General features: G+C 30.6%; 100 protein-coding genes and 1 pseudogene (1 of these 101 running past the window's edge). 57 read left to right on the top strand and 44 right to left on the bottom strand.

Annotation, left to right across the window (positions count from 1 at the left end):
* The 5 genes from Q0842_RS08140 to Q0842_RS08120 form a co-directional block, all read right to left on the bottom strand.
* On the bottom strand, window positions 1-731 hold the 5' portion of the coding sequence (locus tag Q0842_RS08140; protein WP_298496614.1) for a DUF6090 family protein. 409 nt of this gene lie to the left of the window's left edge; the window shows 731 of its 1,140 coding nt (coding positions 1-731); the start codon lies at window positions 729-731; its stop codon lies off the left edge, out of view.
* Between the two features lie 166 nt (window positions 732-897).
* On the bottom strand, window positions 898-2,979 hold the full coding sequence (locus Q0842_RS08135) for a mucoidy inhibitor MuiA family protein (RefSeq protein ID WP_298496612.1): 2,082 nt from the start codon (window positions 2,977-2,979) through the stop codon (window positions 898-900).
* Between the two features lie 152 nt (window positions 2,980-3,131).
* Window positions 3,132-3,563, bottom strand: coding sequence for a hypothetical protein (locus tag Q0842_RS08130; RefSeq protein ID WP_298496609.1), 432 nt, complete (start codon window positions 3,561-3,563; stop codon window positions 3,132-3,134).
* A gap of 85 nt (window positions 3,564-3,648) precedes the next feature.
* On the bottom strand, window positions 3,649-4,071 hold the full coding sequence (locus Q0842_RS08125; protein WP_298496607.1) for a thiol-disulfide oxidoreductase DCC family protein: 423 nt from the start codon (window positions 4,069-4,071) through the stop codon (window positions 3,649-3,651).
* A gap of 17 nt (window positions 4,072-4,088) precedes the next feature.
* Complete coding sequence (locus Q0842_RS08120) at window positions 4,089-5,966, bottom strand: tetratricopeptide repeat protein (RefSeq protein ID WP_298496604.1); 1,878 nt, start codon at window positions 5,964-5,966, stop codon at window positions 4,089-4,091.
* Window positions 5,967-6,278: 312 nt separating this feature from the next.
* Between Q0842_RS08120 and Q0842_RS08115 the strand changes: the two genes are divergently transcribed.
* Window positions 6,279-7,847 (top strand): thiol-activated cytolysin family protein, encoded by a 1,569-nt coding sequence (locus tag Q0842_RS08115; protein ID WP_298496601.1) that lies wholly within the window; start codon window positions 6,279-6,281, stop codon window positions 7,845-7,847.
* Between the two features lie 73 nt (window positions 7,848-7,920).
* Here Q0842_RS08115 and Q0842_RS08110 read toward each other — a convergent pair whose 3' ends face one another.
* The 6 genes from Q0842_RS08110 to recG all read right to left on the bottom strand — a co-directional run bounded on the left by Q0842_RS08110 (window position 7,921) and on the right by recG (window position 16,732).
* On the bottom strand, window positions 7,921-8,823 hold the full coding sequence (locus Q0842_RS08110; protein ID WP_298496598.1) for a polysaccharide lyase family 7 protein: 903 nt from the start codon (window positions 8,821-8,823) through the stop codon (window positions 7,921-7,923).
* A gap of 37 nt (window positions 8,824-8,860) precedes the next feature.
* Window positions 8,861-11,026: a DNA mismatch repair protein MutS gene (locus tag Q0842_RS08105; protein WP_298496595.1), complete on the bottom strand. Its 2,166-nt coding sequence runs from the start codon at window positions 11,024-11,026 to the stop codon at window positions 8,861-8,863.
* 242 nt (window positions 11,027-11,268) lie between these two features.
* Window positions 11,269-11,865 (bottom strand): hypothetical protein, encoded by a 597-nt coding sequence (locus Q0842_RS08100; RefSeq protein ID WP_298496592.1) that lies wholly within the window; start codon window positions 11,863-11,865, stop codon window positions 11,269-11,271.
* A 46-nt stretch (window positions 11,866-11,911) separates the two neighbouring features.
* Complete coding sequence (locus Q0842_RS08095; protein WP_298496589.1) at window positions 11,912-12,493, bottom strand: tRNA-(ms[2]io[6]A)-hydroxylase; 582 nt, start codon at window positions 12,491-12,493, stop codon at window positions 11,912-11,914.
* 223 nt (window positions 12,494-12,716) lie between these two features.
* A complete protein-coding gene (locus Q0842_RS08090) occupies window positions 12,717-14,474 on the bottom strand; it encodes a DUF5060 domain-containing protein (protein ID WP_298496587.1) in 1,758 nt (585 codons plus the stop codon).
* 155 nt (window positions 14,475-14,629) lie between these two features.
* On the bottom strand, window positions 14,630-16,732 hold the full coding sequence (gene recG / locus Q0842_RS08085; RefSeq protein WP_298496585.1) for an ATP-dependent DNA helicase RecG: 2,103 nt from the start codon (window positions 16,730-16,732) through the stop codon (window positions 14,630-14,632).
* Between the two features lie 193 nt (window positions 16,733-16,925).
* On the opposite strand from recG, the gene Q0842_RS08080 reads away from it, so the two are divergent.
* From Q0842_RS08080 to Q0842_RS08070, 3 genes are all read left to right on the top strand, one after another.
* Window positions 16,926-18,614, top strand: a complete 1,689-nt coding sequence (locus tag Q0842_RS08080; protein ID WP_298496583.1) for a histidinol-phosphatase HisJ family protein — start codon at window positions 16,926-16,928, stop codon at window positions 18,612-18,614.
* A 44-nt stretch (window positions 18,615-18,658) separates the two neighbouring features.
* Window positions 18,659-20,605: a M1 family metallopeptidase gene (locus Q0842_RS08075; protein ID WP_298496580.1), complete on the top strand. Its 1,947-nt coding sequence runs from the start codon at window positions 18,659-18,661 to the stop codon at window positions 20,603-20,605.
* 270 nt (window positions 20,606-20,875) lie between these two features.
* Window positions 20,876-21,802 (top strand): patatin-like phospholipase family protein, encoded by a 927-nt coding sequence (locus Q0842_RS08070; protein WP_298496577.1) that lies wholly within the window; start codon window positions 20,876-20,878, stop codon window positions 21,800-21,802.
* Here Q0842_RS08070 and Q0842_RS08065 read toward each other — a convergent pair.
* The gene (locus Q0842_RS08065) at window positions 21,788-22,309 is read right to left on the bottom strand and encodes a hypothetical protein (protein WP_298496575.1); all 522 of its coding nucleotides are present in this window, start codon (window positions 22,307-22,309) and stop codon (window positions 21,788-21,790) included. The two genes, Q0842_RS08070 and Q0842_RS08065, sit on opposite strands and share 15 nt — an antisense overlap.
* Before the next feature lie 176 nt (window positions 22,310-22,485).
* On the bottom strand, window positions 22,486-24,042 hold the full coding sequence (locus Q0842_RS08060; RefSeq protein WP_298496573.1) for an FMN-binding glutamate synthase family protein: 1,557 nt from the start codon (window positions 24,040-24,042) through the stop codon (window positions 22,486-22,488).
* A 136-nt stretch (window positions 24,043-24,178) separates the two neighbouring features.
* On the opposite strand from Q0842_RS08060, the gene Q0842_RS08055 reads away from it, so the two are divergent.
* A complete protein-coding gene (locus Q0842_RS08055; RefSeq protein WP_298496570.1) occupies window positions 24,179-26,512 on the top strand; it encodes an ATP-dependent helicase in 2,334 nt (777 codons plus the stop codon).
* 3 nt (window positions 26,513-26,515) lie between these two features.
* Here the strand turns inward: Q0842_RS08055 and Q0842_RS08050 are convergent, their stop codons facing one another.
* Both Q0842_RS08050 and Q0842_RS08045 read right to left on the bottom strand, forming a co-directional pair.
* On the bottom strand, window positions 26,516-27,484 hold the full coding sequence (locus Q0842_RS08050) for a glycogen-binding domain-containing protein (protein ID WP_298496567.1): 969 nt from the start codon (window positions 27,482-27,484) through the stop codon (window positions 26,516-26,518).
* A complete protein-coding gene (locus Q0842_RS08045; RefSeq protein ID WP_298496564.1) occupies window positions 27,481-28,446 on the bottom strand; it encodes a pepsin/retropepsin-like aspartic protease family protein in 966 nt (321 codons plus the stop codon). Before Q0842_RS08045 ends, Q0842_RS08050 begins: the two co-directional genes overlap by 4 nt.
* Window positions 28,447-28,778: 332 nt before the next feature.
* Here Q0842_RS08045 and Q0842_RS08040 point away from each other — a divergent pair, with 332 nt between their 5' ends.
* On the top strand, window positions 28,779-29,477 hold the full coding sequence (locus Q0842_RS08040; protein WP_298496561.1) for a hypothetical protein: 699 nt from the start codon (window positions 28,779-28,781) through the stop codon (window positions 29,475-29,477).
* On the opposite strand, the gene Q0842_RS08035 is transcribed toward Q0842_RS08040, so the two are convergent.
* The gene (locus tag Q0842_RS08035; RefSeq protein WP_298496558.1) at window positions 29,474-30,340 is read right to left on the bottom strand and encodes an alpha/beta hydrolase; all 867 of its coding nucleotides are present in this window, start codon (window positions 30,338-30,340) and stop codon (window positions 29,474-29,476) included. The two genes, Q0842_RS08040 and Q0842_RS08035, sit on opposite strands and share 4 nt — an antisense overlap.
* A 47-nt stretch (window positions 30,341-30,387) precedes the next feature.
* Here Q0842_RS08035 and Q0842_RS08030 point away from each other — a divergent pair, with 47 nt between their 5' ends.
* Window positions 30,388-31,008 carry an L-threonylcarbamoyladenylate synthase gene (locus tag Q0842_RS08030; protein ID WP_298496555.1) on the top strand — a complete coding sequence of 207 codons (621 nt, stop codon included), beginning with the start codon at window positions 30,388-30,390 and terminating at the stop codon, window positions 31,006-31,008.
* A 40-nt stretch (window positions 31,009-31,048) separates the two neighbouring features.
* Window positions 31,049-32,443: a DUF819 family protein gene (locus Q0842_RS08025; RefSeq protein WP_298496552.1), complete on the top strand. Its 1,395-nt coding sequence runs from the start codon at window positions 31,049-31,051 to the stop codon at window positions 32,441-32,443.
* A 303-nt stretch (window positions 32,444-32,746) separates the two neighbouring features.
* Here the strand turns inward: Q0842_RS08025 and Q0842_RS08020 are convergent, their stop codons facing one another.
* The 6 genes from Q0842_RS08020 to Q0842_RS07995 form a co-directional block, all read right to left on the bottom strand.
* The gene (locus Q0842_RS08020; RefSeq protein ID WP_298496548.1) at window positions 32,747-33,718 is read right to left on the bottom strand and encodes a hypothetical protein; all 972 of its coding nucleotides are present in this window, start codon (window positions 33,716-33,718) and stop codon (window positions 32,747-32,749) included.
* Window positions 33,719-33,724: 6 nt separating this feature from the next.
* Window positions 33,725-34,984 (bottom strand): ATP-binding protein, encoded by a 1,260-nt coding sequence (locus Q0842_RS08015; RefSeq protein ID WP_298496545.1) that lies wholly within the window; start codon window positions 34,982-34,984, stop codon window positions 33,725-33,727.
* 410 nt (window positions 34,985-35,394) lie between these two features.
* Complete coding sequence (locus Q0842_RS08010; RefSeq protein ID WP_298496541.1) at window positions 35,395-37,176, bottom strand: serine hydrolase; 1,782 nt, start codon at window positions 37,174-37,176, stop codon at window positions 35,395-35,397.
* A gap of 412 nt (window positions 37,177-37,588) precedes the next feature.
* Window positions 37,589-38,452: an OmpA family protein gene (locus Q0842_RS08005; RefSeq protein WP_298496537.1), complete on the bottom strand. Its 864-nt coding sequence runs from the start codon at window positions 38,450-38,452 to the stop codon at window positions 37,589-37,591.
* A gap of 95 nt (window positions 38,453-38,547) precedes the next feature.
* Window positions 38,548-39,537 (bottom strand): glycosyltransferase family 2 protein, encoded by a 990-nt coding sequence (locus Q0842_RS08000; RefSeq protein ID WP_298496534.1) that lies wholly within the window; start codon window positions 39,535-39,537, stop codon window positions 38,548-38,550.
* Window positions 39,534-39,980, bottom strand: coding sequence for a type I restriction enzyme HsdR N-terminal domain-containing protein (locus Q0842_RS07995; RefSeq protein WP_298496531.1), 447 nt, complete (start codon window positions 39,978-39,980; stop codon window positions 39,534-39,536). The genes Q0842_RS08000 and Q0842_RS07995 overlap by 4 nt, the downstream gene beginning before the upstream one ends.
* 61 nt (window positions 39,981-40,041) lie before the next feature.
* Here Q0842_RS07995 and holA point away from each other — a divergent pair, with 61 nt between their 5' ends.
* Window positions 40,042-41,046, top strand: coding sequence for a DNA polymerase III subunit delta (gene holA, locus Q0842_RS07990; RefSeq protein ID WP_298496527.1), 1,005 nt, complete (start codon window positions 40,042-40,044; stop codon window positions 41,044-41,046).
* Between the two features lie 3 nt (window positions 41,047-41,049).
* On the opposite strand, the gene Q0842_RS07985 is transcribed toward holA, so the two are convergent.
* A complete protein-coding gene (locus tag Q0842_RS07985) occupies window positions 41,050-42,543 on the bottom strand; it encodes a YfcC family protein (protein ID WP_298496524.1) in 1,494 nt (497 codons plus the stop codon).
* A 66-nt stretch (window positions 42,544-42,609) separates the two neighbouring features.
* Between Q0842_RS07985 and ung the strand changes: the two genes are divergently transcribed.
* From ung to Q0842_RS07925, 12 genes are all read left to right on the top strand, one after another.
* Window positions 42,610-43,275 carry a uracil-DNA glycosylase gene (gene ung / locus Q0842_RS07980; protein WP_298496521.1) on the top strand — a complete coding sequence of 222 codons (666 nt, stop codon included), beginning with the start codon at window positions 42,610-42,612 and terminating at the stop codon, window positions 43,273-43,275.
* Between the two features lie 945 nt (window positions 43,276-44,220).
* On the top strand, window positions 44,221-45,060 hold the full coding sequence (locus Q0842_RS07975; RefSeq protein WP_298496518.1) for a 1,4-dihydroxy-2-naphthoyl-CoA synthase: 840 nt from the start codon (window positions 44,221-44,223) through the stop codon (window positions 45,058-45,060).
* Window positions 45,048-45,968: a 1,4-dihydroxy-2-naphthoate octaprenyltransferase gene (menA, locus tag Q0842_RS07970; RefSeq protein ID WP_298496515.1), complete on the top strand. Its 921-nt coding sequence runs from the start codon at window positions 45,048-45,050 to the stop codon at window positions 45,966-45,968. The genes Q0842_RS07975 and menA overlap by 13 nt, the downstream gene beginning before the upstream one ends.
* A gap of 35 nt (window positions 45,969-46,003) precedes the next feature.
* Entirely contained in the window at window positions 46,004-46,681 is a 678-nt protein-coding gene (locus tag Q0842_RS07965) for a metal-dependent hydrolase (protein ID WP_298496512.1), read from the top strand.
* Between the two features lie 3 nt (window positions 46,682-46,684).
* Entirely contained in the window at window positions 46,685-47,725 is a 1,041-nt protein-coding gene (locus tag Q0842_RS07960) for an o-succinylbenzoate synthase (protein ID WP_298496681.1), read from the top strand.
* The gene (locus Q0842_RS07955; protein WP_298496510.1) at window positions 47,722-48,684 is read left to right on the top strand and encodes a CPBP family intramembrane glutamic endopeptidase; all 963 of its coding nucleotides are present in this window, start codon (window positions 47,722-47,724) and stop codon (window positions 48,682-48,684) included. Before Q0842_RS07960 ends, Q0842_RS07955 begins: the two co-directional genes overlap by 4 nt.
* Window positions 48,685-48,688: 4 nt before the next feature.
* Window positions 48,689-49,753 (top strand): AMP-binding protein, encoded by a 1,065-nt coding sequence (locus Q0842_RS07950; RefSeq protein WP_298496507.1) that lies wholly within the window; start codon window positions 48,689-48,691, stop codon window positions 49,751-49,753.
* Between the two features lie 29 nt (window positions 49,754-49,782).
* A complete protein-coding gene (sppA, locus tag Q0842_RS07945) occupies window positions 49,783-51,543 on the top strand; it encodes a signal peptide peptidase SppA (RefSeq protein ID WP_298496504.1) in 1,761 nt (586 codons plus the stop codon).
* A gap of 344 nt (window positions 51,544-51,887) precedes the next feature.
* Window positions 51,888-52,769, top strand: a complete 882-nt coding sequence (locus Q0842_RS07940; protein WP_298496501.1) for a hypothetical protein — start codon at window positions 51,888-51,890, stop codon at window positions 52,767-52,769.
* Window positions 52,770-52,805: 36 nt separating this feature from the next.
* Complete coding sequence (locus tag Q0842_RS07935) at window positions 52,806-53,501, top strand: hypothetical protein (RefSeq protein WP_298496499.1); 696 nt, start codon at window positions 52,806-52,808, stop codon at window positions 53,499-53,501.
* A 26-nt stretch (window positions 53,502-53,527) separates the two neighbouring features.
* Entirely contained in the window at window positions 53,528-54,280 is a 753-nt protein-coding gene (locus tag Q0842_RS07930; protein WP_298496496.1) for a hypothetical protein, read from the top strand.
* 5 nt (window positions 54,281-54,285) lie between these two features.
* Window positions 54,286-55,422, top strand: a complete 1,137-nt coding sequence (locus tag Q0842_RS07925; RefSeq protein ID WP_298496493.1) for a gliding motility-associated C-terminal domain-containing protein — start codon at window positions 54,286-54,288, stop codon at window positions 55,420-55,422.
* On the opposite strand, the gene Q0842_RS07920 is transcribed toward Q0842_RS07925, so the two are convergent.
* Window positions 55,423-57,066: a carboxyl transferase domain-containing protein gene (locus Q0842_RS07920; RefSeq protein ID WP_298496490.1), complete on the bottom strand. Its 1,644-nt coding sequence runs from the start codon at window positions 57,064-57,066 to the stop codon at window positions 55,423-55,425.
* Between the two features lie 144 nt (window positions 57,067-57,210).
* On the opposite strand from Q0842_RS07920, the gene Q0842_RS07915 reads away from it, so the two are divergent.
* The 6 genes and pseudogenes from Q0842_RS07915 (at window position 57,211) to ettA (ending at window position 61,388) form a co-directional block, all read left to right on the top strand.
* Window positions 57,211-57,567 carry a DoxX family protein gene (locus Q0842_RS07915; RefSeq protein WP_298496487.1) on the top strand — a complete coding sequence of 119 codons (357 nt, stop codon included), beginning with the start codon at window positions 57,211-57,213 and terminating at the stop codon, window positions 57,565-57,567.
* Between the two features lie 23 nt (window positions 57,568-57,590).
* Window positions 57,591-58,121: an NAD(P)H-dependent oxidoreductase gene (locus Q0842_RS07910; RefSeq protein ID WP_298496485.1), complete on the top strand. Its 531-nt coding sequence runs from the start codon at window positions 57,591-57,593 to the stop codon at window positions 58,119-58,121.
* A 9-nt stretch (window positions 58,122-58,130) separates the two neighbouring features.
* Window positions 58,131-58,568 (top strand): MarR family transcriptional regulator, encoded by a 438-nt coding sequence (locus Q0842_RS07905; protein ID WP_298496482.1) that lies wholly within the window; start codon window positions 58,131-58,133, stop codon window positions 58,566-58,568.
* Window positions 58,569-58,659: 91 nt separating this feature from the next.
* On the top strand, window positions 58,660-59,379 hold the full coding sequence (locus tag Q0842_RS07900) for a pirin family protein (protein WP_298496480.1): 720 nt from the start codon (window positions 58,660-58,662) through the stop codon (window positions 59,377-59,379).
* A 98-nt stretch (window positions 59,380-59,477) separates the two neighbouring features.
* A complete protein-coding gene (locus tag Q0842_RS07895; RefSeq protein WP_298496477.1) occupies window positions 59,478-59,660 on the top strand; it encodes a CAL67264 family membrane protein in 183 nt (60 codons plus the stop codon).
* A 36-nt stretch (window positions 59,661-59,696) separates the two neighbouring features.
* A pseudogene (gene ettA / locus Q0842_RS07890) lies at window positions 59,697-61,388 on the top strand (energy-dependent translational throttle protein EttA).
* A 92-nt stretch (window positions 61,389-61,480) separates the two neighbouring features.
* Here the strand turns inward: ettA and Q0842_RS07885 are convergent.
* Window positions 61,481-61,687 (bottom strand): hypothetical protein, encoded by a 207-nt coding sequence (locus Q0842_RS07885; protein WP_298496475.1) that lies wholly within the window; start codon window positions 61,685-61,687, stop codon window positions 61,481-61,483.
* Between the two features lie 261 nt (window positions 61,688-61,948).
* On the opposite strand from Q0842_RS07885, the gene Q0842_RS07880 reads away from it, so the two are divergent.
* From Q0842_RS07880 to Q0842_RS07845, 8 genes are all read left to right on the top strand, one after another.
* A complete protein-coding gene (locus Q0842_RS07880) occupies window positions 61,949-63,298 on the top strand; it encodes a microtubule-binding protein (RefSeq protein ID WP_298496473.1) in 1,350 nt (449 codons plus the stop codon).
* Window positions 63,299-63,441: 143 nt separating this feature from the next.
* A complete protein-coding gene (locus Q0842_RS07875; RefSeq protein WP_298496470.1) occupies window positions 63,442-64,503 on the top strand; it encodes a hypothetical protein in 1,062 nt (353 codons plus the stop codon).
* Window positions 64,504-64,508: 5 nt separating this feature from the next.
* On the top strand, window positions 64,509-64,952 hold the full coding sequence (locus Q0842_RS07870; RefSeq protein WP_298496468.1) for a hypothetical protein: 444 nt from the start codon (window positions 64,509-64,511) through the stop codon (window positions 64,950-64,952).
* A 32-nt stretch (window positions 64,953-64,984) separates the two neighbouring features.
* Window positions 64,985-66,949, top strand: coding sequence for an AAA family ATPase (locus tag Q0842_RS07865; RefSeq protein ID WP_298496465.1), 1,965 nt, complete (start codon window positions 64,985-64,987; stop codon window positions 66,947-66,949).
* Window positions 66,939-67,523 (top strand): NUDIX domain-containing protein, encoded by a 585-nt coding sequence (locus Q0842_RS07860; RefSeq protein WP_298496461.1) that lies wholly within the window; start codon window positions 66,939-66,941, stop codon window positions 67,521-67,523. The genes Q0842_RS07865 and Q0842_RS07860 overlap by 11 nt, the downstream gene beginning before the upstream one ends.
* Window position 67,524: 1 nt before the next feature.
* Window positions 67,525-68,760 (top strand): DUF6638 family protein, encoded by a 1,236-nt coding sequence (locus Q0842_RS07855; protein ID WP_298496459.1) that lies wholly within the window; start codon window positions 67,525-67,527, stop codon window positions 68,758-68,760.
* Between the two features lie 46 nt (window positions 68,761-68,806).
* Window positions 68,807-69,322 (top strand): hypothetical protein, encoded by a 516-nt coding sequence (locus tag Q0842_RS07850; protein WP_298496456.1) that lies wholly within the window; start codon window positions 68,807-68,809, stop codon window positions 69,320-69,322.
* A gap of 75 nt (window positions 69,323-69,397) precedes the next feature.
* Window positions 69,398-71,092 carry a hypothetical protein gene (locus Q0842_RS07845; RefSeq protein WP_298496453.1) on the top strand — a complete coding sequence of 565 codons (1,695 nt, stop codon included), beginning with the start codon at window positions 69,398-69,400 and terminating at the stop codon, window positions 71,090-71,092.
* Here Q0842_RS07845 and Q0842_RS07840 read toward each other — a convergent pair.
* Both Q0842_RS07840 and Q0842_RS07835 read right to left on the bottom strand, forming a co-directional pair.
* Window positions 71,089-71,550, bottom strand: a complete 462-nt coding sequence (locus Q0842_RS07840; protein WP_298496449.1) for a GNAT family N-acetyltransferase — start codon at window positions 71,548-71,550, stop codon at window positions 71,089-71,091. The two genes, Q0842_RS07845 and Q0842_RS07840, sit on opposite strands and share 4 nt — an antisense overlap.
* Complete coding sequence (locus tag Q0842_RS07835; RefSeq protein WP_298496446.1) at window positions 71,543-72,559, bottom strand: arginase family protein; 1,017 nt, start codon at window positions 72,557-72,559, stop codon at window positions 71,543-71,545. Before Q0842_RS07835 ends, Q0842_RS07840 begins: the two co-directional genes overlap by 8 nt.
* Window positions 72,560-72,672: 113 nt before the next feature.
* Here Q0842_RS07835 and Q0842_RS07830 point away from each other — a divergent pair, with 113 nt between their 5' ends.
* Complete coding sequence (locus tag Q0842_RS07830; RefSeq protein WP_298496442.1) at window positions 72,673-73,557, top strand: chromosome partitioning protein ParA; 885 nt, start codon at window positions 72,673-72,675, stop codon at window positions 73,555-73,557.
* Between the two features lie 485 nt (window positions 73,558-74,042).
* Entirely contained in the window at window positions 74,043-74,621 is a 579-nt protein-coding gene (locus Q0842_RS07825) for a Crp/Fnr family transcriptional regulator (RefSeq protein WP_298496439.1), read from the top strand.
* Between the two features lie 154 nt (window positions 74,622-74,775).
* On the opposite strand, the gene fumC is transcribed toward Q0842_RS07825, so the two are convergent.
* On the bottom strand, window positions 74,776-76,173 hold the full coding sequence (fumC, locus tag Q0842_RS07820; RefSeq protein WP_298496436.1) for a class II fumarate hydratase: 1,398 nt from the start codon (window positions 76,171-76,173) through the stop codon (window positions 74,776-74,778).
* A 179-nt stretch (window positions 76,174-76,352) separates the two neighbouring features.
* Here fumC and Q0842_RS07815 point away from each other — a divergent pair, with 179 nt between their 5' ends.
* A complete protein-coding gene (locus Q0842_RS07815) occupies window positions 76,353-76,994 on the top strand; it encodes a peroxiredoxin (RefSeq protein WP_298496434.1) in 642 nt (213 codons plus the stop codon).
* A gap of 95 nt (window positions 76,995-77,089) precedes the next feature.
* A complete protein-coding gene (locus Q0842_RS07810) occupies window positions 77,090-77,263 on the top strand; it encodes a hypothetical protein (RefSeq protein ID WP_298496431.1) in 174 nt (57 codons plus the stop codon).
* A 68-nt stretch (window positions 77,264-77,331) separates the two neighbouring features.
* Here Q0842_RS07810 and Q0842_RS07805 read toward each other — a convergent pair whose 3' ends face one another.
* The 4 genes from Q0842_RS07805 to prfB all read right to left on the bottom strand — a co-directional run bounded on the left by Q0842_RS07805 (window position 77,332) and on the right by prfB (window position 82,002).
* Entirely contained in the window at window positions 77,332-79,836 is a 2,505-nt protein-coding gene (locus Q0842_RS07805; RefSeq protein ID WP_298496428.1) for a TonB-dependent receptor, read from the bottom strand.
* 100 nt (window positions 79,837-79,936) lie between these two features.
* A complete protein-coding gene (gene arsC, locus Q0842_RS07800; RefSeq protein ID WP_298496425.1) occupies window positions 79,937-80,278 on the bottom strand; it encodes an arsenate reductase (glutaredoxin) in 342 nt (113 codons plus the stop codon).
* Window positions 80,278-80,895, bottom strand: coding sequence for an HAD family phosphatase (locus Q0842_RS07795; RefSeq protein ID WP_298496423.1), 618 nt, complete (start codon window positions 80,893-80,895; stop codon window positions 80,278-80,280). Before Q0842_RS07795 ends, arsC begins: the two co-directional genes overlap by 1 nt.
* Window positions 80,892-82,002 (bottom strand): peptide chain release factor 2 gene (prfB, locus tag Q0842_RS07790; RefSeq protein ID WP_298496421.1). Its coding sequence is split into 2 segments (ribosomal slippage): window positions 80,892-81,938 and window positions 81,940-82,002, totalling 1,110 coding nucleotides; the frame shifts between segments, so codons are not numbered across the junction. The genes Q0842_RS07795 and prfB overlap by 4 nt, the downstream gene beginning before the upstream one ends.
* A 93-nt stretch (window positions 82,003-82,095) precedes the next feature.
* Here prfB and Q0842_RS07785 point away from each other — a divergent pair.
* Complete coding sequence (locus Q0842_RS07785) at window positions 82,096-83,127, top strand: GntG family PLP-dependent aldolase (RefSeq protein WP_298496419.1); 1,032 nt, start codon at window positions 82,096-82,098, stop codon at window positions 83,125-83,127.
* A gap of 10 nt (window positions 83,128-83,137) precedes the next feature.
* Here the strand turns inward: Q0842_RS07785 and Q0842_RS07780 are convergent, their stop codons facing one another.
* From Q0842_RS07780 to Q0842_RS07770, 3 genes are all read right to left on the bottom strand, one after another.
* Window positions 83,138-84,451, bottom strand: a complete 1,314-nt coding sequence (locus Q0842_RS07780) for a CoF synthetase (protein WP_298496418.1) — start codon at window positions 84,449-84,451, stop codon at window positions 83,138-83,140.
* Window positions 84,452-84,607: 156 nt separating this feature from the next.
* Complete coding sequence (locus Q0842_RS07775) at window positions 84,608-85,828, bottom strand: thioester domain-containing protein (RefSeq protein WP_298496414.1); 1,221 nt, start codon at window positions 85,826-85,828, stop codon at window positions 84,608-84,610.
* A gap of 273 nt (window positions 85,829-86,101) precedes the next feature.
* Entirely contained in the window at window positions 86,102-86,425 is a 324-nt protein-coding gene (locus Q0842_RS07770) for a YbaB/EbfC family nucleoid-associated protein (RefSeq protein WP_298496411.1), read from the bottom strand.
* Between the two features lie 85 nt (window positions 86,426-86,510).
* Here Q0842_RS07770 and Q0842_RS07765 point away from each other — a divergent pair, with 85 nt between their 5' ends.
* From Q0842_RS07765 to Q0842_RS07755, 3 genes are all read left to right on the top strand, one after another.
* Window positions 86,511-88,571 carry a S9 family peptidase gene (locus Q0842_RS07765; RefSeq protein WP_298496409.1) on the top strand — a complete coding sequence of 687 codons (2,061 nt, stop codon included), beginning with the start codon at window positions 86,511-86,513 and terminating at the stop codon, window positions 88,569-88,571.
* Between the two features lie 79 nt (window positions 88,572-88,650).
* The gene (locus Q0842_RS07760) at window positions 88,651-89,691 is read left to right on the top strand and encodes a PLP-dependent cysteine synthase family protein (RefSeq protein ID WP_298496406.1); all 1,041 of its coding nucleotides are present in this window, start codon (window positions 88,651-88,653) and stop codon (window positions 89,689-89,691) included.
* A 245-nt stretch (window positions 89,692-89,936) separates the two neighbouring features.
* Entirely contained in the window at window positions 89,937-91,196 is a 1,260-nt protein-coding gene (locus Q0842_RS07755) for an aminotransferase class I/II-fold pyridoxal phosphate-dependent enzyme (RefSeq protein ID WP_298496404.1), read from the top strand.
* Window positions 91,197-91,249: 53 nt separating this feature from the next.
* Here Q0842_RS07755 and Q0842_RS07750 read toward each other — a convergent pair whose 3' ends face one another.
* Both Q0842_RS07750 and Q0842_RS07745 read right to left on the bottom strand, forming a co-directional pair.
* Window positions 91,250-92,371 carry a GNAT family N-acetyltransferase gene (locus Q0842_RS07750; RefSeq protein WP_298496401.1) on the bottom strand — a complete coding sequence of 374 codons (1,122 nt, stop codon included), beginning with the start codon at window positions 92,369-92,371 and terminating at the stop codon, window positions 91,250-91,252.
* Window positions 92,372-92,398: 27 nt separating this feature from the next.
* Window positions 92,399-93,412, bottom strand: a complete 1,014-nt coding sequence (locus Q0842_RS07745; RefSeq protein ID WP_298496398.1) for a transporter — start codon at window positions 93,410-93,412, stop codon at window positions 92,399-92,401.
* A gap of 146 nt (window positions 93,413-93,558) precedes the next feature.
* Here Q0842_RS07745 and Q0842_RS07740 point away from each other — a divergent pair, with 146 nt between their 5' ends.
* The 4 genes from Q0842_RS07740 to Q0842_RS07725 all read left to right on the top strand — a co-directional run bounded on the left by Q0842_RS07740 (window position 93,559) and on the right by Q0842_RS07725 (window position 99,124).
* The gene (locus Q0842_RS07740; protein ID WP_298496396.1) at window positions 93,559-93,822 is read left to right on the top strand and encodes a DUF4834 family protein; all 264 of its coding nucleotides are present in this window, start codon (window positions 93,559-93,561) and stop codon (window positions 93,820-93,822) included.
* A 130-nt stretch (window positions 93,823-93,952) separates the two neighbouring features.
* Window positions 93,953-96,394 (top strand): YfhO family protein, encoded by a 2,442-nt coding sequence (locus Q0842_RS07735; protein ID WP_298496393.1) that lies wholly within the window; start codon window positions 93,953-93,955, stop codon window positions 96,392-96,394.
* Window positions 96,387-97,667: a glycosyltransferase family 4 protein gene (locus tag Q0842_RS07730; RefSeq protein ID WP_298496391.1), complete on the top strand. Its 1,281-nt coding sequence runs from the start codon at window positions 96,387-96,389 to the stop codon at window positions 97,665-97,667. Before Q0842_RS07735 ends, Q0842_RS07730 begins: the two co-directional genes overlap by 8 nt.
* A complete protein-coding gene (locus Q0842_RS07725) occupies window positions 97,667-99,124 on the top strand; it encodes an oligosaccharide flippase family protein (protein ID WP_298496388.1) in 1,458 nt (485 codons plus the stop codon). Before Q0842_RS07730 ends, Q0842_RS07725 begins: the two co-directional genes overlap by 1 nt.
* A gap of 130 nt (window positions 99,125-99,254) precedes the next feature.
* On the opposite strand, the gene Q0842_RS07720 is transcribed toward Q0842_RS07725, so the two are convergent.
* A complete protein-coding gene (locus Q0842_RS07720; RefSeq protein WP_298496385.1) occupies window positions 99,255-100,445 on the bottom strand; it encodes a hypothetical protein in 1,191 nt (396 codons plus the stop codon).
* A gap of 200 nt (window positions 100,446-100,645) precedes the next feature.
* Window positions 100,646-101,254, bottom strand: coding sequence for a hypothetical protein (locus Q0842_RS07715; RefSeq protein ID WP_298496382.1), 609 nt, complete (start codon window positions 101,252-101,254; stop codon window positions 100,646-100,648).
* Between the two features lie 221 nt (window positions 101,255-101,475).
* Between Q0842_RS07715 and Q0842_RS07710 the strand changes: the two genes are divergently transcribed.
* Complete coding sequence (locus Q0842_RS07710) at window positions 101,476-102,576, top strand: DUF3667 domain-containing protein (RefSeq protein WP_298496379.1); 1,101 nt, start codon at window positions 101,476-101,478, stop codon at window positions 102,574-102,576.
* 132 nt (window positions 102,577-102,708) lie between these two features.
* On the opposite strand, the gene uvrA is transcribed toward Q0842_RS07710, so the two are convergent.
* Window positions 102,709-105,492, bottom strand: coding sequence for an excinuclease ABC subunit UvrA (uvrA, locus tag Q0842_RS07705; RefSeq protein ID WP_298496376.1), 2,784 nt, complete (start codon window positions 105,490-105,492; stop codon window positions 102,709-102,711).
* Between the two features lie 235 nt (window positions 105,493-105,727).
* Here uvrA and Q0842_RS07700 point away from each other — a divergent pair, with 235 nt between their 5' ends.
* Together Q0842_RS07700 and Q0842_RS07695 are read left to right on the top strand one after the other, a co-directional pair.
* Entirely contained in the window at window positions 105,728-106,312 is a 585-nt protein-coding gene (locus tag Q0842_RS07700) for a sigma-70 family RNA polymerase sigma factor (RefSeq protein ID WP_298496373.1), read from the top strand.
* 57 nt (window positions 106,313-106,369) lie between these two features.
* A complete protein-coding gene (locus tag Q0842_RS07695) occupies window positions 106,370-106,516 on the top strand; it encodes a hypothetical protein (protein WP_298496371.1) in 147 nt (48 codons plus the stop codon).
* Between the two features lie 28 nt (window positions 106,517-106,544).
* Here the strand turns inward: Q0842_RS07695 and nth are convergent, their stop codons facing one another.
* A complete protein-coding gene (gene nth / locus Q0842_RS07690) occupies window positions 106,545-107,204 on the bottom strand; it encodes an endonuclease III (RefSeq protein WP_298496368.1) in 660 nt (219 codons plus the stop codon).
* 123 nt (window positions 107,205-107,327) lie between these two features.
* Between nth and bcp the strand changes: the two genes are divergently transcribed.
* Window positions 107,328-107,780 (top strand): thioredoxin-dependent thiol peroxidase, encoded by a 453-nt coding sequence (gene bcp / locus Q0842_RS07685; protein ID WP_298496365.1) that lies wholly within the window; start codon window positions 107,328-107,330, stop codon window positions 107,778-107,780.
* Between the two features lie 38 nt (window positions 107,781-107,818).
* Here bcp and Q0842_RS07680 read toward each other — a convergent pair whose 3' ends face one another.
* On the bottom strand, window positions 107,819-109,294 hold the full coding sequence (locus Q0842_RS07680) for a TonB-dependent receptor (protein WP_298496363.1): 1,476 nt from the start codon (window positions 109,292-109,294) through the stop codon (window positions 107,819-107,821).
* Between the two features lie 92 nt (window positions 109,295-109,386).
* Between Q0842_RS07680 and Q0842_RS07675 the strand changes: the two genes are divergently transcribed.
* A complete protein-coding gene (locus Q0842_RS07675) occupies window positions 109,387-110,148 on the top strand; it encodes an MBL fold metallo-hydrolase (protein WP_298496360.1) in 762 nt (253 codons plus the stop codon).
* Window positions 110,149-110,160: 12 nt separating this feature from the next.
* On the top strand, window positions 110,161-110,661 hold the full coding sequence (locus Q0842_RS07670; RefSeq protein ID WP_298496357.1) for a hydrolase: 501 nt from the start codon (window positions 110,161-110,163) through the stop codon (window positions 110,659-110,661).
* Window positions 110,662-110,663: 2 nt separating this feature from the next.
* Here the strand turns inward: Q0842_RS07670 and Q0842_RS07665 are convergent, their stop codons facing one another.
* Complete coding sequence (locus tag Q0842_RS07665) at window positions 110,664-111,047, bottom strand: hypothetical protein (RefSeq protein WP_298496355.1); 384 nt, start codon at window positions 111,045-111,047, stop codon at window positions 110,664-110,666.
* Window positions 111,048-111,086: 39 nt separating this feature from the next.
* Window positions 111,087-111,458, bottom strand: coding sequence for a helix-turn-helix transcriptional regulator (locus Q0842_RS07660; protein WP_298496352.1), 372 nt, complete (start codon window positions 111,456-111,458; stop codon window positions 111,087-111,089).
* A gap of 292 nt (window positions 111,459-111,750) precedes the next feature.
* Between Q0842_RS07660 and Q0842_RS07655 the strand changes: the two genes are divergently transcribed.
* From Q0842_RS07655 to Q0842_RS07640, 4 genes are all read left to right on the top strand, one after another.
* Window positions 111,751-112,896, top strand: coding sequence for a M14 family zinc carboxypeptidase (locus tag Q0842_RS07655; RefSeq protein ID WP_298496350.1), 1,146 nt, complete (start codon window positions 111,751-111,753; stop codon window positions 112,894-112,896).
* 70 nt (window positions 112,897-112,966) lie between these two features.
* Window positions 112,967-113,446 carry a winged helix-turn-helix transcriptional regulator gene (locus Q0842_RS07650; RefSeq protein ID WP_092850739.1) on the top strand — a complete coding sequence of 160 codons (480 nt, stop codon included), beginning with the start codon at window positions 112,967-112,969 and terminating at the stop codon, window positions 113,444-113,446.
* A gap of 153 nt (window positions 113,447-113,599) precedes the next feature.
* Window positions 113,600-114,691: a hypothetical protein gene (locus Q0842_RS07645; protein WP_298496337.1), complete on the top strand. Its 1,092-nt coding sequence runs from the start codon at window positions 113,600-113,602 to the stop codon at window positions 114,689-114,691.
* A gap of 6 nt (window positions 114,692-114,697) precedes the next feature.
* On the top strand, window positions 114,698-115,343 hold a 646-nt coding region (locus Q0842_RS07640; RefSeq protein WP_298496334.1), incomplete at its 3' end, for an AMP-binding protein.

The following is a 115,343-nucleotide window of genomic DNA, read 5'->3' as shown; positions in this document are numbered from 1 at the left end:
AATAGAAAGAGACTATTTGCATCTTCTTGTATAGATTTTAAATTACTAAAAGTATCCAGTTCTCCTTTGTTTTTTGCAAAATAAGATGACACTATAATCAAAGCAATTTCCGAATAATTATCTTCTATCTTTAAATCTTTATAAAGTTGCTCTGGCACCTTATTTGAACCATTAAGTGGAAAAAGATTTGGATTGTACCCTAAGGCTGTAGCTCTACCTATTTCTTTTAAAAAATAATCATAATTATCATTACTTGCTTTGTAAGACCTGTCTTGGTCATTTTTTAGTTCAATGAGTTTATTCCTTATTACTGTAGGTATCAACTTTATATCACCTGTAGCTTGCAAAGTTTCTATAGTATTGGTGTTAAATTTAGTATAGGCAGTAGTTGTGTAATTAAGTTTTTCAGAGCTTAATATTATTGCTTTAGGACTTTTTTGAGTTGGTAATTTTTTTACAAATTCATTGTATGTTGTTAAGTAATTTCCTTCTATGGCATTTAAATCATAGTGAATTCTATTGTAATCTTTAGCTAATTCCGTTATTATTTGATGGTAATAATTTTCTAAAATATTATCGCTCTTTCGTTTTTCATTCCAATTATTTATTTGAAGCGCAATAACAATACCTATTACCACAAGTACAATTTCACCAATGGCATATTTAAAATATTTTCCTGTTTTTCCTTCTGAGAGTAAATTTCGCCTAATTTTTCTAAAGAATTTTATCATTGTCTATTGGTTAGTGATAATGAAGTATAATTTAGGCGGATATGAGATCGCTTTAATACTGAAACAAGTTCAGCACATGTGTTTTATATCCGACGTTAAACGAATTTAGTTTATATTTCTCACAAAGTCAACTTTCATTTCTTATTTCTATTCTAAAAATTAAAGTCTACAAATTAATATTTCTATACCGTGGGTATTTAAGAGTGTATGAGAACTTATAAGTGTTTGCTTTATTAGGCAATATGTTCGTTTTCCATTTTAAAATGCCTTTTTTAGCATCGTAATCAGATGTTCCTGTTTCAATGGCATCTACCTTAATATCTTTATTTTCGCTTATAGGAATTCTATCTACAATTACTATATCTATGGCAGTTGGTTTGTTGTTTTTTAGTTCAATTTCAAAGCCTTTTTCCAATACTTTATTATTGCCAATAAAGGTGTTTTTCTTAAAGTTGTTAATAGGTTTTCTTTTAATTGCTACATTGGGGTCTACACCTAAGGATACGGTTAAACTATCGGTTATTGCATACGGATTAATAGTTGTAATACCCGAGTAGCTATCTTCAAAGTATATATTTACTTCGCCTGGTAATAAATTATACTGTTGCCAATTGCCAATTTTTGCTGTTAAAAATACGTTTTCGTTAATAACAGGTGCTGCAAAATATGAAAAGCTAGCAGGTACGCTGTATTTATCAATATCTATAACCGTAATATTGCCATCGCTCTCTACGGTAGTAAGTTTTTGTATTTCAAAATTAGTATTGGTAATACCCTCTGTTATAACATCTCCTTTTGATGTAAGACTGCCTTTTTTTGTGGTTATAATAATAACACCATTCGAGGCTCTGCTGCCATAAATGGCTGTAGCCGAGGCATCTTTAAGAACATCTATATTGGCTATTCTATCTTCGTCTAGTTTTTTAAATGCGTTTTCTGTAGAAGTAATTCCATCTATAACATATAGTGGCGTGCCTTTAAATTTAATAGAACCAGCACCTCTTATTTTTATATTTGATGTACTTGAAACAGATGATACACTTCCCGAATAGCTAGAACCATCACTCGTGCCATAACCAATCACAACCACTTCATCTAGTTGCGATACATCTTCTTGTAGGCTAATATTAATAACGCTCGAATGAATTGGGATAATTTCTGAAACATAACCTAAATACGATACTTCAAGTTGTTCGGCACCTTGAGCTTCTATAGAAAAATGCCCATCGAAGTCTGATGAAGTACCTATACTTGTGCCTTTTAAAACAACACTAGCACCAGGCAACGGCAAACCGCTAGCATCTGTTATGATACCGCTTATCTGCTTAACAAATGGGTTGGGTTTATAATCGTAACGTTTGGTGGCATTTTCAGATTTATAATTGCTATGTCTGCTTACAAAATTTAAGTATTTAGGATGCATCTCTGGCTTTAAATTATTGGTATTTGGGTCGTTTGTAGAGAGTGTAAGCTTTACATTATCCCAACGAATACCTGTATTTTGATAAACATGTGCTTTGTAATGCAAATCTAGCGGTTTGTTAATGTCTTTGGCTTTTAAATCGTAAATAGGAAACCAACCTGCGTTGTTTACATTGTATTTAATAACCAAGTTTAGTTGTTTGCTCGAGCTGGAATAGAATTTAGCTTTTATTTCGCCCGATTGAATTTTTTCATCAACGTTTAATTCTTGAAGTTGTTTTTTTATGTCGTTGATTTGTTCGGTATACCCACGTTTGTTTTTTAACGATTTATGAATCAGTTTGTGAATCTCTGTAATGCGGGTTCTGTAATAGGCTGCAAACTGTTTTAATTTATCTAGACTTACTACTTGATTATCATTACCAAGTTTTCTGTTTTCTTTAATGATATTGAGTTCTTCTTCGTAACCAGACATCATATCTTCTTCAATACGAATGGCGTCATTAAGATTTTCAATTTTGTTTTTTAAATTTTCAATGGTTTCAGATTTATCAAGCTTAGAAAGATGATTTATAGCATAATTTATTGATAAAATAGAGGCATCATTTAATCCTGAAATTTGAATGCTATTTTCTTGAATATGTGGTGATAGTTTGGTAAACGAAAACTCGGTAGTTCCTGCTGGTAGTGTAATAGTTGCAGATCGTGTAATTTGTGCACCATCAACAAAAACGGTAACCGCTTTAACTGAAGATTTTGTTGGATTGGTATTGGTTGCATAGGCTATAGAAGCGAAGCATAGAAAAAAAATACAAAGCTGTTTCATGATTAGTTATTTTAAGTTTCGAATAAAACTATAACCAATTCAAGAAAAATAAAACAGACAATGAGCAAGCTTTACCTATTAATGAGTTAACTCGCCATTTGGTTGAGTGCCTTTTTAAAATCTATTTTTAAAATAAAGAAGTAGCCTATAGGTTAGAGATAAATGGTAACTAAATGATTTTCTATTGTATAAGATAATCCATCTATAACTACATTTATAAGGGATCCAAAATCGCAACATTCATCGGGATTTGGTTCTGTGGTATCGTATGAGATGGTGGCAACTATTTCAGAATTTATCTGAATTTCTAAACTATCTAATCTATTTTGTTTTTCAACATAAAGAAAACCATTGGATTCAATAATACTAAATGGCATTTCATTTTTAGATGCGTTTTTAATTACAACCATTTCTTTTGAAATATTATCTTGTAATATGATGTTTAGGTTTGTATCAGTATCAATTAAATTAATGCTAATAGCAGGCTCTGCACATAAAACGGCAGAGCAATCTGGCATACCATCATCTGATTTACATGAAATTATGAAGATGATGCTTATAAAGTAGGCTATTTTTTTTATCATGTTTTATGTTTCTTTTTAGATGAGGTAACTTACTAAAGGTTGCGTTGTTTATATATATAATTTATAAAACAAGAAACAAAACTAATTAATCTAAAAACTTGCTTTTTAACTCTGGCGTAGGAATCATACAGGTTTCTTTTTTGCCATACCATTTATAGCGATTGCTTGCTATAAAATCGTAAACCCAATTGCGAATAAAGCTTGGTACAATTAGGAATATAGCTAATGCTTTTGTTGGAAAAGGTAACTGCGAAGCTATTTTTAAAGCGGCTGTACTTTTGTAATGAATAATTTCTTTTTCTGGATGGTATAATATTATAGAATCTATTTTAGAAGTATTGATTTTAAATTTTTCTATAACGTGTCTACCAACGTCACTTTGTAAAGGTGCAAACATAAATAGCTGCTTCTTATCTCGTTTTATAACATACAATACCGAGCTATTGCAAAGATTGCAAACACCATCAAAAAGAATTATTTGTTTATGTTTTGGTACGCCAACTTTCATAGTGTAAAGATACTACTTTACAAATCACTTAAAAAGGTATTTAAATCGGTTTCCTTATCTAATTTAAGCTTCTTTTTAAGCCTGTATTTCGATTTTAACACGCTATCTGGCAATACGTTAAGCATCGATGCAATTTCTTTAGTTGAAAGGTTCATGCGCAAAAAAGAGGCAAGTCTAATTTCTTTTTCGCTAATATCTTCGGCAATCGATTTTATTTTATTGTCAAAATTGTTATGTACTTCTGAGAAGTAACTTTTAAAGACTTCCCAGTCTTTATCTTCGGCACTTTCTTTTTTAAGGAGCATCACTAAGCGTCTAAATTCTACTTTAAATAATTCTGGAGACTGCTTAATTTTTTCAAGATTTTCTTTTAATTCTTGTATAAACGTGCTTTTTTGAACTAAATGTAGGGTTTGAGAAGCCAGTTCTTTCTTTTTAAACTCAATTTCTTGTTGGTAAATAGCTTCTTGTTTTTCGCGTGCTATTTTGTTTTTCTTGATGCGTTGCTTAAAACCAAAATACAATAAACCAGAAACAGCTAAAAAGGTAAACATCCCACCAGCATAAAGCCCTTTACGTAAATTGCTAATTTCAACTTCTTGATTTAGGGTCTTAATTTGTTGGTCTTGTAAAGTGATTTCAGCTTCTTTTTTTTCTAAGTCAAATATGGCCCGAAGCTCTTCAATAGTATTAACCTTTTCTTTATTTATTATTGAATCAGTTAATGTATTATATTCCTTAAAAATATCGAGTGCTAAACTTGCTTTTCCTTGTTTTTCATATGCTTTGCTTAAGTTTCTAAATACAACACGTTTGATAGAAATATCATTATTTTTTTTAGAGTAATTTAACGCATTATTTGCGTGTTTAATAGCTTTTGAGGGGGCGTTTAATAATAAATAGACTTCTGCTAATTTGTTTTCTGATAAAGCAATCCGTCTTAAATTATTAATAGATTTAGAAATACTTATCGATTTATTTAAGTTTTCCATTGCCAAATCATATTTTTTTAAATTTATATAAGATTCGGCAATATTTGTATAAGAGGCAGCCTTAGTTGAAACAACTTTTGCCAACTCACTTTTTTTTATACTTTTATTTAAATAAACTAAAGCCTTATCCTCAAGATTAAGTAAGTTATGCATAACACCTAAATCATTAAGTATTACTGCTTGATAATATATATCATTATATACTTCGTATATTTTTAATGCTTTTTCATTGTAGTTTATAGCCTTTTCTATATTCCCTAGACTTTTTTCTAAAGTTGCTAAATGATTATAACAATCTGCAATACGAATAGAGTCTTTTAACTTTTCGAAAAGTTTCAAGCTTTTTAAAGTATTCTCTAAAGCTATTGAGTAATAGCCTTTGTTTTGATTGATGGTGCCTTTAAAGTCATATGCTAAAGCTAGCCCTGTAGAGTCATTATATTTTATGGCATTTTGTAAATCCATATTATTAATACTATCCGCTTCGTTTAGTTTTCCTTGCGAGAATTCAAGAATAGCCAAACCTCTATATGCTTTTGATAAATGTATAGGGTCTTCCAACTTCTTTGCTAATTTTAAACTTGAATTATAATAAAATTTTGCAGAATCTAGTTTGTCCAGATTATTGTAAACCACTCCCAATTGATAAAACCCTAAGCTTTTTCCTCTTTCATTATTTATTTTTTTAGAAATATTAAGCAATTCAAAAGCATATTTCTTTGCTTTATCAGACGATCTATACATGTAATAATTAACAATATTATTTACTGTTTTAATTTTTAAGGTATCTAATGATTGTTTTTGGTAAGCACTTAGAAGACTGTCAATCAATTTATTGTTTTGTGTAAAAATTTGATTTGAAAATAAAACGAATATTAAAATGGGAAACAATGTTTTTTTCATGAGATAGGTGGTTTTGCTCTCACTAAGATACTTATTTATTGTTTTTAAAATTAGATGTAGTCTATGAGTGATAATAGTCTTGTCCATACAAAGTCCATGTGTTAAGAGTAAATTGAATTAATTTGTATTACTGTAAGTTATTGGTAATTAGTTGTTTGTAATGAATTTTAAAAAACAGGTATTGGGGTGTGTCTATAGGGTAATAGTTGTATTTTATTAATTCTTGTCCATGCTTTGTCTATGTTATAAATTAGTTTTCAGGAGAATTAGCATCTAGTTTTGAAGTGTTGAATCACTAAAAATTTAGAAATTATGAAAACACAGCTATTAACATTTAAAAGTATTTTTTGCAGTTTATTTTTTGCAGCTATTTTATTGTCCTGCAATTCTTGTAGTAAAGAGAGTGACGATGACACATCTAATAATCAAAACAATGAAGATGTTGAAAGTATTAATGATTATATAACATCCTTAAGTTATAATGCAGACGAATTATTAGGAGTTCAAGATACAGGCGGTGTGCCATCAAAGCATACAGAAGGAACTAGTGAATCTGATGATACTAATATTTATGGAACTAATACAAATACTGTTTGTACAACAACTGATTATAATTTAAAAACAAACTTTGAATCTATAGCCATTTTAAAACCCAATGATGGTATTATTTGGCCTGGAGCTTTGGTAATTGGAGATGAATCAATGAGAGGTGGTGTGCCAAGTCCCTTTACATTAAGTAGGGCCCCAATGACCATAAGAGTAGATCTGCCAGGAATTTCAGATGCAGGAACAGTAGAAATAGAAAACCCCAATTGGAGTAGTGTGGACGCAGGAATTGATAAGGCATTAGAGTGGTGGAATGCAAATGCGTATGAAGAAGGTTATGTAAACCCAGCTAGTCAGTATTCTGAAGCAAAAACTTCGTATAGCTCAATGCAAGCAAGTATAGAGTTAGGTCTTAATGCGTCTTGGTCATCAAATGAAGTGGCTTCGCAATTTAATTATGAGACTACAACTAAAAAAAGAGTGGCCATGATGTCGTTTAAACAGATATTTTATACCGTAACCATGGATTATCCAACAAACCCAGCAGACGTATTTGCAGAATCTGTTACATTATCGCAAGTGGAAAGTGCTTTTAATTCTAGTACACCACCAGCTTATGTACATTCAGTAAGCTATGGTAGAATTATTATGTTTAGAATGGAATCTAATTACGAGATGTCTAAGGCAGATTTTGAAGGGTCTTTTGAATATGCTGCAGGTAGAAAATCTGCATCTGGAGATGTTAAAACAAAATATCAAAATATTTTAGAAAATTCTAATATCACAACCGTAGTAATTGGAGGAAATGCCGAAGTAGGAGCAGAGGCTGTTTCTGCTAAAGACTTTGGAGACCTTGAAGTGATAATAAAAGGAGAAAATGCAGTTTATTCTAGAAATAACCCTGGTGTACCTATTTCGTACTCTATTAGGTTTTTAAAAGACAATACATTAGCAAAATTAGGGTATAGCACAGATTATAAAGTTGTAGAATGTGTTACTACAGGTAAAGTACACAATGAAATTATTTTTAAAAATAGACTTTCTGATAATTTTAGAATAGGTGTTGAGTATAAAACGAATATACCTGGAGAAAACAATGTTACTTATGATGATATTGATTGGAAAAAAAACACTAATGATGGTGCTACAACTTCAATTTATCCACCAAATGGTGCTTATGATATTTACTATCATGTAGAACGTGATAAATTTGGATCTAGTAGTGGATATGAAGCGAAATTAAAAGATAATATTGGGGACCATGTACATGACTATGAGGATTGTTGGGAGTCTTACAGAAAATGGGGATCTGCCGAAGTAAGAGTTTGCGAATAAAAATAGAGTTGGCAATTTAATACAGTCAGCACCTAAAGTTGTGATTCAGCAACTTGGTGTTGGCTGTTATTTATTATTCTAAATGCTCAGTTTTTACTTCGTATAAAGTTACTTGAGCTGTTTTAACATAGTCGTCATGCCAACCATAATAATTACCAGTTTTAAAGTAGTTTTCGTGACCATAGCCATTACCTACGTAATCGTAAATTAAAGTGTAATCTGTATTAATGCCTTTAGCTTCACAAACTAAAGCATAGTAAAATTTACCGTTTTCAATTTTTATTTTAAACGTGAAAATTTCATTATCTACTTTTCCTACATTTATTTTGTCATCAAAAGCGCTTGTCCAAGGTTCGCCAGCATCTGGTTTTGTATAATAATCAACTTGAATTTCTCCGCTATTCCAACGTATTTTTACTGTAGCAGGAGCTCCTTCTAAACCAGTAGTTTCTTTACCGTGTATTTGCGCTACAATTGTTCTACCGTTTCCTTCAACAAAATCAACTTTTAAGGTAGTTTCTAAAATATGTGTACCAGTTTCCATTGGCCAATTATCAGAAGTTGATTGGTTGCCTTTCCAGAATTCTCGTAGTTCGGTTCTACAATATTTATCTCCTAAAGCAGATAATCCAGATGTGGTAAAGCCAGTAAACTTAGTAAACATAGTATAGCTGCCATCTTCATTCTTGTAAAAATATTCAGATTGAGCAGTAGTTAATGTGTTGTTTTCAATGGCTTCATAATAAATTGAAGTTGCTTTACCATCTCCATTGTTAATAGGAACAGATAGGTACCAGTTTTTCCAAACAATTTTTGGAGTTTCAATTATTGGAGTTTCTTCTTCAGTAGGTTCGTCAATAATTTCAATTTCTTCTTCATCTTCTTCTATAGTTTCGATATCCGATTCTTGACTAGAACTACAAGCATAAGTGAACATTACTGAAATTAATACTAAATAGATTAGGTGTTTTTTCATTTTATAGCTTTTTTATTCTAAGATAGACAAATGTGCCTTATTTTTTAGCTTCTACTAATTCTAATAAATCTAATGCGACATTGGTTGTGAAGATACCGTAATTTACAATAGCTTTATTTTTTTCAATGGTATCAATACTTCCAATAGCTCTTCCATCATGCATACGTACGCGATCTCCAACTCTTAAAATCGGTTTAGGTTTTGGTGCTTCAATGGCTTTTTGTTTTGCTATTTTTTTCTTTTTTCTAATTACATTTACTTTCTTTTCAGCTTCTTGCTTTACTTGGTTTTCCTTATGCTTTATAGCTTTTTTTTGTTTAGCTGTAACTTTTTTGCGTTTGGAGTTTTCAATCTGAACTACTTTAAATAGTTCGGACATTAATTCTTTTTTCTGCTTGTTATCAAAGTACTTTTCGGCAATATCATTAACCTTTTGCCCTAAGTATATTAAACGTTGATTGCTATCATATAATTCTTGATAGCTTTCAAGTTTCTTTTGAATTTTGGCATTTATTTCTTCAAGCTTATCGGCTTCTTCAAGTTTTTTCTTTTCGTTTTGTTTTAACGATTGCCCTGTTTTTTCAAGTCTAGAGCGTTCTTTTTGAAGTTTAGCAATGGTAGCATCAAAACGTACTTTACTGCGCTCTATCTTCTTTTTGGCACGGTTTATTAAGCTATAAGGAATACCGTTTTTTTGTGCAACCTCAAACGTAAAGCTACTTCCGGCTTGACCAATAACCAATTTAAAAAGTGGTTCTAAACTACGTTCGTCAAATAGCATGTTTGCATTTAACATATGTGGTAACTCATTAGCTAAAATTTTTAGATTTGAATAATGAGTTGTAATAATTCCGTAAGCTTCACGATGGTAAAACTCTTCAAGAAACGTTTCAGCTAAAGCACCACCAAGTTCAGGATCACTTCCTGTTCCAAATTCATCAATTAAAAAAAGCGTGTTTTTGTTACACTTCTTTAAGAAATAATTCATTTGCTTTAAACGATAGCTATAGGTACTTAAGTGGTTCTCAATAGATTGATTGTCGCCAATATCACTTAAAATCCTATCAAACAAACACACTTTACTCCGTTCGTGTACAGGAATTAACATGCCACTTTGTAGCATAACTTGTAATAATCCTACGGTTTTTAATGTGATACTTTTACCACCAGCATTTGGTCCAGAAATAACTATAATGCGGCTATCTTGTTTTAATTCTATAGTTTGTGGAAATGTTTTTTCTTTTTTTTCTAAATTATTTAAATAGAGTAGTGGGTGGTAAGCATCGCGTAAAAACATGCTTTTATCTTCTGAGAATTCAGGAAGAATACCATTCATTGCTTTTGCATATTTTGCTTTCGCAGAAATAACATCTATATCAATTAATAATTTTTGGTAATCTTTTAATAACGGTAAAAATGGACGCAAAAAATCTGTTACTTCTTTTAAAATTCTTATAACTTCTTCTTGCTCTTCGTATTCTAAATTATTTAGTTCTCTACTATATTGTAAAGTGGTTTCGGGCTCAATATAAACGATACTTCCTGTTTTACTACCGCCCATTATAGAACCTTTAACTTTACGTCTGTACATTGCTTTTACGGCTAGTACACGTTTGTTGTCTACTACAGATTCTCTAATATCATCTAAATACTCTAAGTTATGGTAGGTGTTTAATGCGCTACTAAAACTTGCATTAATCTTGCCTTTAATTTTGTTTATAGATTGGCGTAAATCAAAAAGTAAATTTGAAGCATTATCTTTTATGTCTCCAAATCTATCAACAATACCATCAACCTTTTCAATAAGTATTTTAGTGACTTCTATGTGTGAAGCAAACTGGTTTAAATTTGGGTAATATTCTTCAAATTTCTTTAAAAAAGTAACAATTTCATTTACAGTAATTGACATGGCTACTATTTTTTTTAAGCCATGCACTTCTAAATAGGTGTTTTCAATATTTAAAAGTTGTATTTCTTTGGCAATAGTGTCGAAACCATGATTTGGTATACGATTGTCGTTATAAAATGAAGAAACGTACTCATTGGTTAGGCCAAGTGATGTGTGTAATTCTTCCTTTGTTTTATAAGGTGAAATCTGTAATGCTTTTTCATGCCCAAGTGGTGTAATACAAAGTTCGCTAACTTGTTTTAAAACCGTTTGAAATTCTAAATCTTGTAATGTTTTTTCGTGGATGTGAATCATTCCTTGCTATGCGTTCAAAATAATAAAGCTATGCAAAGTTAAACATTTAAAGGTTGATTTTTACTATTGAGGTAGTAAGTGTTAAATTGTTAATTAACAGTAGTATATGGTTATTTAACAAAACAATAACACATGTGTAAGGCATTTCTATTTAACTTGATGACTCCCTCAACAGGTCATCAATCAAACTATAATCAGTTGTTAAAGGCTCAATCAAAATATTGATTGAGTTTTTACTTTTATTATTCTACTGTAAACCTGTAAATACTATTTTCGTCGGAATTTCTAATTTTAGATGTAATTAGTAACTGGTAATTATCTATGGTATTGCCATAGATTTCAATCTGATTTATATAATCTGTATTTGGTGATGCTAAGTAGTAAGATCCTTTTTCTAGTAGCTTAATCCCAAATTTACTTTTAAAGTCAATATCATTATCATTGTAATTGTTTTTAACTTCAATAAGGGAATCATAAGTATTTTCAACTGAGCCATTAATAACTATTAAGTTGTCGTTTGTTACTGTAATTTTTACAGGTGTACCAAAGTTTGTTTCTTTATAAAGAGTCATATTATAAAATAAAGATGGGGCTTCTTCAGTTATTAGGTAATCGGTTAAGTTTATATCAATGCCATCAATTGTTTTTTGAATATTATTAATTACTGTATTTATGTAAATAGTGTCGTTTAGCTGAAAGGTGTTTTGGTCGTTCTCAATGTTAATTAAATGGTCGTTTTGAATTTGAATGGATTCGTAATTATAATCTTCTTCAGGAGGACAACAAAGTCCAGCACACAACGATACAGTAATTAAAACAAACGTAGATATGATTTTCATAAGTAAACTTTGTTTCTAGATACAATAGTATTTAAATAGTTGCGTCTTAACCATGAATAGTTTCAGATTTTCCGTAATTCTGAATGACTTCAGCTTCAAAATCAATAAGTTCTTGCCAGCGTTTATCTACATCTATGCCTTCGCCATATTGTCTAGCAAACCCAATGAATGTTGTGTAATGCCCAGCTTCACTAATCATTAACTCATGATAGAATTTAGATAGTTCAGGATCTTTTATTTTTTTAGAAAGAAGCTTAAAACGTTCACAGCTTCTGGCTTCAATCATGGCTGAAAATAATAATCTATCTACCATGCTTTGCTGTCTGCTACCGCCTTTGTTCATAAACTTATAGAGTTCGTTAACATAACTGTCTTTACGCTCTCTACCTAGTTTGTAACCACGCTCTTTTATAATATTGTGCACCATTTGAAAGTGTTCTAATTCTTCTTTGGCTAATTCTAGTAAATCTGTAACTAATTTTTCATGCTCAGAATTATGTGTAATTATAGTTATGGCATTGGTGGCAGCTTTTTGCTCGCACCAGGCATGGTCGGTTAGTATTTCTTCTATATTCGATTCTACAATATTTACCCAACGTGGATCTGTTGCTAATTTTAAACCAAGCATATGTTTTGTTTTTTGTAAAAGTAGTTAAATGCTAAACAATCTTGAAAAGATCTTATTAGATTATATAAACTTCTGGACAAGGTTTGATTTAGGCGGGTAAGACGCGTTAGGGATAGGAGTGTATAGCCCACAGCCTGACGAAGGAAGTGCGAGGACTTGGAACGGATAGCCCGACCCCTTATGGGTAACGCCCAAATTATTGAAATGAGTTTAAATAATTATATTATTGTTTTTGTAATAATACCACCCAGCTTGAGTTTGCGGTATTTGGTGCGTTGCCAATAGCAATTTTTTTGCCAGCCGATATTTTTGATATAGAGCCGTTTTGCAATTTACCACCGCTTCTTGGGTTAAACCACTTTATTTGATACGTGCCTGTGCCAGAAACGTCTATGTTTGTTGTACCTCCGTTGGGAAGGAATGCTATGTAATAGTCTTTATTATCGGTTAATAAATAGCCATTGCTTATGTTTGAATCGTTATTGGTTAAATTCCAAAACGGAATATTATTGTTTTCAAAAAAATCTTTAGCGTATTTCATTCTTTGGTAGAAAGCTGTGTGTAGGGTATAGTTGTCTACAGTTATATCTCCATTATGTGAGTAGTAATGAATACCTGCTGCTCCTGCTGTAATACAGGCCCAAAGCGAATTGTTAGTCCATGTTTCGAGGTCTGGTAATTTATTACTGTAAGGCTCAGAATATCGAACTATCCATTCTTTTTTATTGGTTGTTGCTAGGTTTTTTACTGTTTTTATTTCATCATGACCATGAGAAAATGTTTGGTAATTGGCTTGTAAGGAAATTGTTGTTAATGCAGATGTTTCTGGTATAGCAGTTAGAGCGGGGTAAAGGGTGAAATCTTTTGATGGCCCGTTGTGTATGCTTATTAAATCGTTATAAGGACTTAAAATATCAATATATTTTGCTGCTTCTTGAACTTGTGATGCTGTAAATTGATCGCCGCCACTATTCCAGTTTGCTTCTTCGCCAATATTATATATGATATTTAAGTAACCAAATCTAGCTACCATTTCTCTGTAGTATAATTTTCTGCTGTTTGAGAAGCTCGTTCTGGATACTTGTTCCTGATCTTCAAACCAATTGCTATTCTCGGTTTCGCTTAATACCAATTCGGCAACTATGCCTTTTTTGTACATGTGATCAAAAACAATTTGCCATTGGTCTAATTTAGAAACATCATAAGTGGTATAATCGACTTTGTTTGGGAAGGGATATGCATTTTTGCCATCGCCTGTTATATTCATAGTTAAAAAATAATGTACATTCATACCTTGATTTGCAAGGTAATTTACAGCACCGATAATTGCTTTTCCTTTATTATTTTGCCAGCTAGGGTCTCCATTTAGGTAGTTTGCAGCCACTTCTAAATAATCATGACGAGCATTGGTAGCATCAAAATCTTCATATTCTAAAAAAGTTTCAGGACTGTCTGCTCCAACTTCAAAATAATAAGAACCATTATCAAATTGAGCAAAATCTTTATTAGCGTATTGTAATTTTCCTTTTGCTCTAAAATCATTACCTGTTTTATCGGTTTTAGTAATCATAATCGTTCCAGAACTGCCATCTATAGAGGTTGCACGACCTTGATTTGGATTTGTGCTAACCGCTATGTTTTTTCCTTTTCTAAAAGAGACTTTGTAAGTCCATTTTCCAGCTTGATTCGGTGTAAAATGAACACGCCATTTATTACCGTAGGTTGCTGATGTTTCTGCTGCATTACCGTCTGCTGCAAAATATCCGGGTACGATATAATCCTGGTTGTCTGGACTTGTAAAGGTTACATTTAACCTATATTTTAAATAGGTTTTTGGTGCTTCACTTAGTTTTGGACCATTAAAAGTTAAAGTTGTTTTATGATATTGCTTTAATTCACCAGTTACTTTTTGCGAATACATGCTGTAATGCATACATGTTGCCAGTATCCAAAGCAAACTTTTTAAGTATATGATTTTCATTTAATAAATGCCTTTTCTATAGTTATAGAATAACTATTATTTTACAATACTAAAGTAAATAAAAAGAGTTAGTAATTCTAGAATATAAAAATTGAAGTATTTTTTATATTAATTTTGTGTTGCTTTGATATTAAGTATGCCAATGGTTAATAGGTTTAACTTATATAATTCCAAATGTTTTTAAACTTGCTAAGCTGTTTGTACGTTTTTAAAAATACTTGATTTTCTGGAAGCGCAAGTGAAGGATCTATTTTTAAAACAGATTTTGCATGATGTCTAGCTAATTGCAAAATATCGTTATCCTTAATAATATCTGCTATTTTTAAGTTTAAAACACCACTTTGCTGGGTTCCCATAATATCTCCGGGGCCTCGCAATCGCAAATCTACTTCGGCTATTTCAAAACCATCATTGGTTCTTACCATAGTTTCTAAGCGGGTTTTACTATTAGTACTTAATTTATGACTCGTCATTAAAATACAATAACTCTGTTCTGCACCACGGCCAACGCGGCCGCGTAATTGGTGTAATTGCGATAAGCCAAAACGTTCTGCGCTTTCAATAATCATTACAGAAGCATTAGGGACATTTACTCCAACTTCTATAACAGTTGTAGCCACCATAATTTGAGTTTCACCTTTAATAAAGCGTTGCATCTCATAATCTTTGTCTGCGGGTTTCATTTTTCCGTGCACTATAGAGGTTTGATATTTTGGCATCGGAAAATCTCTAGAGATACTTTCATAACCATCCATCAAATCTTTATAATCCATTTTTTCATTTTCTTGAATTAAAGGGTAAACGATATAAATTTGTCGTCCTTTATCAATTTCATCACGAATAAATTTGAAAACATTTAATCGGTTTTTGTCATATCTATGAACCGTTTTTATAGCCTTTCTACCAGGTGGTAATTCATCAATAACAGAGATGTCTAAATCACCATAAACAGACATGGCTAATGTTCTAGGAATTGGTGTTGCAGTCATAACTAAAACATTAGGGGGAAGCGTGTTTTTCTTCCATAATTTAGAACGTTGTTTTACACCAAATCGATGCTGTTCATCTATTATGGCGAGCCCCAAATTTTTGAATTTTACTTTGTCTTCTAGAAGGGCGTGTGTGCCAATTAAGATGTGTAATTCGCCATTTTCTAAAGATTCATGAATTTTTTTTCTTTCTGAAGTTTTAGTTGAACCAGTTAGTAATTTTATATTGATATTCAGTTTATTACACCATTCAAGTAAACCATTATAGTGTTGAACTGACAAAATTTCAGTAGGGGCCATTAAGCAGGCTTGAAAACCATTGTCAAGCGCGATGAGTATTGACATGAACGCTACAATTGTCTTTCCAGAACCAACATCGCCTTGCAAAAGTCTATTCATTTGTGCATTACTACCTAAATCGGCTCTAATTTCTTTTAAAACGCGTTTTTGTGCATTGGTTAATTGGAATGGTAAATGGTCTTTAAAAAAGGTGTTGAAAAATGTGCCAACTTGATCAAAAGGGAAACCTTTAATTTTCGATTTATGAATTAAATTTTTAATGATTAATTGTAGTTGAATATAAAATAGCTCTTCAAATTTTAATCGAAATTGAGCTCTTGAAAGTAGCTCTTGATTCTTGGGAAAATGCACATTAAAAAGTGCCGATTGTTTATTGATTAATTTTAATTCTGAACGTAAATTATCTGATAACGTTTCGTTGAATTTCCCGTTAGTTTCAATAAATAATTGTTGCATGATTTTGTTAATCACACGATTTGTAATGCCCTTATTGTTTAATTTTTCTGTTGAAGGGTAAACAGGTTGCATGGCAGAACGTAAATTTTTATCATGCTCTTCCTGTAATTCCAATTCTGGATGAGCCATATTAAATTTACCACTAAACCAATTTGTTTTCCCAAACGCAACATAGGTTTTATTTAGTTTTAAGCTCTCTTTAATCCATTTTTGACCCCTAAACCAAACTAATTCCATGGTGCCAGTTTCATCTTGAAACGTACCTACTAGCCTTTTTCCACGTTTTTGAGCTACCTCTTTAAACCCAGTTATCTTACCAATAACTTGTACATCGGCGTTGTTACGTTGTAATTGATTTATTTTGTAATACTGTGTTCTGTCAATATATCTGTTTGGAAATAAGTTGATTAAGTCTTGATAGGTGTGTATACCCAACTCCTTACGTAGCAAATCGGCACGATTTGGACCAACGCCTTTTAAATAATCTATTGGAGTTTGTAGGTTTACAGACATAGAAGCGAAATTAAGAATTTCAATTAAAAAAAAGACTTATTAAATTCTTAATATCAAGTTGATTTTAGCAGATTTTTATAGGTATATGAGTTTACTTTTTAAAAATTGTTTAAAAAATTAAAATATAGTCAATAATTATATTTCAATGGTTAAATTTGATATTCTTAAAAGTTAATTAAAGGTATAGGGATTGATGAGAAAACTCAACGAATTTATTTGGGAAACACATGGTATCCATGCAGGAACGGAGCAAGATCATGTTAAACATGGTATTGATAAATTAGAAGATATAGTTGATAAAGCTATAGAGGCAGGCAACCCGAGTATTACATTCATAATTCATTCGCCACGACTCACAAATTTTCGTTATACAGCAGAAAGAGATACAAATGTAAAGTTTATTCGAGGCAATAAATCCTATTTAAATTACCCAAAACGTATTGCAGACCTTCGTGAGAAATATGACGGACAAATAAATATAAAATACGGTGTAGAGTTAGAGTGGATGGGACCAGATATTGGTTTACAATGGAGTAGATCAAAGATTTTTCAAGCAGAAGATGCAGATTATGTAATAGGTTCTGTGCACTTTGCGCCCGAAGGGTTACCCTATGATGGTTCTAAAGAGGAAGCTTTAGAATTGTTAAAGTTAAGAGGGAGTTTAGAGGCTTATTGGGGCGGATATTTTGATGAAATGACTCAAATGATTGAATGTTTTGGTGATATGATTCAAATTATTGGTCATATAGATTTGCCTAAACTCAATATAGAAATGCCTGATGCTTTAGTGAATTTTGAAACTAGTGCACATCCGTTAGCTAATAAATTTAGAACGCTTTTAGAGCTTATTGCCGATAGAAATTTATCTTTAGATGTTAACATGGCTGGTAAGTTTAAGGGTGTTGGTGTATACCCAGTTCAAAGTATATTAAGACGTGCTAACGAGCTTCAAATACCTGTATGTGTGGGTACAGATACTCATCATGTGCGTTATTATGGTTTAAATTATAAAGAAAGTTTAGAGTATATTCAAGAAGCGGGTTACGAAAGTTATGTGAGTTTTTCTAAGTTAATTCCAGAGAATCGTACTATATATGATGACCACGAATTAAAAGTGAAATACACCGTTTTAAATAAAGGTATAGAGTTATTAAACCAACGATTAGATGATAATCAAAGGCGAATTATTCCAGATTTCTCATTTGGTGGTTCTTTTTCTGAATTTGTGGATTTATATAGAAGTGCTACCGGAATGGGTGATTATAACGCTATTAGAATCCGTAAATGGGGTAAATCAATAACGGTTACTAACGAAATTCCTAAAAACACACAAAAAATTGTTAATGGATTATTTTCTAATCACTTAGATAAACCTGGGGTTATTTCTTCGTTATTTAATACGCTAGCTTCAGAAGGAATTAATGTGGAAACTGCACGATTAAAATCTAATAAAGATGGAACTGCTGTAGCTTTCTTATCTATTGATAATAAAAATGGAAAAGTTCAAAGTGCTATAGACTTCACTAAAGGAACTGATACAGGACTTTTTAAAGAGTTAGTGTACCAAGAAAATGCAGCAATGCCAAACTATTATAGTGAAGGTGTGTATTTGCTTGAAATGGATGGTGTAAAATTAAACTTAGCATTAAGCGATAAGGTTATTTTAACAAAACATCATAATGCTCCTGGGGTGTTGTTAATATTATTATCTGCTTTAGCATCAAGAAATATAAATATTAAAGATTTGCGCTTAGGTAAATTGAATGATGTAGGGTATTCGGCACTAGCAATTGATGGTGATAGTAATATAATTAGAAATTTATTATCAAAATTAGGAGATCAGTATTACGAAGCTAATTTAATTGAGTTTCATAGTTTTTAACAAATATTATCTCATTTGGAGTAATCTTTGTTATATTTAAAATCATGAATCGATTCTTTATATTTTTATGTTTTTGTGCAAATCTTCTGTTGGCACAACAAACAGATTATGTTGATTTTAAAGAAGTAAAAAGTGTGTTGTCTTTCAATCAAATGAAAGTAGATAGTACGGTTTTTAATTCATATGAAATTAAATTCAATATTCTTAAAAAAACAGATTCTGTTTATTTGGATGCTGTTAATATGAAGTTTTTAAATGTTGCATTAAATGAAACTTCTGTTGAATATAAAAATGATGGCAAAAAACTAATTATTTATAATAAATTTAAAGCTTTAACATCTTATAAACTTAGTTTTCTCTTTTTTGCTTCACCTAAGCAAGCCATGTATTTTATAGGTTGGGATAATGATTCTCGTAATCAAATTTGGACTCAAGGTCAAGGAAAGTACACAAGCCATTGGTTGCCATCTATTGATGATATGAATGATAAAATTGAGTTTGATATAAGTTGTGTAGCTCCAAAAGGCTATCAAGTTATTTCTAACGGAAAAATGATTTCTAAAAGAGAAACGCCAACTTATAATTTATGGGAATTTGATATGCAAAAACCTATGGCTAGCTATTTGGTAGCTTTGGTTATTGGTAAGTATGATAAAAAGGTAGAATATTCAAAAAGTGGAATTTCTTTAGAAATGTATTATTATCCTGAAGATTCACTAAAAGTTGAACCAACGTATCGTTATTCAAAGCAGATGTTCGATTTTCTTGAAGAAGAAATTGGAGTGTCATATCCTTGGCAAAACTACAAACAAGTACCTGTTAAAGACTTTTTATACGCAGGTATGGAAAATACAAGTACAACTATTTTTGCCGATAGTTTTGTGATAGATTCTGTTGCGTTTGCAGATAAAAACTATGTAAATGTAAATGCACATGAATTAGCACACCAATGGTTTGGTGATTTAGTAACCGAAACTTCGGGGACGCACCATTGGTTGCAAGAAGGTTTTGCAACTTACTATGCGCTTTTAGCCGAACGTGATATATTTGGAGACGATTATTACTATTGGAGATTATATGAATATGCTCAAGAGTTATTAGAACAAGATATGGCTGGCGGAGGTACATCGTTACTAAACCCTAAATCTAGTAGTACAACATTTTATAAAAAAGGTGCATGGGTTTTACATTTACTTCGAGAACTAGTAGGGGATAAGGCTTTTAAAAAGGCAGTAAAATCTTATTTAATAAAGTATGAATTTAAAAATGTTGAAACTCAAAATTTTATTGCTGAAATTGAAAAGGCGAGTGGGTTAGATTTGAGTGAATTTGTAGAATTATGGCTTAATAATAAGGTTTTTAATTATGATGATGCTTTAGTGAGTTTGAAAAAATCAACATTTATTCAAGAGTATTTAATGGTTGATTGCGAAGTTTATACCTCAAAATGTAGTGATTATTTAGGATCGGGAGTATCAGATGAAGCAAAAATTAAAGTGGTTTCTCAAATTCCTAATCATTTAAAAAAGGAAGATTTTAAAAATAGTTTAAAAGTGCGACAAGCTATTGCTAGAAACGTTTCTAAAATCCCGTCAGAATTAAAAACAACATACGAATCGCTTCTTGATGACGCCTCTTATGTGACTATAGAAACAGCTTTATTTAATTTATGGAAAAACTTTCCGCAAGAACGTCATAAATATTTAGATAAAACAAAAGGAATTCAAGGGTTTGGTGATAAAAATGTTAGAATGCTTTGGTTAGCATTAGTGTTAATTACAGATGATTATAACACAGATAATAAAACGCAATATTTTGAAGAGTTAACTAACTATACAAGTCCTAAATTTGGTTTTGAGGCACGTCAAAATGCGTTTCAATACTTAACCTTAATACAAGCTTGTAATGATACTTGTAAAGAGAATTTAAAACAAGCTACGAAGCACCATAACTGGCGATTTAAGAAGTTTGCAAAGTCACTATTAGACTAGACTAAATTGATAATAAGCATAGTTTTGTTAGGATATGATTTAATTATGGAGGTTGTAATAGGTGTATTTAAATTTTTATATTACACGTTATTTAAAATAAGCTAATTAATTATATTTAATGTTTAGATAAATATGATTAGAGGAAGTAATATTTTGAGAAAATTAAAATTTAAAGTGTTTAATTAAAGATAAATTGACAAAACAAAGGCAATACGATTATAATTTTATTAAATTTAAAATCAAGAATTTAGTTAGATAGAAAATTAATTTATGAAAGCATTAGTAATTTCTGGAGGAGGAAGCAAAGGGGCATATGCTGGTGGAGTTGCAGAGTATTTAATAAAGGAAGAAGGTAGGGATTATCATATGTATTTAGGTACGTCTACAGGTAGTTTGTTAATTCCGCATTTAGCTGCTGGTAAGATTGATAAAATACACAAAGTGTTTACTAATGTTAATCAAAACAATATATTTAGTGTGAATCCTTTTGTTGTCCGAAAAAAAGGAGATAGGGAATATGTTACAATAGATTTTTTAAACTCATTATGGCAGTTTATAAAACGGAAGAGAACATTTGGGGAGAGTAAAGCATTACGCCGATACCTAAAAAAGCATTTTACTTACGAAGAGTATTTAGAGGTAAGAGACACGAAAGATGATGTAGTTGTTACGGTTTCTAATTTGTCTAAAAACATTGTTGAATATAAGTCTATAAAGGATTTTAGTTATGATGAATTTTGTGACTGGATATGGGTTTCTTGTAATTATATACCATTTATGTCTTTAGTTAAAAAGGATGGATTTGAATATGCCGATGGTGCTTTTGGCTGTGTTGTACCTATTCGAGAAGCTATTTTGCGTGGTGCAACGGAAATTGACGCCATTATTTTAGAGTCTGAAAGTATGCAATACAATAAAGTGCTTGGTAAAAACCCTTTTTCTTTAATGCTTAATTTGTTTGGGCATCTTTTAGATCAAGTAGAACGAAGCGATATTTTGATTGGGAAGTTAGCTGCAAAAAATAAAGACGTAAAACTAAATTTATATTATACACCGGCAAAACTTACAGAAAACTCTTTGGTGTTTAACAAAAAATTAATGACAGTTTGGTGGCAACAAGGGTATTATTATGCAAAACAAAAGTGCGAGAAAGCACGATCTAACGAGTTGCGTGAAAAAGATTTACCACAGCTCTGATACTTCTTCTTTAATAAAAGAAAGCGCAGCATCACTTGGTGAACGGCGTTCCATCATTTCTGTTAAAACAACTTCTCTTAGCTTATTTGCGGTGTCTGTTTTTTCAAGCATACTTGCTTTTCTTATAAGTTGAATAGTTGCATTTTTAGCTGTAGTAACAATGCTCCAACATTTGTCACTAATGTATATTTGCTGCGATAAATTATGCTCAAATTCCTGTTCAATACTTTGTATAAGTAAAGACTCGTAATCTTCTTTATTTGATGATGTTGGCGACACTCTAATAAGTAGTTTTGATGGTGAAACACGTTCTAAGAAAAGAGCCATGCGCTCATAGGCTTGCAAGCGTAATGGCATAGCATTTACTTGCATGTCTTTTTTTAATAAAAAGCGTCTACGTCCATCTTCGTTTTTGGTGTGTTCTTTAAAAAAGTGATACGCTATTAATCCAACAATAAGAGAAGGTATTGCAAATAAAAAAAGATCTATAATTCGGCTAATTTCCATAAAAAGATAATTTAATTACAAACATAAGTTGTTTGTGTTTATTGTACAAAAATTATTTATTGAGTTAGATTGGCTAATAACATTTACATTGAAAAGCTGCTTGGGCTTAAATAGGTTATTTGAGGGTAGCCTGCACCTTAGTTTGAGGGTAAAAAAAGCTAATTAACTATATTATTTTACTTTGAGCCTCCTAAATGCATACAGTCTTTTAAATGTTGAACGCCTTTAAATGGCACAGTTGTTTTCTCATACATATATGTTCGGTTAAGTTCTTTTGAAAGGTTGTGGTCGTCAACATTTATTTCAATATCACTCATTTTAAATTCGCATGGGTGTTCGTATCCTGCCGCATGTGTAATTTCAATAAGTTCTTTTCTAAATGTTTTAAAATATTGGGCTAAACGTTCAGATTTTAATGGCACATTAATACCATTTTGAGTCCATTTTTTTTGTGTAGCAATTCCAGCAGGACAACGGTTAGTATGACATATTTGAGCTTGTATACAGCCAATACTCATCATAGCTTCTCGGGCAACATTAATGCAATCTGCCCCCATGGCAAAGGCCATAGCTGCTTTCGCAGGAAAGCCAAGTTTGCCACTTCCTATAAATACAATGCGCTCAGATAAATCTTTATCTTTAAATAATTTGTATAAATCACTAAAACCATACACCCAGGGTAATGAAACATGATCTGCAAAACTTGGTGGAGCAGCTCCTGTACCGCCTTCACCGCCATCAACAGTTATAAAATCGGGACCTTTACCTGTTTTTTTCATGATGTTTGCTAACTCTTCCCATTGTTCTAATTTACCAATTGCGGCTTTAATGCCAACTGGTAAACCTGTAGCTTCAGCAATTTTTTCAATAAAATCTACCATTTCGGGTACGTTCGAAAAAGCTTTATGGTTAGGAGGTGAAAGTACATCTTTACCAACTTCAACACCTCTAATGCTGGCTATTTCTTTAGTTATTTTTGCTCCTGGTAATACGCCTCCTTTTCCTGGTTTAGCACCTTGTGATAATTTCACTTCTATAGCGCGTATAAATGGATTTTTGTTTACAAGTTCCACCATTTTTTCCATAGAAAAGCCACCATCTTCTGCACGAACACCAAAATAACCAGTTCCAAAATGAAACACCACATCTCCACCATTGCTGTGATATGGTGATAAACCACCTTCGCCCGTATTATGGTAAGCATCAGCTATTTTTACCCCTTTGTTTAATGATTCTACTGCTTTTGCAGAAAGCGAACCAAAACTCATAGCAGATACATTTATTATAGAAGCTGGACGATACGGCCTTTTTCGTTTATTAAATTCGCCCATAACTTTGGCACATGGCAAAAAAGTTTTATCAATTTTATTAGGATGGTTTTCTGGTAGCTTAAAGGGCATCATAGCATTATTAATAAAAATATGCTGATGCTCATAAATATCTCTATCTGTACCAAAACCTTCGTAATTATTCTCCTTTTTTGCAGATGCATAAATCCACCCACGTTCAATTCTATTAAACGGTAATTCTTCTCTATTGTTTGCTACAAAATATTGGCGCATTTCTGGTCCAATACTTTCAAGCCAATAACGCAAATGTCCTACAATAGGGAAATTATGGCTAATGGTATGAGATTTTTGCACAAAGATATCGCGTATAGCAACAAAAGCTAAAGCAATTAAAATCCATCCCCACCAAGTAATGCTTATTAATATTTCTAATATTGAATTCATATCGTTTTTATAAAGTCTAAATATATTCAAAATTCATGAATGCAGAAATATCTTTTAATTGTTTATAATTATTAATAATTCAGAAGCGAAAAAAGCATAACATTAGTTATTTTCACGTGATAAAATTGATGATGATTTGGAAAAGTATTTAAGCCAGTTAAATGATGCACAATTAGAGCCAACAATTCAAGTTGATGGCCCTATGATAGTTATTGCTGGCGCTGGTTCTGGTAAAACAAGAGTATTAACATATCGTATAGCTTATATGATGAGTAAAGGGATTGATCCTTTTAATATCTTATCGCTAACATTTACAAATAAAGCGGCTCGCGAAATGAAAGAGCGTATTGCAAGTATTGTAGGTGCAAGTGAAGCTAAGAATTTATGGATGGGAACCTTTCACTCTGTATTTGCTAAAATTTTACGTATTGAAGCAGATAGATTAGGGTACCCAAGTAATTTTACTATTTATGATACTCAAGATTCTGATAGATTAATTGCATCTATCATTAAAGAAATGAATCTTGATAAAGATATATATAAGTACAAGCAGGTACGTTCTAGAATTTCTTCGTACAAAAATAGTTTGATTACAGTACGTGCATATTTTCAAAACCCCGAACTTAAAGAAGCCGATGCTATGGCACGTCGACCAAGAATGGGTGAGATTTATAAGGAATATGTAGAGCGTTGTTTTAAAGCTGGCGCTATGGATTTTGATGATTTGTTATTGAAAACCAATGAATTACTTACACGTTTTCCTGAGGTTTTAGCTAAATATCAAAATAGATTTAAATACATTTTAGTAGATGAGTACCAAGATACAAACCACTCGCAATATTTAATAGTTAGGGCCTTGTCTGATAAGTTTCAGAATATTTGTGTGGTTGGCGATGATGCACAGAGTATCTATGCTTTCCGTGGAGCAAATATTAATAATATTCTTAATTTTCAGAAAGATTATGACGATGTAAAAGTTTTTAGATTAGAACAAAATTACCGTTCAACTAAAAACATTGTAAATGCAGCAAATTCAATTATTGATAAAAATCAAACCAAGCTTGATAAAATAGTTTGGACTGCTAATGATGAAGGACCAAAAATAAAAGTAAACCGGTCGTTAACCGATGGTGATGAAGGCCGATATGTAGCAAGTACCATTTGGGAAAACAAAATGCAAGATCAATTAATGAATAGCGATTTTGCAATATTATATAGAACAAATGCTCAGTCACGTTCTATTGAAGATGCGCTTAGAAAACGAGATATACCTTATCGAATTTATGGCGGTTTGTCTTTTTATCAACGAAAGGAGATTAAAGACGTATTGTCTTATTTGCGAATAATTATAAATCCTGCAGACGAGGAAGCTTTAAAACGTGTGATTAATTTCCCACCGCGAGGTATTGGGCAAACCACAGTCGATAAGCTAATAGTCTCAGCAAATGGTTATGGACGAACCATTTTTGAGGTGATGAAAAACATCGATAAAACCGATGTTAAAATAAATTCTGGAACCAAAACGAAACTTCAAAACTTTGTAACATTAATTGAAAGTTTTCAAGTAATGAATCAAACAGCAGATGTTTTTGAATTAGCAGAGCATGTAACAAGAACAACAGGACTTATAAAAGAATTCAATAAAGATGGCACACCAGAAGGTGTTGCTAAAATGGAAAATATTGAAGAGCTTTTAAATGGTATGAAAGATTTTGTTGAGGGGCAAAAAGAAATTGCAGACACCACAGGTAATCTTGCTGAGTTTTTAGAAGATGTTGCTTTGGCAACCGATTTAGACGCCGACAAAGGAGACTCAGATCATGTCGCGTTAATGACTATACATTTAGCTAAAGGACTAGAGTTCCCAACGGTATTTGTAGTTGGACTTGAAGAAGATTTGTTTCCAAGTGCTATGAGTATGAATACACGAAGTGAGTTAGAGGAGGAGCGACGTTTGTTTTATGTAGCTTTAACTCGTGCAGAAAAACAAGCGTATTTAACCTATGCTTTATCTAGATACCGATGGGGAAAATTAGTAGATTCTGAGCCTAGCCGTTTTATAGAAGAAATTGATGAGCAATATTTAGATATTGTAACACCTATTGAAGAACGCAGATTTAACCCCATGTTAGATGCTAATATTTTTGGAGATGTAGAGCCTAATAAAATAAGATATAAGCCTGCAAAAAAGCCGGTATTTAAAAAAGGCAATGTAGCCAAAAAAGAACCAGAAAAGTTTCAAGTAACCACGCCTAAAAATTTAAAGCCAGTTGCAAAAACGAATGGAAACACCAATTTGTTTGACAGTAAATTAGCTGTTGGGAATATTGTAAAACACATACGTTTTGGAACAGGAGAAGTCATGAAAATTGAAGGAGCAGGTGCAGATATAAAAGCCGAAATTAATTTTCAGCATGGAGGTGTTAAAAAGTTATTGCTACGTTTCGCTAAGTTGGAGGTAATAGGGTAGTCTCTATTTTACCATACAAACCGAATTAACATGACCGTTTCCATCGTGCTCTTTTATGGTATTATTGGGGTCTGTTATCCATTCGCCATCAACAATAAATTTATAATGGTGTTTGCCTCCAGATAGCGGGAGTACATATTTCCAACCATAATCCATTTTGCGCATTATAAATTCTTGTTCATTCCAATTGTTAAAGGATCCTGTTAAAATTACTTTTTCAGCATCAGTATAGCCTCTTAATTTAAATGCGGTGTATTCTTTTATATTAATTACGGAATTGAATTCACTAAATTCATTTCTTGTTTTGTTGGGGTTATCTGGGTCTTCCATCCAATTTCCATCAACTATAAAACGGTATTGATAAACATCTGGTTTCATTTGTAATGTTAATTCCCAACCAGTTTCCGTTTTGTTCATTTTAAAAAGATGCTCATCCCATTTATTAAAAGATCCTGCGAGAATCACTTTTTTAGCATCTTTGAAACCTTTTAATTTAAAACTTGCATTTCCAGTATCACTAGGAAATGCGGTAAACATTTTTAAATTATAAATACCTCTAATGCTGCTTCCGTCTTTTGTTGCTTTTGCAGTATTTGGGTCATTTTTTGAAGGTTCAGCCCAAAGTGAATTATTGATAACAAATTTAAATTCCCATGAAAACTCATCAGTAAAATCAGAGATACTTTTTTTAAGTTGATACTTGTATGTATCAACTTGTTTCATTACCCAATGGTCTCTAGACCACATATTAAATTCACCTGCAACCACAACATTTTCAATATCTAAATCTTGAAAATCATGGATTTGACCAGTATATTCCTGAGTAAATTTTTTATAATCTCTAGCATCAAATGAAAACACAACACTATCACCTTCTATTTTATAGCCTTTAAATGCTTCTTTTTGTGAAAAGGCATTAAGACTAACAAATGCAAGAATCAAATATGTAATATGTAACTTTATTCTTTTCATTGATGGTTTAATGGGTAATTTATGAAATATAACTTTTCTTTTTGGTAATTTATAATAGTTCTTTTTTGAGCAAAGAATTCATAACCTAAAACGCCGTCTAAGTTAGTGCCAAAGGCTTCATTCATTTTACTTAAATTAGTTAACACAGTAAACATAGGTCCAAAATAGGTTTTCTCACTTAGTTTAACACGATGCAATTTCCCTGCCAAAACTTCTATTTTTTTATTGCTAATACCTGTTAATTTTAATCGCTTTTTTGGAATAAAATATTTAAGAGCTTTTTTGCTAATACTCTTATTAATTTGATTGAATTCTGCGGCAGTATCAATTCCTAATCTAACTTTTACATTATTAATAGTTCCGTTTACAACAATAGTATGATGTTTTAAATTAAAATTTAAACTATCTACAATTTTTTCCAAATATACATGCTTATCCAATTTGTCACCTAAAGCATTTACTTTAGTTAGTGTAATTTGGTTAAGGTGCATATCAACAAATATTTCATAATCCTTTAAAATGCTATAACCAATAACGCCTAACAGCTTAATTTTTTTGCTTTTTTCAATATGTGATAAATCTATAACATCTGAGTTTTTATTTTCTAATTTAAAATTTTGAAGCTTAAATTCTTTAATATGTTTATTATATGAATTCTCTACCGAATGCATAATTCCCGAAGCTGTTTTGTTATTTTTTTGATAACTATATAAATTGGAAAAATGAACTTTGTTTAAAATTAAAGTTTCAGAGCCAGTATCAATAATAAAATTACCTGTTTCGTTTAGTATTTCGGCTTTTACTACAATTAAATGATCTACTAATTTGAAAGGAATTCTTGTGGTGTATTCATTTAAAACTTCTGCTTGAGTAAAGAGTATAGGGTTTTTTAAATCATATGTTGCATGTGCAAAATTGATATTTATGGTAAGAATTAATATGGCGATTAGTTGTCTTAGCATACTACTATGACTAATTTAAGTATGAATTGTTACAATATTTCTTTTAAAGATGATTATTTATGAAAACTTTAAGTGTTACCCAAGTGTCTAATAATTCTAAACCAATATAAGAATATCTTGTATCTAGATTTGAAGTAAACAGGTTGCCTTATATACTAAGATTAATAAGTTTATAGCGCATAGTAGTGTTAAAAAATTATCACTTCGATTTGCTATGTTGGAGGTAATAGGTTAAATAATTCTTAAATTCAGAAACTCACCGAGAGTTTTTTTTCATTTTAGAATCTAAATATTAATAACATTAAATATTTAGTTAAAAAACAATAAAAATTATGAGAAAAATATTTGCACTAATATTCGTATTAAGTATAAGTTTTACTAACGCTCAACCTGGTGGTGGTATGCAAGGAGGCTCATCACAAGGTGGTATGAGGCAAGGCGGAGGTATGCAAGAACGCCAAGAAAGACCCGAGTTTAATGCGTCTCAAATTGCAGGTATTTTTTCTTATGATGATAATGAAGCTGTAAAAAAAATTAAGATTAAGAGAAAAGAAAAAGAATTAATTCTTAATGTTAAAAAAGCTATTAACAAATACAATAACAATATTCAAGAAATAGCATTATTAAATAAAGATAATTTTGATACGTTAAATGTATTTGTGAATAACATTATGAAATTTGCTATGACAAATAGAGGGCAACAACAATCAAACTCAGGTATGCAAAGAGGCGGCGGCATGCAGGACGATTATGATATGCAAAATAATGACAGTAGGGACGTTATGAGAAATGTTATGCGGCTATCTAAAGAAAAAATTAAACCTGCTAAAATGGCTGTTAATAAAGAAGAAATTAAGCTTAATAAAAAGTTGGAGTCTATTCTTGATGAAAAACAGTATCAAAAGTGGTTAAAATATCAAGAAGACTTTAAAGAAGATATGCAACCAGAAAAACCATCTAATAATCGTCAAAGTCAAAACCAAGGTGGTGGTATGGGTGGCCGTGGCGGAGGTGGTGGTAGAATGCGTTAAATTAAATGCCTTTGGATAAACGTTTTAAGTTTTGTCCAAGTATCTATTAATTCTATGCCAGCCCAACCATGTCCTGCATCTGGGTATAATGTGAATTCATGTGTTACACCCAAACTAGTAAGCTTATCTCGCATGGCAGTACCTTGAGTAGTAGGTATTAAAGGATCTTGCCCGCCATAAAACAATATTGTTGGTGGCGAGGTCGTTTTTGCTTGGTGGTATGGACTAACTTCTTCAAGAAAAGACACTTCCGGGTTTATACCGAATAAATCTATTAAGGGTTTAACTAAAGGGCTTGCGTCTAAATATGCAGGATCTGTAAAATTTGTAGGTCCCACTACGCTGCAAACCATATTAACTTGATTTTCAGTATCAAATGCATAACTCCATAATAACGATAAATGTGCACCGGCACTAACTCCAATAAAACCTAAATTATTAGATATAATATATTTAGATTGATTAGTTTTTAAATGGTTAACAACCTTAGTTATATCATTAATTTGCATAGGGTAAGGCGAAGTATCAGTTCCCGCTAAACGATAATTAATATTAGCGATTGCAGTATTAGGAAAATCTTTTAGTAAAATATCTCTAAAACTATTCATATCGCTTTTATCACCAGAAGACCATCCGCCACCATGCACTAAAATAATGGTTTTGGTATCTGTAGTTCTGTTTGCTGGTAAGTATAAATCAAAAACTTGATTTATATCATCTCCATAACTAATGTTTAAAGACTCGTAATATTCAGAAGGATTTGTTAAGGTTTCGGTTTCTTTAATCGCCTCATTATCATTGGAGCAACTTGTAACAGTTATGAATACTATTAAATTAAATACAACAAACTTTAAAAATTTCATAAATTAGAAATATATTTACTTAGTAACGTGTTGACAATATAATTATTATGGCTGAATTTATAAGAATTTATGAGGAAAATCCTAATCCAAAGGAAATTAATAAAGTTGTAAAGATTTTAAAAAAAGGTGGATTAATTATTTATCCTACAGATACAGTTTATGGTTTAGGTTGCGATATTACAAATATTAAAGCTTTAGAAAAAGTAGCAAGAATAAAAGAAGTAAAGTTGGAAAAGGCTAATTTTTCTTTTATTTGTCACGATTTAAGTAATTTAAGCGATTACGTAAAACAAATAGACACTTCGGTTTTTAAAATATTAAAACGTGCACTTCCTGGACCTTATACATTTATTCTCCCTGGTTCAAAATCGTTACCAAATCCTTTCAAAAAAAAGAAAACAGTTGGTATTCGTGTACCCAAAAATAATATAGCTTTAGAAATTGTAAAACAGTTAGGAAACCCAATTATATCAACCTCTATTCGTGATGAAGATGAAGTTTTAGAATATACAACCGACCCCGAATTAATTTTAGAAAAATGGGATAATTTAGTCGATTTGGTTATTGATGGTGGTTATGGCGATAATGAAGCATCAACTGTTATTGACTTATCTGAAGATGAACCTGTAGTGGTTAGAGAAGGTAAAGGCAGTCTAGAGATTTTTTAATATCACCAATTCTAAATAAGATTTAAGAACAAAATAATATATGAATATATCAGAAATTAATAGTGATATTCCCTTATTTGCAAACGATACAATAATTTTTGGAGTCCTTTGTGTGGTACTAGCCTTAATATTTCATACCTCCAGTTTGCCTAGGTTTTCAAAGTTTTATAAAATTATTCCGGCACTACTATTATGTTATTTTATTCCATCAGTATTAAGTTCGGTAGGTTTAATTGCCGACAAATGGATAGACGTTACAGCAACCATAGCGCATTTACAATCCCTTTATGGCAATCTAGATGGTGTTACCAATTTACATACTCTAAAAACGTATATAGCAACACAAAATATCGATGCCGCTATGTATTCTAAATTTATAGGAGGTAGTAAATTATATTATGTGTCTTCGCGCTTTTTGTTACCAGCATCATTAGTACTTTTAACAATGAGTATCGATTTAAAAGGTGTTTTTAAATTAGGGTCTAAAGCATTAATTATGTTTTTAACAGCTACAATTGGTGTTATGATTGGTGGTCCTTTAGCTATTGTGTTTTTTAATTATGTGGCACCAGATATTTTAATAGAGGTAGAGGGCACAGAGTTATGGAAAGGCTTATCAACTGTAGCAGGAAGTTGGATTGGTGGCGGAGCCAATCAACTCGCCATGAAAGAACAATGGGAAGTAAGCGATAGCCTTTTTAGTATTATGGCGGTTGTAGATGTATTGGTTGCCGAAGTTTGGATGGCATTTTTATTATTAGGAGTTGCAAAATCCGATAAAATAGATAAATACTTCAAGGCAGATAATTCATCTATTACAGAGTTAAAAAACAAAATGGAAAAGTTTAGTTTAGAAACAGCTAGAATTCCTTCTTTTAACGATTTAATAATACTTTTAGGTATTGGTTTTGGGGTGACTTCCATTGGCCATTTAGTAGGCGATAATTTAAGTGTTTGGATAAAAGAAAACGCACCTTTGTTGGTCGATTTCGGACTAGGAAGTTCCTTTTTCTGGTTAATTATAACAGCAACCACCATAGGTATCGTTTTATCGTTTACCAAGCTTAAAAGCTATGAGGGCGCTGGAGCAAGTAAAATAGGTACTGTTTTTATATACATATTAGTAGCCTCTATAGGTATGAAAATGAATTTAAATGCTATAGTAGAAAATATAAGTCTATTCGCTATTGGGTTTGTCTGGATGATTATTCATGTAGGATTGCTATTTACAGTTGCAAAAATTATTAAAGCACCCTATTTCTTTTTGGCAGTAGGCTCTAAAGCTAATATTGGCGGTGCAGCATCTGCACCAGTTGTAGCTGGAGCATTTCACCCATCTTTAGCGCCAGTTGGTGTTTTGCTGGCTGTTTTAGGTTATGCTTTAGGTACATATGGAGCGTTTGCTTGTGCCTTAATGATGAAGTGGGTTAGTTAGTTTTTTTAAAGTTATTTGGGCGTTACCACAAGGGTCGGGCTTTGCGTTACAAGTCCTCGCACCTCCTTTGTCGGGCTGTGGGCTTTCCTCTGCAATCCCTAACGCGGGTGTGTTTGTTAACTTATTTTTTAATTTAAATATGTTTGAGTTTTTGGAGGAGGTTCGTTTAACGGTATTGTATATGAAAAGTGCGTCTTTTCAGAGACGGATTTTTCAGATTTAATTATTGTTTATTAAAAGTGAGTATTTTCATTCTGTTAATCATTTGACGCATTTTTTATATACGTTGTTGTATGCTGGCTTTTAAATTTCATTAATGTATTCGAATAAATTTTTCTGCACAAAATAGTATCCATTAATCCTTCCCGTATCATGAATAAAATCAAAAAAAACATCTTCATCAAACTCACCTATATCTTTGGCACCTAACAATGTATTATAATTAACTTTTAATACTGTTAGGATGCTATTATTTACGCCTTTTTCTGAATATCTTTTTCGAAGCTTCAATAGTTCTATAAAGTTTTCAATTGAATCATTTGAGTTTTTGATAATAGTAATTTCGCCTTTATCAAATTCAAATTTCAAATGATCGCCAATTTGCGTAGTATATTGATTTACTATTGGGTTTTTTATGTCTTCACCTTTACCTGAACCAGACACATTACAAGAAGTACAAGTTGGTATAAGATTTGAATAATTACAAGATAAAAAAGGGAATTTACTCTTTGGTAAAAAATGTTCTATCCAAGCATTTCTTTCATTAGATATAGTATCTGAATCGCAATAAGGGCAAACATAAATTTTATTCTCATCCTTAAAGTTAGTTTTAAACATACCTCTTGTATAAACTTTTCCGACAAGGTCTGTCCATATCCAACTTACTCCGAAAAATTTATCATAAAAATAATCTTTAAATATTTTCACTAAACAATTCGGATGTACTTCGGGTAATATATTGTAGTTGTTTTTAATTACCTCATTATTTTGATTTATATATATATCAAATTGAGCCTCTAAAATATTTGTGTCAAGTTTTATTATATCTTTAATTAGGGGTTTTATTCTATCGCTTCCGCTCTTATTTATATTTAATAGTCGACTATCCAGATTGGCATCTTCGGTGAATTTTGATTCTAAAAAATTCTCAATTTCTAAATCAGCATCTTTTGTTCCGCTTTTTGATAACTCAATAAACAGCATGAACATGCTATTAATTATATCTGCATATCTGCTTAAAATTGGTTTATTTATTTCGTTAGTAACTTTCCACATATTCAACTAACTCTTTTCTCTAATTTTTTTATAAATAAGGTATTTATAAATTGAATTTCCAATTTTCTCATAATCGATTTTCAATTCATCAACACTCTTTTCAGATAAAGTAGATAGAAAGTCTTCTTCAATTTTATTAGACCTAAAATCTTCTCCGTAAAGTATTCTAAAAAGTTCTTCATAAGAAGCTAAAAATGTGTTTTCAGATATCTTATTTTCTGATCCATTATCTAAGTATATAATATTAGATTGTTGGACAGAATTAATTATTGAGTAATTATGAGTTGCAATCAATAAATGTGAATTATAACCAGAAAGAAGAACTTCAAATAATGTTGTTAATTGTCTATTCCAAACTGGATCTAGATGAAGTTCCGGTTCTTCAATAATTATTATAGAATCCTGTTCTACAGCATTTAAAATTGACAATGATCTTAATAGTAACATTTTTTCTCCAGAACTCATATTACCTAAGGATATCAGCCTTCCATTTCTTTCGAATTCAATATCGTTTAAATAATCATACTTTTTTATAAACGAAGATTCTGATAGTCTAAGCCACTTTTTTTTAACGGTTTCCCAATCTGAATCTCTAAATAAAACTCTATTTGTAAACTTAAGATCAAATAAATCTAATAATTCTTTAAGCTCATTGGATTTCTTGAAGTATAGATTTACGAATCGAAAAATTCCAAGAGAAATAGAACCTAAATCATAATGATTATTGCCATAAATATCTGTTATTGACTGTACATCAACTATTTCATCTCCTATGTAGTTAGATGGTCTTGAAATTGGATATTCACCATGAATTGAAAAGGTAGATGTTACAACTTTAAAAGGAAGATATTCACGAATGTTTTCATAAGTGATGTATGGTTTGTCCATGTTGATTAATGAAAAATGCTCTTCGCGAGCATTTTTTTTTGGTAGCAATTGAATTTGGTCATATATGCCTTCTACTGAGAATGTAATTAAGTTGTTAAAATGTTTGATGCATACTTCTACTTCTTTTAATGTCCAATTTGTACTGTATACAATTTCAAAGTCGGCAGGTATTTTAGAACCATACCTTTCTATATTATGAAAGAAAGAAGAGATTAAACTCATTAAAGTAGTTTTGCCACTACCATTTCTACCAACTAAAACGGAAACATATAAGTTCTCAAAGTGAGAGCCAGAATCGACTTTAGATGAAAAAGAAAAACTATCGTCTTTTTTAAATTGCTTATAATCATTAAAAAATGTTAGTTGTTTAATTTTCATATTTTTTTTCAGCTTGCATACAACTTAGGCGGATATGAAAACGTTCACAATGTTTTATATCCGACGTTAAACGAAGTTAGCTAATTTTTCTGACAAAGTCAAGCAATAACATTAAGCGAAACCAAAATTCAAAAAACTATTATAAACAAACGCATTTAATTTATAATTTTCTTTTTGGTTTTTACTTTTTTTAATGAGGAAATTACTTCGTTTTTTTATATTTAGTTTCTCTCTAAGAATTAAAACAAAAAATTTTTGAAAAAAAAGCGATTCGAAAGAACCGCTTTAAATGTTTTCACAACGGTTAACAACAAATGCCTATACAAACGAAACTTGTGAATTTTCACGTAAAAATACAATTTGAAATAAATTCACAACGGCTATACATGTATTAAGTTTGTAATAAAAAGTTATTTTGTCTTTTTACACTCAAATATTCCTGATGGTGTTTTATATTTTAAACTAGAAACCTTATTATTCTCCAATATAAATTCTACTTGAAGATCATCAAATTTCTCTACCTTGAATATATGCTTTTTATAAGGGATTAATATGTCATTGGTGGTACCTAAAGCTGTTAGATTACCGTCTATCAATTTTAATTCAAACTCTGAGCCCGCAAAATCATATTTTCCAACATATTGATTCAACACTTCAGGGCTTGACAAAGACTCATCTGCTTTTTTAAGGAATGAGACTTGACCTTCATCTATGGAAACCACAGCTTCGTTTATTTCACCCTGAGGACTTATACTAAAATTGATGCTCCATTTTCCAAAATCTTCATCATCTGGTGTATCAAATCGATTATAGTGATAATGCGTCAAAGGTAAAATTGTCTTACGGAAATTAAAAAATAAAGAATCATTTTCATGGCTTATAATAAATTCGCCATAGGCTTCATTTATAAAAGATCCAGTATAATCATCGAGTTTATGGGTAGGAGATGTACCTTCTATACGATCAAATCCGTGTTGAGATCTAGCCTCTTGAGTTAATTCTTTACTTTTTAAATGGTCAGCTAATTTCCTTCCATTCCAATCTGTTTGCTCTAAACCCAATAATCTATCAACAAGGTTATAGCCAATAATAGTATTTCCTAAACTGGCTCCTTGATTACCAATGGAAAAAGTAATAATTCCAATATCATCATAAGGTAAAATAATAACTTGTGAGTGAAATCCTGGCATAGCTCCTCCGTGTTTTGTTAAGACATTGCCTTTATAAATCTCAATGTCTCTCGCCATTCCATAAGTTGAATTTAATCGTTCTTTGTAACCTTTATCTTCTAGTTCTGAATTCCTAAAAGCAATGCCTGGCTTCAAGGTTTCCTTTATTATTGAATTTGGTATCACCTCTTTATTTTTATATTTACCTTCATTCATAAGTGCAATAACCCAATGCGAAAGATCTTCTAGATCTGTTATTATAGATCCTGCAGGACCTAAAGCAGCACCATCTTCTTTAAGAGTTATTTTGTATAAAAGCGTTGTGTCTCTTTTCTCATTATAAGGTACTCCATAATCATTTGATTTTTGCATTTCGGCAATTGAAAAAACAGTATTATTCATCTCTAGAGGCGTTAAGATATTTTCTGTTACATATTCTTCCCAAGTTTTGCCTGTTCTAAGTTCCATTGAATATCCTACGGCTGAATACATAAGGTTATTATAAATAAAATCTTGACGTAATGGTATCGACGGCTCAAGGTATTTAATTCGTTCAAAAAGTTCTTTTCGTGAAAAATCAGATTGAAACCAAATCATGTCATGTCTAGAAATCCCGGTCTTATGTCCCAACATATCTCTAAGTGTAACATTAGTGTTCAAGAAATCATTGTAAAATTCTATTTCGGGAACAGACTCTTTAATTGGTTGATCCCATTTAAAAATCCCATCTTCTACCAACATACCGGCAGCAACTGTTGTAAAAAGTTTTGTGTTTGAGGCTATTTGAAATAGGGTATTTTTAGTAACCGGAAGTTTTTTGCCATAATCTCTATATCCAAATCCTTTTACGTATACTAATTCTCCTTTATTAATAATAGCAACTCCTGCTCCTGGCTCATTCCAGTCTGTTAAAACCTTTGACATATAATTATCAAAACCAGAAAGCGAATTTTTAATATTTATTTCCTGTGCAATTACATTTACTGAGAATAGTAATAGAATGTAAATCTTGAAGTTTTTCATAATTTTTTGGTTTAGTGATTTTTAAGAACTAAGGTGGTAATAAAAACGATATCAATGTTTTATATACGACGCTAAACGAAGTTAGCTAATTTTTCTGACATAGTCAAGCAAAAACATTAAGCGAAACCAAAATTCAAAAAACTATTACAACTATAATAACAAACGCATTTAATTTATAATTTTTTTTGGCTGTCTAAGGATGGCCAACAATAGTAGGGATGCTCTGTATGCTGGTTATACATTTTAGCTTTATTTTTTATAAGAAGTACTAAAGCCCGCGTTAAGGATTGAACGGCATGTTTGAGCTCGCCGACGCAGGAGGAAGCGAGTAGTGAAAGCCTGCCCCTTGTGGTAACGCCATAAAAAAAGCCCAACCTTTTGGTTGAGCTTTTAAATTTTATATTGAAAGTAATTAGTTAGTACCTCCAGCTTCTAAATTTTTCATTTCTTTTTCAATCATGTCGTAAAACTGATCGATTTTTGGAAGTATAACCACACGTGTACGTCTGTTTTTAGCTCTGTTTGCAGCAGTATCATTATCTGCTAATGGCACGTAAGAACTACGACCAGCAGCGATTAATTGTCCTGGATTAACATCTAACTCTTGTAATACTCTAATAATAGATGTAGAACGTTTTACACTTAAGTCCCAGTTATCAATTAACACGCCTTTGCTGTAAGATTGGCTGTCTGTGTGACCTTCTATCATAGCTTCGAAATCTGGCTTGCTGTTTATTACTTTAGCTACTTTTGCTAAAACACCTTTTGCTGCCGAAGTTACATTGTAACTTCCTGATTGGAATAATAATTTATCTGCAATAGATATAAATACCACACCTTTTTCAACATTTACTTCAATATCTGGATCATTAATTCCAACTTCACGCTTTAAACTAGTAACTAAAGCTAGAGTAACACTATCTTTTCTAGATATAGCATCTTGTAAACGTGTAATTTTTAAATCTCTTTCTTTTAGAGTTTCTAAAGACTTTTCTAGGTTAGTTGCACCTTTAGATGTAAGTTCTGTTAAGTCTTGAGAACTTTTAATTAAAGCATTGTTATTCTTTTTTAAATCTTCAAGTTGATCTTTCATAGCCTCAACACGAGCAGTAGCAGAAGCTCTGTCTTCTAAACAAGCATTTAATTTTACTGTTGCAGAATTAAGTAAGTCTTGAGTTTCTTTTTGTTTTGCTTCAAGATCTGTGAACAATTTTTTTGACACACAAGAACTTAGTAAAAGCATTGCAGATACACTAAGTAATAAAATTTTCTTCATGATTATTATTAAGGATTAATATTCTATATATACATGTACAAAAATATATAAAAATCGGTCGTTTTTAACATTTTAACAAAACTTTTACTAACGAGTTATAAACTTTTGTATTCAGTTTTTTTATTTACGAAATAATCAAACACAATGGATGTTCTAGAATAGTATTTTATTTTATTTTTTATAAGCTTTCTTTGTGATAAAACCCGCTTTAATTGATAGTAGTAACTAAAATGACCTTTTAGTATGGCAAAAGTGTGTTTGGGTTTTAATTCTATTAAGAATTTAATGGCTGCAACACCATCTAAAATTAAACGAATTAATAGTTTTCCTGGTACAAAACCATTGGCATTTTTAGTTAATGTGATAAGGCTATTTCTAAAATTTAAGTAAGTTTTTTTAGGATTTGTGTTTTTTAGTGTGGCACCTCCAACATGATACACTTTAGATTTGCCAACATATTTAATAGAATACCCTAAGTTTTTTGCTCGCCAGCATAAATCTATTTCTTCCATGTGCGCAAAAAAATGTTCGTCAAAACCATTTAAGGTATTAAATATGTTGCTTTTAATAAATAAACAAGCTCCTGTGGCCCAAAAAATTTCGGTGGTATCATTATATTGCCCTAAATCTTTTTCTAAAGTATCAAAAATTCTTCCTCTGCAATAAGGGTAACCGTATTTATCAATAAACCCGCCTGCAGCGCCTGCATACTCAAAATATTCTTTTTTATTATAATCTAATATCTTGGGTTGAATGATTGCTGTGTTTTTATGTTCTTTAAAAGTTTCTATTACTGGGTTTAGCCAATTTTGTGTCACTTCTACATCACTATTTAATAAACAAAAAATATCGGCATCTACCATTTTTAGGGCATCGTTATAACCTTTAGCATAACCACCATTATTTTTGTTTTGTATGATTTTAATAGTTGGGTAATTGGTTTTTATAAACGTTATTGAATCATCAGTTGATGCGTTATCTGCAATATAAATATCGGCACCTTTTGAGTGTTGAATCACAGATGGCAAAAACTGTTTTAAGAGCTTTTTTCCGTTCCAATTTAATATAACAACTGCTAATTTCATTTATTATAATCGGGTATTTCTTTTAAAAAAATATAGCGTTCTTTATCAAAGTCCATTTGACAATAATAATGATTTAAACCATTGGTTACCATTAAGTAAGTAGCATTTAACTTTAAATTATAACGTGCTATTTGATCAAAACTATGTTGGTCTATTTTTATTTTAGGTGCTTTGCATTCCACAATTAAATAAATACTCCCATCGGTATTATACACCACAATATCGTAGCGTTTTTTTAATGAATTTATAATCAATTCTTTTTCTACATTAATTAAAGATTTAGGATACCCTTTTTCTTGAATAAGAAATTGAATGCAATGTTGGCGTACCCATTCTTCTGGTTGAAGTACGATAAATTTTTTGCGTATAGGATCAAAAATAGAAACTTTATTTTCGCTATTTTTGAATCGGAAGTTATATGTGTGGAAATTCAAATTTTGCACTACGCAAATTTATCATTATAATGTCACTTGAAGTGATTTTTATAGAAATTTTTATTACAATTTGGACGAAGTCAAACAATTAGTTACAGATATTAAAAACAAAAAGCTTAAGCCTATTTATTTTTTAATGGGAGAAGAGGCTTATTATATTGATAAAATTTCTGATTTTATTGAAAAACATGTTTTAGCAGAAGAAGAGCGTGGTTTTAATCAAATGGTTCTGTATGGACGAGATGTTACTATTGATGATATTGTAGGTAATGCAAAGCGTTACCCTATGATGGCCGAATACCAAGTAGTTATAGTTAAGGAAGCTCAAGATTTATCTCGATCTATAGAGAAATTAGCCAAATATGCCGAAAACCCACAACCAACAACGGTTCTTGTAGTTAATTATAAATATAAAAAAATTGATAAACGAAAGGCTTTATATAAAACACTTAAAAAAACAGGTGTGGTTTACGAAAGTAAAAAGCTTTATGAAAACCAAGTAGCCGATTGGATTCGTCGTGTTTTATCTCCCAAAAAATATACTATTTCGCCTAAAGCAGCGCAAATGCTCGTAGAATTTTTAGGAACAGATTTAAGTAAAATTAATAACGAATTAGAGAAGCTTCAAATTATTTTACCTAAGGGTACACAAATTTCTCCAGATCATATTGAAGAAAATATAGGTATTAGTAAAGATTATAATAATTTTGAATTACGTAAGGCTATTGGTGAACGTAATACTATAAAAGCGTACAAAATAGTTAATTATTTTGCTGATAATCCTAAAGACAATCCTATGGTTGTTACGGTGTCTTTATTATTTAGTTTTTTTTCTCAACTACTTCATTTTCATGGCTTAAATGACAAATCTCCTAGAAGTGTTGCTTCGGCATTAAGAGTTAACCCTTATTTTGTAAACGATTATATTACTGCAGCTAGAAATTTCCCGATGCGTAAAGTAAGTGCTGTTGTTTCTACCTTAAGGGAGTTTGATGTTAAAAGTAAAGGTGTTGGCTCTAACGCTGTGCCACAAGGGGATTTATTAAGAGAATTAATGGTTAAAATTTTATCTTAATTTTTATAAATATACAGATATTGTTAATACAGCCATTGTGAATACAAGTAAAATAAAAACTAATGGCATTATAAATTTAAGCCATTTATTATAGCCCACTTTAACAATAGCTAAAGATGCTAAAATTAAACCTGTGGGGTTTATAAATGCAAACAATCCCATTCCATATTGATAAGCGTTTACTATCATTTCTCTTCCAATCCCTACACCATCGGCTAAAGGAGACATTATTGGCATAGTTAAAACAGCCATACCAGAAGATGAAGGAATAAAAAACGATAAACCACCATAAATATATAACATCGCATTAATAAAGACACCTTTATTCATACCGTTGGTAGCATTACTAGCATAATATAAGAGGGTATCACTAATTTGCCCATCATTCATTAATATAGTTACACCTCTAGCTATCCCAATAATTATAGCGACACCTAATAATTCTCCAGCACCTTTAACAAAAACATCTACAAAAGTGTGTTCTTTAATTTTCCCAATAATTCCTATGGCAATGGCTCCTAATAAAAAGACTACGGTCATTTCTAAAAACCACCATTCTAATTGAGAAACGCCATAAATCATTATAATAAAGCATAAAATAAAAATAATAAGTATAAGGCGTAAACGAAAAGTAAGTTTTAAAGAATCATTTGTAGTGCTACCAAAATGTTGTTCTATGGCTTCTTTTTGGTTGTAAATTATTGATTTGGTAGGGTCTTTTTTTACACGCTGTGCATACCTAATTATGTATAAAATACAAATTAATGTTCCTAAACTTAGCATTATAAATCGTCCTGTAATTCCTGAAGTCCAGTTAATGCCAGCAGCATCCGATGCTATAATTGAGCTAAATGGATTGGTTGTAGAGCACATTGTACCAATTGACGAGCCAATATAAATAGATGCTAATGGCACCATGGCATCGTATTTAGCCGCTAAAAATATGGGAATGAGAATAGGGTAGAAGGCAATAGTTTCTTCAGCTAAGCCAAATGTAGTACCGCCTATGGCAACTAAAGTAGTAACAAGTATAATGAGAACATATTCATAACCTTTTAAAGTTTTTGCAAGCCATGAAATACCAGCATCAAAAGCATTGGTGTAATTTATAATGCCAATAAGACCACCAATAATTAATACTAAAAAAATAATATCGGCACCTTCAATAATCCCTTTAATAGGAGATTTAATAAAAGCAATAACGCCTTGCGGTTTAGCTTCTACTTGTTTGTATGTATTAGGAATACTAATAGGTTTCCAGATATCTCCGTTTGTAAATTTTTCTAATGGAATTTTAATTTCTAGTAAATCTAAATTTTCTTGTGTAGCATCAATTTTAGTAGATTCACTTAAACTTGTTTTTGTAAAGGTATTTTCAAGCTTATTGTATGATAAAGAGTCGTATTTTCCTGAAGGAACTATCCACGTTAAAAGAGCTAGTAGACCAGCTATAATAATTAATATAGTTTGAGCGGTTGGGAATTTTATAGTTTTCAATGAAATTTATTTTTATTAAGAATAAAGATAGTGCTATTTTAGTATTAATTTAATTTTTTAATGATAATGAACGTTGATATTCATCTAAGTTGGAAACCTTTTTTAGAAGCAGAATTTAGTAAATCTTATTTTTTGGATTTATTGCGTTTTGTAAAATCCGATTATAAGAAGCATACTTGTTTTCCTCCTGAAAATGAAATTTTTAATGCATTTAACAATTGTCATTTTAAAGATGTAAAAGTTGTTATTATTGGTCAGGACCCATACCATGATTATGGACAAGCTAATGGATTATGTTTTTCTGTAAACGATGGTATAGCACATCCTCCTTCACTAAAAAATATTTTTAAAGAAATTGAATCAAGTTTAGGTGTAAATTATCCAGAAAGCGGAAATTTAAAACGTTGGGCAAATCAAGGGGTCTTGTTATTAAATGCAACATTAACAGTTAGAGCACATAACGCAGGAAGCCATCAAAAAAAAGGTTGGGAAATTTTTACAGATTCTGTAATAAAATCAATTAGTGATAAAAAAGAAAATATTGTGTTTTTACTTTGGGGAGGCTATGCTAAGAAGAAAATAAAATTAATAGATACTAAAAAGCATTATGTTTTATCTTCGGGACATCCATCACCATTAAGTGCCAATAGAGGTTATTGGTTTGGTAATAATCATTTTATTGATACAAATAAATATTTGAAAGAAAATAATTTAAACACCATTAACTGGTAGAAATAATTTTTAATGTTTTTTATTTCTAACTTGAATATGCAATAGCATAAACAAAGCCAAAAATATTGAAGCAAAAAGAAACGCAATATATAGTATGTCTAGCATTAGTAGGTTTTTTAATTTAGACACAAAATGTTTTAAAAGTCACTTTTGTGTTTTTCAAAACAAAAAAAATTAACTTCCTGTTGGAGCTAGAGGTATTTGATTAAGTTCTGTGTTATTAAGTGTTTTTAAGATAATTGGCTTTTTGTTATTCTTATTCGCGTTAGTTGTTTTATTACAGCTAAATTTTAGCAATAATAGATTAACAGCAATAAGAATAAATAGCATTAAAATAATTGTAAGTAACATATATAAAGTGTCAAAAGGTTTATTATTTGACACTTAAATATAAATATAGTCACAAAACTTAAAATTAACTTCCTGTAGGAGCTAACCTCTGTTGTGTAGAAGTAATGTCTATTCTTGTTCTTAAAACAATTGGTTTTTTATCAATTTTATTTGTTTTAACAGTTTTGTTACAACTAAATTTCAAAAGAAATAAATTGATGATTACAAGTCCAAAAAGAGTTAGAGTAATTGTTAATAACATAGGCAACGGGGTTTAAATTTTCGACAAAATACATATTATTTCGACAAAATACAATTTTTTGTAAATAAAATGTTCATATCTAATTAATTAGGTTACAAAATTAATAAATAAAATACTACATGCAATACGTACTTGTACCTAATTTGAATTTTTATTATATGCTCAATTTACTATGTTAAAATTTATCGTCTATATAATTACTAAAGTGTTTTTTTATACAGTATGCAATAACATAACAAAAACACAAAAAATCTCTTATTCACCCATTTTTAATGCACTTTTGAAAAGTTTTTCTAAATGAAATCGTTCATTTTTAATGAAATAAATTTACTTTTGACTAAAATAAGAATAACATGAATCAACCTGAATGGGAAGTTGTTAAAGAATACCAAGATATTACTTATAAGAAATGTAATGGTGTCGCTAGAATAGCTTTTAATAGGCCAAATGTTAGAAATGCATTTCGCCCTAAAACAACTAGCGAGTTATATGATGCTTTTTACGATGCAAACGAAGATGTAAATATTGGTGTAGTTTTATTATCTGCAGAAGGGCCATCAACAAAAGATGGAGTGTATTCGTTTTGTAGTGGAGGCGATCAAAAAGCTAGAGGTCATCAAGGCTATGTAGGTGAAGATGGTTACCATCGTTTAAATATCTTAGAAGTTCAACGTTTAATTCGTTTTATGCCTAAAGCTGTTATTGCTGTTGTTCCTGGTTGGGCTGTAGGAGGTGGTCATAGTTTACATGTTGTTTGCGATTTAACGCTTGCTAGTAAAGAGCATGCTATTTTTAAGCAAACCGATGCAGATGTTACAAGTTTTGATGGCGGGTATGGTTCTGCATATTTGGCAAAAATGGTAGGTCAAAAAAAGGCTAGAGAAATCTTTTTTTTAGGAAGAAATTATTCTGCTCAAGAAGCCTTTGATATGGGAATGGTAAATGCTGTAATACCTCATAATGAGTTAGAAAGTACTGCTTATGATTGGGCTCAAGAAATATTAGCTAAATCACCAACATCCATTAAAATGCTTAAATTTGCTATGAATTTAACTGATGACGGTATGGTTGGTCAACAAGTTTTTGCTGGTGAAGCAACCCGACTAGCATATATGACAGATGAAGCAAAAGAAGGTAGAAATGCTTTTTTAGAAAAGCGTAAGCCTAATTTTGATAAAAAATGGATTCCATAATGACTAATTTTTCTATTTGGATATCTGCAATACGTTTAAGAACATTACCACTATCAATTGCAGGTATTATTTTAGCTGCCTGTTTTGCAACTTATAATGGTTTTTTTGAATGGAGCATTTTTACATTAGCAATACTTACAACGCTTAGTTTTCAAATTCTTTCTAATCTAGCAAATGATTATGGAGATGGCATAAAAGGTACAGACAATAAAGACAGAATTGGTCCAGAACGAGCTATTCAATCTGGAGCTATTTCTCCAGAAGAACTATTTAACGCAATAAAGTTAAATATAGTTATTTCAATTATGCTTGCTTTTGCTCTTATTTTCTTTTCCTTTGGAGCCAAACATTTTTTTTTAACTCTTTTGTTTTTTACTCTAGCAATAGCTTCAATAATTGCTGCTATTCGTTACACAATGGGAGATAATGCTTATGGTTATAAAGGTTTAGGAGATGTTTTTGTTTTTATTTTTTTTGGTTTAACTAGTGTGGTTGGTTGTTATGTTTTATTTGCAAAACAATTAGATCATGTTACATTTTTACCAGCTATTACAATTGGTTTATTGAGTACTGCTGTTTTAAATTTAAATAATATGAGAGACAGGTTAACTGATGAAAAAGCTAATAAAATTACATTGGCAGTTAAATTAGGAGAAAAAAATGTTAAATTATACCATAATACTTTAGTTCTGGGAGCCATTTTATTATCTAGTTTGTTTGGAGTTTTATATTTTAGTTCACCTTATAATCTAATTTTTATGATTACATATGTGCCTTTATTTTTGCATTTAAAAAAAGTAAATAATAATAAAACACCCGAATTATTAGATCCAGAACTAAAAAAATTGGCATTAACAACAGTATTGTTGGCAATATTAATGGGTATTGGATATTTATTACCAATTTAATAATTTTAAATAGTTTAATTTTTAATCTAACTAATATGAAAATCACATTCTACGGTCATGCTAGTCTAGGAATTCAAATAAAAGATATCAATATTCTTGTAGACCCTTTTATTTCTCCAAATGAAAAGGCATCACATATTGATGTCAATTCACTTAAAGCAGATTATATTTTAATAACTCATGCACATCAAGACCATATTGCAGATGTAGAATCTATAGCTAAACGAACAGGTGCTATAGTGATTTCTAATTTCGAGATTGTCAATCATTTTGGTGCTTTAGGTATTGATGGGCACCCAATGAATCATGGCGGAAAATGGGATTTTGAATTTGGTACTATTAAATATGTAAATGCTATTCATACATCTTCATTTCCAGATGGAAGCTATGGCGGACAGCCTGGAGGCTTTGTAATAGAAGGCGAACATAAAAATATATACATAGCAGGCGACACAGCTTTAACTTTCGATATGAAATTAATACCCCTTCAAACTAAGTTAGACATAGCCATTTTGCCAATAGGCGATAACTTTACAATGGGTATTGATGATGCTATTTTAGCTAGTGATTTTATTGAATGTGATAAAGTTTTGGGTTATCATTATGACACATTTGGTTATATTGAAATAGACCATGAAGTAGCAAAACGAAAATTCTTCGAAAAAGATAAAGACTTAATGTTATTATCGATTGGCGATTTTATTGAGTTATAAATGATAAAAGCAACCTACAGTAAGTATATCTTAAACTTTAAACAAGCTAGTGGTACATCTCGTGGTGTTTTAAAAACAAAAGAAACCTGGTTTATACAAATTCAATTAAACAATAAAAAAGGATTTGGGGAATGCGGACTTTTTAGAGGCTTATCTATAGATGATAGGCCAGATTATGAAAACAAACTAAAGTGGGTTTGTGAAAATATTAATCTTGGTTTAAACGTTTTACTTAATGAATTAATAGAATTTCCTAGTATACAATTTGGCTTAGAAACAGCCTTTAAATCATTTGAAAGCGAAGATCCTTTTGAATTGTTTTCTTCAGAATTTACTAAAAATGAAGATTCAATCCCTATCAATGGTTTAATTTGGATGGGAACTGAAGCTTTTATGAAACAACAAATTAGTGATAAAATTAATGCCGGTTTCAATTGTATTAAAATGAAGATTGGGGCTTTAGATTTTCAAACGGAATTAAATCTATTAAAATCAATTAGAAAAGAATTTTCTTCACAAGATATAGAATTAAGAGTTGATGCAAACGGAGCATTTCTTCCTTCTGAAGCTTTAGAAAAATTAAAAAGATTAGCAGATTTAGATTTACATTCTATAGAGCAACCTATAAAACAAGGACAAATAGAAGCTATGGCTTCACTTTGCGAAAACACACCATTACCAATTGCTTTAGATGAAGAATTAATAGGCGTTTTTAATGTAACAAAAAAACGAGAATTACTACAAACTATAAATCCTCAATACATCATTTTAAAACCAAGTTTAGTTGGCGGATTTAAAGGTAGTGATGAGTGGATTAATTTAGCTGAAAACAAAAATATTGGTTGGTGGATAACAAGTGCTTTAGAAAGTAATATTGGTTTAAATGCCATTGCTCAATATACCTATACAAAAAAAAGTAGTTTGCCTCAAGGACTTGGTACAGGAAGTTTATTTTCAAATAATTTTAAGAGCCCTTTACAAGTAAAAAATGGTAAATTGCAATACCTTAAAAACGAAGACTGGAAATTTAACATATCAAAATGAATTATATACAACAAGCTTATAACGGATTACACGATTTATGGAGGTATGTGTTAGGAATTGTAATTATATTTTTTGCATGGCAATTAATAGGTATGGTTCCTTTAGGTGTAATCTTAGCAGCTAAAGTATTAGGAGATCCATCGGTAAGTATGCCAACAGATATTCCTCAAATGAATAGCATTCTTGGAAGTAATTTATTCTTGTTTCTCATGTTGTTGGCTTTTGCTTTTGGTTTGTTAGGAGTTTTTTTAACTTCTAAATTTTTACATAAACAATCCATTACAAGTTTAACCACTACAAGAAAAAAAATTGATTGGAAACGTTTTTGGTTTATTTTTATATTGTGGGGTGTTGTTTCAAGTAGTTTTGTTTTAGTTGATTATTACATGAGTCCTGATGATTATGAGTTTAATTTTAATCTTCAACCTTTTATGATACTTGCAGCCATTGCAATTTTTTTAATTCCATTGCAAACTAGCTTTGAAGAATATTTTTTTAGAGGCTACCTTATGCAGGGTTTTGGTATCCTTTTCAAAAACAAATGGTTACCACTATTAATAACTTCAGCTGCCTTTGGTTTAATGCATATTGCTAATCCAGAAGTAGATAAATTTGGTCCAGTCATTATGGTTTATTATATAGGAACAGGTTTGTTTTTAGGTATAATAACTTTAATGGATGATGGTTTAGAGTTAGCTTTAGGGTTCCATGCCGCAAATAATTTGTTTACAGCATTACTAGTTACAGCAGATTGGACTGCTTTTCAAACACATTCCATATTAAAAGATTTATCAGACCCCTCAGAAATGGCTTTAGCAGAAATTTTTGTTCCCGTTTTTGTTGTTTTTCCTATTATACTTTTTATACTATCTAAAAAGTATAACTGGACCAATTGGAAAGATAAACTCTTTGGAAACGTAATAGAACCACCAAAAGAAGATTATAAAATTTTAGATTAAAGATATGACACCAAATTACAAAAATGTACACTTAAAATTTAAGTTAGATAATTTAAACTACAAGTATGACGACCTTATGGAAGTTGCCTATAGTTATGTTAAGGAAGGGTTACCTTATCAGTACGAACTGGGGAATTTTCTGCTAGATTGGCTAGATGAAAAAGACTATATTATTGTTAAAACATCTGGATCTACAGGAAAACCAAAAAATATTAAAATTAAAAAACAGGCTATGGTAAATTCGGCTATAGCAACTGGCGATTATTTTAAATTAAAACCAGGTGATAAAATTTTAAATTGCTTACCATCAAACTTTATTGCTGGCAAAATGACTATTGTAAGAGCAATTGTATTAGGTTTAGAATTAGATATGGTACAACCTGCTGCTTTACCGTTAATTGATTACGATAAAGATTATACGTTTTGTGCTTTTACACCAATGCAACTTAAAAATTTCGCAAAGTATTTAAAAAACATTAAAACAGTAATAGTTGGCGGTGGTAGAGTTTCACAGGCTATTGTCGATCTTATAAAAGATAAAAAACCTAATGTTTATGAAACTTACGGGATGACTGAAACAGTATCTCATATAGCTGTAAAAAAACTGAATAATTTTACAGGAGCTAAAGAAGAAGAATTTTTTACGACACTTCCTGGAATTAAAGTATCTAAAGACGATAGGGGATGTTTAGTTATTAACGCTCCTAAATTATCAGATGAAGAAATTATCACAAATGATATTGTAGATGTAATTTCAGATTCTAGTTTTGAATGGTTAGGACGTTTTGATAATGTTATAAATTCTGGAGGAATTAAGTTGTATCCAGAACAAATAGAAAGTAAACTACAAGATAAAATACCAGGAGAATTTTTTATTGCTTCAAGAGAAGATGATACATTAGGAGATAAACTTATTTTAGTTGTTGAAGGGGAAAAAAGAACGATTGATAATTCAGTTTTTAGTGAGTTAGATAAATATGAAAAGCCTAAAGAAATTCATTTTGTAACTAATTTTGAAGAAACTAAATCGGGTAAAATTCATAGAAATAAGACTTTAGAGTTAATATAATAAGGCTTGTTTATACTATATTTTAAATTATGAATTTTATTAAACGTGTATTTTCTACTGTTATAGGTATTTTTGTTTTTCTAGCTATATGTTTTATAGGATTGATTCTCTTGGGTGCACTTTTTGGATCAGGTTCTGATGAAGGTGTTAACGTGAAAGCTAATTCTGTTTTAGAATTAACATTAGATTTCCCCATTAAAGACTATGCAGGAAAAACTGAATTTGCAGAGTATCCTTTTTTAAATGAGAACAATAAGAATGGACTTTTTAATATTATTGATGCTATAAAGTATGCTGAGACTGATATTAAAATAAAAGGAATTTCTATAGATAATAATTTTATTAATGCTGGAATCTCTCAAACCAAAGCTTTAAGAGATGCTTTATTAAAGTTTAAAGAATCTGGAAAATTTATTGTAGCCTACGGAGATATTTTTTCTCAAAAGGATTATTATTTAAGTTCTGTTGCCGATACTATTTATTTAAACCCTGTTGGCATGTTAGAATTTAAGGGGTTATTTTCAGAACGCTTGTATTTTAAAGATTTTCAGGAAAAATCTGGATTTAAAATGGAAGTGGTAAGACTGGGCAAGTTTAAGAGTGCAGTAGAACCATTTATCGCTAATAAAATGAGTGATAATAATAGAGAGCAAATTTCTGTGTATCTAAATTCGTTATGGAATGAAATGAAACAAGACATTTCTATAAGTAGAAATATTCCTGTTGAAAGGTTGCATATTATTGCTGATAGTTTGTTAGCTCGAAATCCAAAATTAGCCAAGCTTTCTAATTTAGTTGATAAAGTTGCCTATCATGATGAGTATGTTGATGGTATGAAACATGCTTTAGGAATTAATAGAAAGAAAGATTTAAATATAGTTCCTATTGCTGATTATGCGATACATGCTGATAAAAAAATAAATAATTTTAATAAAAATAGAATCGCGGTTATTTATGCCGAAGGCGATATTATTTATGGTGAAGGTGAATTGGGTAGAGTTGGTCAAGGCACCATAAATGCGTCTTTGCAAAAAGCTAGAAACGATAATAAAATTAAAGCCGTAGTGTTACGTATAAACTCTCCTGGAGGAAGTGCTTTAGCAAGTGAGTTAATATGGCGTGAGATTGAGCTGACTAAAAAAGTAAAGCCCGTAATTGTATCTATGGGTGATATGGCAGCCTCAGGTGGTTATTATATCGCTTCAAATGCCCACAGAATATTTGCAGAACCAACAACTATTACAGGGAGTATTGGTGTATTTGGAATGTTGCCAAATGGAAAAAAACTAGCAGATAACATGGGTATTAATGCAGAGCAAGTTGTTACAAATCAAAATGCTGTAACATATAGTTTTTTTGAACCTTTAAATAATAAACAACGTGAATTTATTAAAGAAGGGATTATAGATATTTATGATTTATTTTCAACTCGTGTTGCTCAAGGTAGAAATTTAACTAGAGAACAAGTTGAAGTAATAGCACAAGGCCGAGTTTGGACCGGAACAGATGCTGTAAATAATGGTATGGTTGATGAGTTGGGTGGACTAGACTTAGCATTGAAACATGCTGCAGAACTTGCAAAAATTGAAGAGTATCAAATAAGAGAATTTCCAATTTTTGAAAAAGATCTAGATAAAATGCTTGAAGATTTTGGTATAGTAAAGTCAAAAGAAACCATTTTAATGGAAGAGCTAGGCGATGAGAATTATAAAATTTTAAAAGAAATTAAAGCTATGTCTAATAAAAAAGGGATTCAATTGTTGTTTCCATTTAGTACAAAAATAAAATAAACTACTTTTTATAAAAACAGTTAATTTATAAATCAAAAAGAGGCTTTCATAAAAGAAGCCTCTTTTTTTATTTGTTTAAATAAACAAATAAATCAACTTAACTATTAGTTTTAGCTATTCGTCTACACTTAATTTTCATTCAACGAAAATCAAATTTCAAGCTTTTTTATTCTTATAATTTTGTCATGTAATTAATCAACATTTTTTTGTGTGTTTTTTATTACATGTGACATTTGCAAAAATTCTGTGTCATAATAACAGAACCTATTATAAAATTTAACAGATTGCGTATAAACAGTAAAATATTTGCCCCAGCTCTATTTTTGTTTGCTTTTCCTTTCTTGATGTTTTCACAAGTTAAAGTAGGAGATAATCCATCTTTAATTGATTCAAATTCCATCTTAGAATTAGAAAGTAATAACAAAGTACTTGTTATTACAAGGTTAAGCGAAACTCAAATGAATGCTTTAAGCCCATTACATGGTGCTTTAGTTTATAATATAGATGCAGAGTGTGTATTTGTTTTTGATGGATTAGCTTGGAAAAATCTTTGCGATGAACCCAATATAAATATATCAGATACCAGCCCAACAAATAATAACATAGGTGATTTTTGGTTTAATAACACTAATAATTTAGTTAGTGTTTGGGATGGCACACAATGGCTTCCTATTAATGTAAATCCTCGCCGAGGTAATGGTCCGCCTAATGCATCAATAATAAATCCTTTAGCAGGCGATATTTATGTAGATCAAAATACAGGAGATGTTTACACTTTTAACGGTACAGATTGGATACCTGTTAATCAGTCACTTAATGCTAATAATGGTGTGTCGGTTGTTAGTAATATAATTCAGCTTGGTGGCTCATTAATTACTCCAACAGTTATTACAACTAATGCTTTAAACACGCTAGCAATTGAAGGTTTACAAGAAACAGTTTTAAATGATTCTTCAAGCAGCATTGTAGTTGTAGATAACACCTCTGGTGTACTTAAAAAAGTATCTGTTTCAAATTTAGTAACCCAAGAACAAGTTATTGTCATAGCTAATAATGGGCAGTCTCAATTCAATACGCCATCACCTTTTACAGACATTGATAAATTAGATGTATATAGAAATGGAGCACGAATAGCATTTACAAGAATAAATGATACCACAATAGAGGTAGAAACAGAAGCCATTTGTTTTGATGGCGATGAAATTAGAATAGTACAATTAAAATAAAACCCCAAATAATAATTAATAATTAAACAAAGTAAAATGAAAAACAAATTTTTAAAATTAGGATTAGCATTAGTAGCTGTATTGACTTTCAGTTTAGGTAATGCACAGCAAATAACAGGTGATGTTGGAGCTGGTGAAAAAGTAGGACAATCTTCTGTTCTTAATGGTACCATTAGAGTAATTGATAACAAGGGTACTAAAAAGTATTTACAAGTAAAAAATGGTTTAACTCTTTTAACTGATGCTACACCAGATGGCGGTATCGTTTCTACATGGCAATTAGGTGGTGCATTAACAGACGACACCTATATTGATGCTTCAGGAGCTGTTTTTGCTTTAGATGGATTAGAATTAGTTGATACTGCAACAGATTTAGCTTCAACAGATGCAACAGATGGATCCTCAGCAGCTACATCAACTGGTACTGGTTGGACAGTTTTAGTAAGAGATGAAGCTACAGGAGAAACAAAAAAGATATTAGCAACAAATTTAGTGGCTGCAGGACAATTAACTGCGACAGCTACAGCCGATGGAACTGCACCAGTTCTAGCAGATGGATCGATACCTGCTGTTTATCAAAAAGTATGGGTTTACAGAAATGGCGCCAAATTATTAGCAAATGTAGATTATACTGTTGCTGCAGGAGCAGTTACTCTTGTACCTGGAGGAGCGGCACCAAACGATTGGGCTATTTATGCTGATGATGTGTTTGAAGTTCAATGGGTTAATTAATATATCTGTTACACACAATACATAAAATGAAAAGTTCCCTAATTAATAAAAATATTATAATTCTAGCTTTGGCGTTGATTGTTTCAATAACAATTAACGCCCAAGAAGTTAGGGTTATTGATAATAAAGGAACGCTTGAAACCATTAGAAATAATCAAGTTACAACAGCTGCAACAGCACCTGTTAATCCACTTGAAGGAGATGTTTGGTTTGATACAAGTGGCACAACAAATGTTACAAAAACATTTGATGGTACAAATTGGGTATCAAATTCAGTAAATGTTTACCATGGCTTTTTTATTGTAACAGGAAGTGGTGTTACTACAGTTTCTGCTATACCTTTTCAACCTAGTCAAGTAAGTTTTGTGGCGCATGCTAATGTTGAGTCTTTAGATATCAATGCAGATAATGGTGTAGGCAATAATGCTAGAGGTATTAGTAACTCTCAAGGTAGTATGAATGGCTTTGCTAGACTTAATAACGATAGCTCCATAACGCAACAAGTTATTTTTAGTGGTACACACGGAAACTCCATTAACGATATATCAAGATTTTCTAGTAGTTCTAATTGTTTAGGATTACGCTATGGCGATCAAAACGGAAGTCTTTTAGGTGTAATTACTGGTGCCTTTACAGGTTTTACAGCAGATGGTTTCACAATTAATGTAACGTATACAAATGGTGTAATTACAGTAAATAGTACAAATCCTGTTGTAAATGTTCAACCAACAGATATTCAAGCCGAAGATGTTGTAGTACTATTTACAGCCTACAAATAAAAATAATGAAGTTTATAATTTATATATGTTTTATGCTTGTTGGGAATTGTTATGCACAAGTAGCATTTCAAAACTTTGGCAATGTCCAAATGCATGAAAATGCAGAAGTTGGATTTCATATAGATCTTGTAAACGATGGTACTTTTAATGAAAACCTTGGAATAGCAGGTTTTTATAGTGAAGATTATTCGCTATCTATATCCGGAACGGAAATTCCTCGTTTTCATGATATGGAAGTAGATGTTGTTAATCATTTGTTTTTAGATATTAACACAGAAATTGTAAATAGCGTAAGTTATATTGTTGGCGATGTTATAACGCCTAGAGATACCCCAAACGTGTCATTAGATTACCTTACAGATTCTTTTTATGTAATGGAAGATGATGAAAGAAATACCGATGGTTATGCATCTTATCAAGGCGATTTAACCTTTAGTTTTCCTATTGGAGATCGCGATAAACTCCGACCATTAATAACTACAAATACAATTCCTAATACTACGGTAAAAGCAGCTTATTTTGATGAGGATCCTAATATGCCTTCTACATTTACAACTAGTTTTAACACAAATAGTTTAGAGTCTATAGTTGGTGTTGTAAGTAATTTAGAGTTTTGGGACTTTAATGGCCCTGACAATTCTGTGGTTACTCTAACCTGGGATTCTGAAAGTGAAATTGATAATCTTGCAGAAGATTTAAGAGCTTTACGAGTAGTAGGTTGGCATATTCAAGATAAAGAGTGGAAAGACTTAGGGAATTCTGGTTTTTCTGGTACAATATCTGAAGGGACTATAAATTCTTTTGTGTTTAATCCTTCTGAATATGAAATACTCACTTTTGGAGCATTAATAACCGAAGATGATATTGATATTGCAAACTTAGTATCTCCAAATGGCGATGGCATAAACGAAGTCTTCTATATTGAAGGTATCGAAGCTTTTGATAATGAGCTAATCATCTTTAATAGATGGGGTTCTGTAGTTTATCAAGTTGATAATTACAAAAATAACTGGAGTGGTCTTGCTAACGTAAATAACGTTATAAAACGCCATAAAAAAGTTCCAACAGGTACTTATTACTATGTACTTAAGCTAAAAGAGTCCAACAAAAGCTCTGCAGGTTGGTTGTATATTACCTACTAATTATACTTGTATTACTCCTAAATTAAAAGGTTTCTCAATAGGAGCGTGGTTTGCAGCTTCAATACCCATACTAATCCATGTTCTTGTATCTAAAGGATCTATAATAGCATCAGTCCAAAGTCTAGCCGCAGCATAATATGGAGACACTTGGTTATCGTAACGCTCTTTTATTTTATTATAAAGCTCGTCTTCCTTTTCTTTAGTAAATTTTTCACCTTGTTTTTCAAGTGATGCCTTTTCAATTTGTAATAATACTTTAGCAGCCGAATTACCACTCATAACTGCAAGTTCTGCACTTGGCCACGCAAAAATTAGCCTAGGGTCATACGCTTTTCCACACATAGCGTAATTACCTGCGCCATAACTATTACCTATAATAACAGTAAATTTAGGAACCACAGAGTTACTAACGGCATTTACCATTTTTGCACCATCTTTTATAATGCCAGAATGCTCACTTTTACTTCCAACCATAAACCCTGTTACATCTTGCAAAAATACTAAGGGTATTTTCTTCTGATTGCAATTGGCAATGAAACGCGTTGCTTTATCGGCAGAATCATTATAAATAACACCACCAAATTGCATTTCTTTAGGTTTCGTTTTAGAGCCTGTAGTTTTTACTAGTTTACGTTGGTTTGCTACAATACCAACAGCCCAGCCATCAATTCTGGCGTAGCAAGTAATTATAGTTTGACCATAACCTGCTTTGTATTCATCATAATCAGAGTTGTCAACCAATCGTTTTATAATTTCATACATATCATATTGATCTGCCCGACTTTTAGGAAGAATTCCATAAATATCTTCTGGATTCTCTTTTGGCTTTTTTGATTCACTTCTATTATATCCAGCTTTGTCATAGTCACCAATTTTATCAATAATATTTTTTATGGTGTTTAAGGCATCTGCATCATCTTTAGCTTTATAATCGGTAACTCCAGAAATTTCACAATGTGTTGTTGCACCACCTAAAGTTTCATTATCTATACTTTCTCCAATAGCAGCTTTTACTAAATAGCTTCCAGCAAGAAAAATACTTCCTGTTTTATCTACAATTAAAGCTTCATCACTCATAATAGGGAGGTAGGCACCACCTGCAACACAACTTCCCATAACCGCTGCAATTTGGGTAATACCCATACTACTCATTATAGCATTGTTTCTAAAAATACGACCAAAATGTTCTTTGTCTGGGAAAATTTCATCTTGCATAGGTAGATATACTCCTGCAGAATCCACTAAATATATAATAGGTAATTTATTTTCTATAGCTAATTCTTGAGCTCGTAAATTCTTTTTCCCAGTAATTGGAAACCAAGCACCAGCCTTAACGGTAGCATCATTGGCAACAACAATACATTGTTTACCTTTTACATAGCCAATTTTAACAATTACACCTCCAGAAGGACATCCACCATGCTCTTTATACATGTCTTCTCCAGCAAAAGCAGCAATCTCTATAGATTTTGCCTTTGCATCCAATAAATAATCAACACGTTCTCTAGCAGTCATTTTACCTTTGCTATGTTGCTTTTCAATACGTGATTTACCACCACCTAAACTCACTTTTACAAGACGTTTCTGTAATTCTGATACTAAGAGTTTGTTATGATCTTCGTTTTTATTGAAGTTGATATCCATAAAATATTTTATTTGTTACGAATTTACAAAACCTAATTTGGTATTTAAAGTGAATATTTTGTTAAATAATATAACATGGAAATATATTCCTTGGAAAATAAATATTTTTGTTGTTAATTTGTGCCATAATATAAATAATAAGAAATGAAACGAGATAAAATAATATATTACATTGCTACTGGTTTACTAACGGTAATTATGCTTTTTTCAGTAAGTATGTATTTCTTTAAACATGAAGCAATTTCACAAGCTTTTATGAGTTTTGGGTATCCAACATACTTAATTTATCCTTACGCTATATTAAAGCTATTAGGTATAGTAGCTATTTGGACTCCTAGTTTTAAAGTTCTTAAAGAATGGGCTTATGCTGGTTTCTTTTATGCTTTTATATTAGCTTTTTTTGCTCATTACATGGTAGGAGATGGGCAACAAGGAACAGCAGTTGTGGCTCTAGTAGCTTTAATTACATCTTATATATTTTATAAGAGAATTAGTAAGTAAATAATTAATTAAAAAAATAACAGATGAAAAATATAATAGCATTTGCAGGTAGTAATAGTAAAACATCAATTAACAAACAGTTGTCAATTTATGCAGCTAGTTTAGTGGAAAATGTTGAAACTACAGTTTTAGATTTAAACGACTTTGATTTACCGCTTTATGGAATAGATTTAGAAAATGAAAAGGGAATTCCAGAAAATGCACATAAGTTTTTAGAAACTATAAAATCATCTGATGGTATTATACTCTCTTTAGCAGAACACAATGGTGCTTATGCGACTGTTTTTAAAAATTTATTTGATTGGATGTCTAGAATAGATGGAAAACTGTGGAGTGAAAAACCAATGCTTTTAATGGCTACATCGCCAGGAGTAAGAGGAGGTGTTACGGTATTAGAAATAGCTAAAGGGCGTTTCTCTTTTATGGGAGGTAATATTATAACAGATTTTAGTTTCCCATCTTTTGGAGATAATTTTAAAGATGGAAAAGTGATTAATGATGATTTGAATAAAGAATTAAAAAGTAAAGTTGAATTATTTAAAAACGCATTATAACTAAAAAAAATGGGCGATTTATCAAAAGATATCAATTCAAAATTTGCTAACAATAAAGTAAAAGCTTTATTGAACATTATTTATACTGCAAATTGGATTTCAAGTCATCAAAACGAGTTTTTTAAATCTTATGGAATTTCACCACAACAATATAATATTCTAAGAATTTTAAAAGGTGCTAATGAGCCGTTAAATGTTCAAACGATTAAAGATAGAATGCTCGAACGCTCACCTAATGCAACACGGTTAATGGATAAGTTATGTGCTAAAAAGTATATAGATAGATGCCCTTCTGAAGAAGATAGACGAGTTGTTAAAATAGCTATTAATAAAGAAGGGTTAGATTTTTTAGAAACAATTCCTATTAATTCTTATAAAGATTTATTAATAAATTTAAGTGAAGAAGAGGCAGAACAATTAAGTAATCTACTTGATAAAATACGTTAGTTTATAAAATAAAATTAAAATGATAATGGTCTAATTTAAATATCAATAATTCAAGCAACACGTTTTTTCAAGATTTAAAATAGATATTAAAATGAAAACAATAATTCATAAAGCAAATGAAAGAGGTTTTGCAAACCATGGTTGGTTACAAGCAAATCACTCCTTTAGTTTTGCAAACTTTTATAATAAAGATAAAATACAATTTGGTGCATTACGAGTACTTAATGATGATATAATAGCGCCTAAAATGGGTTTTGGAACGCACCCGCATGATAATATGGAGATTATTACCATCCCTTTAAAAGGTGTCTTAAAGCATAGGGATAATATGGGTGATGAATGGATACCTGTTGTTCCTGGTGAAGTACAAGTTATGAGTGCTGGTACAGGTGTGCAACATTCTGAAGTCAATGGTTCTAATACAGAGCATTTAAGTTTGTTTCAAATATGGATTATGCCAAACAAACAAAATGTAAAACCACGTTATGACCAAAAAATGTTTGATGCTAATAAAAGAAAAAACATGCTTCAAATCTTGGTAAGTTCTATAGACGAAGGCCATGATAGTAGTTTAAAAATTCATCAAGACGCAATAATTTCTAGAATTGATTTAGAAAAAGGGAAAACCTTTGAGTATCAATTAAAAAGTAAAAGTCATGGTGTTTATGTAATGACTATTTTTGGTAATTATTCTATAAATGAAAACGAATTACAAACTAGGGATGCCGCAGGAGTTTCAGAAACATCTAACTTTAATATTAAAACTAATGAAGACTCTGGGCTTTTATTTATTGAAGTTCCTATAGAATAACTAAAGTTGATTAATAGTGAAAAAGCATCCAAAATGGGTGCTTTTTTTATTTAAAACAACGATATTTGCTTTTAACTAACTAAAAAAAAGAAAAGATTATGGCAATGAATAAAAATACTGTTCTGGCTTGGGCAACAGCTTTAATGATTATTATGGGAATTGTTCTCATATTATTGGGCGCATACAGATATGATGATGTTGCTGGTTGGGGTTTTGCTACAGTAGGAATTGGCTTTTTCGCTATAGCTTGGGTATTTAACGCTTTAAAAGGGCGTGTTTAATAGGTTTAACAACTTAACATTTTACAATTTAAAACAATGAGTGACGATAAAAAAGTGATTTTTTCAATGTCTGGTTTAACCAAGACATTTCAAGGTGCTAACACACCTGTTTTAAAAAATATTTATTTAAGCTTTTTCTATGGAGCAAAAATTGGAATTTTAGGTCTAAATGGCTCTGGTAAATCTACTTTACTTAAAATTATAGCTGGTGTTGATAAGAATTTTCAAGGCGATGTTACTTTTTTGCAAGACTACTCGGTTGGCTATTTAGAACAAGAACCAAAACTTGATGATGAAAAAACAGTTATAGAAGTAGTTAGAGAAGGTGCCGCAGAAACTGTAGCTATTCTTGATGAGTATAATAAAATTAACGACCAATTTGGTTTAGAAGAAGTATACTCTAACCCAGATAAAATGGAGAAGTTAATGGCAAGACAAGCAGAATTGCAGGATCAAATTGATGCAGCTGGAGCTTGGGAGCTAGATACTAAATTAGAAATTGCTATGGATGCTTTAAGAACTCCAGAAGGCGATAAAAAAATTGGTGTATTATCTGGAGGTGAAAAGCGCCGTGTTGCTTTATGTCGATTACTTTTAAAAGAACCAGATGTATTGCTTTTAGATGAGCCTACTAACCATTTAGATGCAGAATCTGTACATTGGTTAGAACATCATTTAGCACAATATAAAGGGACTGTAATTGCAGTTACGCACGATAGATACTTTTTAGATAATGTGGCTGGTTGGATTTTAGAGCTTGATAGAGGAGAAGGTATCCCTTGGAAAGGAAACTACTCGTCTTGGTTAGACCAAAAATCTAAACGTATGGCTCAAGAAGGTAAAGCTGCATCAAAGCGCCAAAAAACATTAGAGCGTGAGTTGGAGTGGGTTAGACAAGGTGCAAAAGGGCGTCAAACCAAACAAAAAGCGCGTTTAAAGAATTATGATAAGTTAATGAGTCAAGACCAAAAACAACTTGATGAAAAACTAGAAATATATATACCAAACGGCCCACGTTTAGGAACCAATGTTATTGAAGCTAAAGGTGTTGCAAAAGCATATGGAGATAAGCTATTATATGACGATTTAAATTTTAATTTACCACAAGCAGGAATTGTTGGTATTATTGGTCCTAATGGTGCTGGTAAAACAACCATTTTTAAAATGATAATGGGCGAAGAAACACCAGATAAAGGTGAGTTTATAGTTGGTGAAACTGCTAAACTTGCTTATGTCGATCAGAAACACTCAAACATAGACCCAGAAAAAACTATTTGGCAAAACTTTAGTGATGAGCAAGAGTTGGTTATGATGGGAGGAAAAGAAGTAAATTCTAGAGCTTATCTTAGTCGATTTAATTTTTCTGGAGGCGAACAAAACAAAAAAGTAAAATTACTTTCTGGTGGCGAACGTAACCGTTTGCATTTAGCCATGACGCTTAAAGAAGAAGGTAATGTATTACTTTTAGATGAGCCTACTAATGATCTTGATGTGAATACATTAAGAGCTTTAGAAGAAGGTTTAGAAAACTTTGCGGGTTGTGCCGTAGTTATATCTCACGACCGTTGGTTTTTAGATAGAATATGTACGCATATATTAGCTTTTGAAGGAAACTCTCAAGTGTATTTCTTTGAAGGTAGTTTCTCTGATTATTAACAAAACAAGAAAAAACGACTTGGTGGAGATTTAATGCCAAAACGTATTAAATACAAGAAGTTAGTAAGATAAATTATTATTAAAAAAGCCTGCAATTGCAGGCTTTTTTATTGCTTAATTATTGAGTTTTTAATTGTTAAATCTTTTTAAAATTATATGGGTGATTAGTTTCCTCCGTACATATGCCCATCAGTAAAATCTTTATATTCTTCATCGTCATTAATAGTAGTGCTCATCTTTTCTAATCGCTCATTTTCCTTTTTTAGTAAATAAGATTTTCTTACCCCTAAAATTAATATAATTCCAAAAAAAACAACAACTATAATAAGAGCAACTACTACTTGTGATTGAGTAATAAAAGGAATCGCCATAAGATTTGAAAGATAATAGTTTGTTACCATAATTAATGCAAAATAAGCAATTTGTCAAAAATAAATACGGTATTTCTATTCAAAGATGTATGTATTTATTAACAAGTGTAACATTTTATTAATTTAATACACTTATTATTTGAGCGATAATAAATAAATATAAAAATTAAAAAGTAAATATTCATTTACGTTTCAAAATTGAGATTTTTTAACGAAATTGCTTGTCCGTAATATTGTTCAACTTAAAACACAAAATATACTATGTCTGATGATTTTGATTTATTAGAGACTAATTCAAATGAAAAAACCGAAAAAGTAGATGTTAATTGGGGAAAAGCCATCGACACTATGAAATCCAAATTATCTCAAGAGGATGATCCAGAATCTCGTCAAAAAATATTGAATGCTACTCTGGATGATGTAGTGCATATGGCCGAGAAAGACAGAACAACACTTTTAGATGCAATTAAAGACTTAACCGACTACCAAGATGAAGTTGGAATTATGTTCGAGAAATTTTCTGCATTAAACCCAACAGAACAGAAAGTTATTGATGATGCTCAAAAAGCTTTAGAACGCGCCAGAATTGAATTAGAAGATGCTAAAAACAAACCAGACACTTGGTGGAATAACCTTTGGGGACGCAAAAGTAAAATTAAAAAAGAAGAAGCAGAGTATGCCATAGCCGAAAAAACTAGAGCAGGAGCCGATAATAAAGCAAAAGCCATGTTTCAAGAGCGTATAGAAAGTGCCGATGTACAAACACTATTAAGTGAATTATCATATAAATCTCAAGCAGCGGTAACACGTTTAAAAAATCGTGAGGTAGAAATTAAAGAGGTAGAAGAAAAACTAAAAGATGCTATTGTTGAAGCTTCAAAAAACCATACAAAAGCCTTAGAGAAAAAGAAAGAAGTAGAAGCTAAGTTAGAAGAAAACTATGCTTTATTAAAGCAAGCACGTCAAGAATTAGAAGATATTGCAGATAAACAATCTACCGAGTATTCTGAAGCTATAGGTAAAATGACAAGTTTAGAGCAAAAAGTAGAAGAACTTGAAGGTCTTAAAAACGCCTATACTACCTTAGCGGCAAGTAAAGATAGCTTTGTGCACAAGCATAATTTAACTATTAAAGTACTAACCTCTTTACGTAGCAATTTACAAACGCACCGTGCTAAGTTAAAATCAGATACAGAAGAGCGTTTAAAATATTACGATGGTTATGTAGTAGCTTTAAAAGCTAGAACAGATCAAGAATTCGCTGCTATTTTAGAGCATTTAGGTGTAAAAACAGACGAGCATATTGGAGAAACTTTAGCATCTATGCATACGGCAAGTGCTAAAGCACGACAAGACATGATGGATAATATTCCGGTACACGAAAAAGTAATGCAAGGCGTTTACAGTAGTTATGCAGAGGCTTTACAAGAAATTCGCGCTAAAGATGGTGAAATTCAAAAGAATTTTGCGGAGCGTTACGGTATCGATATGAAAGAGATTTTTGAGGACTATTATAATGCAGATGCTAATGCACCATCTGGAGATGATGGAGAACCAGCAGGAAAACCAGAACCAAAACCAGAAGCTAACGACGACGATTTGTTGTCTTAAAATAATAAGGGCGTTACCCCGATGAAAAATCGGGGTCAGGCTTTCACTACTCGCTCTCTGCGAGGAGCTCAAACAGACCGATCAATCCTTAACGTAATAGCCAACTAACTTTTAACTTTAATAGTACACTTTTAAAATAAAAAATGTCCATAAATCACATAGTTACACCTTTAGATTCTGCCATACTCGATTCCAAAGAGCATTATGTGTTCTATCATAAAATGGTAGATTTTGCTTTTAAAGAATTGATTGTAGCTGTTCAACAACAAAAAATATGTAATAATATAGAAGTACAATTGTTTAAGCAATATTGTGATATGTTATTGTATTCAATTGAAGCTATGAGGGTTAAATACATGTATGATGATGAGGATAATATGAAGGTGGATTTAACAGATTCTGGCTTTCCAAATTATTTAGAATTCCGATACTTGTTTAATGATTTAGAATTACGAGATGAATATCTTGATAAATTAACACCTATTTCAACACTAAAGACGGAGTTTATAGATACGTTAATGCGAAAAAAAGAGCCTGTTAAAAAAAGTAAATTATTTCAAGCATCTTCTATTGTTTACTATACTTCAGTAAATAAACAATTCATATTTAATCGCTTTGTACAAGGTAAAATAATAAGTGCTCCAGAAAATTTAGGTGCCAATTTATTAGTTAGCTGGAGTTTTTACGATGTATCACATAATAGGCCCTTCATTTGTTATATGTATTTTAATTATGACGGTAATCGGATAAATGATTACAGAAATGAAATTTATGAAGTCTTAAAAACGGTTGCAGACAGAGATATGTCATTAGATGTTATGGCATACACTATAGACAGAAAGTTACCAAAAATATCTCCAAAGCATATAAAACGAATTGATTTAGGTCCATTACATAATGTTTTTGCAAAAGATGAACATAAACTTACCCATACTATTTTAGAGAGTATAAGCAAAAAAGAAATACCACTAGAATCTTATGCGTTTTCTTTAAGAGTAAATGAAGTTATATCAAAAAGTGAATTTAAAGAAGGTGGATTTTTTAGCAAACAAGTACTACAACGCTGGGACGATGTATTTAAACAAAAATACGTTTTAGCTCCACATCGAATTATTCAATTACTCTATAATAAAACTCCAGAACTAATGAATAATTTGGCAAAACCACCAATTGAAATCGCAGATATTAAAATAGATTTAAAATAAATACTATGAAAAAAACATTACTTGTTATTCCATTATTACTATTCACTTTAATATTAACATCTCAAAATGATCCAAAAGATATATCAGAACAATTTTTTAAAGATTTTGAAGAGAAAGGGTCATCAATAGCTCTAGATAACTTGTATAAGCCAAATAAATGGATGAATAGGTCTGGAGATGCCATTATTCAATTAAAAAGTCAAATGGATGGTTTAAATGAAGATTTTGTTGGTAAATATTATGGTAAAGAGTTGTTATTCGAAAAAACGCTAACAGATAGCTATATTTTATTAAGTTACTTAGTCAAGTATGAAAGACAACCAATAAGATTTACATTTCAGTTTTATAAACCTAGTGATAAATGGGTTATATATAGTTTTAAGTATGATGGAGGTATTAGTGAAGAAATTGAAGAAGCTGCCAGATTATATAACTTTAGATTAAACTAAACATTAAACAGTAATATTTTGTTACTTAAAATATGGAACACAACTCAACATTCCCAATAAAAATATCTGAACTAGATATGCTTCGAGACGAAGCTTCCTCATACTTAAAAAGTGTACAATGGGAGCAAGGATCTCGTGCAAAAAACAGAGATAAAGATGCTAAAGACGAGTCTATCTTATTGTATTTATCTAGAGCAAATAATGGTACAAATTCAACTAGTATTACTTCAGTATCAAAAACCATTTTAGCTTTAAAAAAGCGGTTATTGCCAGATTCTGTTGCAATTCCTATTTATTTAAATCAAACGTTATATGCTGTTCAAGAAGGCATTACACTTGGTATTTGGATAAAAGACAGTTATTATGATGCATCAGGTTTATCAAGTTTAAATGAGAATAAATCAGCGCTAGATAACAATGGGAAACGCGAGTTTGAAAGTAAGATGCATACCGCAACAGCATTTATGTTGTTTGCTCAAGCATATAAAATATTACACGATTTAAAACCATTTGCATCAGACGATTTAAGTGTTATGAAACAGAAGTTTGCTGGTATTCCAGAGGTGTCGTTAATGTCGCCACTTAAGGGTGTTTCATGCAGTTTATTTTATTATGATAAGTATTTAGGTCATCCAGAAATCATCAAATCAGATAAGGATGTTATTGATTTTACAGTCGTTTATTATGAAGCTTTAATTGACGAAATTCAGTTAAGAAAAAGTAGTTTAGAATATACCGAAACGATTGAGGATAGAACTTATAAATTAGAAAAATCAGAATTTGCAGTTTCGGGTTGGAATAATGTATTTCAAGGTACGGCAAAAAGCATTGAGTTTAATAAAATTCAGTTTGAACAGATTGTTGGTAATCGAGATGCAAAACATTTTGCACGTCGTTTAACAGAGCGTATGTTGAGTTATGATTTTACTGCAAAGAAAAATCCGTTTCAAGAATTGGGAGGTTTTATGCCAGTATTTATGGGGTATGGAATACCAGGAACAGGTAAAAGTATGTTAATTGCAGCTATTGCAACACGTTTAAAAGAACATTGTGATACTTTGGATATTCCATTTTTATTTCATCCCATGCCAGATACATTGATATCTACATTTCAAGGCGGATCAGCAGAAAAAATGGTAGAATGGATGAAACCCATGCAAGATCCTTCAAAATTAATTTTCGCACCCATTGATGATGCCGAAAATAATTTACAAGAACGTACAGCACAAGGTGTTTCGGCAGGTGTAAAAGAAGTTATAGGTGTGTTTTTAAGATATACAGAAGGCGCTTATGCAGTTAATTATGGGAATAGCTCCATTGGGTTATTTACTAATTTACCAGAAATGCTAGATAAAGCCGTAATCTCTAGAGTACAAGGGCGTTTTAAAATTGATGGAGCTAGAACTGAACATGACTTTTTAGATCAAGATCATATATGGTGGCGAAAATTAGATGATACCATGCCCGATTTTGTAAATATGCAAGGACCAGAAAACTATAGTTATTTACAAGATCAAGGTTTAGCCAAAAACATGGGTGATATATTGAGTAATATCGATAAACCAACAGAACAACGTGTACATGATGTTTATGATAAAGTAGAAAAGCATTTTAAAACCAATCAGCATTTATTTTATGCAAATTTGTATAAAGAAATGCAAGCGGTTTTTCCGTTTTTCTCATCTCGTGATGTTCGTAATATTCAGTCAGCAATCTCATTACGATTAACAGATTTTGATTTGGAAGAAGATTGGTTTGAAAACCCAGAAATTTATTTCAAACAAGATTACGACACAAAGTTTAATATGCTTCAAGAATTGATGCGCGGTAATATGAAAGGTTTAGACTTCTCTGAAATTAGAAGACAGGAAGTAGTACGTTATTTAGATAATGTTGCAACTATCGCAGATACTGATTTTAAACGAAAAGTGGATGCCAGAGTGAATCAATTAAATATTGAGACCGAAGCAAGAAAAACGTTTGATAATGAGCGATAAGCAAATTAAAAATATAAAGAAGACCTTACTTTCAGACAACTATTATATTCTGAATAAAGTCACTTTTGATTATTTAATGGCAAGTGGCGAATGGGTAAACCAAATGCGAGAAGTATATGATAGAGGAGACGGAGCCGGAATACTACTTTATAATAAACAAAAAAAGACAGTCATTTTAACCAAACAATTTAGAATGCCAACCTATTTAAATGATAATATAGATGGTTTTTTAGTTGAAATTGCTGCAGGAATGCTTGATAAAGATAATCCTGAAGCTTGTATTATTAGAGAAACAGAAGAAGAAGTTGGTTATAGATTAAAATCGGTTAAAAAAGTTTATGAAGCGTATTCATCACCTGGAGTTATGACAGAGAAAATGCACTTTTTTATTGGAGAATATACCGATGATATGAAAGTGAACGATGGTGGTGGTTTAGATAGCGAACACGAAGATATTGAAGTATTAGAAATGCCTTTTGAAAACGCAGTTAATATGCTGAATAATGGTGAAATTGCAGATACACGAACTATTGTGTTGTTGCAATATGCCATTATTCATAAGTTATTAGAGTAAAATGGACAAACTAAAACAAGCAAACCTGTACAGAAGTGAACTTATCCCCGTAAGCGGGAAACTTGTTGAGCGTTACAATAAGTGCCTAGTAAAACTTGGTTTTACAGAAACAAAGTTAAAAACATTTCATATAGATGGCATTGGTTGGAGTCCTGAAGTTGCCGAAGAAAAAGAAGATTTACAATATTTAAACAATGGTGAGGCTAACCCTCATGGAATAATAATTTCACCACTACAAAAAGGGAAACCCGTGTATTTACCTTTTCATACGTTTGATAGAGACATGATGAAGTTTGTCTTTAAAATGTATGATGAAAAAATTAAAGATATCACCAGAGATTGTGCCATTTGTTTAGATTTCGACCAAGGTATTGATGCGTTTTATGAGCCTTTAGATGTATTGAAATACAATAATATAACAATCAATTTTCATCTTATTGATAATTTATGGCATATACAAAAGGCGCAGTTAAAACTTGTTGAAACGTTTAATCAAGCTAATAATTTTATTGATGAAAATATACATAAACAATTATTAGAATCTGCTAAAACATATGGTGATTTAAGAACAAGAAATTTAGATTTAAACCAATTAGAATACACTACAGATTCATTTTACACAAGGTCTTTTGGTGGTGTTTATATTTTGCGCGATTTTATAAAGCCTATAGTTGTTTTTGAAGATAGTACTTGGTACAAAGAAGCAATAAAAGACACAAACTATGATGTGTTAATCTATCATATTTCACAACCAGAACTTATGGAAAAACTTCGCGATCATGTTATAATTGAATATGATTTAGAAGAAGTCATTAAAACTAAACGCTATGAGCGTATCAAGAAATTTGAAATGGCACAGCATTTAAAAAAAGTGCAACATCCTATAAAAGATATTTTAATGGATCCCATATTGTTTAAGAGTTACTTAAATAAACTCGATATAAAAGCTAGAAAAAAAGTGATGAGTGTTGAGCGTTATCTAGAAAAACTTGAAACAAGTAATCAATATAAAATTGCAGACATTGTAGATTTAAAACTGTTTGAAGCTTTACATAAACCACATTCATCATTAGATGCTAAACATCAAGATTTAATTTGGAAGTTGTTAGTAAATATATCTGAAAAAGACATTTTATATTGGTATTGGTATGATAAAGAAGCTTTTTATAAAAGCTTTAAAAATTGGGATGATTCGTTTAAGGAATGGGCCATTGAAACTATTAGTAACAATATTTAGAAATTATAGACTAATTTTATAGAGATTAACTTCAAAATAAAAGATTATGACATTAGAACTTATTGTATTTATCGCAGCTATATTATTCGGAATCTTTTTGTATTGGAGAGAATCAAAAGGAAATGGTATTTATCGTTTCTTTAATAAAATTATAAATTCTAAAGAACTGCAAATGAAGCCTAACGACCATACAGGTTTTGTTTATAAACAAACGTTTTTATTGCGTTTAGTATTTGTTGGTTTCTTGTTTTTAATAGGTATTGTTGTAACACGATTTTTAATTCCTATAGATATAGCTACCATTTCAATTTTTGCTTCAATGATAGTGGGTACGTTAGCTGGAACGTATTTGGCAAATTTTATATTCAAATCTACCGAAGTCATTGACGAAAAAAGTGATTCTATTGAAGATTTGGTAAGTGATACTATTGAAAAAGGTAAAGACTTTATTGAAGATTTAAAAACCAAAGATGTAGATGAAGTTATTGAAGCTCCAAAAGAAACACCAAAAGTAGAGGAGAAGAGCGCAAGACAGCGATTAAAGGATAAAGGATTAATGTAATTTGTCTATCTAACTTCATGCGGAATCTAATTAATAAAATCGATTAGCGCTTTAACGTTTAAAATAAAATCACAAATGATTAAAACATATTGGAATAAAGGAAAGAAACAAAAAACAATAATTATTATTACTGTTTTGATTCTGCTTATAGCGTTGTTCGTTTTACGCGATGATTATCAACCTGCATTATTATTCGTTAGAAAATTTATTTTCATCATTTTATTGAGTGGTATTGTTTTGTTTTTAGGTTTAAGAAAATTTAGAAAATCGGCAACCACAGGTGGTAGATTAGGAATGTTAGCTTTATTAGTCATATTCTTCGGGATTTTATACGTTGTAGGATGGCATTTTAAAATGTATGATTACATGAAAACTTATAATGTTTTCAATCATTTAAATAAAGTTGAAATAAATGAATTGCCATTAACACAAAATGAGCGTATACAACCATTGCGTAACGTGTATTCTATGGCTAATGAAAGCGTAGGAGAAACAAAAGATGTTTCACTTCCACACTTAGTTAGAATAGGAGACGAGAACAAATGGACTATGGCCATTCAACCAACAGAAAAATACATGTGGCAAGGTATGACTGATAATACAGAAGAAGTTTTTGCTGTATCAAGTACAACACCATTTCCTAGGTTTTCAAGTGAAAATAGAATCCCTGTAACATTCTCTATAGGTGAATCTTTAAAGTTTAGCAGAAACACTTACAATGCTGTAGTGCAGCGTTTTAATTTCTTCCAATTGTTTACAATGGAACCTAGTGATACCTATTACATGAAAAATGATTCTGGGCAATGGGTTGAAGTGGTAAGTTTAATAAAATGGAAAGGATTTTTATTTCCATACCCAACTTTTGGTGGTGTTATGGTAATTGATAGCGGTGAACACAATTTTAATGATTACATAGAGCGTATTTTAATAGGAAAAGGAAAATATATAAGTCCTGATAACATGAAAAAACATACGTATTTAACTAGACAAAATACTTTAGCAGAAAAAGTATCACGTTTACAAGCTGAGTCTTTAAAGTTTCTAGGTGGTTTTAGCGATCCATTACCATGGAATATGGAAACAGCTGTTAAAATACCCGAAATGCCAAAAGATCAAAATCAGCAACCATATGTAACAGATTTTAATTTCTCTGATACAGATACAGACGCTTATAGTGGTTTATACCATTGGTTTGGATTAGAACCAGTAGGAAATGAACGTACTAGCTTAAGTTATAGCGTATTTGTACCTGCAGACGGAACAGATAAATTGTATTATTATAATCATTCGGCAAAGAAACAAGGTTATGCAGGAGTTTCCGCAATGCCTTTAAAAGTACAAGAATCTCGAAAAGAATATGATTGGACAGCCAATACTCCCGTTGAGTTTAGACCTTATATAAAGGATATAGCAGGGAAAAAACGTATGTTTTTTATGGGAACCGTATCTTCTATTAGTAAAGAGAATAAACAACAATTTGATGGTTCTGCTACACCAGATTTGGTATTGGTAGATAGTGAATATCGTGATGTGGTTTGGATTGATGTTAAACACCCAAGTATATGGGATAAAACAGTTTACGATCAATTAAATGAAGCTTGGCGTGCTAGCGAAAAGATTGGTTATTATTTTGTTGAAGAGACTAAAACTATAGATATGGTTCAGCAAGTTTCAGATTCGATTAAAATGATTCCTCAAGTGGATAAGAAAGCAGAAGAGATTGCGAGATTGCAGAAACAGATTGATTCTTTAAAGGCTGTTGGAAATTAAATTACCAACTCCATTTTAATATCACAACGTTTATAAGGACAATTAGTCTCTACAGGAATTTCAATAAAACCATATTTCCTATAAATATAAATAGCGTTTTCTAATTTTCTGCTTGAATAAATAATGAGTTTTGGTATTTCTTTTTCCTTTGCAAAATTAATACAATATTGCATTAATTTTTGTCCAATCTTATGGCCTCGATTGTCTGGAGATACTGCCATTTTAGTTAATTCGAATTCACCTTGGTTTCCTATAGGCATTAAGGCAACACTTCCAATAACTTTACTATTTAGTTTTGCAAAAAATAAATACCCGCCTTTGTTAATAATATATTTTTCAGGTTTACTTAAAATTTCTTCATCATAAGGTTCTACATAAAAAAATGCGCGTAACCATTCTATATTTAAGTTATAGAAATCTTTAGCAAATTGTTTTTCAAAAGAAATAATATTAACCATTAGTAGCTTTAGTAAAATCTGTAATTAAATAGGTTATAAGTTTCCCAACTTGAGTAGCCGTTTTTTTAGTTGGTGAAGCTTCACAAATATGTAAATAAGTTGCGTGTTTGTGTTTTGCAAAGTAATTAATAAATTGTCTTGTTTTATTAACACTAAAACCACTTGGTGTCATGTTATTACTAGATATGTTTTCAATTGCATTACAATTAATTTCCATTCCAAAGTTGCTTTCAGAAATATGATTTAATGCTCGATCTAGTTCTTTTTTAAACTTTAATTCCTTTCTAATTTCAAGTGCATCAAAGGTGTTGTAGGCTATAGGTTTTAATTTTTCAAATGTAGAAAAAACCTTTTTTGAATTATCGTTTTCATGTAATCCAAAAACAAAGTAATTGCTAATAAATCCTTCTGTGTAAGCATAACTAAAAGCATTTTCATTTTGTCTGCCTTCTTCTTCAAAACCTGAGTGTGAATTAAAGTTAATAACATTAATTGGGTGTCCTAATGCTAACGAAGCTCCTTTTGCATTACCATAAGCATTATTATATCCACCGCCAATTATAATTGGTTTTTTACCAGCCAAAACTATTTGGTGTATTAGATGTGTAACATACTCATCAATTATAGTAACAATTTCTTTGGCTTTTATAAGGTCTTTCTTTTTAGATGTATTTAATTTTGAAATAATTAATTGTTCATCTGAAAAATCTAAATGACCTAATATTAAAATTTTGTTAGCTTTTGTAAATTGATTGTTTTCAATGTTTAACAAAACTTTAAGGGTAGCTTCCCAAGCCTTTATATCACTTGTTTTATTGTTTTTTTTTAAAACACTAATATGTTCAGGAACACCTAAAATAACATGAGTAACATCTAAAGTAATAAGTTGTTCGTATATGTTAGAAATACCGGTTAATATTTGAATGTGTTGACCAAATTTGGATTTACCAGAGCGTTTGTTTAATATTTTATTACGCGTAGAAATGTCAAATAAAACTAGTTTATCCATAAAAATTAAATAAATTGTGAATATTAAAAATACACCATTATTTATTTATAGTTATAAAACAATCAATTAAAATTAAAACAAATTAACCTTAACAAACATTAAAACGAGTAATTATGGAAAACAACAAGAGTAACACAGGGCTTAAAGTAGGATTAGGGATTGCAATAGTTTTATTTTTGGCAACAGGATTTTATACAATGAATTTGTATAATAGCAGTAAAAAAGTTCAAAATGAATTGACTGAAGAGAAGCAGTTAGTTATGAATGATTTAAATGCTATGGCTAAACAATATGATGAAGCTATTGGAGAAAATGAAGTTTCTAATGCTAATTTAATTGAGGCTAGAACAAGAATTCAAGGGTTAATTGATTCTTTAAAAATTTCTGAAACAAATGTAAAAAGTTTATGGAGGTATAAAAGAAAATATGCATCACTTCAAAAAGAAATGGATGTGTTATTAGCTCAAAATGATTCATTAAGAGTAGAAAATTCTTATTTAGCAACATCTTTAGATAGTACTCGTGTTCGTTTAGAAGAACGTACAGTTTTTACAGATTCTTTATTAGTACAAAACAATGCTTTAGCTGAAGTTGTAGAAAATGCTGCAATATTAAATACTGTGGGTTTAAAAGGGTTTGGAGTTATTGAAAGAACATCGGGTAAATTAATACCTACCGAAAGAGCTAGTAGAGCAGATAAAATTAGAGTTTGTTTTACAGTTGCAAAAAATGCATTGGTACAAGCAGGTGATGAAGAATTATATGTTCAAGTTATTGACCCAAAAAATAATACTTTAGGGTTAAATGAACAAGTTACATTTGGTGAAAAAACTTTAAATTACAGTATGATTAGTAAATTTAACTATGAGAATGCTAGTCTTAATATCTGTGAGTTTGTTGCATCAAAGGGTGAAAATAAATTTGAAAAAGGACGTTACGTTGTAAATGTTTTTAACGCAAAAGATTTAGTATCTAGCTCTGAGTTTACATTAAAATAAGTCCATTTTAATTCTTATAATATTAAAAACCTCGAACATAAAGTTCGGGGTTTTTTTATTGAATAGTAGAAACTTTTGTTATTATCATTATCGTTTTTTTGCTTTAAAAACTAGTTCATAGGTAATTCGTATTTGTTTTATATTTTCATATTAAAAAAAAATGGTATATTATAAATGAATATTAAAAAACTAGAATTTTAAATATTCGATGAAGTGCATTGTTGTTTTTAATTGAATAACAAAGCAATTAGATTTTGTAATATGCTGTTATGTAGTAAATTAGTATTTTGTTCTAATTGTTTTTATTGAATATTATTTCTTAAAGAAATTATAATTGTTTAAAAACATAGAATAAAAATTGTTTATTTGTCGATATTGCTAACCCAAACCCTAACAACTAATCAATTAAATGTCTCAGCATTTGAATTGATTTAATTTCTGAATACGTTACCAAATCGTATGCAGTTTTATTAAAACCAATTTTTATGAGCTATAATGAATCTCATTATGATTTCCTGAATTCTTTTAGTAATGTGCCTGTTGAACTTGTTGGTGATCTATTAAGCATTACAGAATTAAAAACAATAGCTGAAGGTACTCATATTGTTAAATTAGGCGAAATACCAACAAAAGTATATTTTTTAGTATCTGGTGTTTTACGTTGTTTTTTAATGACAGAATCAGGAAAAGAATTTAACAAAGGCTTTTACCTTCCATTAAGTTTTGCAGGACCTCTTGCAGCTTTAATTCAAAAGAAACCCTCACTTTTTGCTTTTGAAGCCCTTACTGATATAGAAGTTTATGAAATAGATTACTATAAATTAATGGATTTGTGTGAAAAGCATGAATCAATTAATAAGTTGTATGCTAAAGTTTTAGAAACTGTTTACATGTCTTACGAAAAGCGTTTAGTAGAGTTAATTTCTTTAAATGCTACAGATAGATATTTAGAATTAAAGCAACAATTACCAGATGTTGACGAATTAATACCACAGTATCATATAGCATCGTATTTAGGTATAACTCCAGTACAATTAAGCAGAATTAGAAAAAAACTTGAATGATTTAACATATGTTATTTTAATAAAATTAAGTTAGTTATATATTTACATGATTTCCTTTTAGATTACAATTTACAAAGGTATATATCTAACCAACCAAAAAGACAGGCAATGTTAATTTATTACCTGTCTTTTTATATAACTATTATTCTAAATTTTATTTTAAGCTACCAACCATATCCTCTGGTTTAACCCAAGCATCATAATCTTCAGCAGAAACATATCCTAAATTGATAGCTTCTTCTTTTAAGGTAGTCCCATTTTTGTGCGCTGTGTTTGCAATCTCTGCAGCTTTGTAATAACCTATTTTAGTGTTAAGTGCAGTTACAAGCATTAAAGAATTGTTTAATAGTTTTGTTATAACTTCATGATTAGGTTCAATACCTCTAGCACAATTTTCTTCAAAACTAATACAAGCATCACCAATTAATTGAGCCGAACTTAAAACGTTAGCGGCCATAACAGGTTTAAATACATTTAATTCATAATGCCCTTGTAAACCACCAACAGAAATAGCTACATCATTACCCAATACTTGAGAACAAACCATAGTTAAAGCTTCACATTGAGTAGGATTTACTTTTCCTGGCATAATAGAACTTCCAGGTTCGTTTGCAGGAATAATAATTTCGCCAATTCCAGAACGAGGACCAGAAGCCATCATTCTAATATCATTTGCAATTTTATTTAAGGATACAGCTAATTGTTTTAAAGCACCATGAGATTCAACTAATGCATCATGTGCAGCTAAAGCTTCAAATTTATTTGGTGCAGTTACAAAAGGTAATCCAGTAAATTCTGCAATATATTCGGCTACACGTTTGCTATAACCATTTGGTGTGTTTAGTCCAGTTCCTACTGCTGTTCCACCAAGTGCTAATTCGCTTAAATGAGATAGTGTGTTTTCAAGCGCTTTTAAACCATGATCTAATTGAGCTACATAACCAGATAATTCTTGACCTAAAGTTAGTGGTGTTGCGTCCATTAGGTGTGTTCTACCAATTTTTACAACATTTTTAAAAGCTTTAGATTTATCATTAAGTGTATTTCGTAATTTCTTAACACCCGGAATTGTCGTTTCTACAATCTTTTTGTATGCAGCTATGTGCATACCTGTTGGAAACGTATCGTTAGATGATTGCGATTTATTTACATCATCATTAGGTTGTATAGTTTTTTCACCTTCACCTATAACTTTACCAGCTATTTGGTGAGCTCTATTAGCAACAACCTCATTTACGTTCATGTTACTTTGTGTTCCAGATCCAGTTTGCCATATTACCAACGGAAATTGATCATCGTGCTTGCCTTCTAAAATTTCATTACATACCTGCGCAATTAAATCGCGTTTTTCAGTAGCTAAAACCCCTAATTCACAATTGGTGTAAGCGGCTGCTTTTTTTAAGTAAGCAAACCCATAAATAATTTCAAGTGGCATAGATCCAGAAGGCCCTATTTTAAAGTTGTTTCTAGATCGTTCAGTTTGTGCTCCCCAAAGTTTATCAGCGGGCACTTTTACTTCGCCCATAGTATCTTTTTCTATTCTGTAACTCATTTTAAAAATGCTTTTATTATAAGTTGCTAATATAATTCTTTTAAGATGTTTTTAATTATGATTTTTGTTAGTTTTTAGTACATCTTTTTAACATTAAAATAACGAATATTATTACCTTAAAAAGTTTAAATCTATTAATTTAGTAGGATTAATAATTTAGTTAAAATTTAAATAAAAATATGGCAACAATTAGATTGGGAGATGAAGCTCCAAATTTTACAGCACAAACCTCTGAAGGAGAAATCAATTTTCATGATTGGTTAGGTGATAGTTGGGGGATATTGTTTTCTCATCCAGCAGATTATACACCTGTTTGTACAACAGAATTAGGTACAGTAGCAAAATATACAGACGAATTTAATAAGCGTAATGTAAAAGTAGTGGCGCTAAGCGTTGATGGTTTAGATTCTCATAAGGGATGGATTAAAGATATTAACGAAACACAAAGCACAACTGTTAATTTTCCAATTATAGCAGATGAAGATAGAAAAGTGTCTGAGCTTTATGATATGATTCATCCAAATGCTGATAATAAACTAACAGTACGATCGGTTTTTGTTATTGATAATCATAAAAAAGTAAAACTTATAATAACTTATCCTGCATCAACTGGTAGAAATTTTGATGAATTATTACGTGTTATAGATTCTTTACAATTAACAGCTTATCATAAAGTAGCTACACCTGCAAATTGGAAACATGGTGATGATGTAGTTGTAAGTCCTGCAATTTCAACAGAGGACGCAAAAGGAATATTTACTAAAGGTGTTGATGAGATAAAACCTTACTTAAGGATGACTCCACAACCTAATATTAATTAGTGTAAAACTCTGTTAATAAATTTTATTTTGATATTGTATAAGAATTCACTTTACATTATCTTTGCATAAGATTTTTAAAAAAGATACTTACAATTATGTTTGAATTTGACCAATATTTAGGCTTTTTAGCATTTTTAACCATATTAACATTAGGATTTTGGTTAATGATTTTTTTACTAACTTTTGTTATTCCTTATTGGATAGGAGGTTCTTTAATTGAAAGATTAAAGGAGATTAGAGAAGAAAAGAAAGCAAAACGTCAAGCTTAAAAACATAATTTTTAACATATAAAAAAAGGAAGCTATATTTAGCTTCCTTTTTTTATATAAATATTTTATTACTCTCCAAAATCAAAATCATCATTTCCACCATTAGTGTTACGGTTTTCTCTTTTACGATTATTGTTTTGGTTAAACCTGTGTGTGTAAGATAAGTTAAAACTTCGTTCTCTTCTCTGAAATTCAGCATTACTATTAAAAGAGTCGGTAAACGATTCTATTACTCGTTTTCTGCTATTAAATAAATCGCTAATAGAAAATGCTAAAGCCCCTTTATCATTAAAAAGATCTTTACTAAAAGCCAAGTTTGCAGAAAACATACCTTTACGAATGTTTTGAGCATCTTCACTTGGTCCCATATAAAACAACCGTGTTTGCCAATCAATACCTCCAGGTAGCGTATATTTATTATTTAACCTTGCAAACCAACTTAAATTATTTGCATCGTATTTTACGTCATTATAATCACCTTTAGTTTTAGAATCAAATAGGTTGAAATTTGTATTTAAGCTCCATTTTCTATTTGGTTTATATGTTATAGTAAATTCAAAACCAAATCTATCATTAGTAGCTAAATTTATGGGTGTTCTCCTAATTACAGGGATTTCAGTTCCATTAACAATTGCTATATCTCCAGTATCTTCCGATATAAAAGTGAACACATCTGTAGATTTACTATAATAAATAGACGAGTTAAGTGTAATGTTTTTTAGTTTATTTAAATATCCTAAGTCTATAGTATTTGAATAACTAGGATTTATATCTGGATTTCCCTGAAATAGGTTAGTAGCACTACTTCTAGATGGAAATGGATTTATATATCTTGAACGTGGTCTTCTTATTCTTCTATTGTAGCCTAATGTAAAACTTTTATCTCCACTAATTTCATAAGCTAAATTTACTGTTGGGAAAAATTCAACATAATTTTTACGTTCAAAATCACTACTTGTAATTTGATTAATTGTAATACGAGTAGATTCCATCCTTAAACCTAAAAGAAATGAGAATTTATCTTTTATTTTACTACCAAATTGAGAGTAAATAGCATTTACATATTCTCTATAAATAAGGTTATTACTTGTGTTATTATCTAAAACAAATTCGCCATTTTCATTAAACTTTAGTGTATAATCTGTATTTAATTCAGTAAACTTTCCTCTGTATCCTGCTTCAAATTGAGCTTTTTCTCCTATAGGTTGTATATAATCAGTTTGTAAAAGAATTTCATTCTGTTTTTCAAGAGTTCTAACTTCTTCAGCAGCTTCTCCATCTTGAGTTATTATTGCACTTTCATCTTCTTTACTGTTTTCATATTGAAAATCAAATGTTAGTTTATGTTCACTATTACCATTAAATTGTTTGTCGAAATTTACAGAATATTGAATGGTTTTATCGTCTTCTAATTCTGGTTCTAAACGAATAGATTCACTTAATATATTTCCGTTAGAATCAAGCTCAGTTATAATGTTTTCAGTATCAGAGGTATTGTCACTATCTCTATAAACTATTGATGTTGTTAAAGAAGCTGTATCATTTATATACCATTCTAAACCTAGATTTGTTGAGAATCCTTTTCGTTGTCGATCAAAATCTCGTTTTTCATTTAAAAATGTATCTGGGTCGTTAACGTCCATCATTGAATCTTCATCAAAATAGGTGTTAAAATATTGTGTTTGAGTAAATGCGTTACCTGGTGATTCTCTATATCTATAACCAGTAGTATTGAAAAAATTTAAATTGCCAGTACGGTAATTTATATTTCCAGAAACACCAGCAGCAGTAGGGTGGCTTAAACTAGTAGTTATTGCGCCGTTTAAGCCTTGCAGTTTGCTTCTTCGTAAAATAATATTTAAAATCCCAGCGGTTCCTTCAGCATCATAACGTGCAGATGGAGAGGTGATAATTTCTACTTTTTCTATAGCTTCGGCTGGGAGTTGTCTTAATGCATCTGTAGAGTTTAAGCCAACCAAGCCAGAAGGCTTTCCGTTTATTAAAATACGGACATTGTCATTACCACGTAATGCAACATTACCTTCAACATCAACAGAAACGGAAGGTACATTGTCTAATACATCACTAACAGTACCACCTCTAACTGTAAGATCTTTGCCAACATTATATATTTTTTTGTCAAGTTTAAGCTCTACTGTTGTTCGTTCTGCAATAATTTCAATTTCATCAAGAGATTCTAAATCAATATCCAAATAAAAAACACCTAAATCTTCATTTGATGTAATTTTGCGATTTTTAATTGTTTGCGTTTTGAATGATATAAATTCTATTGAAATATCGTAAATACCGGGAGGGACAGGAATACTGAAAACTCCTTTAATATCTGTTATACCTCCAGTAATGATTTTATTTTCTTTTTTACTAAAAAAGGCAATAGTAGCATATTCTAAAGGGCTTTGAGTCTCTTTATCAATAACTTTTCCTGAAACTATAACATCTTTAGCAAGATTAGTATTTAGATTATTTTCTTTTATGTTTTGAGGTTGAGCAAACAAAAAAGTAGTAGAAATTAAAAAGTTAGCAAAAAGGAGATAAAACAGTCTGTAAGTCATTTTTGTGTGTAGTTGGTCTAAAATATTAGACTAAAACAAAAAGGCATGGTTTAACTCTTTGAAGTTAAAGCTTTGTTAAAAAAATATCAATTTTTTAAGTTTAAATTATTTCTAAAATAAGTTCTGGTGGCCTGCCAATAATAGCTTTATTACCATTAATTACTATGGGACGTTCTATCAATTTTGGGTTTGCAACCATAATTTCAATTAATTCTTTTTCAGATAAAGTTTTGCCTTTAAATTTTTCTTTCCAAATTGATTCGTTTTTTCTAACTAAATCAATTGGTTTTATTTTTAATAAATTGATAATGTCTTTTAATTCTTTTGCAGAAGGTACATCATCAAGGTATTTAATAATTTCAAAATCTTTACCTGATTTTTCTAAAATATCTAATCCGCAACGGGATTTACTACATCGGTTATTGTGGTATATTTTAATCATTATAAATAAATATTAAACGTTTTTAATTGTTGAAGAAGTCTTTCTGGTGACTCGAAGCGAATACCATTTATTCCTAGATTATTTGCAGCTTCAATATTTCTTTGGTTATCATCTATAAAAATTGCATTTTCAGCTTTGATATTGAATCGATTTAATGTAAGGTTGTATATATCATCAAAAGGTTTTCTGGTTTTTTCTTTGCCTGATACTATAATACCTTCAAACCAATTTAAAAAATCAAAGCGTTCTTGTGCAATAGGGAAGGTTTCTGCGCTCCAATTAGTTAGGGCAATAACTTTATAATCTTTTGATTCAATACATTTTTTTAAAATATCTACGGTTCCGGTTATAGGACCTCCCAGCATATCTACCCATCGCCCATAAAATTGACGTATTTCTTTTTCATATTCTGGAAAAAGAACTATTCTATCTTCTGTTGCTTGGGCCATTGGATAGCCAGCATCTTGATTCTCATTCCAATCGCTTGTACAAATAGTATCAAAAAACCATTGCATTTTTTTTCTATCTCCATTAAAAACATCTAAAAAAACATATTCAGGATTCCAATCGATTAAAACACCTCCAAGATCAAATATAATAGTGTCTATTTTATTCATAATTGGTTATTATCTTCTACTTTTTGTCCCATGGTCATTAAATATGATTTTAAAAATTCATCAATATTTCCATCCATAACCGCATCAACATTTCCAGTTTCATGAGCAGTTCTAACATCTTTTACTAATTTATAAGGGTGCATTACATAATTTCTAATCTGGCTTCCCCATTCAATTTTCATTTTACCAGCTTCAATATCTTCACGTTGAGATAATTGTTTTTGAAGTTCAATTTCATATAATTGAGACTTAAGCATTTGCATAGCTCTTGATCTGTTGTCATGCTGCGAACGTGTTTCTGAACACGAAATTTGAATACCTGTAGGTTTATGTGTTAGTTGTACTTTGGTTTCAACTTTATTTACATTTTGTCCACCGGCACCACTAGAACGGGCTGTGGTAATTTCAATATCTGCAGGATTTATTTCAATTTCAATAGTGTCATCAACTAACGGATAAACATAAACAGAAGCAAAACTTGTATGGCGTTTTGCATTACTATCAAAAGGTGAAATACGCACTAATCTGTGAACACCATTTTCTCCTTTTAACCAACCAAAAGCAAAATCGCCTTCTATCTCTAAAGTTACTGTTTTTATGCCTGCAACGTCTCCTTCTTGAAAGTTTAATTCTTTTACTTTAAATCCACTTTTTTCAGCGTACATTAAGTACATGCGCATGAGCATACTGGCCCAGTCACAACTCTCGGTACCACCAGCACCAGCAGTAATTTGTAATACGGCACTTAAGCTATCGCCTTCTTCAGAAAGCATATTTCTAAACTCAATATCTTCTAATAATGTTGCTGCTTTATTATATCTATTTTCGACGTCTTCTAATGTTGCTTCCTCTTCTTTAAAAAATTCATAAATAACTTCAAGATCTTCAATTAGAGTTTTTAAGTCTTTATAATCTTGAACCCATTTTTTCTTAACTCGAAGCGATTTCATTATAGCTTCTGCAGCTTTAGGATTATTCCAAAAATTAGGGTCGAAAGTTTGTTCTTCTTCGTTTTGTATTTCAATTAATTTTGCGTCTATGTCAAAGATAGTGCCTAAGTTTATCGAGGCGGGTGTTTAGATCTTTAATTTGATCTGATGTTATCATAATATATTTATTTTAAACAAAAATAGGATTAAATCATGCAGTTGAAAATATTTCTTAATATAATTTTATAGCTTTACTCTTTAATTATAAAACATGATAATAGATCTTAGAAGTGATACTGTAACAAAACCATCAAAAACTATGTTGGAAGCTATGATGCAAGCCAATGTGGGTGATGATGTTTTTAGAGAAGATGAAACTGTTAATGAACTAGAACGTAAAGTTGCTAATATGTTTGGAAAAGAACAGGCATTGTTTTTTCCTAGCGGAACAATGGCAAATCAAACCGCTTTGAAGTTACACACAAATCCTGGAGATCAGGTAATTTGTGATAAGTATGCACACATTTATAATTATGAATCTGGTGGTGCATCTTTTAATAGTGGAGTTTCTTGTAAATTGATAGACGGTAGTAGAGGTATGTTTGATGCCAAACAAGTTGAAGACGCCATAAATCCCGATGCTTATTATTATAGTAAAACGAGTTTAGTTGAAATTGAAAACACCACAAATAAAGGAGGGGGAGCTTGTTGGAATTTTGATGAATTATTAAAAATCAAGAAAATTTGTGATATTAATAAATTAGGATTTCATTTAGATGGAGCACGCTTATGGAATGCCTTAGTAGTTAAAAATGAAAATACTAAACAATATGGGAAAATATTTGATACAATATCTGTTTGTTTGAGTAAGGGGTTAGGCTGTCCCGTAGGCTCTGTTTTGGTTGGTGATTCTGAGATAATGAGTGAAGCTTTAAGGATTAGAAAGATATTTGGTGGCAATATGCGTCAAGCAGGTTATTTAGCTGCTGCAGGTTTGTATGCCTTAGAGAATAATATAGATAGACTTAACGAGGACCATATAAAAGCTCAAGAAATAGGAGAGGAGTTATCTAATCTTAAGTTTGTTAGAAAAGTAGAGCCAATTGAAACTAATATTGTGATTTTTGAGCTTAATGATGGTGTTGATGAGAATGCATTTGTAAAGCTACTATCGGATAAAAACATTTATATAATTAGTATGGGGAGTCATAAACTTAGAATGGTTACCCATTTAGATTATACAGATGTTATGCATGAAAAATTAATGGACACGATAAAACATTTAAACTTAAAGTCATTTTAATAAATGACACCTATTTTTTAATATAGTTATTAATAACCTTACGTCTTTTTCCAGAGGCTAAAGGCGGTATTTCATTTACATAAGTAATTTTAACATTAGCATCTTGACCAAAGTCTTTTTTTACATCTTCTATTAAATTGTTTTCAAAATCAAATGAGTTACCATGTAAATTTAATTTTATTTCATAATCTTTTTCACCTTGTTGAATAAATTGATATTGCTTTATTAAGTGATAGTATTCTGAAACTTTTGTGTAAAAAATATATGATGATAATAGATTTCCTTTAGTGTCATAAATTAAGTCCATTTTGCGTCCTTCAACTTTTTCAAATTCAAAATTTCCATTATCAAGCATTCTCAATTTTGCTACATCACCTGTGTCATAGCGTATAATAGGCATAGCATAATTAAAAAGGTCTGTAACAATAATTCTTCCTGTTTCTCCATGTTTTACAGGGGTATCATCTTCAAAATTTAGTACTTCAATAAAGTAACTCGCATGGTTTATTGTAAAATTATTTGGTGAATTAATGGTTTGATGGGCTAATATTCCTAATTCATCACTTGAGTATCTAGACAAAACATCAGTTTTAAAGTGTTTTGTTAAAGTTGATTTAGTTTGCGGACTTAAATATTCTGAATTAGGTATAATTGAATTTAATTTTAGATGATCAACTTTAATTTTTTTTCTTTCAATATATCTAACTATTGTCTCTAACCCTGATACATATCCTAATATAGATTTGTTTGGGTTTTTATCATTTGCTATTGTGGTAATTAAATGATCTATGGCTTCATCAGAGAGTTTTGAAATTTCGACTAGCGAAACATTTTTTAACCAAGAGCTAAATGTAGCTTTTTGATTTTTCTTTAATCTAACAGCTAAATTGTAGAGTTTATCACCTACCTCAAAGTTGCATTGTTTTAAGAAGTAAATAACATCTGCTTTATTACGATTTCTTTTGTTATTATCTTGATATAAAGTAAATGGTAAGCCAGTAGAACCACTTGTAGATACTTTGAAGTTCTTCTTGTTTTTAAAAGTTTCAGATTGGAAGTCTTCGAAGTTATTTTGAATTATTGTTTTCTTAATAATTGGAAAATCTGTTATATCATTTTTTCCTTTAAAGGTATTATAGTAATTAGTAGTATTAATAGCATGGTTTAATAAATTACTAAGATTGTTTTTAGTTAAACCTTTGGCTTTTTTAGAATTTGGGTTTTCTAAAATAGTCTTTATTTCATTTAAATGCTTTTTAGTCTTACCACCTTTAATTGTATCATTAATCCAGTATAGAGTCTTTCTGAAGTTAAAACTACCCATAGTTGTTATTTTAAAAATCAAAAATAATTAGTAAAAATAATATTAGAATATTTTATTACATATTTATTTTAATGATAATAGTTTTTGAGATTAAACCAAATAAAAAAAGAGGTGTTTTTATAACACCTCTTTTTAGTATATCTTAAATATTTAAGATTAATGTCCGTATCCGTATCTACAGCTAGAATAGTATTTACAACCCCAGTGTCTGTAACACTTATTGTATTCAGGCTTAACATATTCACAAAGTTCACCTCCGTTACTGCTTTCACCACTAATTACGTTAAATACACCTTTAGTATATCCAGGTCCGATTTTAACATCACAGTTAGTTTTAATTTTTGTGTAATAACAGTTGTTAATGTATATGTAGATATACTTACCAAAAGTTCCATCATGGTTTCCACCAGCAATATTGATTATTTCACCTGGTTTAGCACATCTGTTAGAATATATCCACTTACCGTAACAAGTGTTTTCATTTCTTTGTAAGATATCAATTTTCTTAGCACATCCCCAATCAAATTCTAACTCAAGTTTAGTAACTTTTCCGTCACAATCACTACAAGGTACTACAACTGGTTCAACCTCTTTAGAGATTATTACAGATTGTTTGTTATCATTAGGTACTAAAACGATAGCCATTTGCTCACCACATGAAGGAGTAAATCCTTCTCCGTTAGCAATTGCAGCATCAACAAGTTCTTGCCCTTTAGTAGTACTCCAATCATCTCCTAAAAATGCACAAGATCTACAGTTAGTATCGTCAATTATTTCCCAAATTGCCCATTGTACATCTCCAAAAGTATAAACACCTCCACTTGGACTAGCTTCACCAATGTAAGTTTGGTTTATAAGCCAGTTAACTTTATCAAAGTTTTCAGGGTTATCTACTCTGTTAGTTGGAATGTTGTCTGCATAACTAGAGTAAACATCAAATACTAAGTTAGATTCAACTCCTAAATCACCAGCAATATCAACACACCAAGCTGGTATATCAACACCTGCTAAAACGCTATCTCCTGTTAATGTTAAATCAAAATAAGCACTAGCACCTGGCTTAGCTGTAGTTTCACCTTCAATAGTTGCTGGTAAACTTAATACTAATCCTTCAATATCCGGAGTACAAGAAGGTCCTCCTTCGGCAGTTGAGTTACTTGATAAAGAAAAAGAAAGCTCTTGAGCAGGCATTTCTGATTCTAGGTCATTGTTTAAAACGAATGTTTCGTCTTCTTCACCATCAGAAACAAGAATTTCGTTTTCTAATGCTAATTCTTCTTCAGCTATTGAAGAAGCCCCCTCGGTTAGTGTCTCATTTTGACACGAAGCAAATACAACAAGTATTGCTAATAAAAATAGTTTGGTAATGTGTTTCATAATATAAAATAGTTTTTACAATTTACATTACAAATATATTGGATGGTGTATTTTGTAGCTGTTTTTTTAGACCAAATACCAAACTATTAGTTTTATGAATTTACGATTACATTTTGTCGGTTTTTTTTACTTTTCATAAGTAAAATTTACTTTTAATCGTGAAAAACAAATTTAGATTGTTGTTGAATTTAAAGATTATGGTATATACTTTTGTGTATATGTCATATAAATTAATATTAATTTGATGATTTAATAAAGAGTGCTGTTTATAGATTATTTAAATAAATCCATGCCAGGTATATTTGGCATGCCTTCTTTGGCAACTGCAGCTAATTCTGTTTCGTTTATTTTTGATGCTTTTTCAATTGCTTTGTTTAAAGTTAAAATTAAGTAATCTTCAAGTTGATCTTTGTCTTGTAGTAAATCATTATCAATTTCAATCTGTTTTATTACTCTGTTAGCTGTTAATGTAATTTTGAGTTTATTATCATTACTTGATTCATCAACTAAAACTGTGTCAAGACGTTTTTTTGTCTCTTCAACTTTTTTTTTGGTTTCTTTAAGTTTACCCATCATATTCATCATATCTCCAAACATATTTTTAAATTTAATATTATAATACAAATCTATTTAAATTTTCTATTTTTGATAGCTTAAATTTTTAAGAATAAATACATCTTCATTGAATAAAAAAAATCATTTTCCGATAGCTAAACAAATTAGAGAAGAATTATCAATTCATAATGATATTAGAATTGATAATTATTATTGGCTAAATAATAGAGATAACGAAGAAGTTATTAATTATTTAAAAGCTGAAAACGATTACACTAAGAAGATAATGTCGCATTCAGAAAATTTTCAAAAGGCATTATTTGAAGAAATGAAAGGCAGAATTAAAGAGGATGATGCTTCTGTACCTTATAAATTTAATGGTTATTGGTATTTAACAAAATATGAAGCAGGAAAAGAATATCCTATTTATGTTCGTAAAAAGGAGACCTTAGAGGCAAATGAAGAAATTTTATTTGATTGTAATGAGTTAGCTAAAAATCTATCTTATTTTAATCTAGGAGGCATTTCCATAAGTCCTGATAATACATTAGCTGCTTTTTCAATTGATACCGTAAGTAGGCGTCAATATACTATTCAAATAAAAAATTTAATTACAGGCGAAATTTATTCTGATAAAATTTTAAACACTACAGGTAGTGCTACTTGGGGCAATGATAATAAGACATTGTTTTATTCAATGAAAGATGATGTAACCTTACGTTCACATAAAATTTTTAAGCACAAATTACATTCAGATAGTAGTACTGATACTGAAGTGTATCATGAAGTAGATGAGACGTTTAATACTTTTGTTTATAAAACAAAATCAAAAAAATATATTGTAATAGGTTCTTCTAGTACCATGTCATCTGAATATAGGTTTTTGAATGCAGATACGCCAGATGGAGATTTCAATATTTTTCAAGAACGTACAAAAGATTTAGAATATAACATTGCACATTTTAATGATAGTTTTTATATTATTTCTAACATTGATAAAGCCAAAAATTTCAAGGTATTAAAGGTTAACGAAAATGATACAAATAAAGCTAATTGGGTTGATGTAATTCCACATCGTAAAGCTGTCTTAATTGAGGATATTGAAATTTTCAAGGATTATTTAGTTGTTAATGAACGTGAAAATGGACTAAATAGACTTCGTATTATGAGTTGGAGTGGTAAAGAAGATTATTATTTGCCATTCAACTCTGAAACTTACACAACTTATATTGGTAATAATCCAGATTTTGAAAGTGATTTGCTTCGATATGGCTATAGTTCTTTAAACACACCGGGTTCTGTAATTGATTATAATTTTAAAACTAAACAAAGTGAAATTAAAAAAGAGCAAGAAGTTTTAGGAGGGAAATTTAAAAAAGAAAACTACGAAACTAAACGTATTTGGGCTACCGCTAGAGATGGGGTTAAAGTTCCTATATCTTTAGTTTATAAAAAAGGTATAAAGTTGGATGGAACAAATCCATTACTTCAATATGCTTATGGGTCTTATGGTTCAACAATAGATCCTTCCTTTTCAAGTATTCGCTTAAGTTTAATAGATAGAGGTTTTATTTATGCTATATCACATATTAGGGGTGGGGAGTATTTAGGAAGAGAATGGTATGAAAATGGTAAACTTCTCACTAAAAAAAATACGTTTACAGATTTTATTGATTGTTCTAAATACCTTATTGAACAAAAATACACATCAAGTAAGCAGCTATACGCTTATGGTGGTTCGGCAGGCGGGTTACTTATGGGGGCAATAATAAATATGAATCCAGAACTTTATAACGGAATTTTAGCAGCAGTTCCTTTTGTAGATGTGGTTACAACAATGCTTGACGATACAATACCTTTAACAACAGGAGAATATGATGAATGGGGTAATCCAAACGAGTTAAAGTATTATAATTACATGAAATCGTATTCACCATATGATAATGTAGAAGCTAAAGAATATCCCAATATGCTTGTAACTACAGGTCTACACGATTCACAGGTACAGTATTGGGAACCTGCAAAATGGGTAGCAAAACTCAGAGCATATAAAACAGATACTAACAAATTACTTCTACATACCGATATAGAATCTGGTCATGGAGGTGCTTCTGGTCGATTTGAAAGTTTAAAGGATGTAGCACTAGAATATGCATTTTTACTAGATTTAGAGGGTATTTATGGTTAATAAAAAAAAAAGTTTTATTTTTGTCCGGTTTAAACTGTTTTTGTGTTTTTAATAAACACTCAGTTTATAAATAGCTTATATGAAACACAGAAATCAAGTATTTGATAATGTATTAGATTTAGTAGGCAACACTCCGCTTGTTAAACTTAATAGAATAGCTTCCAAGTTTAAAGGAGACTTTTACGCTAAAGTAGAATCTTTTAATCCAGGACACTCATCTAAAGATAGAATAGCATTATATATTATTGAAGAAGCAGAAAGAAAAGGGATTCTTTCTCCAGGCGATACTATAATTGAAACAACATCTGGTAATACAGGGTTTAGTATAGCTATGGTAAGTATTATTAAGGGGTATGATTGTGTATTAGCAGTAAGTTCTAAGTCATCTCCAGATAAAATAGATATGCTTAAAACAATGGGCGCAAAAGTTTATGTTTGCCCTGCGCATGTTAGTGCAGACGATCCTAGGTCTTATTATGAAGTGGCTAAGCGTTTGCATAGTGAAATTAAAGGGTCGGTTTATATTAACCAATATTTTAATCAATTAAATATTGATGCACATTATAAATCTACAGGACCTGAAATATGGGAGCAAACCGAAGGTAAAATAACGCATCTATTAGCTTGCAGCGGAACAGGAGGAACTATTTCTGGTACGGCTAAGTATTTAAAAGAACAAAATCCTAATATTAAAATTATTGGAGTTGATGCATTTGGTTCTGTCATAAAAAAATATCATGAAACAAGAGAGTTTGATGAAAAAGAAATTTATCCATATAGAATTGAAGGATTAGGCAAAAATTTGATTCCAACAGCTACAGATTTTGACGTTATAGATGAATTTATTAAAGTAACTGATGAAGATAGCGCACATACAGCAAGATTAATTGCTAAAACAGAAGGTTTATTTGTTGGATACACCTCTGGGGCAGTAACTCAAGCATTAATGCAACTAGGAGAAGAAGGTCGTTTTAAGAAAAACGATTATGTTGTTGTTATATATCCAGATCATGGTGCAAGATACATGAGTAAAGTGTATAGTGATAAATGGATGAATGAGCAAGGTTTCTTTGATAGCATAAATGAAGCAGCAGCACAAAACATACAATATATAAAGTAAAAAAATATTAAAACAAAAAGAGATAAACTTTTGCTTATACAGTAAAAGTTTATCTCTTTTTGTTTTTTGTTAATAATTGAGCATCAAAAATTATGTTCAAACCATATAAATATTTAATTTTGCATCAACTAACTAAGAACTAAAGCTTCTTGAATTTTTAAACATCTTTATGTTTATATCTCCATTAAAAAGCAATTATCTAGTTTTAGTTATGTCTTAATTTTAATAGCAATAAGATTTACTAAATGAAAGATTTATTCGAAAAAATTTATAAAGACAAAGGGCCATTAGGAAAATGGGCGTCTCAGGCAGAAGGTTACTTTGTGTTTCCTAAATTAGAAGGAGAAATTTCAAACCGTATGAAATTTCAAGGAAAAGATGTCATTACATGGAGTATTAATGATTATTTAGGTTTGGCCAATCATCCTGAGGTTCGTAAAGTAGATGCAGAAGCAGCTTTACAATATGGGTCAGCTTACCCAATGGGAGCAAGAATGATGTCTGGTCATACCGATTTACATGAAAAATTACAGAATGAGTTAGCATCCTTTGTTAGCAAAGAAGCAGCATATCTTTTAAATTTTGGTTACCAAGGAATGGTATCCACAATTGATGCTTTAGTTTCTAAAGATGATATTATTGTATACGATGTTGATGCTCACGCTTGTATAATTGATGGTGTGCGTTTGCACATGGGAAAACGTTTTACTTATAAGCATAACGATGTTGAAAGTTTAGAAAAAAACTTAGAACGTGCCACAAAAATGGCAGAACAAACAGGTGGAGGGATTTTAGTGATTTCTGAAGGTGTTTTTGGAATGCGAGGTGAACAAGGTCGATTAAAAGAGATAGTTGCCCTTAAGAAGAAATTTAATTTTAGGCTATTTGTTGATGATGCTCATGGTTTCGGAACTTTAGGAGCAACAGGAGCAGGGGCAGGAGAAGAGCAAGGCGTTCAAGACGATATTGATGTATATTTTGCAACATTTGCTAAATCATTAGCTAGTACTGGTGCTTTTATTGCTGGAGATCAAGAAATAATTGACTATTTAAAATATAATTTACGCTCTCAAATGTTTGCAAAATCATTGCAAATGCAATTAGTTGTTGGAGCTCTTAAGCGATTAGAAATGCTTAAGACTATGCCAGAACTAAAAAACAAATTATGGGAGAATGTTAACGCATTACAATCAGGTTTAAAAGCTCGTGGTTTTGATATAGGTACTACTCAAAGTTGTGTTACACCTGTGTATCTAAAAGGTAGTATTCCAGAAGCGATGGCTTTAGTTAGAGACTTACGTGAAAATTATGGAATATTCTGTTCTATAGTGGTTTATCCTGTAATACCTAAAGGATTAATTTTATTAAGATTAATACCAACTGCTACGCATACTCTAGAAGATGTATCAGAAACATTAGATGCTTTTGATGCTATTAGAGATCGTTTAGTAAACGGAACTTATAAACGTTTATCTGCCGCTTTAATAGCTGCTATGGGTGAATAAATATTAAACACATAAATAAAAAAAAATCCGATTCAATTTTGAATCGGATTTTTTTATGCTATATTTTTTCTAAAGGTTTTTCTGCGTTTATAAACCTCAGGAAAAAAGTGCTTCCATATTTTATGTATGGCTTCATTATCTTCTAACTCTGGTGTTCTATAACATGTTTCTATACCTTTTTCTTTAAATGTTTCGTAATATTCGTTGAATATAACAGCGTGTACACCTTTATTTTGGTAATCGGGATGGATGCCAATTAAATAGAAAATAACATCTTTACTGTGTTTCTTAGCATGCATGATATGTCTAAACCCAAACGGAAACAATTTACCGTTCATTTTTTGTAATGCTTTAGCAAAAGCTGGCATTACAATGGCGAAACCTACCATGTTGTCGTCTTTGTCTACTACAAATTTTATGTATTCTGGATTTACAAAACTTATAAATTTTTTCTTGAAATACGCTTTTTGAACATCATTAATAGCCACAAATGAAGATAAAGATGCATAACTTTCATTAAACAAATCAAACATTTTATCTGCATACGGCATAACTTCTTCTGTTTTGGTAAGTTTTAAAGGAGTTAGTTGGTAGCGTCTTTTTATTAATTCTTGTGCTTTTTTGAAAAACTCTGGTTTTACATTTTCAAAAGGAAATCTACTTTCAGAATATGATTTCTCTACTTTGTATCCTGCCGCTTCATAATGTTTAACGTAGTAAGCATGATTGTACCATGTAATCATAGGTGCAATAGACTCAAAACCTTCAGTCATGACACCTACCTTGTCTAGATTTGAAAACCCTACTGGGCCTTCTGTGTATTCAAGATTGTGTTCTTTTCCAATTTTTTCAACTTCATTTAAAAGTGTTTGTGAAACTTCTAAATCATCAATAAAATCAAACCAGCCAAAGCGCATCTTTTTTTGGTTTTGATCTTTTACTTCAAGCCAATTCACGATTGCAGCAATCCTGCCGACAATGTTGCCGTTCTTATATGCTAAAAATAATCTTGCATCGGCATCATTAAATACAGGATTGTCTTTTTTGCTAAAAGTCTTCATTTCTTGACTTATAATGGGTGGTACCCAATATTTGGAATCTTTATAGAGTGTAAACGGAAACTTTACAAAAGCTTTTAAATCTTTTTTGTTTTGAACTTCTTTAAGTCTTATCATAGTTTAACGATGGGGATTGATGATTAGTTATTCATCAAAATCTATATCTTTCTTTTTTTGTTTGTTAACTTTTTCAATAGCGTCTTTGTTGCTTTTCTTTTTGTTTTTTACTTTCCTATTCATTCTTCTTTCACCTTCTGCTTCAGCAGATGTGCCGTTGTCTATTTCTTTATCTTTATGAAAATCTAAACGGTAAGAAGCGCCAAAATTAACGCTAAATACAGAAGGAGTGTCTTTAGTGTTAAAAGTAACTGCCGTATCTAGCTGAAAATTTTTACTCATTAAATAAGCACCTCCAAACCTAAACAAATTATCTGCGTAAAAATCACTTTTAATACCCTGAGTTTCGCCAAAAATAACCCATTTAGGACTGAAAGAATGTGTTAAGGTTAAAATATATTGAAAATCAGATTGATCTGTCCCTATTCTGTCTTTAATTAAATTTATAACAAAAACCCAGCCTCCAGAGAAATTGTTTTGTGTTGCAATCATAACTTTAGGGCTAAAACCTTCAATGCCAGAAAATGTGTAAGGATTTGGTTTAGTGTCATAATTAGCTCCCAAATAGATTGATACAGCGGGAATTAAAGATTTCCACTTAAACTGTCGGTTTGCTTTCCAACTGTAAAGATTAGGCTTGTCTTCTTCAGCATTTTTGTAAGGATCAAACACTAAGTATTTCGCACCAATAGCTAAAAACCTAAAATTAGCTCGATTTTCTTCAGATGATATATTAGAATTATATGTTTTGGTGTCATTTTGGTATGTTCCTTCTATATTTATTTCTAATTCTTCTAACAACAATCCGTAGCGTGCGGCAAAATCAATACCAAATCCAGAAACTTCGTAAGCAGTTGTAGGGGTTCTCTCTTCTTTTAAAATGTATGGGCCAATTTCTAATTGTGCAACATTTGTGCCTACAGAAAATGCACTTCTTGATACACCAGGGCGGTTAGAGTTTATAACATCAGTATATTGGCAAAATGCTTGAGTAGTAGCCAAACTTAGTAGGAAAAACAATGTAGATTTAAATGGGGTCATAATCTTAAATATGTTTATTTCTCTAATAGTATTTATTAAAGACTTTTTTCAAATATAGATATTTTATGCTTTTTTTATCATTCTTGAGCGCTTTTTAAACAGATAGAATTGTATTTTTGTGTTACATTATTATTAAAAGTTTAAAAATGGGTTTATTAAGAACCATACTTATAATTGTCTTAGTTTATTACGGAATTAAAATTCTTTCTAGAATATTTGCGCCTTTTCTGCTCAAATTTGCAGCAAAAAAAGCAGAACAACGCTTTGGAGATCAGTTTGGTCAATTTCAAAAAGGGCAAAAACAAGGGGCTCAAAAAAAGGAAGGCGAAATAACTATTGATAAAATCCCTGAAACAAAAACATCAAATAAAAATGTTGGTGAGTATGTGGATTACGAAGAAATTGAGTAGTAGTAAGTAGTAGTGTTGTTTTGAAATTCTTCAAATGCGGAAGTTTTATCTGTTAAAGTTTAGTAATATCAATATGTTTAGTTCTGAAAATTATAGCTATTTTTCGGAATCATTTTCTTAAAACTATTTCATGCAAATTTCAATTAAAAAATTATTGCCTCATGTATTAATTTTATTAGGTTTTATAATTATTTCATTAGCTTATTTTAATCCTGTTTTAAAAGGAAAAGCGATATATCAAAATGATATTGTGCAGTTTATAGGCATGAGTAAACAGCAAAAAGATTTTAAAGCTGAAACTGGAGAGGAAACATATTGGACTAATAGTGCTTTTGGGGGTATGCCAACCTATCAATTAGGAGCTAGATATCCACATAATTATATTAAAAAACTTGATTTAGCCTTGCGGTTTTTACCAAGACCTGCAGATTACTTATTTCTATATTTATTAAGTTTTTATGTGTTCTTGTTAGTGTTAAAAGTCGATTTTAAATTGGCAGCGTTAGGAGCATTGGCCTTTGGGTTCTCAACCTATTTAATCATAATACTTGGTGTTGGACATAATAGTAAAGCGCATGCAATAGCCTATATGCCATTAGTTTTAAGTGGTATTTTGTTAGTGTTTCAAAAGCGATACATAGTTGGTTTTTTGTTGACAACCATTGCAATGGGGTTAGAGTTGGTAGCAAATCATTTTCAAATGACATACTATCTCATGTTTTTAGTTATTGTTTTAGGTATTGCTTATTTAGTTGATGCGTTTAGAAAAAAAATGCTTCCTCATTATTTTAAATCTATTGGTGTTATGGTTGCGGCTGTAGTATTGTCAATTGCTTTAAACGCAACAAATATTTTAGCAACAAATGAGTATGTAAAAGAAAGTAAAAGAAGTAAAAGTGAGCTTACTATAAATCCAGATGGTTCGCCAAAAGAAGAAACTAATGGCTTAGATAGAGATTATATTACACAGTTTAGTTATGGTATCGTTGAAACCTTTAATTTGTTTATTCCTAGATTTACTGGCGGTGGCAATGCAGAAGATGTTGGTAAGGATTCGGCAACTTATGAAGCTTTTAGAAAGTTAGGAGCAACGACAACACAAGCTGCTCAAGAAGCTAAACGGGCGCCAACATATTGGGGAAACCAGCCTATTGTAGAGGCACCGGCTTATGTTGGAGCTGTAGTGTTGTTTCTGTTTGTTTTCGCATTGTTCTTGATAAAAGGACGTTTGAAGTGGTGGCTTGTTGGAGGAACTGTTTTGTCGCTACTATTATCATACGGAAAGAACTTAGGGTTTCTAACTGACTTTTTTATTGATTATGTGCCGCTTTATAATAAGTTTAGGGCAGTTAGTTCAATTCAAGTAATTTTAGAGTTGTGTATTCCTGCTTTAGCTATTTTTGGTTTAGTAATATTGTTTAACGATTTTGAGAAGAAAGAAGATAAGCTTAAAGCTTTGAAATATTCGGTAATTATTACTGCTGGATTAACATTGGTGTTTATTTTATTTAAATCTTCCTTGGACTTTATAGGAGTTGACTTTGTAGGTGTTAATGACGGTTTTTATCGTCAAAATTATGGTCAAGATTTTGTTGATGCTTTAAAAACAGATAGAAAATCTATTTTCACTCAAGATGCTATTAGAACGCTGGTGTTAGTACTGTTATCTGCGGGTGTTATTTATTTCTTCTTAAAAGAAAAGTTAAAAGAGAAGTACGTTATTGTTGTTTTTGCGGCTTTAATTCTTTTTGATTTGGTGGGGGTAGATAGGCGTTATGTAAATAATGATGATTTTGTTTCTAGTGTTAAAATGAGTAAGCCTTTTCAAGCAACTGAAGTGGATAAATATATTTTAAACGACAAATCTCATTACAAGGTATTTGATTTAGTTTCAGGGCCTTCAAAACCTTCTTATTATCATAATTCTTTAAATGGTTATAATGCAGCTGAATTAAGGCGTTATAGGGAGGTATTTGATTTTTATATCGCACAAAATAATATTAATGTATTGAGTATGCTTAATACAAAATATATAGTCGCGCAAGATGAAAAAGGAGCAGCTTTCCCTTTTAAAAATGAAGATGCTAATGGAAATGCATGGTTTGTAAAATCGTTAATAAAAGTTGATTCTGCTAATACAGAAATTAAATTATTAGACAGCTTAGATAATAAAAATAAAGCTATTTATTCGGTACATGATGCGCTTGATAAAATTCAGAATGTTGATAGTGAATTTGTTGTAGATTCTTTATCAACTATCAGTCTAACAGTATTTAATGCTAATCATTTAAAGTATAAATCTAATAATAAAAACAAAGGATTTGCTGTGTTTTCAGAGATTTATTATCCAAACGGTTGGAAAACATTTATAGATGGGAAAGAAGCAAATCATATTCGGGTAAATTATATTTTGAGAGGTATGGTGATTCCTGAAGGGGAACATGTTATTGAATTTAAGTTTGATCCAGATGTAGTTAAAACTGGAAGTAAAATCACTTTAGCGAGTTCTATTTTACTTGGTTTGTTGTTATTAGGCGGGTTGTTTTATGGGTTCAAAAGGAAAGATGAATAAAAAACGTGTGCTGATTATAGCTTATTATTGGCCACCAGCTGGAGGTCCAGGTGTACAGCGTTGGTTAAAATTTGTAAAATATCTTCCAGAATTTGATATTGAACCACTTGTTTTTGTGCCTGAAAATCCAAATTATCCAATTATTGATGAGAGTTTAGTTTCTGAGATTTCAGAAGGTGTTATAGTAATTAAGCAGCCAATAAAAGAACCTTATAAATGGGCTGGAGTTTTTTCAAAGAAATCATCAAAAACTATTAGTAAAGGTATAATTACTGATAATAAGGAGCAATCTTTCATTGAAAAAGTTATGCTTTTTGTGCGTGGTAATTTTTTTATACCAGATGCTAGAGTAGGTTGGGTAAAGCCGTCTGTGGCTTTTCTTTTGGATTATATTCAAAAAGAAAACATTAAAACCGTTATCACAACCGGGCCACCTCATAGTATGCATCTTATTGGACTTCAGTTAAAACAGAAGCTAGGTGTTAAGTGGCTAGCAGATTTTAGAGACCCATGGACAACTATTGGGTATCATAAACAACTTAAATTAACTTCAGCTTCAAAAACAAAGCATAAATCGTTAGAAAAAAAGGTTTTAAATACTTCAGATCAAATAATAGTAACAAGTTTAACAACTAAAAGGGAGTTTCAGGAAATCACAAATAAACCAATTGAGGTTATAACAAATGGTTATGATGATTTGGAAAGCGTAGATTTTGAAATGGACACTAAATTTACAATGTCGCATATTGGTTCGTTATTGTCAAAACGTAACCCAGAAATTTTATGGCGTGTTTTGAGAGATTTAATAAAATCAAATAATGATTTTTCAAAAGATTTTCAGTTAAATTTTATTGGTTCAGCAAGTGAAAATGTGTTAAAATCCATTCAAAACCATGGTTTAAGTAATTATGTTAGTAATGTGGGTTATGTTTCACATAAAGAAGCTATTGTGTTTCAAAAAAAATCTCAAATATTATTGCTTATTGAAATTAATTCTGAAGACACAAAGTGTATAATACCTGGAAAATTATTTGAATATATGGTTTCAAATAGACCTATAATTTCTATTGGACCAATTAATTCAGATGTTGAAAAAATAATAAAAGAAACTAATACAGGAAACTACTTTAGTTATAACGATTACGAATCATTAAAAAGAATTATATTAGAACATTATAAGGCTTTTCAAAATAACAGATTACAATCGCATCCAATAGGTTTGCAAAAGTTTCATAGAAAGGCACTTACAAAATCTCTAGCTAATTTAATATAATGGGAGTCGTAGTATCACAGTCCTTTAAAAACATTATTTCTACCTATTTAGGGTTTTTTATAGGAGCTATTAATACCCTTTTTCTTTATACCGAATTTCTTAGTGATGATTATTATGGTATGGTAGGGTATATGTTATCCTTAGCTTATGTTGTAATGCCATTAATGGCATTTGGTATGCATAACACTCTAGTGAAATTCTATTCTACTTTTAAATCAAGAATTTCCCTTAATAGTTTTTTAACACTCATGTTGGTTTTGCCGTTTTTAATAATAGTTCCCTTAATGCTAGTTACTTATGTTGGGTACGATACTATTGTTGGCTTTCTTTCAAAGAAAAATGAGATAATTAGAGATTATTTGTGGCATACCTTTATAATAGCTATTGCCTTAGCTTATTTTGAAGTGTTTTTTGCTTGGGCAAAAGTACAAATGCAAACCGTTTTTGGAAATTTTATGAAAGAAGTCTTTCATAGAGTTGGTGCCATGATTTTATTGTTTTTATTACATTTTAAAGTGATAAATGTTGAGCAATTTATGGCAGGTTTGGTTTTGGTTTATGTTTTACGAATGTTAGTCATGAACGTATATGCATTTAATGTAAAGCTACCTGTAATAATGTTTAAGCGAGTACCAAATTTACGTAATATTTTTAAATACTCTTTTTTAATAATTATCGCAGGCTCTATTGCTACAATTCTTTTGGATGTTGATAAAGTTATGCTAGGGTATTACATAGATATTAAAGAGATTGCTTATTATAATGTGGCTATTTTTATAGCTACTGTTATAGCTGTACCTCAACGCGCTATGCATCAAATAATGTTACCGATGTCGGCAAAATATCTAAATGAAAAAGATTACGCTTCGTTAGAGGATTTGTACAAGAAAAGTTCTTTAAATTTATTTATTGTTGGTGGTTTTATTTTTTTACTTATTGTGCTAAATATTAATCAGCTCTATCTTATCATTCCAAAAGAATTTAGTGTTGGATTATTAGTAGTGTTTATGATAAGTTTTACCAAACTGTACGATAACGCTTTAGGTAATAATAATGCTATATTGTTTAATAGTGATTATTATCGTGTTGTATTGGTATTAGGTGTGTTTTTAGTAATTTTAATGATATTGCTAAATATAGTATTTATTCCAATATTAGGTATTAATGGAGCTGGTATAGCCACATTTTTAGCTGTTTTTGTTTATAATTCTATAAAACTATATTTTGTTTATAAGAAGTTTAATATGGTGCCTTTTACAAAAGCTACTTTAAAGATTGCAGTTCTTTTAGTTTTAAGTATTATACTTTTTTATTTCTGGGAATTCTCATTTAACCCAATAATCAATATTGGATTAAAATCGATGTTAGTTACTATGTTTTATGTATTAGTGGTGTATCGATTTAATTTTTCTCAAGATATTTCGCTACTTATTAAAAAGTATTTGAAGTTGAAATAGGGTTAATTTTTATTTTAATAGAATTACTTTAGTACTCTTATTAGTAAAGATTAATAAAAACAGAAAACCCTACGATGTTGCTTTGAGGCGAACTACTCGAAGGGCTTTCTTAACTAACCAACCAAAATTGTTATGATCGTCTTCTTGTTGATGTCGATCTTGTATTTTTGCTAGAACTACTTCTGTTTGTTGTTGCTCTTGGTGTTTTGGTTTGTGTAGACCTTGAAACATTGCGTTGTGTTGTTGTTCTAGGTTTACTAACGTTACGTTGAGCTACTTGTGTATTTCTAGTATTATTGTTTCTATTATATGTACGAGTATTTGTGCTTTTTGGTTTTTGAACCGTTCTAGTATTTTGATGTTTTTTTACTGTATTGGTTCTTGTACTCGTTCTGTTATTGTTTCTATTTATGTTATCAGACGTTCTTCTAGTGTTTTTTATTTGAGTTTTATTACCAGAAGTTGTTCTTCTATTATTTGTACTTCTAGTTGTTTCTTTGTTAGAGTTATTTCTAGTATTATTATTTAAAGAATTGTTATTGCGTCTTGTTGTTGTATTGTTACTAGCAACACTTCTTCTAGAGTTTGCGTTTCTGTTAACTTGTGTAACATTTCTTTTGCTTCTATTTACTGTTGCATAGCTACTGTTTCTTGAAATTTTATTTCCTCTTCTATTAGCGATTGCAGTTCTTTGTCTGTGGTTGTTGTAAAAAGGTCTGTTTCTGTTATAAGTATAACGTACTGGGTTGTAAAATTGTCTGTAAGGTCTGTTGTAAACTACACAATAATCACGAGCAGGAATACTATAGTATCTGTGCCAAGGTCTATAAACATAACCTCTGTTGTATATGTTTATAAATCCAGTATAATGTGAGTAAACATTGTTTCTGTAATAAACATTTAAACCTCCAATACGGTTAATATAGCCAAAGTTATTGTAGTATATATTTACGTTTCCAGCTTGACTAATGCGTCCGTAGTAATCATAATAAATTGGAATATTTTCTATTTGAATAATTGCTCCAAATTCATCATACTGAACATAAGCATTGTAATCGTACCCTGTGTTAAAACTAATATTTACGTTACGTGTGTTTACGTTAACTCCAAAACGTGAATTATTTCTAATAAGGTTGAAATCAAATTGACCATCTCTAAATACTGAGAACTCAACACCATCTACATTAAATATGAAAGAGTTGCTATAGCCTCCATAATAAGTTGCTGCTGTATTTGCATTTGCTTCTATGTTGGTTGTAGTTGCGTTAACAGTAAATCCTGTTAGGACTAAACTTGCTAATAAAAATATAAACTTTTTCATAATTGTGAATTTTATGGGTTACTGTTTTAGTAATTACAAACAGCGTGCCAAAAAAACATAATGGGCTCTAATGCCTTGTGAATACTGATAAATAAGTTTGTTTTTTATTGAAAATAACTTTCTGATGATAGTTTTAATTAAAAAACCTCGAAGTTATTACAACTTCGAGGTTTTTATTTTAACTAACTAATCTCAAAAAATTATCTTTTATTTTTTTTATTCATTTTGCCATTTTGCTTATAATAGTAATCGTTATTATAATTTCTATTATTGTAACGGTTAACGTTACCGCGTGTATAAATAATTTCTCCGCGTTTGTTATATTTTACTCGTAAGCCGCCAACATTGGTTAATTCTGAGTTTCTTCCTCTATTGTATTTTATAAAAATAGAGCCTACACGCGAAAGTCTTCCATATCTATCATAATTTAAATACACATTACCAATACGCCTTACTATGCCATCTCTATCGCGAGAAATTGAAATACCTCTGTTTAGGTAAGGGTTTGAATTGTATTGTATATTCGAATTTGGGCCTCTTTTGTTTGAATTTATATTACGTCGTCTTGTATTATTTCTGTAATAAGAGTCATTATAAAAATCATTATTGGAATGGGTATTAAAATCAAAGCTTCCATCTGGAAAAATTAAAAACTCTACACCGCGTTCCATAAACGTAATTGGTTGTGCATATTTGTAGTTTTTATTCTTTTCAAACTTTGTTTTTGGGTTATTTGTATTTTGCTTTGTTGCTGCTGCAGCTGTTAATCCTATTAACAATCCTGCACATACTAGTAAAATTCTTTTCATAATTATAAGATTTTTGTTGTGCCTACTCTTTAGCTTTTCGGCTTTCGCTGTTGCCTAGTAGTTTTCAATATGCATGCCAAAAAAAGTTGTTTTAACTCGTGTTAACGTAACATTAACTAAAATTAAATATGTAAATAATTGATTTTTAGATACTTGTTTCTTTTGCTTAAAATGGATAATCTTGTAAAAATTATTACTTTTATAGAAACCAATCATGTTGAATGAAAAGCAAAAAAGAAACTTGTAAAAATTGCGAAAAACAATTTAAAGAAGGTTTTAAGTTTTGTCCGCATTGTGGGCAACAAGCTAAAGACGAATTGACTGTTAAGGTTTTGTTTTATAATACCATTAGTAATTATTTTTCTTTTGATGCACGTTTTTTTAAAAGTTTTCTGCCGTTAGTATTTAAGCCAGGTTATTTAGCAAGTCGTTTTATAGAAGGTAAACGATTGTTGTATTTACATCCGGCTCAAATGTATTTGTTTATTGCTGTAGTGTTTTTCTTTTTGTTTTCGTTTATTCAGCGTAACAGTATAAAGGCATTAGATGAGGGTTTAGCTGAAGTTGTAAAAACGGAAGATATATTAAAAGGTATTACAGATCTAGAAGTTAGAGATTCTATTTCTGTTGTTTTATCTGAAAAACAAAGGATTAAAGATTCTGTTGATCGCAAAGAGCTTCGTGAGACTTTAGAGGAAAATAAATATTTTCATGGTTTTTCTGAAAAACAAATAGATTCGTTGGTTAATGCAGATGACTTTAGGAAAAATGGTATGGCTAATTTTAATTTGACATCAAAGTCTATTGATTCTTTAATAACTTTGAAGGCGCCAGACGAAGTTATTTACAAAGAAATGGGCTTGAATGATGATGCGGGTGTATTTAAAAGGCAGCTTTATAAACAAACATTAAAATTGTATAAGTCCAGAAAGGGTGGGAGTATATTACAAATGTTTTATGACACTATACCAATAGCTATGTTTTTCTTATTACCAATTTTTGCTCTATTATTGAAGCTTTTTTACAGAAAACAAGGACTTTATGCGCATCATTTAGTATTTAGTTTTTATTATTTTTCTTTCCTTTTTACTGTTTTTAGTGTCATTATTGGGGTTAATTTTATAGTAGATATTCCTAATTGGATTGATTGGCTAATCGCGTTTTCTACGTTTGTTTATTTGTTTTTAGCTTTAAAACGATTTTATAAACAATCTAAGTTTAAAACCTTTGTTAAGGCTAGTGCTACATCCATTTTGTTTTTACTTTTAGTAGCGCCATTAACAACTTTTATTTTAGGTTTGTTTGCGTTTTTGTTTTATTAAATTGTGATACCTATCTTAATTTTTGTTGTAAGTGTTTGCGTTAGGGATTGAGCAATTGTTGGAGCTCCTCTTTGAGAGCGACTTGTGAAAGCCCGACCTTTAGGTAACGCTCAAATGATTATAGATGGTAGTTTATAATTTTTCTTTTAAATATTTACCAGTTTCCGAGGCTTTTACTTTTACAATATCTTCTGGTGTCCCAAATGCAACTAGATTGCCCCCTTTTTCACCTCCTGTAGGACCAAGATCAATAATATGATCGGCACATTTTATTAAATCGATATTGTGCTCTACTACAATTATTGAATGTCCTTTTGCGATTAAGGCATTAAAGGATTTTAAAAGTTTTTGGATATCATGAAAATGCAAGCCAGTTGTAGGTTCGTCGAAAATAAATAATGCTTTTTCTTTATTGTTTCCTTTACCTAAAAAGGATGCTAGTTTTATACGTTGTGCTTCACCGCCAGAAAGGGTAGACGAGCTTTGCCCTAAAGTAACATATCCTAAGCCAACGTCTTGAAGTGGTTGTAGTTTGTTTTTAATTTTGGTTTGCTCGGTAGCTTCGAAAAACGCAATAGCATCATCAATGGTTGAATTAAGAATGTCGTCAATATTTTTGTCGGCAAATGTCACCTCTAGGACTTCTTTTTTAAAGCGTTTACCTTTACATGTTTCGCATTCTAAATGCACATCGGCCATAAATTGCATCTCAATGGTTACTTGACCTTCGCCTTTGCAAGTCTCACAGCGTCCGCCATCTACGTTAAAAGAAAAGTGTTTTGCTTGATAGTTTCTTATGTGGCTTAATTTTTGTTTTGAGAATAATGCACGAATATCATCATAAGCCTTTATGTAAGTAACAGGGTTAGATCTAGAGGATCTTCCTATAGGGTTTTGATCTACAAACTCGATGTGATTTATGTTGCTAAAATTACCATCTAATGATGTAAATTGTCCTGGTTTGTCACCAAAATCGGTTAGTTTTTTTTGTAAAGCAGGGAAAAGTATTTTTTTAACTAATGTACTTTTTCCGCTACCAGAAACACCTGTAATTACTGTTAGCATACCTAATGGGAAGCTAACATCAATATTTTTTAAGTTGTTTTCTCGAGCTCCAATTATATCAACATGATATTTTGATGTTCTTCTGGTTTTTGGGACTTCAATTTTTAGTTCTTCATTTAAATATTTGGCAGTTAAAGATTCTGAAGCTAAAATATCTGCATAGTTACCTTTTGCGACTACATGTCCGCCAAAGGTACCTGCTTCAGGGCCAATGTCAATGATGTTGTCTGCGGCCTTCATAATGTCTTCATCATGTTCTACTACAATTACTGTGTTCCCAAGATCGCGTAAGGATTTTAAAACTAAAATTAAACGTTCAGTATCTTTTGGGTGTAGACCAATACTAGGTTCGTCTAAAATATACATGGAACCTACTAAGCTACTACCTAATGATGTTGCTAGATTTATTCGTTGGCTTTCTCCGCCAGAAAGTGTGTTTGATTTTCTGTTTAGTGTTAAATAGTCTAAGCCAACATTTGCTAGAAAAGATAGTCTGTTATTTATTTCTTTTAACAACCTGTTTGCTATTTGAGTATCATAGTCATTTAACTCTAATTGTTTGAAGAAAATTGTTAATTTATCTAGAGGCATTTCAACCAAGTCTGTTAGTGTTGCTCCTGCAATTTTCACATAATTTGCTTCAACACGTAATCGTTTACCATTACAGGTTTTGCATTTGGTTTTTCCGCGGTAACGCGATAGCATAACACGGTTTTGAATTTTATAAGCTTTAGATTCTAATTCGGCAAAAAATGAATTTAAGCCTTCAAAATGAGAGTTTCCTGTCCAAACTAATTGTTTTTGAGCGTCTGATAACTCAAAAAAGGGTTTATGAATTGGAAAATCGAATTTATGCGAGTTGTTTACTAATTGGTCTTTGTACCAACTCATACTTTCTCCTCTCCATGGAAAAATAGCATTTTCGTAAACTGAAAGACCTGTGTTTGGTATTACTAATTCTTCATCAATCCCAATAATATCTCCGTAACCTTCACATTTTGGGCAAGCACCATATGGATTGTTAAAACTGAATAAATGTACATTAGGTTCTAAAAAATTTATACCGTCTAATTCAAATTTATTGCTAAAAGTACGTTGTTTACTGTTTTTTAATATTTCGATTATACATTCACCTTTACCTTCAAAAAAGGCAGTTTGTACAGCATCTGCTAAGCGGTTATAAAAATCTTCTTCATTTTTTGTAATAACTCTATCAACAACTAATAAAACGGTATCTTTTTTATTGATTGATTTAGCTTCGTCTATTCTAAAAACAGTATCATTTACTTTAATTCTTGCATAACCTTGTTGCTGTAATGTTTTAAGTTTATTTTCAATAGTGCGTCCTTCTTCTAAATGAATAGGAGCTAGGAGTAAGAGTTTTTCTCCTTCATTAAACGTTTTTAAATAGTTTAAAACATCTGTAACGGTATCTTTTTTAACTTCTAAGCCAGATATTGGTGAGTAGGTTTTTCCAATTCTTGCGAACAATAGTTTTAAGTAGTCATATATTTCTGTAGTTGTACCAACTGTTGAGCGTGGGTTAGTAGAGTTTACTTTTTGTTCTATAGCAATTGCCGGTGCAATACCTTTAATGTAATCTACTTTTGGTTTATTTAGTCTTCCTAAAAACTGGCGTGCATAACTTGATAAGCTTTCTACATAACGTCGTTGTCCTTCTGCATAAAGTGTATCAAAGGCTAAGCTAGATTTACCAGAACCTGATAACCCGGTAATTACAACTAATTTATTTCTAGGAATAACAACATCAATATTTTTAAGGTTATGTAATTTAGCACCTTTTATAATAATGTTTTCCTTTGGATTTACGTCTAATATATTAGTGTTCATAGGTTTTTAAGAGGATAATTTTGCAAAGATACTATAAGTGAACGAGCATAAAAAATTACCTTTTGTCGAATAATTTGTTAAAAAAAGAGATGAATTTTTGTTTTTTAGGAATGATTGTTGTTATATTTGGAACATATAATAACTTCAAACACACATATCTATAGCATAAAATTACTTTTAAACTTAATAACCCCAAGCAGCGAAGACTTTACTTCGTGCATTAAAAGTAAATATTATGCAACAAGAACTTATTACAGATGCTATTCTAGTTAGTAACTATATCAAAGGAGACGAAAGTGCTCTAGAGGTGTTAATTAAAAGGCATAAACAAAGAATTTACAGTTTTATTTATTCAAAAGTCTATGATAGAGATGTTGCTGAAGACATTTTTCAAGACACATTTATAAAAGTAATTCGAACCTTAAAGCGTGGTGCTTATAATGAAGAAGGTAAATTTTTACCATGGGTAATGCGTATTTCGCATAATTTGGTAATTGATTATTTTAGAAAAAACAACCGTATGCCGAAGTTTGATAATACGGGCGAGTTTAGTATTTTTTCTGTTTTAAGCGATACTAGTTTGAATGCTGAAAAAATGATTATTAAGGAGCAAGTTGAAAATGATGTAAGACGATTGGTGGATGAGCTTCCAGAAGACCAAAAAGAAGTGCTTATGATGCGTATTTATAATGATATGAGTTTTAAAGAAATATCAGATAGGACAGGAGTTAGTATAAATACCGCATTAGGAAGAATGCGTTATGCTTTAATTAATTTGCGAAAGATAATTGAGAAACATAATATCGTTTTAACGAATTAATGCAATAAAGTGAATTTTGCTACGTTATTGGAGTAAATAAACCCTTAACTAAATATTATGGCAAAAATTTACTCTGAAAATTCTATTAAAAACATAGAAAATATTGAGCCGCGAGAAGAAACGGTTAATTTTCTTCTAAATTACTCTAAGGCTTTAAGTGTTATAAATTGTAATAAAATGAAGTTTGAAGCGCTTCTTAATTAAGATTTGAAAAGTCCTGGTTTTTTTAAAATCAGGACTTTTTTGATTTATAATATGCATCTAAAACCGTTTGTCTTCCAATAGTTTTAGTAATAATATCTTTTTCTAAATCCCAGCCGCGAGCTGGAGAGTATTCCCGTCCATACCATATAATTTGAAGATGTAAATCATTCCATAATTCTTTAGGAAATAGTCTTTTGGCATCTTTTTCGGTTTGCATTACGTTTTTACCATTTGTTAAATTCCAGCGATACATTAGTCTATGGATGTGAGTATCAACAGGAAAAGCGGGAACCCCAAAAGCTTGAGACATAACTACACTAGCTGTTTTGTGTCCAACTGCTGGTAGTGCTTCTAAAGCTTCAAAATTTTTAGGAACTTCTCCATTATGTTTTTCAATAAGTATTTTAGATAAACCATAAATACCTTTACTTTTCATTGGTGATAAGCCACAAGGTCTTATGATTTCTTTTATTTCTTCAACAGATAATTTAATCATATCAAAAGGATTATCTGCTCTTTCAAATAATAATGGTGTTATTTGGTTTACTCGAACGTCTGTACACTGTGCCGATAATAAAACTGCTATTAAAAGCGTGTAAGGATCTTTATGGTCTAAAGGAATGGGGATTTCTGGGTAGAATTTGTAAAGTGTATTAATAACAAAGTTAACCTTCTCTTTTTTAGTCATAAATTGTATTTTTGTTAAAAATCAAAGTTAAGACTATGGAATGAGCATAACTAATAATTTTTTAATGGCAATTAAATTATTTATTATGCTAATAGTATTTTAATTAAAATAAAAAATATAAAAATGAATACATTAAAGCAAGGAGATGCTGTCCCAGATTTTACAGCAAAAGATGAGCAAGGAAATACTGTATCACTAAGTGATTATAAAGGGAAAAAATTAATTGTATTTTTTTATCCAAAAGCCAGTACTCCTGGATGTACTGTAGAGGCTTGTAATTTAAGAGATAATTATGCAGAGCTTCAATCTCAAGGTTATGAATTATTGGGTGTAAGTGCAGATTCAGTAAAAAGACAATCAAATTTTAAGAATAAATATGAATTTCCATTTCCTCTTTTAGCAGATGAGGATAAAGAAGTAATTAATGCATTTGGTGTTTGGGGGGCAAAAAAGTTTATGGGTAGGGAGTATGATGGTATTCATAGAATGACGTTTTTAATAAATGAAGAAGGGGTTGTTGACCGTGTAATAGAAAAAGTAAAAACTAAAGATCATGCAGCTCAAATATTAGCATAAAAAAAACGGCTATTTTAAAATAGCCGTTTTTTTATAGTTTATTTTTTCTTATTAGGTCTTTTCCTGCTTAGTGTTAAAGGTCTTCTGGTGTAGCCAAATAATCTGTAATCTTTTATTAATTCAGCAGTTCCTTCTGGGATCATATCTTCCCATCCTGTTTCTCCTTCAGAAATCATACGTAAAATATCTCTGGAGAATATATTCATGATACTTTCGTCGTAATCTTCAATATCAATAACTTTACCATTGTATTTAAAGAATTTATATAATTCTTTCATACGAGGGTATACTTTTAAGTTTTCGCTATTAATTAATTCTCCAGTTTTAATATCCTTCATTGGATATAGGTAAACTTTTAAATCTTTGAAGAATAACTTACCAAACGCTTCAAGTATGCCACCGCTCATGTGTCGATAATATTTTTCATCAAAAATATCAACTAAATTACTAACTCCCATGGCTAATCCCATTCTTGCTTTTGTGTAGTTAGAGAAGTATTCTACAACTTTAAAGTATTCTTGGAAGTTTGATATCATTACAGATTGACCTAAAGAGCATAGTAAATCTGCACGGTCTATAAAATCTTGTTCGTCAATTTCGCCTTCAGCTCTCAGGTTAGATAGTGTAATTTCAAAAACAACGACAGTCTTCTTCTCATCAACTTTATTTTCTTTAATAAACATTTCATATGATTTCTCATACATAGCCATGTTTACCTTAGTAACGGGTCTAAAACTTCCACGAAGTGCTAATATATTTTTTTTGTAAAAAATTCTTGCAGGAAGCACGTTTGTTCCATCTGGACCAAACATAACGGCATCGGTCATGCCGTTTTTAACCAATTGCAAGCTCATTAATCGGTTGTCTATGTTTTTAAATACAGGACCTGAAAAATTTATAGTGTCAATTTCTATTTGGTCTTTATCTAAATGATCATATAAGTAACGAAGTAATTTTTTTGGTTCATTGTATTTATAAAATGCACCATAAATTAAATTTGTACCTAAAATACCTAGTGTTTCCTGTTGAAGTCTTGCATCTGTTTCTTTAAAACGAACGTGTAAAATAATTTCGTTGTATTCTGCTCCAGCTTCTACTTGATATTTAATTCCTACCCAGCCATGACCTTTAAATTGCTTAGCAAAATCAATTGTAGCTACAGTATTAGCGTAAGTAAAAAATATTTTATTTGGATTTTTTTCTCGAGTTAACCTGTTTTCCATTAGGTCCATCTCGTGAATTAACATTTTTCTTAATCGAGCTTCGGTAACATAACGCCCGTCGTCTTCGGCACCATATATGGCATCACTAAAATCTTTATCATAGGCAGACATAGCTTTTGCAATAGTTCCAGAAGCCCCACCTGCTCTAAAAAAATGTCGGCAAGTTTCTTGTCCAGCGCCAATTTCAGCAAAGGTTCCGTAAATATTTTCGTTTAAGTTAATGCGAAGTGCTTTTGATTTTAACGATGGGATATCGTCAAACTCTTTGTCTCCTTTAATGGTGATTTCCATATTATATATAGGTTACGTCTTGTGTTTACAAAGGTATTAAATAAGTAGAGCAAACAAAAAAATAAACTTATTTTTGTGTAAAACTTAAAATTTTGAAAATTACATTTCTCGGTACAGGAACTTCTCAAGGGATTCCAATAATAGGAAGTGATCATCCGGTATGCTTAAGTGAGAACTCAAAAGATAAGCGTTTAAGGGTTTCTGTTTTAGTAGAATGGGGTGCGTTTACTTATGTTGTAGACTGTGGTCCAGATTTTCGATTTCAAATGCTAAGAGAGCGGGTTAAGAGAATTGATGGCATTGTTTTTACTCATGAACACTCAGATCATGTTTTGGGTTTAGATGATATTAGGCCATTTTACTTTAGGCAAGGGAATATTTCTATCTATGCTCATAAACGTGTTTTAAAAGAGATTAAAAAACGATTTGATTATATTTTTGAAAAAGAAAATAGATATCCTGGCGCCCCAGAAGTTCTAACAAATAAGGTAAAAAATAAACCATTTAAATTAGGTGATTTAGAGGTTGTTCCGGTAAAAGGGAAGCATCACAAACTGCAAGTTTTTGGTTATAGGTTTAAGGATTTTGCTTATTTAACTGATATGAAAACAGTATCAGATAAAGAAATTGAAAAAATTAAAAATGTGAAAGTTTTAGTGGTTAATGCATTGCGTATTCAGCCACATCAATCGCATTTTAATTTAGAGGAGGCTTTAGGATTTATAATTAAAGTTAACCCTGGTAAAGCTTATTTGACACATATTAGTCATTTATTAGGGTTTCATGATGAAGTTGAGTTGTCATTACCAGAAAATGTTTTTTTGGCCTATGATGGATTAAAAATAACAGTTTAAATTATATTTAGAATGAAGCAAAGAATTTTTATGTATTTATTTGTGTTTACAGCATTATTGGTGTTGTTTCAATATGTTAACTCTAAAAGGATTTTTGAAGACATAGATAAAAAATTAAAAACGAGTGAATCACAATTAAAAAAATATAAAGATTCAGTAGCTGTTTTAAGAAATGATATTTTAGAGGTTTCTCATTTTAATTTAGATAGAAATGAAGATGCAATTAGTTATTTTGAAGATGAAGGCTATAAAATTGACGAATTAATGCCTTTTATAAAAGACGAATTATATAAGTTGAATGAAGTGAAGGGAGAGCATCCATTAGTGCCTTATGCTGCAAGCGAGGGTAGAAAGATGCTAATTAATACGGTTAAAATGCTTAATCATAAATGGATTATTGCAGATTTCTCTGATGGTGAATATTGGGGGGAGATATTTTTAACTTACGAGATTACAGATAAAAAGCAATTAAAGTTTAATTTAGTTGAATACTTTTTATACCCTTTTGATTAAGGTTAGTTAATTTTATAAGCTACACCTTTTTCTTTTCTTTTCTTTTCGCCTTCGTTAAATGAAGCTTTTGAGTACTCAAAAGTGTAAGAACTATCCGTTGTTGTTAGAATTTTCATGTGTATTGGGTCTTTTTCAGACATGGATACTGGGTTTATTTTGTATAAGACAAACTCACAGTCGTTTATCCATTTAACTTCAGAGCTATCTATTTTTTCGTCATAAAAATTTATACTGTAACGATCAGTTCTTTTAAAAACACCACTTTTAGCAATACCATCAACAGTATAATCAAAACGAAAAGAGCCTGTTATGTAATCATGACAATTTCTAGTTGTCTTGTAACAGCTCGTTAGACTTAAAAGTCCTAATAAAAATAAAAATCTCATAGTATTATTATTGAAATGCAAAGCTAATAAACAAAGTAATTATTTGTCGTAATTTTTGAAACTTCCGTCAGAATAAAAAATAACAATACGCTCAATAGTTTTATCTTTCTTTATTTCCGATTTAATATTTTCTTGAATTATTGAAGTAGGTGTAATGTTTTCTTTAACACTTATTGTTTTTTCTTCATTTGGAAATGTTCCTTTACCATTAAAAAGCCAATACAAATCTATCTCAGGGTAGGTAGAAAGGATCTTTAAAATAAAGTCTAAACTAGGCTTATTTCTGCCCGATAAAATATGCGAAATACTAGAGCGTTGCACACCAATTTTTTCAGCAAAAGAGGATGCGGATTCTCCATAGTAATCAATGACTTTTTGGAGTCTTTTTATGAAATCTGCTGTGTTTATCAATGTAAATAGAGGTTTGACAATTTTTAGTGTTACAAATGTAACAATATAACTTTAATTATAGTGTTTTATTGTTTAAAATCATTTATTTATTGTGAATTAAGAATTTAAATTGTATTATGTAATATACTGAAATATAGTATTTTATGTATTATTTATATTATATTTTATTTTTCGTATAAAAAACAGGTGATCTTTATCTTAATTATGTATAACAATGTAAACAAACTAATAAAAAAACCTGTTTACAAATGTAAATTACTAATTGTTTACTTTTGTAACCTAATAAATAACTATGCAATTAGAACTTATAAAAAAACTGTTTGCAAAACATAAAGAACAGTATTTATCTCACCGGTATATTACCAACAAAAATATTGAGCCATTGCTAAAAAAATTAGCAGATATTTTTCATGTTGAAACTATTGGTAAATCGGTTTTAAATAATCCTATTTATGGATTGAAAATTGGGAATGGAAAAAAGAGGGTTTTATTGTGGTCTCAAATGCATGGAAATGAATCAACAACTACTAAAGCATTATTTGATCTTTTTAATACAATTTTAGATAAAGAGTCTAAGCTTGATTATATTTTGGAATCTTGTACTTTATATGTTATTCCAATTTTAAATCCAGATGGTGCATTAGCTTATACAAGAGTAAATGCAAACAAAGTTGATTTGAATAGAGATGCACAGCATTTAACTCAGCCTGAAAGTTTAGTTTTGAGAGAGGTGTTTGAAACCTTTAAGCCTCATTTTTGTTATAATTTACATGGGCAGAGAACTATTTTTAGTGCAGGTAAAACAAATAAGCTGGCTACAGTATCGTTTTTGGCACCTGCTCAAGATGCAGCATGTACTGTAACGCCAAATAGAAGGGTGGCTATGGAGATTATAGCAGAAATGAATTATGTTTTGCAAAAAATTATTCCAAATCAAATAGGTGTTTATGATGATGCTTTTAATTTAAATTGTGTAGGAGATACGTTTCAAAGTGCAAATGTACCAACTATTTTGTTTGAAGCTGGTCATTATGCAGATGATTATGCTAGAGAAAAGACCCGTGAGTTGATTTTTATATCTTATTTGGTGTCTTTGGATTATATTGCAAAAAAGGATGTTACAGGTGCTAATTATGAGGCATATTTTGAAATTCCAGAAAATGATAAATTGTTTTTAGATGTTATTATTAGAAATGCAATAGTAGATAATGAAGTGGTTGATGTTGGGATTCAATTTCAAGAGCGTTTGGTAAATGAAAAAATAGAATTTATTCCTAAAGTTGAAAAAATTGAAAAATTAGATGGCTTTTTTGGCCACAAAGAGATTGATGCTAAGGGGTTTAGGGTTTTAAATGATCAAGGAAAGAAGCTGGAAATAGGTTACGCAAACGTTTTCGTAATATTGAATAATGAGAAAATATTGCTTTTATCGAAATAAAACATATCTTTTTTGCTTTATTTTTAATAAAAATGTATTAATTTTGCCTCATATATAAGAATAGTTAATTATGGGAAAAATTAAATTAGACGAAATTGATCATCAAATTCTTGACATGTTAATTGATAACACAAGAATTCCATTTACTGATATTGCAAAAAAATTACTAATATCTGCAGGTACTGTACATGTACGTGTTAAAAAAATGGAAGAAGCTGGAATTATTAAAGGCTCATCATTGATGTTAGATTATAAAAAATTAGGATATTCTTTTATTGCATACGTTGGTGTTTATTTAAACAATACCTCTCAAACTAAATTTGTTTTAGAACGTATTAATGAGATTCCTTATGTTACTGTAGCTCATATAACAACAGGTAAATTTAATATTTTCTGTAAAATTAGAGCTAGAAGCACAGAGCATGCTAAAGAGGTTATATTTTTATTAGATGATATTGAAGGTGTATATAGAACTGAAACAATGATATCTCTTGAAGAAAGTATTAACGATAAGAAACGATTAATGCATTCTATTTTTAATGATTTGTAAAATCAGAATTATAAAAAAAATTAAAAAGCCCAATTAGTGGGCTTTTTTTGTACAATTATTTTAAATAATTTAGTTTAATAGTCTTATTCTATCTTTAAACCGAATAAAGTAATTTTACATAAATTAGTTATTTATTATATAGTGATAAATTAAATGGATAATTTGGAGTTAATTACTTTAACAAAATCTAGTCTTAAAGACGCCATAACAGAAGATAAGTATTGGAATGGCACTTTTCAACCACCTTTTTCAAAAAACAAGGCGAAATGGATATTGGAAAATGACAGGGCTAGCAATGAGGATGTAATAGCTATACTAGGTTATGAAAATCATAATATTATAGCCTTAGTTTATTTAGTTCCAGATTTAATTAAAAGCGATAACGGAAAATTAAAAAAAATATTTTGGAGTCAAAGATGGTGGGTGTCAGATAAATATAAAGATACGGTGCTTTCAACATATATCAAAAGTGTTTCATTAAATGCATGTAATAATCAAGTTGTTGTTAAGTTTTTGGGAGATGGAACTAAAGCTTATTATGAAAAACAACCTTTTATCAAGTTTGCAAAAAGGAATAGGTATATTTTTGTTTTCAGTATCGATCATGGGCTTTTAATCAATAAAAAAAATAGTTTACAAAAAGTTAAACCTTTATTGAAACTAATTGATGGATTATCTAGAAAAATTATTGCTTCTTTAAATAAGAGTAAAATTAAATCAAAGCATTTTTTAACTAAAAACGTAGAATTTATTGATGATAATATCTGGTTTTTTATAGAAAAACTATGTCTTGAAGATTTGGTTCCTAAAAGCAAAGACTATATAAATTGGCAAATTAGTAATAATCAATACGAAGTAATACAAGATGGTCTTGATAAGGCAGGCTATAAATGTTTGTTGAATAGTATTTCTAATAAGATTTATAACATTAATACTGTCGTTAAATTTGAAAATGAGATTATTGGGTTTATTTCAGCATATGTATCAGGTAATAGGTTTGTAATTAGGTATTTTGTTGCAAATGAACCATATTATAGGGATTGTGTTAATGTTATGATTAAGAACTTTATACAATCCAAATGTACTATTCTTCAAACAGAGGACACTAAGCTAGGAGAATTAATAAATAGTAGTTATTTTAAAGTGTATAGTGATGTAAAAGAATTAGTATCCTTAAAGCATAATGATATTGATATAAATTTAAATAGTAAGGTTGTAAAAGATCAAGATGGTAATATGTTTTAATAACACATGAATTTAATTTATAAGCTACATAATTCTTTTAATTTAAATAGTGAAAGAAATGCTTTTTGCATTAATGATTCTTTTTTCACATATGAGGAATTGTTAGATCTTGTTATTAAAATAAGGCATAATATTTCACAAAATATTGAATCGTCAGAAAAACATATAGGGCTAGTTACAAACAATGATTTAGAAACGTATGCTACTATTTTCGCATTATGGATGGAAGGTAGGTCGTATGTGCCAATTAGCCCAAGCGCACCAATTGATAGAAATGAAGATATATTAAATTTAATTGATGTAAAATATGTTTTTGATACCTCTGTTAAATCTAATTATTCAGCATTTAAAATATTAAATGTATGTTTAATAAAAAATGACAATAATGCTTTATTTGAACCCATAATATATAATGAATCTAATACAGCTTATGTATTGTTTACAAGCGGAAGCACGGGAACACCAAAAGGAATTCCAATTAGTTTTAAAAACTTAAATGCTTTAATTAAAGAGTTGGATTTAGATGAGGAATATAAATTAAACTCCTCTGATAAGTGCTTGCAAATGTACGATTTAACATTCGACGCTTCACTTACTGCTATATTACCTGCATTATTGGCTGGAGCTTGTTTGTATACTGTGTCATCAGATG

Origin of the sequence: uncultured Algibacter sp. (genome assembly GCF_947495675.1) — a bacterium.
Taxonomy (GTDB): domain Bacteria; phylum Bacteroidota; class Bacteroidia; order Flavobacteriales; family Flavobacteriaceae; genus Algibacter_B.
This window is presented reverse-complemented; position numbering and strand designations above follow the sequence as displayed.

What these genes read in the sequence shown, in the direction of transcription:
- Q0842_RS08135 (WP_298496612.1), bottom strand. Translation starts at nt 2,979, where the DNA reads ATGAAACAGCTTTGTATTTTTTTTCTATGCTTCGCTTCTATAGCCTAT.
- Q0842_RS08130 (WP_298496609.1), bottom strand. Translation starts at nt 3,563, where the DNA reads ATGATAAAAAAAATAGCCTACTTTATAAGCATCATCTTCATAATTTCA.
- Q0842_RS08125 (WP_298496607.1), bottom strand. Translation starts at nt 4,071, where the DNA reads ATGAAAGTTGGCGTACCAAAACATAAACAAATAATTCTTTTTGATGGT.
- Q0842_RS08120 (WP_298496604.1), bottom strand. Translation starts at nt 5,966, where the DNA reads ATGAAAAAAACATTGTTTCCCATTTTAATATTCGTTTTATTTTCAAAT.
- Q0842_RS08115 (WP_298496601.1), top strand. Translation starts at nt 6,279, where the DNA reads ATGAAAACACAGCTATTAACATTTAAAAGTATTTTTTGCAGTTTATTT.
- Q0842_RS08110 (WP_298496598.1), bottom strand. Translation starts at nt 8,823, where the DNA reads ATGAAAAAACACCTAATCTATTTAGTATTAATTTCAGTAATGTTCACT.
- Q0842_RS08105 (WP_298496595.1), bottom strand. Translation starts at nt 11,026, where the DNA reads ATGATTCACATCCACGAAAAAACATTACAAGATTTAGAATTTCAAACG.
- Q0842_RS08100 (WP_298496592.1), bottom strand. Translation starts at nt 11,865, where the DNA reads ATGAAAATCATATCTACGTTTGTTTTAATTACTGTATCGTTGTGTGCT.
- Q0842_RS08095 (WP_298496589.1), bottom strand. Translation starts at nt 12,493, where the DNA reads ATGCTTGGTTTAAAATTAGCAACAGATCCACGTTGGGTAAATATTGTA.
- Q0842_RS08090 (WP_298496587.1), bottom strand. Translation starts at nt 14,474, where the DNA reads ATGAAAATCATATACTTAAAAAGTTTGCTTTGGATACTGGCAACATGT.
- recG (WP_298496585.1), bottom strand. Translation starts at nt 16,732, where the DNA reads ATGTCTGTAAACCTACAAACTCCAATAGATTATTTAAAAGGCGTTGGT.
- Q0842_RS08080 (WP_298496583.1), top strand. Translation starts at nt 16,926, where the DNA reads ATGAGAAAACTCAACGAATTTATTTGGGAAACACATGGTATCCATGCA.
- Q0842_RS08075 (WP_298496580.1), top strand. Translation starts at nt 18,659, where the DNA reads ATGAATCGATTCTTTATATTTTTATGTTTTTGTGCAAATCTTCTGTTG.
- Q0842_RS08070 (WP_298496577.1), top strand. Translation starts at nt 20,876, where the DNA reads ATGAAAGCATTAGTAATTTCTGGAGGAGGAAGCAAAGGGGCATATGCT.
- Q0842_RS08065 (WP_298496575.1), bottom strand. Translation starts at nt 22,309, where the DNA reads ATGGAAATTAGCCGAATTATAGATCTTTTTTTATTTGCAATACCTTCT.
- Q0842_RS08060 (WP_298496573.1), bottom strand. Translation starts at nt 24,042, where the DNA reads ATGAATTCAATATTAGAAATATTAATAAGCATTACTTGGTGGGGATGG.
- Q0842_RS08050 (WP_298496567.1), bottom strand. Translation starts at nt 27,484, where the DNA reads ATGAAAAGAATAAAGTTACATATTACATATTTGATTCTTGCATTTGTT.
- Q0842_RS08045 (WP_298496564.1), bottom strand. Translation starts at nt 28,446, where the DNA reads ATGCTAAGACAACTAATCGCCATATTAATTCTTACCATAAATATCAAT.
- Q0842_RS08040 (WP_298496561.1), top strand. Translation starts at nt 28,779, where the DNA reads ATGAGAAAAATATTTGCACTAATATTCGTATTAAGTATAAGTTTTACT.
- Q0842_RS08035 (WP_298496558.1), bottom strand. Translation starts at nt 30,340, where the DNA reads ATGAAATTTTTAAAGTTTGTTGTATTTAATTTAATAGTATTCATAACT.
- Q0842_RS08030 (WP_298496555.1), top strand. Translation starts at nt 30,388, where the DNA reads ATGGCTGAATTTATAAGAATTTATGAGGAAAATCCTAATCCAAAGGAA.
- Q0842_RS08025 (WP_298496552.1), top strand. Translation starts at nt 31,049, where the DNA reads ATGAATATATCAGAAATTAATAGTGATATTCCCTTATTTGCAAACGAT.
- Q0842_RS08020 (WP_298496548.1), bottom strand. Translation starts at nt 33,718, where the DNA reads ATGTGGAAAGTTACTAACGAAATAAATAAACCAATTTTAAGCAGATAT.
- Q0842_RS08015 (WP_298496545.1), bottom strand. Translation starts at nt 34,984, where the DNA reads ATGAAAATTAAACAACTAACATTTTTTAATGATTATAAGCAATTTAAA.
- Q0842_RS08010 (WP_298496541.1), bottom strand. Translation starts at nt 37,176, where the DNA reads ATGAAAAACTTCAAGATTTACATTCTATTACTATTCTCAGTAAATGTA.
- Q0842_RS08005 (WP_298496537.1), bottom strand. Translation starts at nt 38,452, where the DNA reads ATGAAGAAAATTTTATTACTTAGTGTATCTGCAATGCTTTTACTAAGT.
- Q0842_RS08000 (WP_298496534.1), bottom strand. Translation starts at nt 39,537, where the DNA reads ATGAAATTAGCAGTTGTTATATTAAATTGGAACGGAAAAAAGCTCTTA.
- ung (WP_298496521.1), top strand. Translation starts at nt 42,610, where the DNA reads ATGAACGTTGATATTCATCTAAGTTGGAAACCTTTTTTAGAAGCAGAA.
- Q0842_RS07975 (WP_298496518.1), top strand. Translation starts at nt 44,221, where the DNA reads ATGAATCAACCTGAATGGGAAGTTGTTAAAGAATACCAAGATATTACT.
- menA (WP_298496515.1), top strand. Translation starts at nt 45,048, where the DNA reads ATGGATTCCATAATGACTAATTTTTCTATTTGGATATCTGCAATACGT.
- Q0842_RS07965 (WP_298496512.1), top strand. Translation starts at nt 46,004, where the DNA reads ATGAAAATCACATTCTACGGTCATGCTAGTCTAGGAATTCAAATAAAA.
- Q0842_RS07955 (WP_298496510.1), top strand. Translation starts at nt 47,722, where the DNA reads ATGAATTATATACAACAAGCTTATAACGGATTACACGATTTATGGAGG.
- Q0842_RS07950 (WP_298496507.1), top strand. Translation starts at nt 48,689, where the DNA reads ATGACACCAAATTACAAAAATGTACACTTAAAATTTAAGTTAGATAAT.
- sppA (WP_298496504.1), top strand. Translation starts at nt 49,783, where the DNA reads ATGAATTTTATTAAACGTGTATTTTCTACTGTTATAGGTATTTTTGTT.
- Q0842_RS07940 (WP_298496501.1), top strand. Translation starts at nt 51,888, where the DNA reads ATGTTTTCACAAGTTAAAGTAGGAGATAATCCATCTTTAATTGATTCA.
- Q0842_RS07935 (WP_298496499.1), top strand. Translation starts at nt 52,806, where the DNA reads ATGAAAAACAAATTTTTAAAATTAGGATTAGCATTAGTAGCTGTATTG.
- Q0842_RS07930 (WP_298496496.1), top strand. Translation starts at nt 53,528, where the DNA reads ATGAAAAGTTCCCTAATTAATAAAAATATTATAATTCTAGCTTTGGCG.
- Q0842_RS07925 (WP_298496493.1), top strand. Translation starts at nt 54,286, where the DNA reads ATGAAGTTTATAATTTATATATGTTTTATGCTTGTTGGGAATTGTTAT.
- Q0842_RS07920 (WP_298496490.1), bottom strand. Translation starts at nt 57,066, where the DNA reads ATGGATATCAACTTCAATAAAAACGAAGATCATAACAAACTCTTAGTA.
- Q0842_RS07915 (WP_298496487.1), top strand. Translation starts at nt 57,211, where the DNA reads ATGAAACGAGATAAAATAATATATTACATTGCTACTGGTTTACTAACG.
- Q0842_RS07910 (WP_298496485.1), top strand. Translation starts at nt 57,591, where the DNA reads ATGAAAAATATAATAGCATTTGCAGGTAGTAATAGTAAAACATCAATT.
- Q0842_RS07905 (WP_298496482.1), top strand. Translation starts at nt 58,131, where the DNA reads ATGGGCGATTTATCAAAAGATATCAATTCAAAATTTGCTAACAATAAA.
- Q0842_RS07900 (WP_298496480.1), top strand. Translation starts at nt 58,660, where the DNA reads ATGAAAACAATAATTCATAAAGCAAATGAAAGAGGTTTTGCAAACCAT.
- Q0842_RS07895 (WP_298496477.1), top strand. Translation starts at nt 59,478, where the DNA reads ATGGCAATGAATAAAAATACTGTTCTGGCTTGGGCAACAGCTTTAATG.
- Q0842_RS07885 (WP_298496475.1), bottom strand. Translation starts at nt 61,687, where the DNA reads ATGGCGATTCCTTTTATTACTCAATCACAAGTAGTAGTTGCTCTTATT.
- Q0842_RS07880 (WP_298496473.1), top strand. Translation starts at nt 61,949, where the DNA reads ATGTCTGATGATTTTGATTTATTAGAGACTAATTCAAATGAAAAAACC.
- Q0842_RS07875 (WP_298496470.1), top strand. Translation starts at nt 63,442, where the DNA reads ATGTCCATAAATCACATAGTTACACCTTTAGATTCTGCCATACTCGAT.
- Q0842_RS07870 (WP_298496468.1), top strand. Translation starts at nt 64,509, where the DNA reads ATGAAAAAAACATTACTTGTTATTCCATTATTACTATTCACTTTAATA.
- Q0842_RS07865 (WP_298496465.1), top strand. Translation starts at nt 64,985, where the DNA reads ATGGAACACAACTCAACATTCCCAATAAAAATATCTGAACTAGATATG.
- Q0842_RS07860 (WP_298496461.1), top strand. Translation starts at nt 66,939, where the DNA reads ATGAGCGATAAGCAAATTAAAAATATAAAGAAGACCTTACTTTCAGAC.
- Q0842_RS07855 (WP_298496459.1), top strand. Translation starts at nt 67,525, where the DNA reads ATGGACAAACTAAAACAAGCAAACCTGTACAGAAGTGAACTTATCCCC.
- Q0842_RS07850 (WP_298496456.1), top strand. Translation starts at nt 68,807, where the DNA reads ATGACATTAGAACTTATTGTATTTATCGCAGCTATATTATTCGGAATC.
- Q0842_RS07845 (WP_298496453.1), top strand. Translation starts at nt 69,398, where the DNA reads ATGATTAAAACATATTGGAATAAAGGAAAGAAACAAAAAACAATAATT.
- Q0842_RS07840 (WP_298496449.1), bottom strand. Translation starts at nt 71,550, where the DNA reads ATGGTTAATATTATTTCTTTTGAAAAACAATTTGCTAAAGATTTCTAT.
- Q0842_RS07835 (WP_298496446.1), bottom strand. Translation starts at nt 72,559, where the DNA reads ATGGATAAACTAGTTTTATTTGACATTTCTACGCGTAATAAAATATTA.
- Q0842_RS07830 (WP_298496442.1), top strand. Translation starts at nt 72,673, where the DNA reads ATGGAAAACAACAAGAGTAACACAGGGCTTAAAGTAGGATTAGGGATT.
- Q0842_RS07825 (WP_298496439.1), top strand. Translation starts at nt 74,043, where the DNA reads ATGAGCTATAATGAATCTCATTATGATTTCCTGAATTCTTTTAGTAAT.
- fumC (WP_298496436.1), bottom strand. Translation starts at nt 76,173, where the DNA reads ATGAGTTACAGAATAGAAAAAGATACTATGGGCGAAGTAAAAGTGCCC.
- Q0842_RS07815 (WP_298496434.1), top strand. Translation starts at nt 76,353, where the DNA reads ATGGCAACAATTAGATTGGGAGATGAAGCTCCAAATTTTACAGCACAA.
- Q0842_RS07810 (WP_298496431.1), top strand. Translation starts at nt 77,090, where the DNA reads ATGTTTGAATTTGACCAATATTTAGGCTTTTTAGCATTTTTAACCATA.
- Q0842_RS07805 (WP_298496428.1), bottom strand. Translation starts at nt 79,836, where the DNA reads ATGACTTACAGACTGTTTTATCTCCTTTTTGCTAACTTTTTAATTTCT.
- arsC (WP_298496425.1), bottom strand. Translation starts at nt 80,278, where the DNA reads ATGATTAAAATATACCACAATAACCGATGTAGTAAATCCCGTTGCGGA.
- Q0842_RS07795 (WP_298496423.1), bottom strand. Translation starts at nt 80,895, where the DNA reads ATGAATAAAATAGACACTATTATATTTGATCTTGGAGGTGTTTTAATC.
- Q0842_RS07785 (WP_298496419.1), top strand. Translation starts at nt 82,096, where the DNA reads ATGATAATAGATCTTAGAAGTGATACTGTAACAAAACCATCAAAAACT.
- Q0842_RS07780 (WP_298496418.1), bottom strand. Translation starts at nt 84,451, where the DNA reads ATGGGTAGTTTTAACTTCAGAAAGACTCTATACTGGATTAATGATACA.
- Q0842_RS07775 (WP_298496414.1), bottom strand. Translation starts at nt 85,828, where the DNA reads ATGAAACACATTACCAAACTATTTTTATTAGCAATACTTGTTGTATTT.
- Q0842_RS07770 (WP_298496411.1), bottom strand. Translation starts at nt 86,425, where the DNA reads ATGTTTGGAGATATGATGAATATGATGGGTAAACTTAAAGAAACCAAA.
- Q0842_RS07760 (WP_298496406.1), top strand. Translation starts at nt 88,651, where the DNA reads ATGAAACACAGAAATCAAGTATTTGATAATGTATTAGATTTAGTAGGC.
- Q0842_RS07755 (WP_298496404.1), top strand. Translation starts at nt 89,937, where the DNA reads ATGAAAGATTTATTCGAAAAAATTTATAAAGACAAAGGGCCATTAGGA.
- Q0842_RS07750 (WP_298496401.1), bottom strand. Translation starts at nt 92,371, where the DNA reads ATGATAAGACTTAAAGAAGTTCAAAACAAAAAAGATTTAAAAGCTTTT.
- Q0842_RS07745 (WP_298496398.1), bottom strand. Translation starts at nt 93,412, where the DNA reads ATGACCCCATTTAAATCTACATTGTTTTTCCTACTAAGTTTGGCTACT.
- Q0842_RS07740 (WP_298496396.1), top strand. Translation starts at nt 93,559, where the DNA reads ATGGGTTTATTAAGAACCATACTTATAATTGTCTTAGTTTATTACGGA.
- Q0842_RS07735 (WP_298496393.1), top strand. Translation starts at nt 93,953, where the DNA reads ATGCAAATTTCAATTAAAAAATTATTGCCTCATGTATTAATTTTATTA.
- Q0842_RS07730 (WP_298496391.1), top strand. Translation starts at nt 96,387, where the DNA reads ATGAATAAAAAACGTGTGCTGATTATAGCTTATTATTGGCCACCAGCT.
- Q0842_RS07725 (WP_298496388.1), top strand. Translation starts at nt 97,667, where the DNA reads ATGGGAGTCGTAGTATCACAGTCCTTTAAAAACATTATTTCTACCTAT.
- Q0842_RS07720 (WP_298496385.1), bottom strand. Translation starts at nt 100,445, where the DNA reads ATGAAAAAGTTTATATTTTTATTAGCAAGTTTAGTCCTAACAGGATTT.
- Q0842_RS07715 (WP_298496382.1), bottom strand. Translation starts at nt 101,254, where the DNA reads ATGAAAAGAATTTTACTAGTATGTGCAGGATTGTTAATAGGATTAACA.
- Q0842_RS07710 (WP_298496379.1), top strand. Translation starts at nt 101,476, where the DNA reads ATGAAAAGCAAAAAAGAAACTTGTAAAAATTGCGAAAAACAATTTAAA.
- uvrA (WP_298496376.1), bottom strand. Translation starts at nt 105,492, where the DNA reads ATGAACACTAATATATTAGACGTAAATCCAAAGGAAAACATTATTATA.
- Q0842_RS07700 (WP_298496373.1), top strand. Translation starts at nt 105,728, where the DNA reads ATGCAACAAGAACTTATTACAGATGCTATTCTAGTTAGTAACTATATC.
- Q0842_RS07695 (WP_298496371.1), top strand. Translation starts at nt 106,370, where the DNA reads ATGGCAAAAATTTACTCTGAAAATTCTATTAAAAACATAGAAAATATT.
- nth (WP_298496368.1), bottom strand. Translation starts at nt 107,204, where the DNA reads ATGACTAAAAAAGAGAAGGTTAACTTTGTTATTAATACACTTTACAAA.
- bcp (WP_298496365.1), top strand. Translation starts at nt 107,328, where the DNA reads ATGAATACATTAAAGCAAGGAGATGCTGTCCCAGATTTTACAGCAAAA.
- Q0842_RS07680 (WP_298496363.1), bottom strand. Translation starts at nt 109,294, where the DNA reads ATGGAAATCACCATTAAAGGAGACAAAGAGTTTGACGATATCCCATCG.
- Q0842_RS07670 (WP_298496357.1), top strand. Translation starts at nt 110,161, where the DNA reads ATGAAGCAAAGAATTTTTATGTATTTATTTGTGTTTACAGCATTATTG.
- Q0842_RS07665 (WP_298496355.1), bottom strand. Translation starts at nt 111,047, where the DNA reads ATGAGATTTTTATTTTTATTAGGACTTTTAAGTCTAACGAGCTGTTAC.
- Q0842_RS07655 (WP_298496350.1), top strand. Translation starts at nt 111,751, where the DNA reads ATGCAATTAGAACTTATAAAAAAACTGTTTGCAAAACATAAAGAACAG.
- Q0842_RS07650 (WP_092850739.1), top strand. Translation starts at nt 112,967, where the DNA reads ATGGGAAAAATTAAATTAGACGAAATTGATCATCAAATTCTTGACATG.
- Q0842_RS07645 (WP_298496337.1), top strand. Translation starts at nt 113,600, where the DNA reads ATGGATAATTTGGAGTTAATTACTTTAACAAAATCTAGTCTTAAAGAC.